Origin of the sequence: Streptomyces sp. CA-278952, from assembly GCF_028747205.1 — a bacterium.
Lineage (GTDB): Bacteria > Actinomycetota > Actinomycetes > Streptomycetales > Streptomycetaceae > Streptomyces.
In genome coordinates this window covers 4173457-4288799 of the sequence record NZ_CP112880.1, presented here as the reverse complement: position 1 = coordinate 4288799, position 115343 = coordinate 4173457, and the positions used below count along the sequence as shown (strand labels likewise).

Annotated in this window: 85 protein-coding genes, 10 tRNA genes, 3 rRNA genes, 1 other RNA gene, 1 pseudogene and 1 riboswitch (2 of these 101 only partly in view); of the genes and pseudogenes, 55 read left to right on the top strand and 45 right to left on the bottom strand. The window is 71.6% G+C overall.

From position 1 onward, the window contains the following. Positions 1-999, bottom strand: partial view of an alpha/beta hydrolase gene (locus N7925_RS19145; protein WP_274344574.1) — the 5' portion only. The gene continues 822 nt to the left of window position 1, outside the view; 999 of the gene's 1821 nt are visible here — the first part of the coding sequence; the start codon lies at positions 997-999; its stop codon lies beyond the left edge, outside the window. After that, positions 996-1415 (bottom strand): hypothetical protein, encoded by a 420-nt coding sequence (locus tag N7925_RS19140; RefSeq protein WP_274344573.1) that lies wholly within the window; start codon positions 1413-1415, stop codon positions 996-998. The genes N7925_RS19145 and N7925_RS19140 overlap by 4 nt, the downstream gene beginning before the upstream one ends. A 516-nt stretch (positions 1416-1931) precedes the next feature. Between N7925_RS19140 and N7925_RS19135 the strand changes: the two genes are divergently transcribed. From N7925_RS19135 to N7925_RS19110, 6 genes are all read left to right on the top strand, one after another. Then, positions 1932-2240: a hypothetical protein gene (locus N7925_RS19135; protein WP_003968086.1), complete on the top strand. Its 309-nt coding sequence runs from the start codon at positions 1932-1934 to the stop codon at positions 2238-2240. Positions 2241-2433: 193 nt separating this feature from the next. Beyond that, a complete protein-coding gene (locus tag N7925_RS19130; RefSeq protein ID WP_274344572.1) occupies positions 2434-3303 on the top strand; it encodes a hypothetical protein in 870 nt (289 codons plus the stop codon). Further along, positions 3293-4681, top strand: coding sequence for a hypothetical protein (locus N7925_RS19125; protein WP_443032197.1), 1389 nt, complete (start codon positions 3293-3295; stop codon positions 4679-4681). The genes N7925_RS19130 and N7925_RS19125 overlap by 11 nt, the downstream gene beginning before the upstream one ends. Then, positions 4678-6228: an SCO6880 family protein gene (locus N7925_RS19120; protein ID WP_265600757.1), complete on the top strand. Its 1551-nt coding sequence runs from the start codon at positions 4678-4680 to the stop codon at positions 6226-6228. The genes N7925_RS19125 and N7925_RS19120 overlap by 4 nt, the downstream gene beginning before the upstream one ends. A gap of 129 nt (positions 6229-6357) precedes the next feature. Continuing rightward, on the top strand, positions 6358-7776 hold the full coding sequence (locus tag N7925_RS19115; protein ID WP_274344570.1) for an ATP-binding protein: 1419 nt from the start codon (positions 6358-6360) through the stop codon (positions 7774-7776). Between the two features lies 1 nt (position 7777). Then, positions 7778-9394, top strand: coding sequence for a type IV secretory system conjugative DNA transfer family protein (locus tag N7925_RS19110; protein WP_274344569.1), 1617 nt, complete (start codon positions 7778-7780; stop codon positions 9392-9394). Positions 9395-9490: 96 nt separating this feature from the next. Here N7925_RS19110 and N7925_RS19105 read toward each other — a convergent pair whose 3' ends face one another. Next, entirely contained in the window at positions 9491-10051 is a 561-nt protein-coding gene (locus N7925_RS19105; protein ID WP_265600754.1) for a GNAT family N-acetyltransferase, read from the bottom strand. Between the two features lie 194 nt (positions 10052-10245). Between N7925_RS19105 and N7925_RS19100 the strand changes: the two genes are divergently transcribed. The 4 genes from N7925_RS19100 to N7925_RS19085 are packed head-to-tail and all read left to right on the top strand — an operon-like array spanning position 10246 to position 14086. Continuing rightward, positions 10246-11220 (top strand): ABC transporter ATP-binding protein, encoded by a 975-nt coding sequence (locus N7925_RS19100; RefSeq protein ID WP_274344568.1) that lies wholly within the window; start codon positions 10246-10248, stop codon positions 11218-11220. Then, entirely contained in the window at positions 11217-12065 is an 849-nt protein-coding gene (locus N7925_RS19095) for an ABC transporter permease (RefSeq protein ID WP_274344567.1), read from the top strand. Before N7925_RS19100 ends, N7925_RS19095 begins: the two co-directional genes overlap by 4 nt. Positions 12066-12083: 18 nt before the next feature. Beyond that, positions 12084-13424 (top strand): sensor histidine kinase, encoded by a 1341-nt coding sequence (locus tag N7925_RS19090; RefSeq protein WP_265600751.1) that lies wholly within the window; start codon positions 12084-12086, stop codon positions 13422-13424. Further along, positions 13421-14086: a response regulator gene (locus tag N7925_RS19085; protein ID WP_265600750.1), complete on the top strand. Its 666-nt coding sequence runs from the start codon at positions 13421-13423 to the stop codon at positions 14084-14086. The genes N7925_RS19090 and N7925_RS19085 overlap by 4 nt, the downstream gene beginning before the upstream one ends. 94 nt (positions 14087-14180) lie before the next feature. On the opposite strand, the gene rrf is transcribed toward N7925_RS19085, so the two are convergent. The 4 genes from rrf to N7925_RS19065 form a co-directional block, all read right to left on the bottom strand. Then, a 5S ribosomal RNA gene (rrf, locus tag N7925_RS19080) occupies positions 14181-14297 on the bottom strand. Positions 14298-14376: 79 nt separating this feature from the next. Beyond that, positions 14377-17501: ribosomal RNA gene (locus N7925_RS19075) — 23S ribosomal RNA — on the bottom strand. A 305-nt stretch (positions 17502-17806) separates the two neighbouring features. Next, positions 17807-19332: ribosomal RNA gene (locus tag N7925_RS19070) — 16S ribosomal RNA — on the bottom strand. Together the 16S, 23S and 5S rRNA genes form the textbook arrangement of a ribosomal RNA operon. A 710-nt stretch (positions 19333-20042) precedes the next feature. Continuing rightward, positions 20043-20600 carry a MarR family winged helix-turn-helix transcriptional regulator gene (locus N7925_RS19065; protein WP_265600749.1) on the bottom strand — a complete coding sequence of 186 codons (558 nt, stop codon included), beginning with the start codon at positions 20598-20600 and terminating at the stop codon, positions 20043-20045. A gap of 165 nt (positions 20601-20765) precedes the next feature. Between N7925_RS19065 and N7925_RS19060 the strand changes: the two genes are divergently transcribed. Next, complete coding sequence (locus N7925_RS19060; RefSeq protein WP_274346501.1) at positions 20766-22220, top strand: MFS transporter; 1455 nt, start codon at positions 20766-20768, stop codon at positions 22218-22220. Positions 22221-22233: 13 nt separating this feature from the next. Here N7925_RS19060 and N7925_RS19055 read toward each other — a convergent pair whose 3' ends face one another. Together N7925_RS19055 and N7925_RS19050 are read right to left on the bottom strand one after the other, a co-directional pair. Beyond that, complete coding sequence (locus N7925_RS19055; protein WP_274344566.1) at positions 22234-24021, bottom strand: ATP-binding SpoIIE family protein phosphatase; 1788 nt, start codon at positions 24019-24021, stop codon at positions 22234-22236. A 346-nt stretch (positions 24022-24367) separates the two neighbouring features. After that, on the bottom strand, positions 24368-25750 hold the full coding sequence (locus N7925_RS19050; protein ID WP_274346500.1) for an NAD(P)/FAD-dependent oxidoreductase: 1383 nt from the start codon (positions 25748-25750) through the stop codon (positions 24368-24370). A 514-nt stretch (positions 25751-26264) separates the two neighbouring features. Between N7925_RS19050 and N7925_RS19045 the strand changes: the two genes are divergently transcribed. Both N7925_RS19045 and N7925_RS19040 read left to right on the top strand, forming a co-directional pair. After that, positions 26265-27119: a TetR/AcrR family transcriptional regulator gene (locus tag N7925_RS19045; protein ID WP_416222913.1), complete on the top strand. Its 855-nt coding sequence runs from the start codon at positions 26265-26267 to the stop codon at positions 27117-27119. A gap of 384 nt (positions 27120-27503) precedes the next feature. Continuing rightward, entirely contained in the window at positions 27504-29498 is a 1995-nt protein-coding gene (locus N7925_RS19040) for a sigma-70 family RNA polymerase sigma factor (RefSeq protein WP_274344565.1), read from the top strand. Between the two features lie 93 nt (positions 29499-29591). Here the strand turns inward: N7925_RS19040 and N7925_RS19035 are convergent, their stop codons facing one another. Further along, positions 29592-31703, bottom strand: coding sequence for an asparagine synthase-related protein (locus N7925_RS19035; protein WP_274344564.1), 2112 nt, complete (start codon positions 31701-31703; stop codon positions 29592-29594). An 853-nt stretch (positions 31704-32556) separates the two neighbouring features. On the opposite strand from N7925_RS19035, the gene N7925_RS19030 reads away from it, so the two are divergent. The 4 genes from N7925_RS19030 to N7925_RS19015 all read left to right on the top strand — a co-directional run bounded on the left by N7925_RS19030 (position 32557) and on the right by N7925_RS19015 (position 38101). After that, positions 32557-34146: a sporulation protein gene (locus tag N7925_RS19030; RefSeq protein WP_265600745.1), complete on the top strand. Its 1590-nt coding sequence runs from the start codon at positions 32557-32559 to the stop codon at positions 34144-34146. 152 nt (positions 34147-34298) lie between these two features. Continuing rightward, positions 34299-35555, top strand: coding sequence for an L-2-hydroxyglutarate oxidase (lhgO, locus tag N7925_RS19025; RefSeq protein WP_265600744.1), 1257 nt, complete (start codon positions 34299-34301; stop codon positions 35553-35555). After that, positions 35548-36483, top strand: coding sequence for a tRNA (guanosine(46)-N7)-methyltransferase TrmB (gene trmB / locus N7925_RS19020; protein ID WP_274344563.1), 936 nt, complete (start codon positions 35548-35550; stop codon positions 36481-36483). Before lhgO ends, trmB begins: the two co-directional genes overlap by 8 nt. 73 nt (positions 36484-36556) lie before the next feature. Then, the gene (locus N7925_RS19015; RefSeq protein WP_274344562.1) at positions 36557-38101 is read left to right on the top strand and encodes a PrsW family intramembrane metalloprotease; all 1545 of its coding nucleotides are present in this window, start codon (positions 36557-36559) and stop codon (positions 38099-38101) included. A 54-nt stretch (positions 38102-38155) separates the two neighbouring features. Here N7925_RS19015 and N7925_RS19010 read toward each other — a convergent pair whose 3' ends face one another. The 5 genes from N7925_RS19010 to N7925_RS18990 all read right to left on the bottom strand — a co-directional run bounded on the left by N7925_RS19010 (position 38156) and on the right by N7925_RS18990 (position 43076). Next, entirely contained in the window at positions 38156-39100 is a 945-nt protein-coding gene (locus N7925_RS19010; protein ID WP_265600741.1) for an aldo/keto reductase, read from the bottom strand. A gap of 179 nt (positions 39101-39279) precedes the next feature. After that, the gene (locus N7925_RS19005) at positions 39280-40311 is read right to left on the bottom strand and encodes a M23 family metallopeptidase (RefSeq protein ID WP_265600740.1); all 1032 of its coding nucleotides are present in this window, start codon (positions 40309-40311) and stop codon (positions 39280-39282) included. A gap of 11 nt (positions 40312-40322) precedes the next feature. Next, positions 40323-40475: riboswitch (cyclic di-AMP (ydaO/yuaA leader) on the bottom strand. Between the two features lie 322 nt (positions 40476-40797). Beyond that, positions 40798-42006 carry a PP2C family protein-serine/threonine phosphatase gene (locus N7925_RS19000; protein ID WP_265603929.1) on the bottom strand — a complete coding sequence of 403 codons (1209 nt, stop codon included), beginning with the start codon at positions 42004-42006 and terminating at the stop codon, positions 40798-40800. A gap of 141 nt (positions 42007-42147) precedes the next feature. Further along, the gene (locus tag N7925_RS18995; RefSeq protein ID WP_274344561.1) at positions 42148-42894 is read right to left on the bottom strand and encodes a MerR family transcriptional regulator; all 747 of its coding nucleotides are present in this window, start codon (positions 42892-42894) and stop codon (positions 42148-42150) included. 108 nt (positions 42895-43002) lie between these two features. After that, positions 43003-43076 (bottom strand) — tRNA-Met (locus tag N7925_RS18990). A 429-nt stretch (positions 43077-43505) separates the two neighbouring features. On the opposite strand from N7925_RS18990, the gene N7925_RS18985 reads away from it, so the two are divergent. Then, entirely contained in the window at positions 43506-44330 is an 825-nt protein-coding gene (locus N7925_RS18985) for a hypothetical protein (RefSeq protein ID WP_274344560.1), read from the top strand. A 100-nt stretch (positions 44331-44430) separates the two neighbouring features. Continuing rightward, on the top strand, positions 44431-45162 hold the full coding sequence (locus tag N7925_RS18980; RefSeq protein ID WP_274344559.1) for a class F sortase: 732 nt from the start codon (positions 44431-44433) through the stop codon (positions 45160-45162). Between the two features lie 385 nt (positions 45163-45547). Here the strand turns inward: N7925_RS18980 and N7925_RS18975 are convergent, their stop codons facing one another. Further along, complete coding sequence (locus tag N7925_RS18975) at positions 45548-46033, bottom strand: hypothetical protein (RefSeq protein WP_274344558.1); 486 nt, start codon at positions 46031-46033, stop codon at positions 45548-45550. Positions 46034-46184: 151 nt separating this feature from the next. After that, positions 46185-47456, bottom strand: a complete 1272-nt coding sequence (locus N7925_RS18970) for a helix-turn-helix domain-containing protein (RefSeq protein WP_274344557.1) — start codon at positions 47454-47456, stop codon at positions 46185-46187. Positions 47457-47614: 158 nt separating this feature from the next. Between N7925_RS18970 and N7925_RS18965 the strand changes: the two genes are divergently transcribed. The 3 genes from N7925_RS18965 to N7925_RS18955 all read left to right on the top strand — a co-directional run bounded on the left by N7925_RS18965 (position 47615) and on the right by N7925_RS18955 (position 48594). Beyond that, positions 47615-47767: a hypothetical protein gene (locus tag N7925_RS18965; protein WP_274344556.1), complete on the top strand. Its 153-nt coding sequence runs from the start codon at positions 47615-47617 to the stop codon at positions 47765-47767. Positions 47768-47954: 187 nt separating this feature from the next. Beyond that, positions 47955-48434 (top strand): glycine-rich domain-containing protein, encoded by a 480-nt coding sequence (locus N7925_RS18960; protein WP_274344555.1) that lies wholly within the window; start codon positions 47955-47957, stop codon positions 48432-48434. A gap of 22 nt (positions 48435-48456) precedes the next feature. After that, positions 48457-48594 (top strand): hypothetical protein, encoded by a 138-nt coding sequence (locus N7925_RS18955; RefSeq protein ID WP_274344554.1) that lies wholly within the window; start codon positions 48457-48459, stop codon positions 48592-48594. A 162-nt stretch (positions 48595-48756) separates the two neighbouring features. On the opposite strand, the gene N7925_RS18950 is transcribed toward N7925_RS18955, so the two are convergent. From N7925_RS18950 to N7925_RS18925, 6 genes are all read right to left on the bottom strand, one after another. Next, positions 48757-48830, bottom strand: a tRNA-Lys gene (locus N7925_RS18950). Between the two features lie 208 nt (positions 48831-49038). Then, positions 49039-51417 (bottom strand): DEAD/DEAH box helicase, encoded by a 2379-nt coding sequence (locus N7925_RS18945; RefSeq protein ID WP_274344553.1) that lies wholly within the window; start codon positions 51415-51417, stop codon positions 49039-49041. 239 nt (positions 51418-51656) lie between these two features. After that, a complete protein-coding gene (locus N7925_RS18940) occupies positions 51657-52241 on the bottom strand; it encodes a hypothetical protein (RefSeq protein WP_274344552.1) in 585 nt (194 codons plus the stop codon). 262 nt (positions 52242-52503) lie between these two features. After that, a complete protein-coding gene (gene crcB / locus N7925_RS18935) occupies positions 52504-52878 on the bottom strand; it encodes a fluoride efflux transporter CrcB (protein ID WP_274344551.1) in 375 nt (124 codons plus the stop codon). Continuing rightward, positions 52875-53402, bottom strand: a complete 528-nt coding sequence (locus N7925_RS18930) for a FluC/FEX family fluoride channel (RefSeq protein WP_274344550.1) — start codon at positions 53400-53402, stop codon at positions 52875-52877. Before N7925_RS18930 ends, crcB begins: the two co-directional genes overlap by 4 nt. Then, a complete protein-coding gene (locus N7925_RS18925; RefSeq protein ID WP_012380216.1) occupies positions 53399-53749 on the bottom strand; it encodes a metallopeptidase family protein in 351 nt (116 codons plus the stop codon). Before N7925_RS18925 ends, N7925_RS18930 begins: the two co-directional genes overlap by 4 nt. A gap of 112 nt (positions 53750-53861) precedes the next feature. Here N7925_RS18925 and N7925_RS18920 point away from each other — a divergent pair, with 112 nt between their 5' ends. The 4 genes from N7925_RS18920 (at position 53862) to N7925_RS18905 (ending at position 55869) form a co-directional block, all read left to right on the top strand. Beyond that, the gene (locus N7925_RS18920) at positions 53862-55505 is read left to right on the top strand and encodes a metallophosphoesterase family protein (protein ID WP_274346499.1); all 1644 of its coding nucleotides are present in this window, start codon (positions 53862-53864) and stop codon (positions 55503-55505) included. 80 nt (positions 55506-55585) lie between these two features. Continuing rightward, positions 55586-55658: transfer RNA gene (locus N7925_RS18915), tRNA-Glu, on the top strand. Between the two features lie 38 nt (positions 55659-55696). Then, a tRNA-Asp gene (locus tag N7925_RS18910) sits at positions 55697-55771 on the top strand. A 21-nt stretch (positions 55772-55792) separates the two neighbouring features. After that, positions 55793-55869: transfer RNA gene (locus N7925_RS18905), tRNA-Phe, on the top strand. A gap of 136 nt (positions 55870-56005) precedes the next feature. Here N7925_RS18905 and N7925_RS18900 read toward each other — a convergent pair. Both N7925_RS18900 and N7925_RS18895 read right to left on the bottom strand, forming a co-directional pair. Beyond that, positions 56006-56878 carry an NmrA family NAD(P)-binding protein gene (locus N7925_RS18900; RefSeq protein ID WP_274344549.1) on the bottom strand — a complete coding sequence of 291 codons (873 nt, stop codon included), beginning with the start codon at positions 56876-56878 and terminating at the stop codon, positions 56006-56008. Further along, positions 56875-57057, bottom strand: a pseudogene (locus N7925_RS18895) (nuclear transport factor 2 family protein); the annotation flags it as partial. The gene N7925_RS18900 and the pseudogene N7925_RS18895, both read right to left, overlap by 4 nt. Positions 57058-57185: 128 nt before the next feature. Between N7925_RS18895 and N7925_RS18890 the strand changes: the two are divergent. Continuing rightward, complete coding sequence (locus tag N7925_RS18890; RefSeq protein WP_274344548.1) at positions 57186-57776, top strand: TetR/AcrR family transcriptional regulator; 591 nt, start codon at positions 57186-57188, stop codon at positions 57774-57776. Positions 57777-57817: 41 nt separating this feature from the next. On the opposite strand, the gene N7925_RS18885 is transcribed toward N7925_RS18890, so the two are convergent. From N7925_RS18885 to N7925_RS18875, 3 genes are all read right to left on the bottom strand, one after another. Further along, the gene (locus N7925_RS18885) at positions 57818-58708 is read right to left on the bottom strand and encodes a cytochrome c biogenesis CcdA family protein (protein ID WP_274344547.1); all 891 of its coding nucleotides are present in this window, start codon (positions 58706-58708) and stop codon (positions 57818-57820) included. Continuing rightward, positions 58705-59523 carry a DsbA family protein gene (locus N7925_RS18880; RefSeq protein WP_265600728.1) on the bottom strand — a complete coding sequence of 273 codons (819 nt, stop codon included), beginning with the start codon at positions 59521-59523 and terminating at the stop codon, positions 58705-58707. Before N7925_RS18880 ends, N7925_RS18885 begins: the two co-directional genes overlap by 4 nt. A gap of 65 nt (positions 59524-59588) precedes the next feature. Continuing rightward, a complete protein-coding gene (locus tag N7925_RS18875; protein WP_274344546.1) occupies positions 59589-60065 on the bottom strand; it encodes a hypothetical protein in 477 nt (158 codons plus the stop codon). 129 nt (positions 60066-60194) lie between these two features. On the opposite strand from N7925_RS18875, the gene hrpA reads away from it, so the two are divergent. From hrpA to N7925_RS18860, 3 genes are all read left to right on the top strand, one after another. Further along, a complete protein-coding gene (hrpA, locus tag N7925_RS18870; protein ID WP_274344545.1) occupies positions 60195-64151 on the top strand; it encodes an ATP-dependent RNA helicase HrpA in 3957 nt (1318 codons plus the stop codon). Between the two features lie 139 nt (positions 64152-64290). Beyond that, positions 64291-64365 (top strand) — tRNA-Asp (locus N7925_RS18865). A gap of 173 nt (positions 64366-64538) precedes the next feature. Beyond that, positions 64539-64811: a DUF6274 family protein gene (locus N7925_RS18860; RefSeq protein WP_274344544.1), complete on the top strand. Its 273-nt coding sequence runs from the start codon at positions 64539-64541 to the stop codon at positions 64809-64811. A 547-nt stretch (positions 64812-65358) separates the two neighbouring features. On the opposite strand, the gene bldC is transcribed toward N7925_RS18860, so the two are convergent. Further along, positions 65359-65565 (bottom strand): developmental transcriptional regulator BldC, encoded by a 207-nt coding sequence (gene bldC, locus N7925_RS18855; protein WP_003949541.1) that lies wholly within the window; start codon positions 65563-65565, stop codon positions 65359-65361. A 678-nt stretch (positions 65566-66243) separates the two neighbouring features. Further along, positions 66244-67089 carry a hypothetical protein gene (locus N7925_RS18850; protein WP_265600724.1) on the bottom strand — a complete coding sequence of 282 codons (846 nt, stop codon included), beginning with the start codon at positions 67087-67089 and terminating at the stop codon, positions 66244-66246. A 174-nt stretch (positions 67090-67263) separates the two neighbouring features. Here N7925_RS18850 and N7925_RS18845 point away from each other — a divergent pair, with 174 nt between their 5' ends. Then, complete coding sequence (locus N7925_RS18845; RefSeq protein WP_274344543.1) at positions 67264-68346, top strand: Leu/Phe/Val dehydrogenase; 1083 nt, start codon at positions 67264-67266, stop codon at positions 68344-68346. 291 nt (positions 68347-68637) lie between these two features. Next, positions 68638-68895 carry a DUF3073 domain-containing protein gene (locus N7925_RS18840; protein ID WP_007447468.1) on the top strand — a complete coding sequence of 86 codons (258 nt, stop codon included), beginning with the start codon at positions 68638-68640 and terminating at the stop codon, positions 68893-68895. 155 nt (positions 68896-69050) lie between these two features. Here the strand turns inward: N7925_RS18840 and purM are convergent, their stop codons facing one another. From purM to purS, 9 genes are all read right to left on the bottom strand, one after another. Next, positions 69051-70124: a phosphoribosylformylglycinamidine cyclo-ligase gene (gene purM / locus N7925_RS18835; protein WP_274344542.1), complete on the bottom strand. Its 1074-nt coding sequence runs from the start codon at positions 70122-70124 to the stop codon at positions 69051-69053. A gap of 60 nt (positions 70125-70184) precedes the next feature. Then, a complete protein-coding gene (gene purF, locus N7925_RS18830) occupies positions 70185-71711 on the bottom strand; it encodes an amidophosphoribosyltransferase (protein ID WP_097868696.1) in 1527 nt (508 codons plus the stop codon). 331 nt (positions 71712-72042) lie between these two features. Beyond that, entirely contained in the window at positions 72043-72882 is an 840-nt protein-coding gene (locus N7925_RS18825) for an META domain-containing protein (RefSeq protein ID WP_443032193.1), read from the bottom strand. Positions 72883-72958: 76 nt separating this feature from the next. Further along, positions 72959-73762, bottom strand: a complete 804-nt coding sequence (locus N7925_RS18820; RefSeq protein ID WP_265600720.1) for a maleylpyruvate isomerase family mycothiol-dependent enzyme — start codon at positions 73760-73762, stop codon at positions 72959-72961. A 10-nt stretch (positions 73763-73772) separates the two neighbouring features. Continuing rightward, complete coding sequence (locus N7925_RS18815) at positions 73773-74663, bottom strand: M23 family metallopeptidase (RefSeq protein WP_274344540.1); 891 nt, start codon at positions 74661-74663, stop codon at positions 73773-73775. A 36-nt stretch (positions 74664-74699) separates the two neighbouring features. Continuing rightward, positions 74700-75206 carry an ArsR/SmtB family transcription factor gene (locus N7925_RS18810; RefSeq protein WP_274344539.1) on the bottom strand — a complete coding sequence of 169 codons (507 nt, stop codon included), beginning with the start codon at positions 75204-75206 and terminating at the stop codon, positions 74700-74702. Between the two features lie 126 nt (positions 75207-75332). Further along, complete coding sequence (gene purL / locus N7925_RS18805; RefSeq protein WP_265600717.1) at positions 75333-77582, bottom strand: phosphoribosylformylglycinamidine synthase subunit PurL; 2250 nt, start codon at positions 77580-77582, stop codon at positions 75333-75335. Continuing rightward, complete coding sequence (purQ, locus tag N7925_RS18800; RefSeq protein ID WP_030594169.1) at positions 77579-78259, bottom strand: phosphoribosylformylglycinamidine synthase subunit PurQ; 681 nt, start codon at positions 78257-78259, stop codon at positions 77579-77581. Before purQ ends, purL begins: the two co-directional genes overlap by 4 nt. Continuing rightward, the gene (purS, locus tag N7925_RS18795; protein ID WP_003968034.1) at positions 78256-78507 is read right to left on the bottom strand and encodes a phosphoribosylformylglycinamidine synthase subunit PurS; all 252 of its coding nucleotides are present in this window, start codon (positions 78505-78507) and stop codon (positions 78256-78258) included. Before purS ends, purQ begins: the two co-directional genes overlap by 4 nt. Positions 78508-78927: 420 nt before the next feature. Here purS and N7925_RS18790 point away from each other — a divergent pair, with 420 nt between their 5' ends. From N7925_RS18790 to N7925_RS18755, 8 genes are all read left to right on the top strand, one after another. After that, the gene (locus N7925_RS18790; protein WP_265600715.1) at positions 78928-79263 is read left to right on the top strand and encodes a histone-like nucleoid-structuring protein Lsr2; all 336 of its coding nucleotides are present in this window, start codon (positions 78928-78930) and stop codon (positions 79261-79263) included. Between the two features lie 291 nt (positions 79264-79554). Then, positions 79555-79626 (top strand) — tRNA-Gly (locus tag N7925_RS18785). A gap of 79 nt (positions 79627-79705) precedes the next feature. Beyond that, positions 79706-79778: transfer RNA gene (locus N7925_RS18780), tRNA-Gly, on the top strand. 145 nt (positions 79779-79923) lie between these two features. Further along, on the top strand, positions 79924-80949 hold the full coding sequence (locus N7925_RS18775) for an ABC transporter ATP-binding protein (protein ID WP_274344538.1): 1026 nt from the start codon (positions 79924-79926) through the stop codon (positions 80947-80949). After that, positions 80946-81767 (top strand): ABC transporter permease, encoded by an 822-nt coding sequence (locus N7925_RS18770; RefSeq protein ID WP_265600713.1) that lies wholly within the window; start codon positions 80946-80948, stop codon positions 81765-81767. The genes N7925_RS18775 and N7925_RS18770 overlap by 4 nt, the downstream gene beginning before the upstream one ends. A gap of 1 nt (position 81768) precedes the next feature. Beyond that, positions 81769-83124 (top strand): sensor histidine kinase, encoded by a 1356-nt coding sequence (locus N7925_RS18765; RefSeq protein WP_274344537.1) that lies wholly within the window; start codon positions 81769-81771, stop codon positions 83122-83124. Beyond that, complete coding sequence (locus tag N7925_RS18760) at positions 83121-83741, top strand: response regulator transcription factor (RefSeq protein WP_003968028.1); 621 nt, start codon at positions 83121-83123, stop codon at positions 83739-83741. Before N7925_RS18765 ends, N7925_RS18760 begins: the two co-directional genes overlap by 4 nt. 23 nt (positions 83742-83764) lie before the next feature. After that, positions 83765-83840 (top strand) — tRNA-Gly (locus N7925_RS18755). A gap of 55 nt (positions 83841-83895) precedes the next feature. On the opposite strand, the gene N7925_RS18750 is transcribed toward N7925_RS18755, so the two are convergent. The 6 genes from N7925_RS18750 to ffs form a co-directional block, all read right to left on the bottom strand. Beyond that, entirely contained in the window at positions 83896-84810 is a 915-nt protein-coding gene (locus N7925_RS18750) for a phosphoribosylaminoimidazolesuccinocarboxamide synthase (RefSeq protein ID WP_265600711.1), read from the bottom strand. 172 nt (positions 84811-84982) lie between these two features. Next, a complete protein-coding gene (locus N7925_RS18745) occupies positions 84983-86437 on the bottom strand; it encodes a N,N-dimethylformamidase beta subunit family domain-containing protein (protein WP_265600710.1) in 1455 nt (484 codons plus the stop codon). 529 nt (positions 86438-86966) lie between these two features. After that, positions 86967-88658 (bottom strand): hypothetical protein, encoded by a 1692-nt coding sequence (locus tag N7925_RS18740; RefSeq protein WP_265600709.1) that lies wholly within the window; start codon positions 88656-88658, stop codon positions 86967-86969. 373 nt (positions 88659-89031) lie between these two features. Then, complete coding sequence (purD, locus tag N7925_RS18735) at positions 89032-90282, bottom strand: phosphoribosylamine--glycine ligase (protein WP_274344536.1); 1251 nt, start codon at positions 90280-90282, stop codon at positions 89032-89034. A gap of 118 nt (positions 90283-90400) precedes the next feature. Then, on the bottom strand, positions 90401-92662 hold the full coding sequence (locus N7925_RS18730) for a DNA polymerase III subunit gamma and tau (protein ID WP_274344535.1): 2262 nt from the start codon (positions 92660-92662) through the stop codon (positions 90401-90403). A gap of 75 nt (positions 92663-92737) precedes the next feature. Next, positions 92738-92832, bottom strand: an RNA gene (ffs, locus tag N7925_RS18725) — signal recognition particle sRNA small type. Positions 92833-92976: 144 nt separating this feature from the next. On the opposite strand from ffs, the gene N7925_RS18720 reads away from it, so the two are divergent. The 15 genes from N7925_RS18720 to N7925_RS18650 all read left to right on the top strand — a co-directional run. Beyond that, positions 92977-93064: transfer RNA gene (locus N7925_RS18720), tRNA-Ser, on the top strand. A gap of 221 nt (positions 93065-93285) precedes the next feature. After that, positions 93286-94191 carry a phosphorothioated DNA-binding restriction endonuclease gene (locus N7925_RS18715; protein ID WP_265600706.1) on the top strand — a complete coding sequence of 302 codons (906 nt, stop codon included), beginning with the start codon at positions 93286-93288 and terminating at the stop codon, positions 94189-94191. Between the two features lie 66 nt (positions 94192-94257). Beyond that, positions 94258-94536 carry a CopG family transcriptional regulator gene (locus tag N7925_RS18710; RefSeq protein ID WP_265600705.1) on the top strand — a complete coding sequence of 93 codons (279 nt, stop codon included), beginning with the start codon at positions 94258-94260 and terminating at the stop codon, positions 94534-94536. Beyond that, complete coding sequence (locus tag N7925_RS18705) at positions 94533-94958, top strand: PIN domain-containing protein (RefSeq protein ID WP_274344534.1); 426 nt, start codon at positions 94533-94535, stop codon at positions 94956-94958. The genes N7925_RS18710 and N7925_RS18705 overlap by 4 nt, the downstream gene beginning before the upstream one ends. A gap of 648 nt (positions 94959-95606) precedes the next feature. Further along, the gene (locus N7925_RS18700) at positions 95607-97400 is read left to right on the top strand and encodes a lysyl oxidase family protein (protein ID WP_274344533.1); all 1794 of its coding nucleotides are present in this window, start codon (positions 95607-95609) and stop codon (positions 97398-97400) included. 419 nt (positions 97401-97819) lie between these two features. Next, positions 97820-98530 (top strand): Crp/Fnr family transcriptional regulator, encoded by a 711-nt coding sequence (locus N7925_RS18695; RefSeq protein WP_274344532.1) that lies wholly within the window; start codon positions 97820-97822, stop codon positions 98528-98530. Between the two features lie 109 nt (positions 98531-98639). Further along, entirely contained in the window at positions 98640-99485 is an 846-nt protein-coding gene (locus tag N7925_RS18690; protein ID WP_274344531.1) for a hypothetical protein, read from the top strand. Between the two features lie 2 nt (positions 99486-99487). Further along, positions 99488-102241, top strand: a complete 2754-nt coding sequence (locus N7925_RS18685) for a hypothetical protein (protein WP_274344530.1) — start codon at positions 99488-99490, stop codon at positions 102239-102241. Further along, positions 102234-103289, top strand: coding sequence for a hypothetical protein (locus tag N7925_RS18680; protein WP_274344529.1), 1056 nt, complete (start codon positions 102234-102236; stop codon positions 103287-103289). Before N7925_RS18685 ends, N7925_RS18680 begins: the two co-directional genes overlap by 8 nt. Next, positions 103286-103837: a Pycsar system effector family protein gene (locus tag N7925_RS18675; RefSeq protein ID WP_265600697.1), complete on the top strand. Its 552-nt coding sequence runs from the start codon at positions 103286-103288 to the stop codon at positions 103835-103837. The genes N7925_RS18680 and N7925_RS18675 overlap by 4 nt, the downstream gene beginning before the upstream one ends. A gap of 159 nt (positions 103838-103996) precedes the next feature. Next, positions 103997-106273 (top strand): VWA domain-containing protein, encoded by a 2277-nt coding sequence (locus tag N7925_RS18670; RefSeq protein ID WP_274344528.1) that lies wholly within the window; start codon positions 103997-103999, stop codon positions 106271-106273. A 131-nt stretch (positions 106274-106404) separates the two neighbouring features. Further along, on the top strand, positions 106405-110262 hold the full coding sequence (locus tag N7925_RS18665; RefSeq protein ID WP_274344527.1) for a tubulin-like doman-containing protein: 3858 nt from the start codon (positions 106405-106407) through the stop codon (positions 110260-110262). Further along, positions 110259-112958 carry a hypothetical protein gene (locus tag N7925_RS18660; RefSeq protein WP_274344526.1) on the top strand — a complete coding sequence of 900 codons (2700 nt, stop codon included), beginning with the start codon at positions 110259-110261 and terminating at the stop codon, positions 112956-112958. Before N7925_RS18665 ends, N7925_RS18660 begins: the two co-directional genes overlap by 4 nt. Further along, positions 112952-115012: a hypothetical protein gene (locus N7925_RS18655; protein WP_274344525.1), complete on the top strand. Its 2061-nt coding sequence runs from the start codon at positions 112952-112954 to the stop codon at positions 115010-115012. Before N7925_RS18660 ends, N7925_RS18655 begins: the two co-directional genes overlap by 7 nt. Continuing rightward, positions 115009-115343, top strand: the 5' portion of a protein-coding gene (locus N7925_RS18650; RefSeq protein ID WP_274344524.1) for a hypothetical protein. 1837 nt of this gene lie beyond the right edge of the window; the window shows 335 of its 2172 coding nt (coding positions 1-335); its start codon is at positions 115009-115011; its stop codon lies beyond the right edge, outside the window. The genes N7925_RS18655 and N7925_RS18650 overlap by 4 nt, the downstream gene beginning before the upstream one ends.

The window sequence follows — 115343 nt, the reverse complement described above, 5'->3', positions numbered from 1 at the left end:
GTTTCCCTGATCCCCGATGCCGAGCAGGTACATCGGCGGCTCCCCCGCCCGCGGCACCGCCCTCAACTGCCGGTCGATCTCCCGCAGTGCCGCGAGCTTGGTCGCCGAATCCTCGTCGTCCCGCCCCTCCAGCTTCCCCATCAGCAGCTGAAGGTTGTCCCGGTTCGCCGCGTCCCGTACGAGGGCCGGGATCCCGTCCAGGTTGCCGATCTGATCCGGGTACACCGCGAGGTACTCCTCCCGCTGTTCGTCCGTCAGCCCGGCCCACCACGCCTTGCGCTCCGCCGGGCTCGCATCGTGCGGGATCGCGTTCCTCAGGTAGCTGCCCGCCGCCTCCCGCACCGCCGCCGCATCGGCCGCGGCGTCCTTCCAAGTCGCGGCCGGGACGCCCAGTCCCTCCTGCGCCTTCAGCGACCGCAGAATCCTGGTGTACCGCCAGTCCGCGTCGGCCGCCGTCCGTACGGCCTGCGCCACCCGGTCCGCGATGTCCTGGGCCTTGCCGGCGTTCGGGTTGGGCGCTACGAGACCCGAAGGGGTGACCATGCCCGGGTTCGGAACCCCGGACGCCGTCCCGCCCGCCAACGGCTTCCCGTCGACCAGACCCTCGCCCGCCGCCGGATACGCCACCGAACCGTCCGCGTGCACGGTGAACCGCAGCGCCGCCGCATCGTCCAGCGCCCCCTGCAACACACGCTGCTGGGCCCTGATCTCATGGGCGAGGCTGTTCAGCGTGGTCCGCAGCAGCCCGCACTCGGTGTAGATGTACTGGAAGTTCGTCCCCAGCCTCCGCAGCCGCCCCACGGCCGCGCCCACCGCCTCTCCCTTCTGGGTGTTGCGCAGAACGGGCAGGAGTTGGCCCTCGACACGGTCCCGGGCCGCGTCGGCACGGTTGCTGACCCGCCCCCAGCCGTCCGCCGCCTGCTCCAGTTCGGCGCACTTCACCTCACGTAACGCGGTCCAGGTCAGGGCTGAACCGGCACCACCGCCCCGTCCGCTCACCACTCGCCGCCACCGCCCGGCGTCTTCACCCCGTCGAAGCCGCTCTTCACCGCCTCGTTGGCCTGCGCCTGGCCCCGGACGACCGCCCGCAGTTTCTCGGCGAGGCTCCCGCACTCGCCTCGCGCGCCCTCGATCCGGCGCTCCCACGAGGCACGCACGGAGTTCAGTTCTGCCAGCGCGTCCAGAGCCCCGGCTCCGGCGATCAAGCCCCGGTGCGCCGCCTCCAGCTCGCCCCTCACCGGGCGGAGGTGCGCGACCAGTTGATCGGCTCCGCCGGCGGCACGCAGCCACGGACCGCCGCTGTGCCGAAGATCCCCGCCCCCGGCCGCCGCTCCCGCCGATCCGGCCGGCGCCCCGAACCGCTCCCCGCCATCGTTCGGTTGCCCGACCACGGTCACTCCGCCCACACCGCTCACCCCGCTCCTCTGATCGTGGAGCGGCACTGTGCCAAATACGCGGTGAGCGACATGCCGTACGCACACCCGTCGGGTCCCGGCGCCGTACGCCACCGGTCCCGTGGTTCCCGGCCGGGCCGAGCGGGGCACCGGTCCCCGCCGAGCCGCCCGGTTCACCCGAACGAAGGGGGAGCCGAGCACCACCACCCTCACCAGCAGGAGGCCGACCGGCGCACCGACGGCTCTCGAACGGCGCATACGAACACGCCGTGCTCCGCGAACGCTGCAACCGCGGCGGGAACCCATGGCCACCGTCGTTGCTCCTGGTCACACCCCGTGATACATAGAGTAACCAGGCGTGTGCGTGAAGAGCCGGACGAGCCGCAGGTCAGGACGGGCGCCCCGGTCAAACGTGCGAGATCCGGGTAAAGAGACCCGGTAAGGCGTCGTGCGAGCGCGGTTTCATCAGCGAAGATAGAAGGCGACCCGTGCCGGACGGCACGGGCAGCGAACTACCCAACAGGGGCGGTGACTTACATGATCCTGGCAGCAGAGAAGGGCGACATCACCACCATCATCGGCGGAATCGCTCCGGACTGGGGGCCGTTCGGGACGCTGGGCAACGAGGCGCGCATCATGATCGAGGTGGTGATGGCCATTGCCATTCTGCTCTGCCTCGGCATCGCGATCTGGGGCGCGGCGAAGCAGCGCATCGGAGCGACGGCACTGCGCGACACGTTCAGCGCGGAGCAGGGCAAGGGCCTGATCGTGGCAGGGCTGACAGGGGTCTTCATCATCGGCTCCCTGGGCACCCTGTTCACCATCGTCTACGGAATGGCCGTCTGACCCACCGTCGGCCATCCCCGTCGGCCGTCCCGTCCGGGCCGTCCCAGCCCGCTCCCCACCATCCGCCCGTCGCGCCCACCGGCTGAGGTTGCGTTTCCCTGATGTCGAGTCACCACACCGCGCTCAAGCGGCAACCAGCACAGCTACCGTCGTCCTGCGCGGATCTGCACACGACCGAGGGAGCGAACGCGGCATGAGTCCCGGTGGCGAGCACGACTACCGCGGCAAGGACCAGGGGGGCCGCCCGGACGACCCGTACAGCACCCTCGGCGGCACCCGTCAGACCCGCACCCGTCTCCCCGACGGCGATGCGGGTCTCCCGCACGCGCGCCGCCCGGTCCGCACCTCCCGCTCCCTCCTGACGATCACCGGTGTCGTGGTCCTCCTCGTCGCCGCCATCGCCTTCGCCAACCGCGGCGGTGGCAGCGACGAGGACGCCGCGCCGGGCGCGAAAAAGCCCGGAACCACCGGAAGCGCCCCCACCGCGGCCACCGGCACCCAACCCGTCCAGGGCAAGAACGGCACGATCGCCTCCGGCTTCGCCCACGACGAACAGGGGGCGCAGAGCGCTGCGGCGAACTATGCGGTGGCGCTGGGGTCTGCGGAGATGTTCACGAAGGAGAGCCGCCACCAGATCCTCGACACGGTCTACTCGCCCGCGGCGGCGGATCAACTCCGAGCACGTCAGGACCTGGCCTACTCGGCCGAGTTCCTCGCGCACCTCGGTCTCGACCCCGACGGCAATGCCCCACAGGGCAGCACCTTCATCTCGAGGACCGTTCCCGTGGGCACGAAGGTGCTGGCGTTCGACGGCGACACCGCAAAGGTAGCTGTCTGGTACACGGGGCTCATCGGCATGTCCGGGCAGGACTCCACCAAACCCGTGAGCACGACCTGGAAGACGTGGACGGCTCAGTTGGCGTGGCTGGACGGTGACTGGAAAGTGACGGGAGCATCCGAGAGCGACGGCCCGGCGCCGGTTCCCGGTGATGTCGCGGCTTCCCAGTCCGACGCGATCAGCAAGGCCGTCGAGGAGTACGGAGGCTTCACTTATGCCAGGTAGCCCCAAGCGCCCAAGTCCCCAGCGCCGTAGTCGCCAGCACCGCTTCCGTACGGTGACCACCACGCTGACCGGACTGCAAGCAGCCGCGCTGACGTTCGCCGGACGCGCGGCCGCGGAACCGACCCCCACCCCGACGCCTTCACCGAGCGCCAGCAATGACTGCAGTCTGCTGTTCGGCGAGGTGAAGAAGTTCTGCGAGGAAGGCGACGGCGACAGCGCTCCCAGCAGCGTGCCGGGATCTCCCGACCCGACAGAGTCCCTCGACCCCCTCTCCGCACTGGCCCGAGGCTGCGCCGACGCCGCCTCCTGGATCGTCGGCAAGCTCAGCGAGGCCGTCGAGTCCACGGCCAACGTCGACTTCACCAACCCCAAGTTCCTCCAGCAGTACGCCGTCATCTTCGCGGCCTCCACCATCCTCACCCTCGTCCTCTGGCTCCTCGCCGTAGCCAAGCGGGCCATCCGCGGCGTCCCCCTCACCACCGCGATCTCCGAGGCCGTGGGCTTCCTCTGGCTCACCGTCCTCGCCTCGGCCTTCACCCCGCTGATCCTCTACACGATCGTCTCCGCCACCGACGGCGTCACCGAGGTCATCTCCTCCGCCACCGGCGGCCAGACCGACGTCTTCTTCGGCTCGTTCGCCGAAGCCCTCAAAAAGGGCGAGGACATCGGCGGCGGACCGATCATGCTGATCGTCGTCTCGCTCGTCTCGATCCTCGCCGCCGGCATCCTGTGGCTGGAGCTCGTCATCCGCGCCGCCCTGCTCTACGTCGGCGCGCTCCTCGGGATCGTCGTCTACGCCGGCCTCGTCGACAAGAACATGTGGGGCCACGTCCGCCGCTGGGCCGGCATCATGATCGCGGTGATCATGGTGAAGCCGGTCATCGTCATCGTCCTCGGCCTCGCCGGAGCACTCTCCACGGGCGACGGCCCCGACGCCTTCTCCGCCGTCGTCTCCGGCCTCTCCATCATCCTGCTGGCCATCTTCGCCTCTGCCATGATCTACCGCTTCGTCCCCGGCTTCGGCGACGAGATCCAGGGCGCCCGCACCAACCGCAAGCAGGCCACCGACGGCGCCCAGGCCGCCGCCATGATCAGCTCCCCGGCCGCCCTCGTCTCCCAGGGCATCAAGACCCACAGCGGGCGCAACGACCAGAACAGCGGCGGAGGCGGAGGCGCCCGCCCCGCCAACCCGGCCAGCGGCGGCGTCGCCGCCCACAGCTCCCGCACCACCGGCGGAGGCGGAGGGGGCGGCGCAGCCCCCTCACCCCGCAGCGGGTCCACACCCACCTCCGGGACCCCCCACAGCAGCCGCTCCTCCCGAGGCGGAGGCGGCTTCGGCACCACAGGTAACTCGAACACAGGAGGTGGAGGGCGTTGACGACCCAGTCCCACACGATGACGCCCCGCCGCACGTATCTCATCGGCCGCGCCCGGCCGAACGCGATCGTCGGCAAGAACCGCGAGACCGGCGAGATCGCCCTCATCATCGCCGGCGCGTTCCTCGGCATGATGAGCGGACTCCTCGTCCCTGTCCTCTCCCTCCGCATCGTCTGCCTCGTGGGCTTCCCCATGCTGGCTCTCGCCGTCGTGTACGTCCCGTACAAGGGCCGCACCTTCTACAAGTGGTTCGAGATCAACCGCAGCTTCAAACGCTCCCTGCGCCGCGGCACCGCCTACCGCTCCACCGCCATGGAAGCGGGCGTCAGCTCCGACGGCCGTGAGGTCGAGATCGGCCCGCCCCCCGGCATCGGCCGGATCAGCTGGCTCGCCGCCCCCTTCGGCCCCGACGAGATCGCCGTGCTCCTCCACGCCGACCGCCGCACCGTCACCGCGGCCATCGAGATCGAGGGCCCCGGCGTCGGCCTCCGCGACAGCGAGGACCAGGAAGCCCTCGTCGACCGCTTCGGCACCCTCCTCAAGCACGTGGCCAACGGCGACGGCTTCGTCACCCGCCTCCAGATGCTCGCCCGCACCCTCCCGGCCGACCCCGACGCCCACGCCAAGGACGTCGCCCAGCGCGGCGACAAGGCGTCCCCGGGCTGGCTCCAGGAGTCCTACGACCAGCTCCAGTCCATGGTCTCCACCTCCAGCGAGCAGCACCGCGCCTACCTCGTCGCCTGCATGCACTACAGCCGCGAACTGGCCGCCGAGGCCAACGCCATGGCCCGCGCCGCCCGCCCCCACGGCGGCCGCAAGCTCGACCGCGACGCCGGCCTCGCCGTCGTCATGGCCCGCGAGCTCACCGACATCTGCGCCCGCCTCGCCGAGGCCGACATCCGGGTACGCCAGCCGCTCGGCCAGAGCCGCCTGGCCTCCCTCGTACACTCCATGTACGACCCCGACCACCCCATCGACCACATCCAGGCCATGACCAAGCGCAACGCCTGGCCTGCCGAACTGGACGCGGTCGAGCCGACGTTCCTCCAGGCCAAGACCCGCGAGTCCTCCACCCGCGCCCCCTGGTGCCACGCCACGGCCTGGGTGAAGGAATGGCCCATGACCCCCGTCGGCGTCAACTTCCTCGCCCCGCTCCTCGTCCACACCCCCGACGTCATCCGTACGGTCGCCGTCTGCATGGACCTCGAACCCACCGAGGTAGCCATCGAACGCATGCTGACCGAGAAGACCAACGACGACGCCGAGGCCAGCCGCCAGGCCAAGATGAACCGCACCGTCGACCCCCGGGACATCGCCGCCCACGGCCGGCTCGACCAGCGGGGTGAAGATCTCGCCAGCGGAGCGGCCGGAGTGAACCTGGTGGGGTACATCACGGTGTCGTCGCGCTCACCGGAGGCCCTCGCCCGCGACAAGCGCACCATCCGCGCCTCGGCGGGCAAGTCGTATCTCAAGCTGGAATGGTGCGACCGCGAGCACCACCGGGCCTTCGTGAACACGCTCCCGTTCGCCACCGGCATCCGCCGGTGACGACCTGACACCGTACCGATCCCCGCCGCACCACCCGATCGATCACCGTTCCCCATCCGATCGATCACCCCTGCACCACCCGCAGGAAGAACCGCAGGAAGAACCGCAACAAGAGAGGGCACCCCCACCATGCGAGACCCCCTGTCCGCATTGTCGGATGCCTTCACCTCCTTCCTCTTCGGCAAGGTGGAGACGACCCGCCTCCCCGTCCGTACGTCGACGGGCCAGGCCCAGGCCGTCTACCTCCCCACCGCCGCCCCCGGCCTCGGCGACTCCGGCGTGATCATCGGCCGCGAGGTCTACAGCGGCAAGGGCTACATCTACGACCCCTTCCAGCTGTACGGGCAACAGCTCCCCGCCCCCCACTGGCTCGTCCTCGGCGAGTCCGGCAACGGCAAGTCGGCGCTGGAGAAGACCTATGTCCTGCGCCAGCTCCGCTTCCGTGACCGCCAGGTCGTCGTCCTCGACGCCCAGGGCGAGGACGGCGTCGGCGAATGGAACCTCATCGCCCAGGAGCTGGGCATAACCCCCATCCGCCTGGACCCGACCGCAGCCCTCAACGGCGGTATCCGGCTCAACCCCCTCGACCCCTCCATCACCACCACCGGCCAGCTCGCCCTGCTCCGTACGATCATCGAAGTGGCGATGGGCCACGGGCTCGACGAACGTTCCGGCTTCGCCCTGAAGGTCGCCCACGCCTACGTCACCGCGACCAACACCGACCGCCAGCCGGTCCTGATGGACATCGTGGAGCAGCTGCGCCACCCGAAGCCCGAGTCCGCCGAGGCGATGAACGTCGACATAGACGATGTACGGGCCTGGGGCCTGGACGTCGCCCTCGTCCTGGACCGCCTGGTCGACGGTGACCTGCGTGGCATGTTCGACGGCCCCACGAGCGTCGGCATCGACCTCGACGCGCCCCTCATCGTCTTCGACCTCTCGCACATCGACCGCAACTCGATCGCGATGCCGATCCTGATGGCGATCGTCGGCGTCTGGCTGGAGCACACCTGGATCAGGCCCGACCGCAAGAAGCGCATCTTCCTGGTCGAGGAGGCGTGGCACATCATCAACTCCCCCTTCGTCGCGCAGCTCTTCCAGCGCCTCCTGAAGTTCGGACGCCGCCTCGGCCTCTCCTTCGTCGCCGTCGTCCACCACCTCAGCGACGTGGTGGACGGGGCCGCGGCGAAGGAAGCGGCGGCCATCCTCAAGATGGCGTCCACCCGCACGATCTACGCCCAGAAATCGGACGAGGCCCGAGCGACCGGCCGGGTCATCGGCCTGCCCCGCTGGGCCGTCGAGATCATTCCGACGCTCACGCCCGGCATCGCCGTCTGGGACGTCAACGGCAACGTCCAGGTCGTCAAGCACCTGATCACCGAAGCCGAACGCCCTCTGGTCTTCACCGACCGCGCCATGACCGAGGGATCGACGGACGACCTCCTGCCCGAGGACATCCGCGCCGCCGAGCTGGAGGCGGAACAACGGGCGGCCCGGATCGAGAACCAGCAACGGATCAACGAGTCGTCAGAGTCAACGGTGGCATGACATGGCACGCCAGGCAGCACGCGGCCGGGGCCCGGCCCATCACGACGGACGCGACCGGCCCCAGGGCGGCGGCGTCCCGGATGGCCTGCTGATCGGCCTCCTGGGCCTCCTCTTCGCCGCCACCCTGGTCGGCTGGACGGCCACCGGCCTCGCCGGGCTCTTCGCCCACGGGGCCTGGCCGGACGGCGTGACGTTCACCGGGTCCCCTCTCGCCCTGCGTGAACTGGCCACCGCCCCCCAGGACCTCGCCGCGGCCTGGCCGGGGACACCTCCGGCCCAGCTCTCCGGGTACGGCCTGTTCTGGGGCCTGTTCATCGGCGAACTGATGGTGCTGGTGGTCCTCGTGGTGTTCACGCTCGGAGTCGTGGCCCGTGGTCGTGCCGTACGGGAGGGCCGCCGCGAGGAACGAGCCTTCGCAACGCCGGAGAAGCAGCCCCCCGCACAGAGCCCGCCCCCGGCCCCGGTCCAGCCCCACGCACCGGCACCAGCACTGACGAAAATTCACCCCACCACAGCCGCAGGCACACCCGCGGCCACAGAGACACCCACGCCCCCCGAGGCCCGCGAAACCCCCAACGCCCCCGGGGCCCTCGAAGCCCCCGGGATCTCCGAGGAGCCCTCCGGAATCACCCCCGCCGGCGCCCCTCTCCCTCTCCCCCTCTCCCTGCCCTCCCCCCGCACCCCCCTCCTCGTCTACGCTCCCGCCCCCGCTAGGCGCCCCACCGTCGTCCGGGCCGTACACGACGCCGAGGGCCCCACCCTCGTCGTCACCTCGGACCCCACCGTCTGGGCCGAGACGAAAGACGCCCGCGCCAAGCTCGGCCCGGTCCTCGTCTACGACCCGGGCCACCTCTGCGACACCCCGGCCCGCCTCCACTGGTCGCCCACCACAGGCTGCGAGCTCCCCGACGTCGCCGCCGCACGCGCCGCCGCCCTGCTCGCCCCGGTACGCCCGCAGGCCCGGATCGACGCGGCGGTGGCCGACACCGCGCAGACGCTCCTCCAGTGCTGGCTGCACGCCGCAGCGGTGGACGGCCGCCCCTTCCGCCAGGTCCTCCGCTGGGCCTCCGGGTCCGGCGCCCACGAACCGGTACGCCTCCTCCGTACGCACCCCAAGGCCGCATCCGGACTCGCCGGGCTCCTGGAGTCCGCCCTCACCGCCTACCCCGAACGGCGCGAGGTGGCCCAGGAACTGACGGTACGGGCGTTCGCCGCCCTGTCCACGGTGCACATCCGCGAGGCCTGCACGGCGAACCGAGCGGATTCCCTCGCGCTGGAATCTTTTGCGGCCGAAGGGGGAACGCTCTATCTGGTGGGCGAATCCATCGAGGATCCCCGCTCCCGCCCCGGCGCGATGCCCCTCCTCACCGCGCTCGCCGCAGACGTGGTCGAGCACGGCCGCCGCATGGCCGCACGGTCATCCGACGGTCGGCTCGACCCACCAATGACGCTCGTCCTCGACGACATCGCGGCCGTGGCGCCCCTTCCCCAGCTCCCGGAACTGCTCGCGACCGGCCAGCACCGGGGCATGCCCGCCCTCGTGCTGCTCCGTTCCCGGGAACAGGGACGGGCCCGCTGGCAGGACCGCCTGCACGCCTCCGCCCCGGGCGCCGGCTAGACGAAAGCCCTCGGAGCAGCGACTGGACGAAAGCCCCCGGAGCGCCGACCGGACGAAGGGCCCGGAGGCCGGCCGGACTAAGGGCCCGGAGCGCCGTTACCCCTCGCGCCCGAGGACATACTCCAGCTCCAGCTCGCCCCGGTCGCCCGGGGCCGGGATCCGCTGCCCGGAGGGGACGAATCCGAACCGCCGGTAGAACGCGGCGGCTCGCGGATTCCTCTCGTGGACATAGAGGCGCACCCGCTCCAGCCGGGGCGAGGACAGCGACCACGCCCACGCGACGGCCTCCCGGAACAGCGCGTCCGTCACCCCGGTCCCCCGGACCTCGGGACGGACGAACACACCGACCAAGTGCGCCTGTTCCACCGCGGGCGCCTCCCCGAAGCGCACATCGTCCTCCGGGCTCTCCACGAGCACGGTGACCGAACCCACCCACGCCCCCTCGGGCGACTCCGCGACGAACTGCCGGACACGATCGCCCCCGCCCTCGGCGGCAGCCGCGGCGCGCTCCTGCCAGAAGGCGTCCGGTTTCGCCACGGCCTCCTCGTACGACTCCAGGAACGCCACCGGGGCCGCCGGGTCCGTCAGAGCGTCCAGCCGCAACTGCCTGACCTGCGGCCATTCATCGGCCCGCACCGCACGCATCACATAATCCATCCCCCGATACTCACCCCCTCCCGCCCGACGTTCAACCGAGTAACCCCACCGCCACCACCCACAGAGCGACCGCACCGCACCACCCTCGCCCCACCCCACACCGGCACCCCGTCGTACCCCGGTACTACGCCCCGGGCCCACGTCCAGCCCCCGGTCGGACGACCGTGCCGCGCCGTCTCCGTAGCGTCGACCGCATGATCAAGGCACACGGACTCACCAAGCGGTACGGCGACAGAACCGTCGTCCAGGACCTCGACTTCACCGTCCGCCCCGGCACCGTCACCGGCTTCCTCGGCCCCAACGGCGCCGGGAAATCCACGACGATGCGCATGCTCCTCGGCCTCGACGCCCCGACGCACGGCCGCTCCACCGTCAACGGGTGCTCCTACGCGACCCACCCCGCGCCCCTCACCCAGGTCGGCGCCCTGCTGGAGGCCCGGTCCGTCCACCCGGGCCGGTCCGCCCTCGACCACCTGATGGCACTCGCCCACACCCACGGCATCCCGCGCCGCCGCGTCGAGGAGGTCATCGACCTCGCCGGGCTGACCGACGCCGCCCGCCGGAGGGTCAAGGGCTTCTCCCTCGGCATGGGCCAGCGGCTCGGCATCGCCGCCGCACTCCTCGGCGACCCCGCCACCGTCATCCTGGACGAACCGGTCAACGGGCTGGACCCCGAAGGCGTCCTGTGGATCCGCACCCTCCTCACCTCCCTCGCCGCCGAAGGCCGTACGGTCCTCGTCTCCTCCCACCTGATGAGCGAGATGGCCCTCACCGCCGACCACCTGATCGTCATCGGCCGCGGCAGACTCCTCGCCGACACCACGGTGGCCGAGCTGATCCGCTCGGCGGGCGGGGCATCCGTCAAGGTCGTCACCCCGCAGCCGGACGACCTGGGCGCCCACCTGACGGGCCCGGGCGTGACCATCACCGCCACCCGTAGCCCCACCGCCGGTGCCCGGACCCACGAACTCCGGATCCGAGGAGTGGACGCCGCTCACATCGGAGGCGTGGCCGCCGCACACGCGATCACGCTGTGCGAACTGACCCCCCAGACCGTGTCGCTGGAGCAGGCGTTCATGGAACTCACCCAGGAATCGGTGGACCACCGGCCGCAGCAGCGAACAGCGGCGGGTCCCGCCTCTTCCTCTCTCCCAGGAGCAGCAGCATGACCACGACCCACCCCACCCTTCCGTCCCCAGGCTCGAGCACACCGCCATCCCCACCCCCATCTCCGTCCCCACCTCCACCGCAGTACCGCATCACCGCCCCCCGGATCCTGCGCTCGGAGTGGCACAAGCTCCACTCGCTGCGCTCCACCTGGATCACCGTCACCTCGGCGGTCGTGATGGTCCTGGGCGTCGGCCTGATCATGGGCGGGACCTACACCTCCGGCGGCGGGGACTCCGACGTCGACACGATCGTCCTGACGCTGTACGGCAGCCTGCTCGGCCAGTTGTGCCTGGTCGTCCTGGGCATCCTGATGACCGCCGGCGAGTACGCGACCGGGATGATCCGCTCCTCGCTCACCGCCGTACCGGCCCGGCTCCCCGTCCTGTGGGCCAAGGCCGCGGTGTTCGCCGCCACCGTCTTCACGGTCATGTTCGCGACGGCCCTGGTCACGTTCGCGGCGGCCCAGGCCTTCCTCCACGACACCGACCAGGCCGCCTCGCTCACCGCCCCGGGCATCGTGCGCGCCCTGGCGGGGAACGCGGCGGCTCTCACCCTGATGGGCCTGCTGGCTCTCGGCCTCGGCGCACTGCTGCGCTCGGTACCGGGCGCGATCGGCGCGTTCATCGGCGGTGTCATGATCCTGCCGGAGATCCTCGGGATGCTCCCGTACGACGCCGTGGAGCGCGCCATCATGTACTTTCCCACCCAGGCCGCCGGCGCCCTGGGCTCCGCCACCCCCATCCCGGGCACCATCTCCCCCGGCCCCGCCCTGCTCGCCCTGTCCCTGTGGGCGGGCACGACACTGGCAGCGGCAGCGCTGGCGCTCAACCGCCGCGACGTCTGACGCGAGGAGAGCGACGAGGTGACGGACCACCCCCAGGCCGCCGGCACGCCCCCGGCACCCGAAGCCACCACAGCACCGCCCCCGTCCTCCCCCGCCGACACCGGTGGCACCGCCGACACCGACGGAACGGCCCCCCTCACCCGGATCATCAGGAGCGCCCTGGACCACCTCCGCGCCTTCGACCGGCGTCGGCCACGGGTCTGGGACGCGGCGGTGACCGCGTTCTGGGCGGTGGCGGCGGTGCTCGACTACACCTCCGGCGGTTGGCGGAACGTCGCCCGCGACGACGTGACGGCGTCCGAACCGCTGGTGCTCCTGATGAGCCTCTGCTTCTCGCTGCCACTGCTGTGGCGCCGGACGCACCCCATGGCCGTACTGCTGCTGATGGCCCCGGCGTCCCTGGTGAACATCTGGACGGGGGCCGTGGTCCAGGCCGCACTCCTCCAGCTGATCCCGGTGTTCCAGATTGTTCTGCGCTCCTCCTTCCGTACGGTCGGGACCGCGGCCGCGCTGTTCGTCGCCCCGGTCCTGGCCATCGGCGTCCGCATCCCCTCCGCCTGGGGGCAGGAAGTGGTCTCGTACGTCTGGGGCCTGGTCTTCGTCGTCCTGCTGGGGATCGCGGTGCGCACCCGTCGCGAGTACACCGAGGCCCTGGTCGAGCGGGCCCACCGGCTGGAACACGAACGCGACCAGCAGGCCCGGCTCGCCGCCGCCGCCGAACGCACCCGCATCGCACGGGAGATGCACGACATCATCGGCCACAACCTGTCCGTCATCACGGGCCTGGCGGACGGCGGCGCGTACGCGGCCCGGAAGAACCCGGAACGCGCGGGCCAGGCGCTGGAAGCCATCGGCACCACCAGCAGGCAGGCCCTGTCCGAGCTGCGCCGTCTCCTGGGCGTCCTGCGCGACGACCATCCCGGGGCCGAGCGCACCCCGCAGCCGACGCTCGACGAACTGGCCCCCCTCATCGAACGCGTACGCCGGGCGGGACTCCCCGTCCACCTGGAGCTCCACGGCGAACCCCGCGAGCGGTCGCTCACCCCGGGCCGCCAACTCACCGTGTACCGGGTGGTCCAGGAAGCCCTGACCAACACCCTCAAGCACGCCACCCGGCCCACGTCCGCGACGGTCACGCTCACCTACTCGCGCACCCACCTCGACGCCCGCATCACCGATACGGGCGCCGGAGCCGGCCCGACCGCGGACGCGGAGGAAGCCGCACTGCCGGCCCAGGGCATCATGGGCATGCGCGAACGCGCCGCGCTGTACGACGGCTCCGTCGAGGCCGGCCCGCTGCCGAACCACGGCGGATGGCAGATACGGCTCCGCCTTCCCCTGGAGGACACGCACCCGTGACGACCGTACTCATCGCGGACGACCAGCCGATGCAGCGCTTCGGCTTCCGCATGCTGCTGGAGAGCCAGGACGACATGACGGTCGTCGGCGAGGCGGGCAACGGCACCGAAGCCGTCGGGTTGGTCGCCCGCCACCACCCGGACGTCGTGCTGATGGACATCCGTATGCCGGGGCTGGACGGCATCGAGGCGACCCGGCGCATCATCGCGTCGGGAGCCAGGAGCCGCATCCTGATCGTCACGACCTTCGACCTGGACGAGTACGCCTACGACGGTCTGCGCGCCGGAGCCAGTGGCTTCCTGGTCAAGGACGCCCTGCCCGAGGAACTCCTCGCCGGCATCCGCGCCGTGGCCGCGGGCGACGCGGTGGTCGCCCCTACCCTGACGCGCCGCCTCCTCGACGCCTACGTCCACCACCTCCCGGCCACCCCCGGTACACCGTCCGCAGCGGACCCGCGCATCACCGCGCTGACGGAACGGGAACGGGAGATCCTCACCGTGATCGGCCAGGGCTGGTCCAACACGGAGATCGCCGCCCGCCTCCACCTCGCCGAGTCCACGGTGAAGACGCACGTGACCCGCATCCTCGCCAAAACCGGTGCGAGGGACCGTGTCCAGGCGGTCATCCTGGCCTACGACACCCGCCTCGTCGCCCCTATGTAGGCGGTGCGTGGACGGGTACGGAAACATCCGCTCAAAGGTCCTGGAACGCAGAAAAGCCCCGCACCAGAAGGTGCGGGGCTTTCCCGGAAAAATTGTTCGGCGGCGTCCTACTCTCCCACAGGGTCCCCCCTGCAGTACCATCGGCGCTGAAAGGCTTAGCTTCCGGGTTCGGAATGTAACCGGGCGTTTCCCTAACGCAATGACCACCGAAACACTATGAAATTAACCAACACCGGATGAAAACACGGCCGTTCGTTATTTCAGAACTAACACAGTGGACGCGAGCAACTGAGGACAAGCCCTCGGCCTATTAGTACCAGTCAGCTCCACCCGTTGCCGGGCTTCCACATCTGGCCTATCAACCCAGTCGTCTACTGGGAGCCTTAACCCTTCAAGAGGGTGGGAATACTCATCTCGAAGCAGGCTTCCCGCTTAGATGCTTTCAGCGGTTATCCTTTCCGAACGTAGCCAACCAGCCATGCCCTTGGCAGGACAACTGGCACACCAGAGGTTCGTCCGTCCCGGTCCTCTCGTACTAGGGACAGCCCTTCTCAATATTCCTGCGCGCGCAGCGGATAGGGACCGAACTGTCTCACGACGTTCTAAACCCAGCTCGCGTACCGCTTTAATGGGCGAACAGCCCAACCCTTGGGACCGACTCCAGCCCCAGGATGCGACGAGCCGACATCGAGGTGCCAAACCATCCCGTCGATATGGACTCTTGGGGAAGATCAGCCTGTTATCCCCGGGGTACCTTTTATCCGTTGAGCGACAGCGCTTCCACAAGCCACTGCCGGATCACTAGTCCCGACTTTCGTCCCTGCTCGACCCGTCGGTCTCACAGTCAAGCTCCCTTGTGCACTTACACTCAACACCTGATTGCCAACCAGGCTGAGGGAACCTTTGGGCGCCTCCGTTACTCTTTAGGAGGCAACCGCCCCAGTTAAACTACCCATCAGACACTGTCCCTGATCCGGATCACGGACCCAGGTTAGACATCCAGCACGACCAGAGTGGTATTTCAACGACGACTCCACAACCACTGGCGTGGCCGCTTCAAAGTCTCCCACCTATCCTACACAAGCCGAACCGAACACCAATATCAAACTATAGTAAAGGTCCCGGGGTCTTTCCGTCCTGCTGCGCGAAACGAGCATCTTTACTCGTAGTGCAATTTCACCGGGCCTATGGTTGAGACAGTCGAGAAGTCGTTACGCCATTCGTGCAGGTCGGAACTTACCCGACAAGGAATTTCGCTACCTTAGGATGGTTATAGTTACCACCGCCGTTTACTGGCGCTTAAGTTCTCAGCTTCGCCACCCCGAAAGGCAGCTAACCGGTCCCCTTAACGTTCCAGCACCGGGCAGGCGTCAGTCCGTATACATCGCCTTACGGCTTCGCACGGACCTGTGTTTTTAGTAAACAGTCGCTTCTCGCTGGTCTCTGCGGCCACCCCCAGCTCAAGCAGCAAGTGCTATCACCAGTGATGGCCCCCCTTCTCCCGAAGTTACGGGGGCATTTTGCCGAGTTCCTTAACCATAGTTCACCCGAACGCCTCGGTATTCTCTACCTGACCACCTGAGTCGGTTTAGGGTACGGGCCGCCATGAAACTCGCTAGAGGCTTTTCTCGACAGCATAGGATCATCCACTTCACCACAATCGGCTCGGCATCAGGTCTCACCCTTGATGTGTGACGGATTTACCTACCACACGGGCTACACCCTTACCCCGGGACAACCACCGCCCGGGCTGGACTACCTTCCTGCGTCACCCCATCGCTTACCTACTACAAGTCTGGTTCATCGGCTCCACCACTACCCTCAACTCCGAAGAGATCGGGCCGGCTTCACGGACTTAGCATCGCCTGATTCAGTACTGGGCGTTTCAAAGCGGGTACCGGAATATCAACCGGTTGTCCATCGACTACGCCTGTCGGCCTCGCCTTAGGTCCCGACTTACCCTGGGCAGATCAGCTTGACCCAGGAACCCTTAGTCAATCGGCGCACACGTTTCTCACGTGTGTATCGCTACTCATGCCTGCATTCTCACTCGTGAACCGTCCACAACTCGCTTCCGCGGCTGCTTCACCCGGCACACGACGCTCCCCTACCCATCCATACGGGCGTTGGCCCTATGTGTATGAATGACACGACTTCGGCGGTACGCTTGAGCCCCGCTACATTGTCGGCGCGGAATCACTTGACCAGTGAGCTATTACGCACTCTTTCAAGGGTGGCTGCTTCTAAGCCAACCTCCTGGTTGTCTCTGCGACTCCACATCCTTTCCCACTTAGCGTACGCTTAGGGGCCTTAGTCGATGCTCTGGGCTGTTTCCCTCTCGACCATGGAGCTTATCCCCCACAGTCTCACTGCCGTGCTCTCACTTACCGGCATTCGGAGTTTGGCTAAGGTCAGTAACCCGGTAGGGCCCATCGCCTATCCAGTGCTCTACCTCCGGCAAGAAACACACGACGCTGCACCTAAATGCATTTCGGGGAGAACCAGCTATCACGGAGTTTGATTGGCCTTTCACCCCTAACCACAGGTCATCCCCCAGGTTTTCAACCCTGGTGGGTTCGGTCCTCCACGAAGTCTTACCTCCGCTTCAACCTGCCCATGGCTAGATCACTCCGCTTCGGGTCTAGAGCGTGCAACTCAATCGCCCTATTCGGACTCGCTTTCGCTACGGCTTCCCCACACGGGTTAACCTCGCTACACACCGCTAACTCGCAGGCTCATTCTTCAAAAGGCACGCAGTCACGACTGCATGTGCAAGCACATACAGCGACGCTCCCACGGCTTGTAGGCACACGGTTTCAGGTACTATTTCACTCCGCTCCCGCGGTACTTTTCACCATTCCCTCACGGTACTATCCGCTATCGGTCACCAGGGAATATTTAGGCTTAGCGGGTGGTCCCGCCAGATTCACACGGGATTTCTCGGGCCCCGTGCTACTTGGGTGTCTCTTAAACGAGCCGTTGATGTTTCAGCTACGGGGGTCTTACCCTCTACGCCGGACCTTTCGCATGTCCTTCGCCTACATCAACGGTTTCTGACTCGTCTCACAGCCGGCAGACCGTGAAAAAGAGATCCCACAACCCCGCATGCGCAACCCCTGCCGGGTATCACACGCATACGGTTTGGCCTCATCCAGTTTCGCTCGCCACTACTCCCGGAATCACGGTTGTTTTCTCTTCCTGAGGGTACTGAGATGTTTCACTTCCCCTCGTTCCCTCCACACTGCCTATGTGTTCAGCAGCGGGTGACAGCCCATGACGACTGCCGGGTTTCCCCATTCGGAAACCCCCGGATCAAAGCTTGGTTGACAGCTCCCCGGGGACTATCGTGGCCTCCCACGTCCTTCATCGGTTCCTGGTGCCAAGGCATCCACCGTGCGCCCTTAAAAACTTGGCCACAGATGCTCGCGTCCACTGTGCAGTTCTCAAACAACGACCAGCCACCCATCACCCCACCCATACAGGCGAGTTCACTGGGGCCGGCAACCGAAGGACAGACTCAAACGAGCCCGTACCCTCAGATACCCAACAACGTGCCCGACACAATCAACCCGTTCCCGTTTTCCACGCCGAAGCAGTACTCACGAAACCGTGCTCATCGTGCCGAATAGTCAACGTTCCACCCATGAGCAACCAGCACCGAACATTCGCCGGTGTACTGGCCTCTGACCAGACCGAAGCCTGGTAAGAAGTGCTCCTTAGAAAGGAGGTGATCCAGCCGCACCTTCCGGTACGGCTACCTTGTTACGACTTCGTCCCAATCGCCAGTCCCACCTTCGACAGCTCCCTCCCACAAGGGGTTGGGCCACCGGCTTCGGGTGTTACCGACTTTCGTGACGTGACGGGCGGTGTGTACAAGGCCCGGGAACGTATTCACCGCAGCAATGCTGATCTGCGATTACTAGCAACTCCGACTTCATGGGGTCGAGTTGCAGACCCCAATCCGAACTGAGACCGGCTTTTTGAGATTCGCTCCGCCTCGCGGCATCGCAGCTCATTGTACCGGCCATTGTAGCACGTGTGCAGCCCAAGACATAAGGGGCATGATGACTTGACGTCGTCCCCACCTTCCTCCGAGTTGACCCCGGCAGTCTCCTGTGAGTCCCCATCACCCCGAAGGGCATGCTGGCAACACAGAACAAGGGTTGCGCTCGTTGCGGGACTTAACCCAACATCTCACGACACGAGCTGACGACAGCCATGCACCACCTGTATACCGACCACAAGGGGGGCACCATCTCTGATGCTTTCCGGTATATGTCAAGCCTTGGTAAGGTTCTTCGCGTTGCGTCGAATTAAGCCACATGCTCCGCTGCTTGTGCGGGCCCCCGTCAATTCCTTTGAGTTTTAGCCTTGCGGCCGTACTCCCCAGGCGGGGAACTTAATGCGTTAGCTGCGGCACCGACGACGTGGAATGTCGCCAACACCTAGTTCCCAACGTTTACGGCGTGGACTACCAGGGTATCTAATCCTGTTCGCTCCCCACGCTTTCGCTCCTCAGCGTCAGTAATGGCCCAGAGATCCGCCTTCGCCACCGGTGTTCCTCCTGATATCTGCGCATTTCACCGCTACACCAGGAATTCCGATCTCCCCTACCACACTCTAGCTAGCCCGTATCGAATGCAGACCCGGGGTTAAGCCCCGGGCTTTCACATCCGACGTGACAAGCCGCCTACGAGCTCTTTACGCCCAATAATTCCGGACAACGCTTGCGCCCTACGTATTACCGCGGCTGCTGGCACGTAGTTAGCCGGCGCTTCTTCTGCAGGTACCGTCACTTTCGCTTCTTCCCTGCTGAAAGAGGTTTACAACCCGAAGGCCGTCATCCCTCACGCGGCGTCGCTGCATCAGGCTTTCGCCCATTGTGCAATATTCCCCACTGCTGCCTCCCGTAGGAGTCTGGGCCGTGTCTCAGTCCCAGTGTGGCCGGTCGCCCTCTCAGGCCGGCTACCCGTCGTCGCCTTGGTAGGCCATTACCCCACCAACAAGCTGATAGGCCGCGGGCTCATCCTTCACCGCCGGAGCTTTTAACCCCGTCCCATGCGGGACAGAGTGTTATCCGGTATTAGACCCCGTTTCCAGGGCTTGTCCCAGAGTGAAGGGCAGATTGCCCACGTGTTACTCACCCGTTCGCCACTAATCCACCCCGAAAGGCTTCATCGTTCGACTTGCATGTGTTAAGCACGCCGCCAGCGTTCGTCCTGAGCCAGGATCAAACTCTCCGTGAATGTTTACCCGTAATCGGGTGCACACATCACGAGAGCGGAACAACCGGTCGGAATAAGACCCGTTGTTCTCAGCGTCCTCGCTGTGTAATTGCCTGCCGCCACCCACAAGGAGCGGAACGACAGGACTTTCAAAGGAACCACCAACCTGCCGAAGCAGGCCGGGGTATCAACATATCTGGCGTTGACTTTTGGCACGCTGTTGAGTTCTCAAGGAACGGACGCTTCCTTCGGTCCCGTTTCACCGGGGCCCTCCGGGCGCTTCCCTTCGTTTACTTCTTTGTCTTGCTGTCTTGCGTTTCCGACTCTATCAGACTCTTTCGTGTCCGATTCCCGGTCGAAGCGGGTCTCGCATCTCGCTTTCCAGGTCCTTCGCTTTCGCGTTCTCCCTTTCCGGCGAGTCCGACTCTATCAGATCCTTTCGGGCCTGATTCCCGGTCAGCGGGGTTTGTCTTCCCGGCTGTTGGGCCGTTCCGACGCTCAAACTCTAGCGGATTCTCCCGGCGGCTCATAATCGGGCCTTCGTAATGAATTCCGGCATGCCGAAATCATCCCGAGTGGGAGATCGTGCTGAAGTTTGGTTGCCGCGTCCGCGGCGGGATCGGCTGCCGCGGAACCTTCTGGCTACGTGACAACTCGGAGAACGTTACGGATCCACCAGGGGTGTGTCAACCCTCCCCCGGCGGCCTCCGCAGGGGCCCCTTCCTGGCCGTTCAGTCCAGGTCGGTGAGCCGACCGCCGGCGTCCGGCTGGGCGTGCTCCACGCGGCGCAGGAGGCGGACCAGCAGCTCGCCGAGGACACCGCGCTCATTGCCGGAGAGGTCCTGGAGGAGGTCCTCCTCGAAGTCGCTCGCCATGCGCATTGCCTCGAGCCACTTCGTTCGGCCCTCGTCGGTCAGCTCGACGATGACGCGGACCCGGTTGTTCTCGTCGCGGTCGCGGGTGACCAGGCCCTCGCCGGCCATCCGGTCGATGCGGTGCGTCATGGCGGCCGGGGTGAGGCCGAGGCGCTTCGCCAGTTCGCCCGGTCCCAGACGGTAGGGAGCGCCGGCCAGGACCAGAGTCTTGAGGACCTCCCACTCGGCGTTGCTGATGCCGAGCGCGGCGACTTGTCTCCCGTACGCGACGTTCATCCGGCGGTTCAGTCGGCCCAGCGCGGAGACGACCTGTTCGACCTGAGGGTCGAGGTCGCGGAACTCGCGCTGGTAAGCGGCGATCTGTTCGTCGAGGCTCGGCTCGCTGGGGCCGGGCTCCTCGGTGCTCTCGGACATGGCGGGCAGTATGGCACGCCCCCACCCCCTGAAGTCCTTCACTCTGTAGTTTTCACCTTCTAACTTTAGTGCTAAAGTCTTCGAGTCTGATTTCTTCGTGCCAGGTCTCGACGCTCCGCGATCGAGGCCTTCGAGTTCTTGAGGTAGGTGAGTGTGACCAGGGAGATGGGCGCAGCGCTGCGGCGGATCCAGCTGGGCAGCGCGCTGAGCGCGTTCGGGCTCGGGTTCACCGTCCCGTATCTGTACGTCTACGTGGCGCAGGTACGGGATCTGGGCGCCGGGACGGCGGGAGTCGTCCTGGCAGCCTTCGCGATGGCAGCGCTGGCCGTTCTGCCGTTCACCGGGCGGGCCATCGACCGGCGGGGCCCGTTGCCCGTGCTGGTGGTGGCCTCCGTTCTGGCCTCCGTGGGCGCGGCGGCCCTGGGGTTCGCGAGCAGTGTTCCGGCGGCGGTGCTGTCCGCCGCTGTCCTGGGCGCGGGCACCGCGGTCATGCAGCCGGCCCTCGCCACGATGCTCGTGTGGTGCTCCAGCGCCGCGACCCGTACGCGGGCCTTCGCCACGCAGTTCTTCCTGCAGAACCTGGGGCTCGGCCTCGGCGGGCTCGTCGGCGGGCAGCTGGTGGACGTGGACCGTCCGTCGAGCTTCACGATGCTGTTCCTGATCGAGGCCGTGATGTTCGTGGTGCTCGGCGTCGTGGTGACGACCGTGCGGATGCCCCGTCCGGCCTCGCTCGGCGGGGCCCGCCCTGCGGACGGTTCCGCCGCGAAGGGTGGTGGCCTGCGGGCGCTGCTCTCACACCGGGCCATGGTGCAGCTGTGTGTGCTGGGGTTCGTGCTGTTCTTCGCCTGCTACGGGCAGTTCGAGTCCGGCCTGGCCGCGTACGGCACGGAGGCCGCCGGGATCGAGCCCTCCACCCTCGGCTTCGCGCTGGCCGCCAACACCGCGGTCATCGTCGTGGCGCAGTTCGTCGTGCTGCGGCTGGTGGAGCGGCGGCGGCGCAGCCGGGTCATCGCCGCGGTCGGCCTGATCTGGGCGTTCGCCTGGATCGTGGCGGGGTACGCGGGGCTGGGCCACGGCAGCCAGACCATGGCGACGGCCGCGTTCATCACGACGTACGCGCTCTTCGGGCTGGGTGAGGCGATGCTCTCGCCGACCGTCGCCCCGCTGGTCGCCGATCTGGCGCCGGAGTCGATGGTCGGGCAGTACAACTCGGCGTTCGCCCTGTGCAAGCAGCTCGCGCTCGCGGTCGGTCCGGCCGTCGGCGGGCCGATGGGTGCGTCGCTGCACGGCCCGTACATCGTGACGTTCGTGCTGTTCTCGCTGGGCATCACCTGGCTCGCCCTGCGGCTGGGGCGCCGGCTCACCCCCGTACAGGACCAGCCGTCGCTGGCCGGCGTCCCGTCGCGGGTGGTGGCGGTGTCACTGCCCGAGGGCGGAGACGGCGCGGAGACCACGACCACCGGATCCGCGACCACCGGATCCGCGACCACCGGGTCCGCATCCACCGGATCCGCATCCACCGGATCCGCATCCACCGGGTCCGCCATCAGCGGGTCCGGAACCACCGGATCGGGGGCGCCCTCGGTTTCCGCCCCGGTGTCCGCGCCCGCCGCTCACTGAGGGAGCGATCTGCTCACCGCGGCAGGGCGAACTCGCACCAGACCGCCTTGCCGCCGCCCGGCGTGCGCCGGCTGCCCCACGAGGTGGCGATCGAGGCGATGATCGAGATGCCGCGCCCCGCCTCGTCCGCCGGTTCGGCCTGGCGGCGGCGCGGCAGGTGGTCGTCGCCGTCGGTGACCTCGATGATCAGCCGGCGGTCCGTACGGCGCAGTCCCAGGCGCATCGGCGGGCTGCCGTGCTGGAGGGAGTTCGCGACCAGTTCGCTGGTGGCGAGGACGCCCAGGTCGCGGAGTTCGACGGGGAAGCGCCAGGAGGTCAGGACGCCGGTGGCGAAGGCGCGGGCCCGCGGGGCTGCCTCGATGCCGCCGAGGAGATCGAGTGCGGCGTTGTGGAACAGCTCCGCGTTCGGTCCCGTACGGGCGGGGTGCTGGACCACCAGGACCGCCACGTCGTCGTCGTGCTCGGCGGTCACGCCGAGGGAGCGGATCAGCCGGTCGCAGACCACTTGCGGTGAACCCTTGGCGCCGGAGAGGGCGCGGGCCAGCGAGGCGACGCCCTCGTCGATGTCCTCGCTGCGCCGTTCGACCAGGCCGTCCGTATAAAGGACGGCGGTGGAGCCGGGCGGCAGCGCGATGGTGCCCGAGGTGTGGACCCAGCCGCCGGTGCCGAGCGGGGGGCCGGTGGGGTCGGCGGCGCGGTGGACGGTGCCGTCCTCGTCGCAGACGAGGATCGGGAGGTGCCCGGCGGAGGCGTAGACGAGCTGCCCCTCGTTCGGATCGTGGACGGCGTAGACGCAGGTCGCGATCTGGCTGGCGTCGATCTCGGCGGCGAGGCCGTCCATCAGCTGGATCACCTCGTGCGGCGGGAGGTCGAGCCGGGCGTAGGCGCGGACGGCGGTGCGGAGCTGGCCCATCACGGCGGCGGCCCGGACACCGCGGCCCATCACGTCGCCGATGACCAGGGCCGTGCGGCCCGCGCCGAGGGTGATGACGTCGTACCAGTCGCCGCCCACCGCGGCGTCGGTTCCGCCGGGCTGGTAGGTGGCGGCGATCCGGAGGTCGTCGGGCTGTTCCAGCTCCTGCGGAAGGAGGGAGCGCTGGAGGGTGACGGCCGTTTCGCGGTGGCGGCGCTCGCTGGTCCGCAGGCGTTCGGCGGCTTCGGCGTGGTCGGTGACGTCGGCGGCGTACACGAGGACGCCGCCTTCGCTCTTGCGGTCGGTCCTGCCCTCGCTCTTGTCGCCTCCCTTTTCCGCCTTGTCTCCCTTGTCTCCCTTTTCTGCCTTGTCTGCCTTGCTTCCCCTGTCCCCCTCGTCCTCCGCGCTGCCCCAGGCGGCGACGGGGGTGCAGGTCACGGTGTACGAACCGCCCTCGGCGGTCCTGCGGGACTTGACCGTACGGGCGGTGCCGCTGCGCAGGACCTGGTCGAGCAGCGGGACCACGCTGAGCTGGGCGAGCTCGGGCATGGCCTCGGCCGCGGGAACGCCGCACGGGCGGGGGCCGAACGCCGTCTCGTACGCGTCGTTGACGTAGGCGATGCGGTGGTCCGGGCCGTGCAGCAGGGCGACGGGGGCGGGGAGCCGGCCGAGGATCTCGCGGGCGGAGAGGTCATCGAGGGCGGGCCCGGGGAGGGCCTCCGTCGAGGCGGGACCGGAAGGCGCCGGGGAGGCGTCGTCGGGCAGGGCGGGCGAGCCGTCCGTCCGGGCGTACTCGGCTCGGGCCGCCGGCACGGAACTACGGTCGTCCCGTGCGGCGGCTCGGCGCTGCGTTCCGGGAAGGCGGGCGCTCCAACGCGTGAAGTTCACGGTATTTCTGGCCTCGTGTGTCGGTCTGGTCCGCTCGGGCGGGCTGCTTCTTCTGCCGTGTTCGGGGGCACCGGGGGCCGTACCCCCGGGAAGGCGCAGCCGGGCCTCGTCGTTCTGTTGGTGCGTCGCTGCTGGTCACTGTTGGTCACTGCCGACCGGGTCACTCTGTGCAGGTGTGGCCCCACCTATGGTCACACGTCCAGTGTGACCGACCGTACTGACAGTCGCCGCGCCGGCGACGTTCCGACCCTCGATCGGTCCGGTGCCGACGTCGGCCGGATGCGCGGCCGGGGCTTCGTCGGCCGATCCGGCGGGGCCGCGCGAGGGCCGTCCTTCCGGCTGTCCGTCAGCTGTCCGTCCGGGGGGCGTCCGCCCGGCGGTCGTCCGGCGGTTCTCCGGGCCCCTTCGGGCGGCCGAGGGGCGGGAAGCCCGGGGTGCCGGAGCCGCCGCCCGCCGCGAGTTCGAACTCGGCGCGGGGGTGCTCCAGCGAACCGAGGGAGACGATCTCGCGTTTGAAGAGTCCGGACAGGGTCCATTCGGCAAGGACGCGTGCCTTCCGGTTGAACGTCGGGACCCGGCTGAGGTGGTACGCACGGTGCATCAGCCAGGCGGGGTAGCCCTTGAGCTTGCGGCCGTAGACGTGGGCGACGCCCTTGTGCAGGCCGAGGGAGGCGACCGATCCCACGTACGCGTGCCGGTACTCCTCGAGCGGCCGGCCGTCGATCGAGGCGAGGACGTTGTCGGCGAGGACCTTCGCCTGGCGCACCGCGTGCTGGGCGTTGGGGGCGGTCTCGCGGCCCGGTTCGGATGCGGTCAGGTCGGGTACGGCCGCGGCGTCGCCGGCTGCCCAGGCGTGTGGCATGTCCTCGACGCCGAGGGTGGCGGTGCAGCGGAGCCGGCCGCGTTCGGTGAGGGGCAGGTCGGTGGCGGCCAGCAGCGGGGCCGGTTTGACTCCCGCGGTCCACACGAGGGTGCGCGTGGGGAAGCGGGAGCCGTCGCTGAGGACGGCGACGCGGTCCTCGCAGGTGTCGAGGCGGGTTTCGAGGCGTACGTCGATGTTCCGGCCGCGCAGCTCCCCGATGGCGTACGTGCCCATGGCCTCGCCGACCTCGGGAAGGATGCGCCCGGAGGCCTCGACCAGGATCCATCTCAGGTCGGCCGGCTTGATGTTGTGGTAGTACCGCGCCGTGTAGCGGGCCATGTCCTCCAGTTCGGCCAGCGCCTCCACGCCCGCGTAGCCGCCGCCGACGAAGACGAAGGTGAGAGCGGCGTCGCGGATCGCGGGGTCGCGGGTCGCGGAGGCGATGTCCATCTGTTCGATGACGTGGTTGCGCAGCCCGATGGCCTCCTCGACCGTCTTGAAACCGATGCCGAATTCGGCGAGGCCGGGGACGGGCAGGGTGCGCGAGACGGACCCGGGGGCGATGACGATCTCGTCGTACGCGATCTCCAGCGCTCCGGTGCCGTCCTCACCGGTGGCGAGGGTGGTGACGGTCGCGGTCCGTTTGGCGTGGTCGACGCGCTGGGCCTCGCCGATGACGATCGTGCAGTCGTTCAGGACGCGGCGCAGCGGCACGACCACATGGCGCGGCGAGATCGAGCCGGCCGCCGCTTCGGGGAGGAAGGGCTGGTAGGTCATGTACGGCTCGGGCGTGACGACCACGATCTCGGCGTCGCCGCTCCTCAGTCTCTGCTTCAACTTCCGTTGGAGACGCAGCGCTGTGTACATCCCGACGTAGCCGCCGCCGACGACGAGAATGCGTACACCTGGCCGGGTGCCGGGGGTCGTCCCCCGGGAATCTGGAGCCATCACCACCCCATGACGCAACGGAGTCAGTGGTTTGTCCACAGGCCCGGCAAATTGTGTGACCGGAGGTTCTCCGACGGCACCTGGGGCGCGGGAACGGTGAGGGGCGACAGCCGTGCAGGTCAGGCAGTGCGCACGGGGCGAGTGGAGGGGCGATGTTCCGGTGTGGATCGGATCTTGGTCCGATCGGGGGGCGCTCCATGCGGAACTACCCCCTTCTGAATTGACGCAGGCTCAACTATGTTCGTAACCCGTCGGGGTGTCGGGTGCGGATTTCGTTGTGCTCCGCTCCCCGACCGAAACGGCGGGAAGTCTCCGGGGGGAGACGTCATAACCGGGGGAAGTTATGCATATTCAGGATAAGCATGGCCAGGCTGCGCTCTCTCGCGCGTCCGAGGACCAAGGGCGCCTCGGCTCCGTGGGTGCGCTCGGCGTCATGAGCTCGGCGGACGCCGTTCGTTCCGCGGCGGCGGTGAGTGCCGCGGCGATGGGTTCGGCCGCTGCGGGACACGCCCCGAGCGGGGCGACGACGTCGGGAATGGCGACGATGGGAGCGGCGGGGACCGCGAGCGCGCCGCGCTCGGCTCCGCTGCGCGTCGACGCGCAGCGGAATCTGGAGCATGTGCTGCGGGCGGCTCGCGAGGTGTTCGGGGAGCTGGGTTACGGCGCCCCGATGGAGGACGTGGCGCGTCGCGCGCGCGTCGGCGTGGGCACCGTCTACCGGCGGTTCCCGAGCAAGGACGTGCTGGTGCGCCGGATAGCCGAGGAGGAGACCTCCCGGCTGACCGAGCAGGCGCGTACGGCGCTGGGGCAGGAGGAGAAGCCCTGGTCGGCGCTCTCCCGCTTTCTGCGTACGTCCGTGGCGTCGGGCGCGGGCAGGCTGCTGCCGCCGCACGTGCTGCGGGTCGGCGTCGACGGGGAGGAGCCGGGTGTGCCGGCGGCTTCCGGGGCGGCGTCGGCTCCGGGCGCGGTGGACGAGACCCGCGTTCCGCAGCAGCGGCAGGGAGTGGGCCAGGACGGCTTCCGCGTCGCCGGCCGGCGCTCCGGGGGCGCCGACGGGTTCGACGGCCTCGGTGAGGACACCGGCGCGGTCGAGCTGCTGGAGGTCGTGGGGCGGCTGGTCGACCGGGCGCGGGAATCGGGTGAGCTGCGCCGGGACGTGACGGTGGCCGATGTGCTGCTGGTCATCGCCACGGCGGCTCCTTCGCTGCCGGACGCCGCTCAGCAGGCCGCGGCTTCGACCCGGTTGCTGGACATCCTGCTGGAGGGGCTGAGGTCACGCCCGGCGTGACGTCCGGCCGCCCGCCCGCGGCCCCACGCGTTCCGCATCAGTCGTCCCGGGCGGCGGTCGTTATCAGTCGTCCCGGGCGGCGGTCGTTCGGGCAACGGTCGTCCCGGGCTGCGGTCGTCCCGCATCCGCTGTTCCGTCCGCTCCGCCCGTATGCCGGGCGAGGCGGACGGGCACGGGCGGCGTGCCGCCCGTGAGGTGGCCGCTGAGCGGGTTCCGGGGGACGGATCCGCGGAGAGTCATTCCCCGAAAGCAGGGCCTCTAGTACTCGCATTCGAGAAAACGCCCCGGATGAGTGGTTGGCGGGACTGAGGGGCCAGCGCGATTGAGCCATGTGGCAGTCTTGGCCGGTATTCGAGTCCGAGGGTGCATACGGGGGCTTCCGCGATGAGCGGTAACGAGCAGCAGGAAGAGCCGCTCGGCGAGATCGCAGCGGCCGACAAGCACACGAAAGCGGACGGGCCGTCCGGCGGTCAGGTGCCGGCCCAGGCCGTACGCGGCTCGTCGGACGAGACGGCCGGGGGTGGCACCGTACTGCCCGGCCCGTGGCCCGCCGTCGCCGAGGAGGACGCCTCCGGCGCGGCCGGCGCCCACGCGGTTCCGCAGCAGCGCGCGGGCCGCGGCGGAGCACCCGAACTCGGAGTGTCCGACGCCCGGTTGATCGAGGACATGCGCGCCGGCGACGACCAGGCCTACGAGGAGCTGTTCCGGCGGCATGCGGCCGCCGTCGCGCGCTACGCCCGCAGTTGCTGCCGGGACGCGCACACCGCCGACGACCTGACGGCCGAGGTGTTCGCCCGCACGCTCCAGGCCGTACGGGGCGGAAAAGGGCCGACGGAAGCGGTCCGGGCCTATCTGATGACCGCCGTCCGCCATGTCGCCGCCGCCTGGACGAAGAGCGCGAAGCGTGAGCATCTGGTCGACGACTTCGCGGTGTTCGCCGCCCAGGCCTCCCGTTCCTCCGAGCTCTCCGACGACGACACCCTCGACCTCGGCGCCGACGTCCTCGCGATGCACGAAGCCGAGCAGACGATGGCCATGCAGGCCTTCCGGAGCCTCCCGGAGCGCTGGCAGGCGGTTTTGTGGCACACCACGGTGGAGGAGGAGTCGCCGAGCGAGATCGCCCCGCTGTTCGGCCTCACCGCCAACGCCACCGCCGTCCTGGCGAGCCGCGCCCGCGAAGGGCTCAAGCAGGCCTACCTCCAGGCCCACGTCAGCCAGGCGCTCACCACAGGCGGGGAGTGCGCGCAGTACGCCGACCGGCTCGGCGCCCACGCCCGGGGCGGGCTCCGGACCCGGGCCGAGCGCGGGCTGCGCAAGCACCTCGACGCCTGCGCCAAGTGCCGGATGGCGGCGGGCGAGCTGGACCACGTGAACGCCGGGATTCCGGCGCTGCTGCCCGTCGCGGTCATCGGTTGGTTCGCCGCCGGGTACGCACTCAAGGCCGCGGGCGTCGTGGCCGGCGGCGCGGCCGGGGCCGCCGGGGCGGGAGCCGCCGCGGCGGCCACCGGGTCCGGCTCCGTCGGTGGGGCCGCCGGGGGCGCCGCGGTCTCCGAGGGGCTTGGCGCCCCGGCCAAAGCGGGGATCGCCGCCGCCGTGGCGGTGGCCGCCGCGGCCGGTCTGGTGTGGGCGCTCGTCGGTGACGACCAGCCGAAGCCGGAGCCCAAGCCGGTCGCGAAGCCGCCGGTCGCGGCGCCCGCCGTGCCCACACCGCCTCCCCCGCCGCCCTCGAAGCCGGCTCCGAAGCCTCCGGCCGCCCCCGCGCCACCCGCGCCCCCGGCGCCGGCCCCGCCCGAGCCGGCCCCGGAGCCGACGCCGAGCCCCACGCCCTCCCCCGAGCCGCCGCCGAGGCCCGCGCCCCCGGCGCCGAGCCCACCGCCGTCCCCGAAACCACCCCCGAAGCCGACGCCGAAGCCGCCGAAACCCACGCCGCCCCCGCCCGCCCCGGAGGTGTACCAGGTCAGCGAGCTGGCGCACTCCCTGTTCGGCGACCGGAGCGAGCCGGAGGTCGTAATGGGGCAGAGCAGTTGGATCTGGCAGCGTTCGAACGTGTCCATCGCCTCCACCCGTTACGCGCACGGGGTGACCGTGCACGCCCGCTCCTCGGTGACCATCCAGCTGAACCGAGCGTGCACGCGTTACGAGGCCATGGTCGGCGTGGACGACCTGACCATGGGGCTCGGCGCGGTGCGCTTCTCCGTGTTCGACGGAGACGGGGCCCGGCTGTGGCGCTCCCCGGTGATGGAGGGCGGCGATCCGGCCGCCCCGGTGAGCGTGAGCATCGCCGGCCAGTCCTCGATCCGCCTCGTGGTGGAGCCGGAGACGCCGTTCGGCGGGGTGGCCCTTGCCGACTGGGCGGAGTCCCGGATCAGCTGCGCCTGAGCCGTACGGCATGTCCCGCCCGGGCTTCCATGCCGGGCTTCCCGACCGGGCTCCCCGGCGTCGCTTTCCGGCCAGGCCCGGAGCCCGTTCCGGTCAGGGTTGGAGGGTGCGCCGGGCCGGGGTCACACCGCCGGCGACCGCGCGCTGGCGCGGAGCGGCGGTCCCCGTCCAGCAGGTGCCGCGGCGGGTCACCAGACGGCGCAGCCACAGTTCGGTGGAGGCCAGGTCCGCCAGGCCGTCCAGGGGCAGCGGCTCGCCCTCGGAGGCGGCGCGCAGGGCCTTGCGGACCACCCTGGCCTCGACCAGGCCCGCGTCGGCCAGCAGCGGAGCGTCGAAGAGGGCCATCAGCTCCGGCAGCGCGATGCGCAGACCGGTGCGGGTGACGGCGGTGGAGGTCGCCTGGGACGGCGTGCCCCAGCCGGGCGGCAGATCGTGGATGCCCGCCCCGCCGAGCACCCGGCGCAGGATCGCGGCCCGTGCGCCGGGCTGGACGCGCAGCGACTCGGGCAGGGCGCGGGCCGCCCGCACGACCTGGTTGTCGAGGAACGGGGCGTGCAGCCGCTGGCTGCGGATCTCCGCGGCCTGTTCCAGGATCCGGTGGTCTGCGGCCCCCCGGGCGAGGGCGGCGCGGGCCCGGGCCTCCCCGGGGCGCTGGACGGAGGCGGGCCGGATCGCCGCCTCCTGGAGACGAACCGATACTTCGGCCAGCGCCTCCCCCGTCAGCCAGCGCGCCGCCGGCCCCGGGCGCGACCAGGCGAGGGCGGCGAGCGAGGCGTCGGCGGGGGTGGCGAGGTCGGGGGCGTAACGGTTGGCGTCGGGGAGGAGTCCGGCGGCGGACTCCAGGCCGGTGCGGTACGACGTACGGGCCAGGCGGCGGGCGGCCCGGTAGACGGTCAGCGGGACGAACAGGGAGTGCGCCGTGGGACCTTCGGCCTTGGTGAGGGCGGCGACGGGGCGCAGCAGATGGCGTCTGCGCCGGTCCATCAGGAGGTCGGCGAGACGGGCCGGGTGGGCGTCCAGGACCTGTCGGGCCCCGTGCCCGACGAGGTGGTCGGCGCTGCCCGCGGAGAGCCGGCGGCGGTGACGTTCGGCGAGGACGAGCGAGGGGGCCGGTTCGTCGGTGAGCGCGCCGACCTCCAACGAGGCGTACGGCAGGGCCTCTTCTCCCGCCGCGACGACGACGTGGTGCAGGCGCGGGTTGGCGGCGATGGCGCGGGCGCGCTCCAGCTCGTCCTCGTCGCCACGGGTGGTGAGGTCGTTGAAGGTGACGGCGAGCAACCGCTCCCCCGCGCCGGTGCCGTGGCCGAGGAGGGTGCCGGGGAGCCCGGGCAGTCCGGAGGCGAGCAGGGCGAGGGTGGCGGAGGCGCTGCCTCCGGAGAGGTCGGCGCCGATGCCCGCCACGGGTCCGCCCCGGGCCGCGCGCCGGTCGGCGGGGCCCATGCCGGGGACGGGCCCCGGGTCCGGCGGCTGGGATTCCGGCGCGTGGCGCGGGGCCGTGAGCCGGGCGCGTACGGCTTCGACGAGCGCGTCCCGTACGCCCTCCACGGCGTGCACCGGGTCGGCCTGGTGTGCGGCGACGGCGAGCGAGGCGACGGCCTCGTAGCCGGTGATCTCCCGCGAGCCCTCCCGCAGGATGAGCGCGTGGCCCGGCGGGACCCGCTTCACGCCCACGTAGGGCGTGCCGTCGCCGAGGGCCTCGGGGGTCTCCGGGCAGGCGAGCAGGGCGGCGAGGTGCCCGATGTCGAGCTGGGCCTCGATGAGGTCGGCGAGCGGCAGGGCGGCGGTGGCGAAGGCGGTGCCGTTGGCCCAGGGGGTGTGGAAGACGGGACGGGCTCCGGCCAGGTCGCCCGCGACGGTGATGCGGCGGCCGATCTGCACGACGGCGGTGTAACTACCGGGCCAGGCGGTGAGATGGCGCATCGCGCCGCCGCGTGCGGCGAGCAGCCCGACGCGCAGCTGCTCGTCGGTGGCGCCGCAGCAGCCGAGGACCGCGAGGCGGGCGGTGGGCGCCCCCTCGGGGGTCGCGACGCCGATGACGCGGATCTCGTCGGGCCGCCAGTCGCCGACCGCCCACAGCGGATCCGGGTCTCCCCAAAGGAGTTGGGAGCCCACGGGGTGAACCGTGCGCCCCTCTCCGCCGTTTCCGACAGCGCCGACGGTGCCGAAGCTCGCGGCGATACTGCTCCATCCCACCAACCAACGCATCGCCGCCTCCACAGGCTGTGGACAAACGGCGCACTTGACGAGCGAAGCGCCGCTGCGGGACATGCTGCCACGACAATGCCGCAGGGGAGGGTGTACGGGCGGCGCACACCGGAAGAGCATGCGCCCCTGGCAAAGGCCCGGCGCGGTCTTCACCGGGACGACAGTAACGGAAGCGTCGGTTCCGGGAGTTGCGGAGGCGGGCCCGTCCGGCCTCCGAGCCGCCCCGGCCCGCCCCCCGCGGAAGGGGAGGGGCCGGCGCCGCCCGGAAACAGCGCCGGTATCCGGCCATAGTCGGACCGTTGGCCAGACCCTCACCGGACCGTCGCTATTCGGCCATTCTCTCGAAGCGCCACCCTGCGCGCATGTCGTGCCGCGCCCCCCGGCGGACCCTTCCACGCACAGTCCGGGAGGTGGGCCTCACCTCCCGGACCGGTCCACCGCCCGCGGGGAATGGAGCGGCGGTTTCCCCCAGCCCACTGAGTCCAGTGCAGCGGGCCGACCCACGCAGGTCCCAGACAAGCCTTCCGGCCATCGGCGGGCCAGAGCGCACAGCCGGGCGCACGGCCACACGCCGGGAGCACGCCGCACCCCGGCCCGCGCGCCGCCGCCCGGGCGGCCCGGACCACCCGCACGGACAACAATCCCGCCATCCGGACGTCTGCCCCTTAACGGTAGGGATAGGGAGAACTACGCTGTGTTTACTGGTGTTCTCAGCAGGGGGCATATTCCTCGGGGCTCGGCCACATGCGTGTGCAGGCGGAGTACGGAGGTTCGAACCTGGGGAGGCATCGGTACGAATGCCGCGCGCCGTCCTCGGTGACGCGGCGGCTGTCTGTGTGTCGAGGGGTGGCGCATGTCCAGGGAGCAACGCGGGCCGAACGAGAAGCTCGGCACGGTTCTCGCCCTCGCGGGAATCAGTAACGCCGGGCTCGCCCGGCGGGTCAACGACCTCGGAGCACAGCGCGGTCTGACACTTCGCTACGACAAGACCTCGGTGGCCCGGTGGGTCGCCAAGGGAATGGTGCCGCAGGGCGCGGCGCCGCATCTCATCGCGGCGGCGATCGGGGCCAAGCTCGGCCGGCCGGTCCCCCTGCACGAGATCGGCCTCGCCGACGCGGACCCGGCCCCGGAGGTCGGCCTCGCCTTCCCCCGGGACGTGGGCGAGGCGGTCCGGTCGGCGACCGAGCTGTACCGGCTGGATCTGGCCGGGCGGCGGGGCGGCGGCGGGATCTGGCAGTCCCTGGCGGGATCGTTCTCCGTGAGCGCCTACGCGACGCCCGCCTCGCGCTGGCTGATAACCCCCGCCGATCCGTCGGTGGCCCGGGACCCGACGGCGGCGCAGGCCGCCATCCTGGGAGCACGCGGCGGCGGATCCGGGAGCCCCGGCGGGGCCGGCGCACGTGGACCGGGAGCCGCGCCGGACGCCCGGGGCGCACACATCCTCCACACCGGCGGCTCCACCCCCGGCGCGGCGGGCTCCGTCCCGCTCCAGCCCGGCCCGGAGGCCGTGGCGGACGCCTCACCGCTGCGGGTCGGGCACAGCGACGTGTCGAAGCTGCGCGAGGCGGCGCAGGACGCCCGGCGCTGGGACTCCAAGTACGGCGGCGGCGACTGGCGCTCCTCCATGGTTCCCGAGTGCTTACGCGTCGACGCCGCACCGCTGCTCCTCGGCTCGTACACCGACGAGGTCGGACGGGCCCTGTTCGGCGCGTCGGCCGAGCTGACCCGGCTGGCCGGCTGGATGGCCTTCGACACCGGCCAGCAGGAGGCGGCCCAGCGCTACTACATCCAGGCCCTGCGCCTGGCCCGGGCCGCCGCCGACGTCCCGCTCGGCGGCTATGTCCTCGCCTCGATGTCCCTCCAGGCGACCTACCGGGGCTTCGCCGACGAGGGGGTCGACCTCGCCCAGGCCGCCGTCGAGCGCAACCGCGGTCTCGCCACCGCCCGCACCATGAGCTTCTTCCGGCTGGTGGAGGCCCGGGCCCACGCGAAGGCCGGCGACGCACCGGCCGCGGGGGCCGCGCTCAAGGGCGCGGAGAGCTGGCTGGAGCGGTCCCGGGCGGGCGACTCCGACCCGCCCTGGCTCGGCTTCTACGGCTACGACCGGTTCGCCGCCGACGCCGCCGAGTGCTACCGGGACCTGAAGGCCCCACGCCAGGCGCGGCGCTTCACCGAGCAGGCGCTGTCCCGGCCGACCGAGGAGTTCGTCCGCAGCCACGGACTGCGGCTCGTCGTCTCCGCCGTCGCCGAGCTGGAGTCGGGCAATCTGGACGCGGCCTGCGCGGCGGGCACCCGGGCGGTGGAGGTCGCCGGCCGGATCTCCTCGGCCCGCACCACGGAGTACGTGCGCGATCTGCTGCACCGCCTGGAGCCGTACGGGGACGAGCCCCGCGTCGCGGAGCTGCGGGAGCGGGCCCGCCCGCTGCTGGTCACCCCGGGCTGAGCAGGGCCGAAACGGGCCGAGCCGGGATGAGCCGGGCGACGGAAGTCGCCCGGCGGGGCTCCGCCGGGCGGAGTGTGCGCCACGCCCTGCCCGGCTGGGGTTTGAGCCGGTTGTCAGTGGGTCAGTGCACTATCGGGGTGGGAGGTGGCGTGATGATGACGCACGCGGCGTACGACTGCGATGTGCTGGTGATCGGCGGCGGGATCGTCGGTCTGTCGACCGCGTATGCGCTTCTACGGTCCGCGCCGGGCACCAGAGTGACGGTCCTGGAGAAGGAGCACGGCCCCGCCCGCCATCAGACCGGCCGCAACAGCGGCGTGATCCACAGCGGCATCTACTACCGCCCCGGCTCCCTCAAGGCCCGGTACGCGCTGCGCGGCTCCGCCGAGCTGGCGGACTTCTGCGCCGAGCACTCCATCGCCCACGCCACCACCGGCAAGCTGATCGTCGCCACCGAGCGCTCCGAGCTGCCCCGGCTGCACGGCCTGGTGCAGCGCGGCCGCGAGCACGGACTGCCCGTGCGGGAGCTGGGCCCCGCCCAGATCGCGGAGTACGAGCCGGAGGTCCGGGGCCTCGCGGCGATCCGGGTCGGCACGACGGGCGTCTGCGACTTCACGGCCGTCGCCCGGCGCTTCGCCGCCGAGGTCACCGCCGCCGGTTCCATCGTGCGGTACGGCGCGGAGGTCACCGCGATAGACCGGCGCCCCTGGGGCGTCGCGGTGCGCACGGCGGACGGCACGGTCGTCCGGTCCAGGGTGCTGGTCAACTGCGCGGGCCTCCACAGCGACCGGGTGGCTCGCCTCGCCGGGGACGATCCGGGGGTGCGGATCGTGCCGTTCCGCGGCGAGTACTACGCGCTGGCCCGCCCCGAGCTGGTGCGCGGCCTGGTCTACCCGGTGCCGGACCCGGCGTTCCCCTTCCTCGGCGTCCACCTCACCCGGGGCTTCGACGGCTCCGTCCACGTCGGGCCGAACGCGGTCCCCGCCCTGGCCCGCGAGGGATACACCTGGCCGCAGGTCCGCCCCGCCGAACTGCTGTCCACGCTGAGCTGGCCGGGCACCTGGCACATCGCCCGCAGACACTGGCGGTACGGGGCGGGCGAGGTGCACCGCTCGCTGTCCCGGTCCGCCTTCACCCGGGCCGTCCAGCGGCTGCTGCCCGCCGTCACCGAGGACGACCTGCGCCCGTCGCCCGCCGGGGTCCGGGCCCAGGCGGTGCTGAAGGACGGCACGCTGGTCGACGACTTCCTGATCCGCGAGGCCCCGCACACCGTGCACGTGCTCAACGCCCCGTCGCCCGCCGCGACGGCGTGCCTGCCCATCGGCCGGGAGGTGGCACGGCTCGCGCTGCGCCGGGCTCAGGGGGCGGGGTGGAAGCCGCCCGCCGTAGAATCCGGTCATTGTGTCTGAGCAGCCCTTGAACCCCACCCCCACCCCCGCCGAAGCCCCCGACGACGACGCGCCCGGCACGGCGCCCGCCGGCACCGTGCCGACCGGCTCCACGGCGACCGGCTCCACGGCGGCCGACGCGCTCGCCGACGCCGCGACCGACGTCACGGCCGACGAAGCCGCCGCGCTGCGGGCCGCCTCCTTCGAGCGCGCGCGCCGACTGCGCCAGGAGCCCCGCTTCCCCGGCGGCCCCGCCGCCGACCCCGCCGGTTCGCACCACGAGCGCCGGATCCGCAGCTTCCAGCCGCGCCGCAGCCGCGTCACGACCGGCCAGCAGGACGCCCTGGAGCGCCTGTGGCCGAAGTGGGGCCTGGACATCGACGGGCAGCGGGTCCTGGACCTGGCCGACCTCTTCGACGGTCTGCCCGTCGTCCTGGAGATCGGCTTCGGCATGGGCGAGGCCACCGCGCAGATGGCGGCCGACGACCCGGGCACCGGCATCCTCGCGGTCGACGTCCACACCCCGGGCCAGGGCAATCTGCTGGGCCTCGCGGACAAGGCCGACTCGACCAACGTACGGGTGGCCAACGGCGACGCGGTCATCCTGCTGCGCGAGATGCTGGCCCCCGAGTCGCTCGACGGCCTGCGGGTCTACTTCCCCGACCCCTGGCCCAAGGCCCGGCACCACAAGCGGCGCCTGATCCAGCCCGAGTTCCTGGACCTGGTGGCCCCGGTGCTGAAGCCCGGCGCCGTCGTCCACTGCGCCACCGACTGGGAGCCGTACGCCGAGCAGATGCTGGAGGTGCTCACCGCGCACCCCCGCTTCGCGAACACCGCGGCCGACGGCGGATACGCCCCGCGCCCCGCGTTCCGGCCGCTCACCCGCTTCGAGGGACAGGGCCTGGACAAGGGGCACCTCGTCCACGACCTGCTGTTCGCCCGCGTCTGACACACCGTGTGCGGCCGCGTCCCGGCCGGACGCGCCGTCGCCGGGTGTCGGTGCTCCTCGTTAGGGTCGAGAGGTGTCCGACCCCTCCGTGCAGCATCAGCAGGCGCGACCCGCCGTCCCGGTCCTCCATGAGCAGCGGCTCGACGAGGTCCTGGGGGCCGCGCCGGAGCGCGGCCGAGCGCGTTATCGGCCGCGCCGCGTCGGCATGGTGTGGCGCAGCAAGGTGTTCCGCGCCGGGGCCGTCATCGTGGCGCTCGTGCTGTGCGGGCTGGTGATCCTCGCCCTCGTCCGCGAACAGACCGGCCCGGAGGGGTTCCTGGTCGGCCTCGGTCTGGCGGTGCTGCCGGTCCCTCTGCTGATGGCGGCGTTCCGCTGGCTGGACCGGGTCGAGCCGGGCCCCTGGCGGAATCTGATCTTCTCCTTCGCCTGGGGCGCGTGCGCCGCCGCGCTCGTCGCGATCATCGCCAACTCGTTCGCGACGCGCTGGATAGCCACCGCGACGGCCGATCCGGCGAGCGCCGACACCCTGGGGGCGACGGTGATCGCCCCCGTGGTCGAGGAGAGCGCGAAGGCGGCGGCCGTGCTGCTGATCTTCCTCTTCCGCAGACGGGAGTTCAGCGGGGTGGTGGACGGTGTCGTCGTCGCCGGATTCACCGCGACGGGCTTCGCGTTCACCGAGAACATCCTCTATCTGGGCAACGCCTTCGGCGAGGACCAGCAGCTGGGCAGCTCCGGGTTCGCCTCGGTGACGGCCGGGACGTTCTTCGTGCGGATCGTGATGTCGCCGTTCGCGCACCCCCTGTTCACGGTCCTGACCGGCCTCGGCTTCGGCTTCGCGGCCGTCAGCGCCCGCCGTCACCGGGTCCGCCGGATCGCCCTGCCGGTGCTGGGGCTGCTCCTGGCGATGGGCCTGCACGCCCTGTGGAACGGTTCGTCGTCCTTCGGCCCGTACGGCTTCTACGCGGTGTACGGGATCGTCATGGTCCCGGCATTCGGCCTGGTGACCTGGCTGGCGATCTGGTCGCGCCAGCGGGAGCTGCGCACCCTCGCGGCCGAGCTGCCCGCCTATGCGGCGGCCGGCTGGCTCACCCCCGCCGAGCCGTCGGCGCTCTCCTCCATGCGGGCCCGGGGCATGGCCCGCGACCTGGCCCGCCACTGGCAGCCGGACCGGACGCGGGGCCGGGCGGCGGCCCGCGCGGTCGCGGAGTACGAGTCGTTCGCGACCTCCCTGGCGGGGCTGCGCCGCCGGGCCCGCCACGGCGCGGTGGGCCCGGACTTCGGCGCCCGGGAGCGGGAGTTGCTGCACCACCTCTGGCAGCGCCGGGAGTTCGCGGCCCCGGCCCTCACCCATGCGGCCCGCCTGACGGCCCGCCCACGCCACGGCCACCACGGCCACCCCATGCCGCCGCCGTACGGAAACGGAAACGGAAACGGAAACGGGTACGGGTACGGGTACGGGTACGGGTACGGGTACGGGTACGGGTACGGGTACAGCCCCGGCCACACGCCCGGATACGGGCAGGCGCCCGGGCCCACACCGGGATACGGCCCCGGCTCCTACCCGCCGCCCCAGCCGTATGGCGGCACACCCCCCAGCCACCGCCGCCCGCCGACGTAGCCACAGCAACAGCAACAGCTCGGCGTCCGCGAACGGCGGCGGCGTCCGGCTCCGTCAGGCCGATGCCTCGGTGAGCAGGGCGAGTTCGCCGTCGGTCAGCCGCAGGTCGGCGACCGCGACGAGGGCGGGGAGCTGTTCGACCGTACGGGCGGAGGCGATCGGAGCGGCGACGGTCGGCTGTGCGGCGAGCCAGGCGAGGGCGACCGTGGCGATCTCGGCGCCCCGTTCCCCGGCGACCCGGTCGAGGGCGGCGAGCACCTTGAGGCCCTGCTCCGACTCCAGGTGGCCGCCCGCCTTCGCGGAGCGGGCGCTCTCCACGGTCGTACCGGGGCGGTACTTGCCGGTGAGGAAGCCGGAAGCCAGCGCGTAGTACGGGACGGCGGCGAGGCCGGCGCGGGCCGCGGTGTCCTGGAGGTCGCCCTCGTAGGTGTCGCGGGAGACCAGGTTGTAGTGCGGCTGGAGCGCGACGTACCGGGCGAGGCCCTCGCGCTCGGAGAAGTCGAGGGAGGCCCGCAGGCGCTCGGGGCTGATGTTGGAGGCGGCAATGTGCCGCACCTTGCCCTCCTTCACCAGCTGGTCGAGCGCGGTGATGATCTCCTCGACCGGGACGGTCTCGTCGTCGAAGTGCGTGTAGTAGAGGTCGATGTGGTCGGTGCCGAGGCGGCGCAGCGATGCCTCGGCCGCGCCCTTGAGGGTGCCGGCGGCCAGGCCCCGGTGCTCGGGGTGGGCGCCGGCCTTGGTGGCGACGACGACGTCGGACCGGTTGGAGCGGGAGGCGAGCCACTTGCCGATGACGGTCTCCGACTCACCGCCCTCGTTGCCCTCGACCCAGGCTGAGTACGCGTCGGCGGTGTCGATGAAGTTGCCGCCGGCCGCGACGTACGCGTCCAGGACGGCGAAGGACTGGTCCTCGTCCGCCGTCCAGCCGAAGACGTTGCCGCCGAGGGCGAGGGGGAAGACCTGGAGGTCGGAGCTGCCGAGAGTGCGCGGAGAAGTCATGTGGATGTTCAACGGGCCGGGGCGGGGACGGTATTCCGTCGCCCGCCGGCCGTACCGTCCCCGGACAGACCGGCAGCCCTGACGTCGGGGGGTGTGCGTCAGGGCTGCCGGGGTTGCGGGGCGGCGACGAAGGACGCCGGTCGCGGGGTCGGAAGGTCAGAAGCCTCGGGCCGGGAAGGTCAGACGTTCAGGCCCTTGCTGTTGAGCCAGGCCATCGGGTCCATCGCGGAACCGCCCGCGGTGCGGACCTCCAGGTGGAGGTGGACGCCGGTGACGTTGCCGCTGTCGCCCATGCGGCCGATGGTCTGGCCGGTGGTGACCTTCTGGCCGACGGAGACCTCGATCGAGGACTGGTGGGCGTACCAGATCTCCGTGCCGTCCTCGAGTTCGAGGACCGTGCGGTAGCCGTACGAACCGGAGTAGCCGGCGGACGTGATCGTGCCGCTGTGCACGGCCTTGAGCGGCGCACCGGCCGACCCGGCGAAGTCGAGACCGGTGTGCTGGCCCGAGGACCAGAGCGCGCCGGACTGACCGTAGGTCGAGGTGATCGTGTACGAGAAGGCGGGGAGGGAGAAGCTGGCGGCGAGCTTGGCGAGCCGCTCGGCCTCCTTCTTCTTCTCCGCCGCTTCCTTGGCCGCCTTCTTCTTCGCGGCGGCCGCGGCCTCGGCGTCGTCCTGCTGCTTCTTGGCCTCGGCGGCGGCGCTCTCGGCCGCTGCCTTCTCGGCGGCGGCCTTGGCCTCGGCGTCGGCGCTGGCCTGCTGCTGCTCGGCCTGCTGGAGGATCCGGGCGCGCAGCGCCTCGCCGGCGCCGGTGCCCTGCTCGGCCTCGGCGGTGGTGAGGCCGGCGGTGGTGAGCGGCGCGGTCGCGGCGACCGGGGCGGGCTCCGCCTCGTCGGACATCAAAGACCCGACGCCGGGAAGGGACTTGGCGTCGGGGAGGTTGTCCACGATGGAATCGGGAAGAGAGATGGAGACCGGCGCCTTGTCCTGCGCGGTGGCCATGCCGCCGGCACCGACAGCCGCTATGACACCGACCCCGAGGACGGTGGAGCTACGGGCGAGACCACGCTGCTTGGCCACGCGGTGCTTGCCGCGCACGGGACGGATGGACTCCGCGGTGGGGTTCCACTCCTCCCAGGTGCGCTCCTCGCCACCGAAGGTGTCGGCACTGAAGGGTGACGGGGCCTCAGGGGCAGGCTTGTTGGACGCCACGTGGGCGCACTCCTTTCCTTCCTTCTCGCCTACCGGGTTAGCTGACGGGTTCGGAGCAGGAAGGTCTCCTACGGGCCCCTCCGTCTCTGACGAGACGCAGGCGTCCGATTCACCCCATGTAGGTGGTTCCCCGGTTCCCTTGCGGAATTCGGCGCTCGCGCGCGGCGCCGTCTCTGACGACGGCTGTGACGACCGCGCTGCGTTATCGAACGTTAATAGACGGACGGGCCGTATTCCAAGCTGTTCCTGTTGATCATTAACGAACAGGGCAGGGATGTACGGGTGACAACCGGGCGCAATCGGGCGACTTGACCGCAACTCAGCTACACCACTTTTTCTGACGGTGTGTCAAACGTTATGCGGAGCGGTGCCCTTTGATTACGCACCGTGTCATCACGCTGTCGTCGTCCCGCCGACGCCTCTCCGATGCCCCGTCATCACCCGGCCCGATCACCCGGCGTCATCGCCGGGCGTCATCGCCCGGCGTCATCGCCCCCGGCCCACGATCTTCACCGTCGTCCGGGGCACGGGCTGCCCCTCCGCCGGCCGGCCGACCGCGATGAGCGCCATGTCGTCCGTGGTCCGCCCGCCGGTGTGCAGCCGTACGTCGTCCGTCAGCGCCGACAACAGCTCCTCCGGGCCGGGGAAGATCCGGCCGCGCAGCCGGGCCGCGGGATCGTAGAAGACCCCGTTCGGGTCCCGGGCCTCGGACAGGCCGTCCGTGAAGGCGAGGAGCGTCGCCCCGGCGGGCATCGCCCACTCGTCGGACCGGTCCGGCCACACCCCCAGGTCCATCCCGAGCGGCATGGCGGGCACCGAGGGCGCCAGCACCTCCAGGGCGCCGTCGGCGTGCAGCAGGAGCGGCTCGGGGTGACCGCGGTTGACGAGGCGCAACGAGGCCGAACCGGGCGGGATCTCGGCCAGCACGGCGGTGATGAACCCCTCCATCGCGTCAAGGCCGTACCGCCGCGTCCCCTCCCGGGCCAGCGCCCGCTCCAGCCGCTGCGCGACACCCTCCAGCGAACGCTCCTGCTCGGCCGCCTCCCGGAACGCCCCGATGATCACCGCCACCGCCTCGACGGCGTCCAGCCCCTTGCCGCGCACGTCGCCGACGACCACCCGTACGCCGTACGGGGTGTCCGCGACGGCGAACAGGTCGCCGCCCACGAACTCGTCGGCCTGGGCCGCCTCGTACCGCGCGGCCACCTGGAGTCCGCCGATCCGCTCGGCCGGGGTCGGCAGCACGGCCCGCATGGCGGTCTCCGCGATGACCCGGGCCGAGGCGAGCTGCTCGTTGCCGCGCCGCACGACGCCGTTGATGACGAGGGCCAGCACCGAGGCCGTGAGCACGGTGAGCATCTCGATGACCGGGACCACCTGGGTGGTCGTCCCGTCGGAGAGCCGCATCGCGATGACCGAGAGGACCGCCGCGATCCCCGTACGGACGGTCCGGGACTTCGAGAAGAACGGCGCGGCGATCAGCGGGGCCGCGACGAACAGGGGGACCGCGGTGAAGTTGGGCGGAGCCAGCGAGTCGAACACCAGCCCACCGAGGATCAGCAGGGCCGGCAACAGCCGGACGAACCGCCCCGTGCGCCGCCCGTCGGACGTCAGCTGACCCTCCCGGGACCCGAACACCACCCGGCCCACGGCGTCGAAACTCCCCGTCGTACCGCTGCGCCGCTCGTCGGCCATCCCCACCTGTGCACTCCTGCCCGGTCCACCCACGGCTGCGGACGGTACCGCGCCCCGCCCACGCTTCCCGGAGCCGCGCCGAGCGGCTACTCCGCATCGGCCGAATAGGGGGAAGGCGGACGGCGGGCCGGCCTTCCGTGGTCAGTCGGAGAGCCGGTGTTCCGCGTATACCGTCAGTGCGTCCCGTACGAAGGCGGCGGTGCCGTCCCCGTACCGATCGTAGTTCTTTCCGAAGCGGGGATCGGCGACATACATCTCACCGAGCCCGATCACGTACGAACGGCTGGGCGCCTTGGCCGAGGACAGCCAGGCGCAGTGCCGCCGCGCGAGGTCCTGCGCCTCGGCCCCGTCGGCGGCGAACCCCGCCTCCCTGGCCCGGCCCCAGGCGCGCGCGATGGCCTCGTGCTCGTCCTGGAACGCCTTCTTCTGCTCGTCCCCGAGCGAACGCCACCAGCGGTCGCCCTCCTCGTACGCGTCCCGGCCCCAGCGCTCGGTGACCTCCTGCTCGTGGGCGCTGTGGTCGAAGCCGTCGAACACTTCATCAGCCATGAGCTCCATCCCCTCCTGCGTCTTGTGGAGAGTGGTCCGCACCGAGGCGATCTGCCGCCCGATGCGCGCCTGCTCCTGTTCGAGCAGTCGCAGATGCGCCCGCAGCGCCACCGCCGTGTCCCGCTGCCCCACGAGCACGTCCTTGATGGCGGGCAGCGAAAGACCGAGCTCCCGCAGCAGCAGAATGCGCTGCAGCCGGACGAGGGCGTCCTGGTCGTAGTAGCGGTAGCCGTTGCTCCCGATCCGGCTCGGCGTGAGAAGACCGAGGTCTCCGTAGTGCCGGAGCGTGCGGCTCGTGGTGCCGGCCTGTCTGGCGATTTCCTGAATGGACCACTCCATGCCGGAAACGCTAGATCTTTACGCTGCGTCAAGGTCAAGCCGCACCATCACGGCGCCAGGAAACGACTCGGGCCCGGCACGCTGTGCGTGCCGGGCCCGGGCCTTCAGTAGCGGGGACAGGATTTGAACCTGCGACCTCTGGGTTATGAGCCCAGCGAGCTACCGAGCTGCTCCACCCCGCGTCGGTAAACACAACTCTACGGCATTCCCGGCGCGCCTTTGACCAATTACGGCGGAGCGCCTCCGGGCCGGGGGCCGGGGCGCCACCCTCGGGGAATCCTCCATGGCTTTCGCGCTGTTCGGCATGAGATCTCCGCGAAAGTCCGCACGGGACCGCGTGCTGGGGCAGGCGCAGCGGCGGCAGTGGCTCGTCGCCGTGTACGCGGGCATCGTCCAGGGCCTCGGATTCCTGATCGGCGTGGACACCAGCTACTCCGACAGCGCGTCCCCCACCACGGGATCGCTCGCCCCCGCGGCGGGCGGGCGGGGGGACCGCACAACTTTGTCGTGCCCGGGCCAATCCGCCCGAGCCGCGGCTCCGAATAGACGACATCAGCGACCGAACGTCGTTCCGGCCCCGCGCCGGAACTTCCGGAAGGGGATGCGTCTTCGTGATAGCCCGCCGTACAACTCGCCTCGCCGCACTGCTCGTCCTGCCCGCAGCGCTCACCCTCGGGGTGGCCGGGCCCGCCCTGGCTCACGAGGGGCACCCCGCCGGCACCACGAAGGCGGCCGAGGGCGACACGTACCAGATCGACCTGGAGCAGCTGAACGACTCCGGCGCCAGTGGTGCCGCCCTGGTCAGCCTGGAGGGCGACCAGCTGACCGTGAAGATCGACGCACAGGGGCTGGTCCCCGGTCAGCCGCACGCCCAGCACATCCACGGCTCCACCGACGGCCACGACTTCCGCTGCCCGGACAGGAGCGCGGACAAGGACGGCGACGGCATCGTCACCACCGCCGAGGGCCTGCCGATGTACGGGGACATCAACATCTCCCTGACGACGAAGGGCGATACGTCCAAGAAGAGCGGCCTCGCGGTGGACCGGATGCCCGTCGCCGACAAGGACGGCAAGCTGACCTACTCCCGCACGATCACCGTCTCGCAGGACGTGGCGGACCACCTCAAGGACCTGCACGTCGTGCAGCACGGCATCGACCGCAACGACGACGGGACGTACGACTTCGGCGCGGGCAAGAGCGAGCTCGACCCGAAGCTTCCCCAGGAGGCCACCGCTCCGGCCAACTGCGGCATGGTCAAGGGCGCGGCCGTCGGCTCCATGCCGGCCGGCGGCGTCGAGACCGGCGGCGGCAGCACGGAGGGCGTCGAGTCGCCGGGGCTCCTGGCTGCGGGCGGCGCCGCAGTGCTCGCGGCCGGCGGACTGTTCGCCGTACGCCGCCAGACCCGTACGGCCCACGCCCGGCACGACGCCTGACCGGCCCGGTCCGGCCCGGCGGCGGCAGGCGCGGCGTCCGACCGCCGCCCCGCACCGACCGGGCTCCGCAGCGGCAGCGACCAGGAAGAGGTGACCCCCGATGAACGCGACGGACCCGGGCGACGGGCCAACGCCACCCCCCGGACGGCGGCGGGCCTTCGCGCTCACCGCCGCCGTCGCGGCCCTGCTCCTGACCGGCGGGCTGCTGCTGGCCCTGGGAACCGACCGCCAGCAGCCCGCCCCTCCCCCGGCGGCAGACAAGGGAAGCTCCGGGGCCCCGGCCGGCCGGACGCCCCCGCCCCACGCGGGGACGTCCGCGCCACCGGAGAAGGGGAGCGGGGGCGGAGCCCGGAACAGGCGGCCCGTAGCCGCCCTGCCCTCCTCCCGGCCCGTCGGAATCACGATCCCCTCCCTGAAGGTCGACTCCACGCTGGAGGACCTGGGACTCGGTGAGAACCGGGCGATGGACACCCCGCGCGACCCGGACAAGGCCGGCTGGTACACGCCCGGCCCGACGCCCGGGGCCATGGGGCCGGCGGTGATCGCGGGCCATGTGACCTGGGACGGCGCGCCGGCGGTCTTCTTCGAGCTCGCCGCGCTCGACCCCGGCGACCGCATCGCCGTCCGCCGCGCGGACGGCCGCACGGCCGAGTTCACCGTCGACCGGACCGCCGTGTATCCCAAGGACGCGTTCCCGACGGTCGAGGTCTACCGCAACCTCGACCACGCCGGGCTCCGTCTGATCACCTGCGGCGGCGACTACTCCGAGGCGGACAGCCGCTACGCCGACAACGTCGTCGTCTACGCCACCCTCACCGGCAGCCGCGCCTGAGGCGCTCGGGCCGGGAGGTACGCGAGGCCGTGCACAGCGAAACGCCCCGGCCTGCCGCAGCAGGCCGGGGCGTTCGCGTCGGGCGAAGGGTTTCCTCGCCCGGCCCCGGCATGCGCCGGAACCACCAGCCCGAAGGGATTCGGGCCAAGGAGCCGCCCAGCGATTGGGGTACGGGTGGTGCCGTTTCGTACCGGGGCGCGGTGGTCACGTGGTCACAGAAGTGATCACGGGCGCGCTGAAGTTGCCGATACGGGATGGCACAAGGTGGTGGGGCTCTAGCCTGTTGACCTGCACGGGAGCCGAGAATCGTCATCGGGCTTCATCACTGAACCGCCCCCGCCTCGGCCATCGCGGCCAGGCAGAGGGCGGTTTTGTGCGTCCGGATTCACACGCGTCGAGTGGCTCCCGCCGGCCAGACCACGTCCACGGGCAGACCAGCTTCCCGGGCCTGCTCCACGGTATCGGCGGTGCCGCCTCCCTTGCCCGAAGGAGGCCTGCCGTCCCACACGGCTACGAGGCGGTCCGCCCGGCGCAGCAGCTCGGCGTTGGCCGACTCGTAGGCCGCCCGGCCCGCAGTCGCATGCGGCAGAGTCACGACGTGCTCGGCTGTCTCGACCAGGTGGTCGAAGACAGCAGCGTGGGCTGGCTTCACCTTGGCAGCTCGGTAGTCCTCGGAAGGGATCACCGCAATCAGGCGCCCGCCGATGGCAGAGACCTCTTCCGCGAAGAGGCTGTCCGCACCCGCAGCAATGCACGACACGCCGGTCAGGTCCTCGCTGTACTTGGCGAGCAGCTCACGCAGCGCAGCGCGCAGCAGCGGCACGCTCTCCTCGGTCAGGTCCATGTGCCCGGTTACGGCGAGTGTCGTCATGTGCCCGTTCCTCAGCTCGACAGCAGGTCGCGGATACTATCGCGCGCCTCGCGCACCGGCCGCGACGCGCTGTGGCCCACGGTGTAGGGGTACAGCTGCCCCAGCTGTGTGCGGACACGCCCTGACTGTGTGCCGCGCGCGGCCTGCACCGCTAGGGCCGTCTCAGCGGCCGCGCCTTGGATGTCCCCGGCGAGGAACTGGCATTCCGCCAGGCCGATGCGGTCGAGCGCGTGGGAACGTCCTGCTTCTGCGCCGCGGGACGGGGTTCGGCGCGGGCGAGGTCGAGAAGCCGCCCCCCGGTGACGCCCGCGAGCTCGGCTTCGTCGAAGTAGGCGATCCAGTACGGCTCGTCGGTGTGCCCGGCGGCGCTGGCGAGTTCCTCGGCCGCCTTGGCGGTGGCCCGTTGGAATCCGGCCATGCGCCCCTGCGCGGCATACGCCCAGGCTTCGCGGGTGTGGAGCATGGCGCGGGCTCGGGGGCCGATCACGTCGCGGGCACCCTCCTGGGCGAGGTGGATCAGTTGGAGTGCGTCGTCGGCACGCTCGCGATAGAGCATCTGCCGGGCCATCCCAGCCAGAACGTTGGCCCCGAAGACGACGTCGCCGCCAGCGTGGGCGGCTCGCAGGGCGAGGCGGTAGTAGTCCTGCGCGCGCCGGTGCAGTCCGGAGTCCCACGCCATGGTTGCTGCGGTGCCGGCCAGCTGCGCCATGACGCGGTACAGCCGGTCCGCCACTGCCGGGGCCTGGTGGTCATCGAGGGCGCCGGAGACTTCCGCGAGCTGGCCAAGCACAGCTTTCCTTCGGAGACCGCCGCCGTACTGATGGTCCCACTGGCGAAAGGCGCGCGCGGTGGTTTCCAGTTCCTCGACTTCCCGTATGCCGAGGCGGCCCGGGCGGCGCTGCGCTGGTACGTGGGCGGCCGGGACGAGCCATCCTTCGAGGCTGTCGAGGAGCGCGGCGCCGGTGACTGCGGCACCGGCGAGGGCGTGGGTGAGGGCCCTTCGGTCCATCACGAGATCACTCCTGGTGAGGTGGGCGGCCAGGCTCACGGTGGCGTCGGGCCGCCACGGAATCTCGTCTGTGTCTGGCCGGTCACCTGGAGCGTCTGGCTGGTCCTGCGGTGCAGGGGAGTGGTCCCCCTCCCAGGGGCGCGGTGCGAGGCCGAGCAGGCCACCGGGGATGCGGAGGCCGTCGGCGATTCGGCAGATGACGTCGAAGCTGGTGACGCGCTGGGACCCGCTGATGATCGTGGAGACCTTGCCGGGGGTGAGCTGGCAGGCGGACGCGATGCGGTTCTGGGAAAGCCCACTCCACTTCTTGATCAGTGCGGAGACAGCGGCGAAGTCGTGCTCGATGAGTGCTGTCCGGACGTCTGCTCTGTCGAGCACATCGAGGCTGAGCAGGCCGGGGGTGGCGGCATCCATGGGCTGACTTCCGTTGCGATCCTATGCACGCGCAGGCGCCTTACTGGAGCGCCAACGAGTGTATTACCGCCTAGGTAACCCCCGCTGGTCATCCCGAAAGGGGACCGCTGGGCCGACGCTCATATGGCGACGGAACTGCCGGCGATGCGGAGAGGCCCATGGCGATGACGATAAAGGTGTACAAGGTGAACCGCGACGGGCTCACCCGGATCGTGCGCGAGGAGGCGGAGGTCGTGCCCCTCGAACAGCCGGAGGCCTCGCACCAGTTTCCCGCCTGCGAGTGTCCCGAGTGCAGGACGACCGCACGGTGACGACGTGCTTCGCCGACGGCGGCGCGCACGAGTTCCCCATTGAGGACGACACCGGCGTCTACTGCCCCGAGCACGGCATCGCCCTGCTCTGGCACGTCGAACCGCCCCCAGACTCCCGCCCGGCCGCGCATTCCCTGGAAGGACCGCAGCCGGGCGGGCGATCCCCAACCGACAGAAGGAAATCACCATGAGCGTAGGCCAGTTACCCGTCATCGCCCGGGGGCTCATCCCCGACGAGCGGTTCACCAGCTGCCGCAGCACCGTCATGGACGCCAACCCCGACATGTCCCAGGAGATGGCCGGCCGGATCGTCGAGGAGGGGCTGAAGTTCGTGGCCGCCTGCTCGCGCAACTCGGGCGTCGGCCTGGCCCCGTCGCGCATCGTGGACGAGGGGTGGCACGCCCTGATCCTGCACACCGCGATGTACGCCGAGCTGTGCGAGGGGCTGGGCGGGAACTTCGTCCATCACTTCCCCGGGTACGACCCGACGAACTGCGACCCGAAAATCCTGGACCGCACCCGCCAGGCGATCGCGGGGCTGGGGTACGTCGCGGACGCGGAGCTGTGGGGTGAGCCGTCCGACGAGACGCTTGCCTCCGTAGCGGCGAAGTGCCAGCACGCCCCGGACTGCACGATCGTCATCATCCCCAAGCCGAAGCCGAAGTAGCCTGCTGGGCAGGAGGTGCCTCATGGCGCAGGAGTGGATCGACCCGCGGTACGCGGACATGGTGGCCGCGTGGAAGGCTGGGCAGGAGCCGGACTCGCGCGACCCGCGGGAGCCTCGGCCGGTGCGGGGGTTCACGATCCCCGCCGAGCCCGAGGCGTAGCCCGCCCGGACTGGCCGAGCAGCCCCTGCCTCTCGCGCGGCAGGGGCTGCTTCGTGTGATCGTTTGCACTTCGATGGAACTGGGGTGGAGCATCTGCCCGAAATGAACCCGAACAAGCAGCGGCCCCGGACCAGAGAAGCGCTCTGGCCTGGGGCCGAGGGGTAGGCCGTGTGGGACTCGAACCCACAACCAACGGATTAAAAGTCCGCTGCTCTGACCAATTGAGCTAACGGCCCTCGACGGATCACCCCCCGAGCATAGCCCGCCCGGTCCCGGCAGCCGATCCGGTATCGGTGTCGGGCCCGTCGCGGGTCCCGGGAGGCGGGTTCTCCGGGGGGCGGGAACAGCAACAGGGCCCGTACGTCACCGAGTCGGTTCGGTGGCGTACGGGCCCTGCCGGTCTGTCAGGCGGACCTGCTCGGTCGGTTGCCGACCGGGCGGGGATCAGCCGTTGCGCTTCCAGCGCGGCTTGTCGTCGCGGCGGCCGAAGGAGCCGGTGTTGGTGCCGGTGTTGGCGCCGCGGTGGTCGTCACGACGGCCGGTGGGGCGGTCGCTGGTGCCGCCGCCGGGGCGGAAGCCGCCCGAGGGGCGCTCGTCGCGACGGTCACGGTTGAACGGGCGGTCGCTGCCGCCGGGGCGGAAGCCACCGGAGGGGCGCTCGTCACGGCGGTCGCGGTTGAACGCCGGACGGTCGTTGTCCCGACGCTCGAACGAACGGCCACCACGGTCATCGCGACGGTCGCTGCTGCCACCGGAACGGAAACCACCCGACGGACGCTCGTCACGACGGTCGCGGTTGAACGCCGGACGGTCGTTGTCCCGACGCTCGAACGAACGGCCACCACGGTCATCGCGACGGTCGCTGCTGCCACCGGAACGGAAACCACCCGACGGACGCTCGTCACGACGGTCGCGGTTGAACGCCGGACGGTCGTTGTCCCGACGCTCGAACGAACGGCCACCACGGTCATCGCGACGGTCGCTGCTGCCACCGGAACGGAAACCACCCGACGGACGCTCGTCACGACGGTCGTTGCCGCCGCGGTAGCCGCCACGGTCGCCACCGCGGTTGTCGCGGCGCTCGTAGTTGCCCCGCTCGTCGCGGCGCTGATCGTCGCGGGCTGCCGGCTGCTCCGGCACGGAAACGGCTGCCACGAGGGCGGCCTCGGCCTCGGCGGCGACCTCGGCCACCGCGGCCTCGGGGTCGTCGCCCCGCTCGCGCGCGGCGCGGGCGACCAGGCGGTCGGCCTCCTCGCGCAGCTCGACGGCGCGGCGCTGGACGCGCTCCAGCTGCTTCGTCAGGTCGGCGGCCTCGCGCTCGGCCTGCTTGGCGGCGTTATTCGCGGAGTCGGCCTGGACCTCGGTGAGCGAACGGGCACCGGTGATCTCGGCGACCTCGGGCTCGAAGACGCCCGCGCCCTGGACGATGTGGCGCGAGGCGTCGACGCCAGCGTCCTCCATCAGGCGGAAGATCTGGCGGCGCTGGTGCGGAAGCGCCAGCGAGACGACGACACCGGACTTGCCGGCGCGGGCGGTACGGCCCGAGCGGTGCAGGTAGTCCTTGTGGTCACCGGCCGGGTCCACGTTCAGGACCAGGTCGATGCCGTCGACGTGAATACCGCGGGCGGCGACGTCGGTCGCGACGAGCGCGTTGACGTAACCCTTCTTGAAGTCCTCCAGGACCCGCGTACGGGCGCCCTGGGTCATGCCGCCGTGCAGCGCGTCGGCCTTCACGCCGGACTCGATGAGCTGCTCGGCGATGCGGTCCGCGCCCAGCTGGGTGCGGACGAAGATGATCGTGCGGCCCTTGCGGGCGGCGATGGCGGCCGTGACCGGCGCCTTGTCCTTCGGCTTCACGACGAGGACGTGGTGCGACATGGTCGTGACGTTGCCCTGGGCGCTGTCGACCTCGTGCGTCACCGGGTTGGAGAGGTAGCGCTTGACCAGCGTGCCGATCTCGTTCTCCATGGTGGCGGAGAAGAGCATCCGCTGACCGCCACCGGGGATCTGGTCGAGCAGCTCGGTGACCTCGGGCAGGAAGCCCAGGTCGGACATCTGGTCGGCCTCGTCGAGGACGGCGACCTGGACGTTCGCCAGGGAGCAGGCGCCGCGGTTGATGATGTCGCGCAGCCGGCCCGGGGTGGCGACGAGGACGTCGACACCGCGCTCCAGCGCGTAGATCTGGTTGCCCATCGACGTACCGCCGCAGACGACCTTCATCTTGAGGCCGAGCACGTCGCCGTACGGCTGCAGCGCGTCCGCGACCTGCATCGCGAGCTCACGGGTCGGGGTGAGGATGATGCCGCGCGGCTTCTTCTTCTCGGTGGTGCCACCGGAGAGCGAGGCCAGCAGCGGCAGACCGAAGGAGAGCGTCTTGCCGGAGCCCGTACGGCCGCGGCCGAGGATGTCCTTGCCGGCCAGGGCGTCCGGGATGGTCGCCGCCTGGATCGGGAAGGGGGCGGTCACACCGTTCTGCGCCAGCTTGCGGACGATGCCCTCGGGCAGTCCCAGAGCACCGAAGGTGATGGTCGGCTCGGCGTCGGCCTCGTCGGCGATCTGCTCGGCGGAGTCCGCGATCTCGTCGGCGGGAGCGACGGTCCCCTCGACGGGAGCGGCGGTCTCCTCGGCGGGGGCTTCGGCCTGCGTGTCGGCCTGTACGTCGGCCTGTACGTCGGTGATGAAGTCCGCGACGGACTTCTCGGCGACGACGGTCTCGACGGCCGGGGCCTTCTCGGCGACCGGGGCGGTCGCGCCGGCGGGGGCCTCGGTCACAGCGGCCTCGACGAGCTCGGCGAGCTCGGCGTTGTCGATGTTCTCGGGCATGACGGTGTGGTCAGAACTGGAAATTGACATGCGAAATGCGAAACCTTCCGGAGTCTCGGCACGCGCCCATAACTCCGTGATTCGCAATTTCGACCGCCTCAATGCGGTCCAGCCACGGCAAGGGAGAGTACGCGCCACACGGCGCTCTTCTGTGTCGGCGCCGGGCAATGGGATCAAACGATCTACTACCATACGCACTCTCACCCAGATTGCGCAAACCAGACCCTGAAGACCTCCGGCTACACCGGCCCCACCTGCGGTGATGCCTCCGGAGTCCGCTGCGGCCCGGCGGCGTCCGGGCCGCTCATCGCATGGGCCCGCAGCTGCGCGGCGGGCGAGGCCGAGGGGGCCGGCTCCGGCGGATCGGTGGGCTCCGGCTCGGGCTCCGGATCCGGGTCCGGCGTCGGCGGCGCCGGGGGCTCCGGGGTGGCCGGCGGCGGCTCCCCCGGCCCCGGCGTCGAGGGCGTCGGCGAGGGCGGGGGGCCACCCCGGGTGGGCTCGGGCGCGGCCGGTTCGGGGCGCGGGTCCTCGGGAGTGGCCGACGGCACAGCACCGGAGGCGTCCGGGCTCGGGCCGCTCCCGGGCGCGGCCCGGTCCGACTGGGGGTGGACACCTCCGACGCGCCCCCCGGCCCGCCCTCCGGTCCGTCCGGAGCCGGGAACCGTGTCCCCGGCAGGATCGGCGGCGGAACCCTTCGGGCCGGCGGACCGTGAGGGCCCCGGCGCCCCGGCATCGTCCTCGCCGACGCTCATACAGCCGGTGGAAGCGGCGATCGTCAGCGCGGTGACGGCTGCCCAGCGGGCAGGGGCGGACAACTGGCGCACGAGTGGCACCTCCGGGGCGAGGGAGCGGAGAGCGAGAAACGGGAAGCGGGAAGCGGGAGACAGGGCTTATGGGCGAAAGCGCAGAGCCCGGCGCCGGGGCGGAGCGGGAACAGCAGCGAGCGGTGCGACATCGCACCGTGCCCAACTCCCCCGACCCCGCCGGAGACACGCCCGAAACGTCACCCGCCCGCGCGGCGGCCGGCGAACGGCCCCGGGACACCACGCCCGCCACCGCGCCCGGCGCCCGTGCGGACCGACCGCGCTACCCCCCGAACCCGCCCGTCAGTTCCGCCCCCAGGAACACCGCGCCCAGGCCCGCCAGCAGCGATGCCAGGACATTGGCCACGGCCAGGAAGCCCCGGCCCGTCTCGGCCAGGCGGAGGGTCTCGTACGAGAACGTCGAGTACGTCGTCAGCGCCCCGCACAGGCCCGTCGCCAGCAGGGCGTGCGCCGGGGAGGACACTGCGGCGCCGGTCAGCAGCCCGAGCAGCAGGCTGCCCGCCGTGTTCGCGGTGAAGGTGCCCCACGGGAAGACGTACGGGACGCCCGGCCCCTGGTGCGCCTGCGCCGCGCGGTCCGTCAGATAGCGCAGCGGCGCGCCCACCGCCCCGCCGAGCGCCACCAGCAGCCAGTTCACGCGGCCCGCCCCCCGCCCCGGAAGCCACTGGAACCACTGGAACCGCTGGAACCCCGCAGACCCCGGGGGCCACTGGAGCCCCGGGGGCCCCGGTCCAGCCACCTCCTCGTCCCCGCGGCCGCCGCCCACACCGCCCCGAGCGCGGCCACCGCCGTCGCCGCCGCGTACGCCAGGGCGGTCAGGGCCTCCTGACGCACGAGAAGGTCCGAGACGCCGGCCGCGTACGTCGAGAAGGTCGTGAAGCCGCCGAGCACGCCCACGCCGAGAAAGGGCCGCACCAGGGGGTGGGTCACCCGGCCCCGTTCGACGGTCAGCACCATCAGGGCGCCGATGAGGGCGCAGCCGCTCACGTTGACGGCGAACACCGTCCACGGGAAGCCGCCCGCGCCGGGCCAGAGCACCAGGGCCCCGTAGCGGGCGAGCGCGCCGAGCGCGCCGCCCGCCGCGACCGCCGCCAGCACGCGTCCCTGCGGGGCGGCGGGCGGGCCGGGCTCCGGCAGCTCCGCCGGGGCCTGCTCGCTCACCCGTAGCCCAGGGCGTGCAGCCGCTCGTCGTCGATGCCGAAGTGGTGGGCGATCTCGTGGACCACGGTGATCTCGGTCTCCGCGACGACGTCCTCCTGCGTCTCGCACATCCGCAGCGTCGGCCCCCGGTAGATGGTGATCCGGTCCGGCAGCACCCCGGCGTACCACTCGCCCCGGTCGGTGAGGGGGGTGCCCTCGTAGAGCCCGAGCAGGTCGGGGTCGCCCGGCTCCGGTTCGTCCTCGACGAACACCGCCACGTTGTCCATCAGCCGTGTCAGCTCCGGCGGGATCCGGTCCAGAGCCTGGCTCACCAGCTCCTCGAACTGTTCGCGCGTCATCTCCAGCACCCGGCCATTGTCCCGTACGGGGGCGGGGTGCGGGCAGACGGCGGCCGAACCGGACTCATGACCGGGGAGGCCGCCCGGCATGGCGGAGGCCGTACCGGGGCATACGGGCCCAATGGTCCGCGTCCCGTTCCGTGCCGCAGCCGACCGCGTCCGGCACCGCCTCACCCAGCTCGTCCGCCCCAAGCCCCGGGGCCACGCCTCCGCGCGCACCCGCCGCCGTGCCCCCGCCCGCACCGACGCGGCGGCCCCCGGCGACCTGACGGGCCCCGTCCGCCGCCCGTACCTCCGCGGCCTCGGCATGCTCGCCGTCGTCGTGCTGGGGGCCTGGCTGGGGCTGCTCGCCGTGGGCTCCATCCGTACTCCGGTCGGCCCCATGGACACCAACATGACGCTGCGCCCCTCCCTGACCGGCGGCAGCAAGATCAACGTGTCGCCGCTCGGCGCCCTGGAGCTGGACTCGCACAGCGCGCCGCTCCGGCTCGACGTGGACGTGGACCGCCTCGACCCCGAACGCTCCCAGGCCCTGGTCGACCAGCCGGAACGGTTCTCCAACCTCCAGGACGAGGTCACCCGGGACGTCGCCGCCGGCACCCGGGAGCTAGCCGTACGCTCCTGTGTCGCCGTCGTCTCCGGCGCGACCGCGCTCGGCCTCGTCGTCTACCGCCGCCCCCGCCGCGCCCTGGCCGCCGGCGGGCTCGCCCTCACTCTGCTGGCGGCGTCCGGCGTCAGCGCGTACGCCACCTGGAACCCGAAGTCCGTCCTGGAGCCGAAGTTCTCCGGGCTGCTCTCCAGCGCCCCGTCCCTGGTCGGCGACGCCCGCTCCATCGTCACCGAGTTCGACATCTACCAGCAGGAGCTGGCCCGCCTGGTCACCAACGTCACCAAGCTGTACGACGCGACCTCCACGCTCCCCGTCTACCAGCCCGACCCGGGGACCATCCGGGTCCTGCACGTCTCCGACATCCACCTCAACCCGGCCGCCTGGCACATCATCGCCTCGCTCGTGGAGCAGTACGAGATCGACGTCATCGTCGACTCGGGCGACACGATGGACCATGGCTCCGCCCCCGAGAACGGCTTCCTCGACCCGATCCGCGACCTCGGCGCGCCCTACGTCTGGGTGCGCGGCAACCACGACTCACCCATCACCCAGGCCTATCTGAAGAAGTTCAAGAACGTGAGCGTCCTCGACGACGGCAGCGCGGTGAACGTCGGCGGGCTGCGGATCGCCGGCACCGGCGACGCCTCCTTCACCCCGGACCGGACCGCCCCGGTCGGCGGCAAGGAGGCCGCACAGCTCGAAGGCGCGCGGCTGGCCTCCGCGCTGCGCGACCAGGAACGCGCGGGCACCCCGGTCGACATCGCCGTCGCCCACGACCCGAACACCGCCCGGGAGACCGACGGCACGGTCCCGCTGGTGCTCTCGGGCCACCTGCACCGCCGGATCAACGAGCAGCTGAAGCTCGGCACGCGGCTGAAGGTCGAGGGCTCCACGGGCGGCGGCGGGCTGCGCGCCGTGCAGAACGAGAAGCCGGAGAAGGTGCACGCCTCGGTGCTCTACATGGACCGCTCGACCCGTCGGCTCCAGGCCTGGGACGAGATCACGCTGGGCGGTCTCGGACTGACGACCGCCGAGGTCAGCCGCCATCTTCCGGAGGAGAACCTGAAGCAGGACGCCCCCGTCTCCCCCACCCCGTCGCCACCCTCCTCACCCTCCGCCACCCGCTCCCCGGCGCGCCCCGCCCCCTCGGCGTAAACCGTTTTGGCGATAGCTCCACCCATCCCATATGCTTCTCACGTCCCCGACGCGCTGCGAAGCGAACAGGCGGGCCAATAGCCCTCATCGTCTAGTGGCCCAGGACGCCGCCCTTTCAAGGCGGTAGCACGGGTTCGAATCCCGTTGGGGGCACGTTTCACCGTGTGCGAGACTTGTTTCGCACACCGCTTGGTCCTGTGGAGCAGTTTGGAGTGCTCGCCACCCTGTCAAGGTGGAGGCCGCGGGTTCAAATCCCGTCAGGACCGCTGCAGCCCCAGCGGCTGCGTGGCTGGGTAGCTCAGTTGGTACGAGCGATCGCCTGAAAAGCGATAGGTCGCCGGTTCGATCCCGGCCCCAGCCACCACACAGAAGCGCCTCGGACGGAATTCTCGTCCGAGGCGCTTCTCATGTGCCGGGCAGGCAGACTCGGGGCGTCGCGGCGACGAGACCGCGACCAAGCGGCAAGCAGGCAGCGGAGCTGATGCCCGTGCCCGGCCGCTTCATTCCGTCTCTCCTTCGAGGAGAGCGTGGAAATTGCGCGGGGGTCGACCCGTGAGGCGCTGGACGGTGTCGGTGATGCGGTCCTCCGCCCCCTCGGCGATGGCACGGTCCATGCCGGCCAGCATCGAGGCGAACTCCAGCGGCACGTGCGCCGCGAGGCGGTCGCGCATCTGTTCGTAGGACAGGCGGCGGTGGTCCACGGGCCGGCCGGTGACCTGGGTGATGGTGGTGGCGATGTCGTCGTAGCCGAGCGCCTCCGGCCCGGTGAGGACGAGATCGGTGTTGGGGGCGTGTTCGTCGGTCAGAGCATGGACAGCGACGGCCGCGATGTCCTGGACGTCGACGAAGCCGACCCGGCCGCTCCCGGCCGCGGTCCAGATGGTGCCTTCTTCGCGGATGCTCACGGCGTGCGCGTGCGTGCCGGTGAAGTTCTGCATGAACCACGAGGGCCGCAGCACCGCCCACTGCTCGAACAGACCGGGCAGGGCCCGGTGCACGGTTCCCGCCGCCGGGCCGCCCTCGGGGATGGCCGAGGAACTGAGGAGCACCGCGCGCCGCACGCCGGCGGTGCGGGCCTGCCGGAGAAAGGGCACCATGACCGCCGCCGGGTCGGCGTCGCCCACGGGCGGTATCAGGTAGACGCGGTCGGCTCCGTCGAGGGCGGCGGCGTAGGTGGCGGGTTCGTACCAGTCGAAGGCGACCGACTCCGCGCCGGGGACGTCGGCGGCGCGACGGCTGGCGGCTCTGACGCGGTGGCCGGAGGCCGACAGACGCGCCGCGGTGCGGCTGCCGGTGGTGCCGGTGGCACCGATGACCAAGGTGGTACCGGTGCCCGAGGTGGTGCTGGTGTCCGAGGTGTTGGTGGGCGTCATCCGCTGCTCCTGGTGAGATCGGTGCCGGGTTCGAGGACGGCGAGGGGGTTCCCGTAGTCGCGGTAGGAGGTGAGGTGCCCGTCCCGGACTGTTACGACGGCGATGCAGGTCATGTCGGAGGGGCGGCCGGATTCCGCCAGGCGGCCGACGCCCCGCATCTCGACCGCGATGGCCTCAGGACCGCCGCCGGAGAAGTCGATACGGGCAGGGGTGCGGGCATCGGTATCCTCCGCCTCATGAGAATATGGACCGCAGGTCCGCTTTGACGATACGGACCCTCGGTCCGCTTTGCAACCGGAGGTGCGGCATGCCCGAGCGCAAACCCCGCAAGGACGCCGCCCGCAACCGGCAGGCCGTCCTGGCGGCCGCCGACGCCCTCTTCGCCCGCTGCGAGAGCCCGGAAGGCGTCACCCTGGCCGCCGTCGCAGCGGCGGCCGGCGTCGGCAAGGGCACGCTCTTCCGGGCCTTCGGCGACCGCCCCGGCCTGCTGCGCGCGCTGTACGAAGCACGGCTGGAGCCAGTCAGGGAGGCCGTCGAAGCCGGACCTCCGCCCTTGGGCCCCGCGACTCCGCCGCAGCAGCGCGTACCCGCCCTGCTCGACACCCTCCTGTGCTTCAAACTCGACAACCGCCGCCTCATGCTGGCCCTGGAGGAAGGCGGAAGCAGCGGCAGCCCGTACCAGGCCGATCATTACGAACGGTGGCACGGCCTGCTGGCCGCCATGCTGGGGCAGATCCCCGGCCTGACCGACAGCGATTTCACCGCTCACGCCCTGCTCGCAGCCGTCCGGGCCGATCTGGTCGAGCATCTGGCCGGGCATGAGCGCGGGTCACCCGAAAGGATGCGGGCGCAGTTGGCGAACTTCACCGCCAGAGTCCTGGGCTCCGCCCCTTCCTGAAGTTCCCCCGACGGGGCCCGGTGCGCGGGGCCCTCGCCGTGTCACACCTTCTCGGTCTTCTCGGTCTTCTCGGTCTCCTCGGTCTCCTCGGTCGTCTCCGCCGGTGCCTCCGTGCCGCGCCGACGCAGTGCCCGGGCGCCCAGGACCAGCAGCACCACCAGCACCACGGAGCCCAGCAGCACCCCGTCCGGCACCTGTTCGCCCAGGTTCCGCGCCCACTGCTCGACCTCGAACGACGCGTCGACCCCCAGCAGACCGGGCAGCGCGGTCGTCCCGTCGTACACGAGGAACAGCACACCGAGCCCGATGAAGAACAGCCCCGACAGCAGCGACGTGGTGTGCAGCTCGAACCGGCCGAGCCGGACGGCACGGCCGCGCAGCCAGGCCCGGCGGCCGAGGTCGAAGCGCTCCCAGAGCAGGGCGAGCAGGAAGAGCGGTACGGCCATCCCGAGCGCGTAGACCGCCAGCAGCAGCCCGCCGTAGACCGGGCTGCCGCTGACCGCCGCGACGGTCAGGACGCTGCCGAGGATCGGGCCCGCGCAGAATCCGGCCAGACCGTAGACCGCGCCCAGCGCGTAGACGGAGAACGCCGTGGTGGGGCGGATCCGGCCGCTGAGGGCCGCGATCCGCCGGGACGCGAAGCCGAGGCCGACGATCTGCGCGACGCCGAGCACGATGATCAGCCAGCCCGCGCCCGTGACGAGGGCGTCGCGGTGTCCGTAGAACAGCCGTCCCGCGTAGCTGCCCGCCGCGCCGAGCGGGACGAGGGTCGTGGCGAGCCCGGCGTAGAAGATGCCGGTGCGGGCCAGCAGCCGGGAGGTGGAGTCGATGGAGTACGCGAAGAAGGCCGGCAGCAGCAGCGCGCTGCACGGGCTGACCAGGGCGAGCAGCCCGCCGAGGAAGGCCGCGAAGTAGCCGATGTCCGCCGTCACTTGGCGGAGCCCTCGGCGTCGCTGCCCGCGTTGCCGGTGTCCTTGCCCGCGTTGCCCGTGGCCTTCGCCTGCTCGGCGGCGGCCTCGATGGCCTGCGTGAACGTCTGGTCCGGCTGTGCTCCCGCGATTGGGCGGCCGTTGATCAGGAACGACGGGGTGGACGTCGCGCCGATGCTGTACGCCTGCTCCTGGTCCTTCTTGACCGCCGCACGGGCCGCGTCCCCGTCGAGGTCCTTCATGAACCGGTTCAGGTCCTTCACCCCGGCCTCTTCGGCGAGCGCCTTGACCCGGTCCTTGCCGAAGCCCTTCTCCTTCGCCCCTTCGGCATAGGCGGCCCCGTGGAACTCCCAGAAGCGGTTCTGCTGCCCGGCGGCCCAGGCGCCGCGCGCGGCATTCTCGGACTCCTCGCCGAAAATCGGGAAGTTGCGCCACTCGATGCGCAGCGTCCCGTCCTTCACGTACTTCTCGATCAGCTTCGGCTCGGTGTCCCGGGCGAACTTGCCGCAGTAGCCGCACTTGAAGTCGGCGTACTCGATCAGGACGACCGGGGCGTCGGCGCGGCCGACGGCCAGCTTGTCGTCGGCGTCCCGGCGGGCGAGCTTCGCCAGCTCCGGGTAGACGCCCTCGTTCGGGTCGGCGGAGACCTCGGCGGCCGGGGCGGACGAGGTGTCCGGGGCGGTGTCGTCGGGGGCGGTGGCCCGGTACGACGCGAAGCCGAGGAGACCGGCGGCCACGACGGTCACGGCGCCGTAGACCAGGGGCTTGCGGGAGGAGGACTTCTGACCCGTGGAGACGGGCTTCTTGGGCGTGGGCATGCGGCACTCCGGGCTGGTGGTGCGGGAGGGAGAGGGCAAGGGCGCGAGTCGGGCTGGCGCCCGGCCTACACCCGCAGCACGGAGAGTTCCACGGGGGTCGGGGTGTACGGCGCCGGGGCGCGGGCCCGGGTGCCCGGCGGCGGCTCGGCCGGCAGCGCGCCCGTCGCGGCGGGCAGCCCCCACGGGGCGAGGCCGGGTGCCTGGTCGTGCGCGGAGCGGGCGCGGGAGGGGACGGCGGGCTCGCCGTCGTGGTCGCGGAGCTTCCCGCAGCCGGGGACCGGGGTGCCCGCGTCGGCGGCCTCGGTCACCGGGGCGGACGGTGTGCCGCGCACTCCGGTGGCCCCCGGCACAGAAGCGGAGGGCACGGAAGCGGAGGGCACAGGAGCGGAGGGAGCCGGAACGAAGGCAGCCGGAACAGCGGGAGCCGAAGCGGAGGGAGCCGGAGCCCCGAGCGCGGCTGCCGGGAGCACCGCCGGTCCGCACAGCAGCCCCACGACGACCGCGATCAGCGCCGTCAGGCTCCACCACTGCGTTCGGGACACGGGACCCGGCCTTTCCCCCTGGAAGCGGGGCTGAGCGTTCGACTGCCCGAAATGGTACGTGCCGCGTGACGCAGCCCGCGCGAAATGAGGTCGCCACTCCGTGCGCTCGGGTGAGATCCTGGGAGCCGTATGTCTACTTCCTTCGCCGATCTCCAGTCCCAGCTCGGACAGCTCTCGCTCCGTGACGCGAACCGGCTCGGCCGGCGCCTCGAAGGAGCGCGCCGCATCCGCAAGCCCGAGGCCCGCCAGTCCGTGCTGGACGAGATCGCGGCCGATGCGGGCAGGGCGGCCGAACGGCTCGCGGCGCGCGCGGCCCGGCTGCCGGCCCTGTCGTATCCGGAAGAGCTGCCCGTCAGCCAGAAGAAGGACGAGATCCTGGAGGCGATACGCGACCACCAGGTCGTGATCGTCGCCGGGGAGACCGGGTCCGGCAAGACCACGCAGATCCCCAAGATCTGTATGGAGCTGGGGCGCGGCGTCCGGGGCATGATCGGGCACACCCAGCCCCGGCGGATCGCCGCCCGTACGGTCGCCGAGCGGGTCGCGGACGAGCTGAAGACGCCGCTGGGCGAGACGGTCGGCTGGAAGGTCCGCTTCACCGACCAGGTGAACCCGGAGTCGACGTATCTGAAGCTGATGACGGACGGCATCCTGCTCGCCGAGATCCAGACGGACCGCGAGCTGCTGGCGTACGACACGATCATCATCGACGAGGCCCACGAGCGGTCGCTGAACATCGACTTCCTGCTCGGCTATCTGGCCCGGCTGCTCCCGAAGCGCCCTGACCTGAAGGTCGTCATCACCTCGGCGACCATCGACCCGGAACGGTTCGCGCGCCACTTCGGCGAGGCGCCGATCGTGGAGGTCAGCGGGCGGACGTATCCGGTGGAGGTGCGGTATCGCCCCCTGCTCGAAGATGACAGCGAGGACTCCGACCGCGACCAGATCACCGCGATCTGCGACGCCGTGGACGAGCTGGGCCACGAGGCCCCGGGCGATGTCCTGGTCTTCCTCTCCGGCGAGCGCGAGATCCGGGACACGGCGGACGCGCTGAACAAGCGGAACCTCAGACACACCGAGGTGCTCCCCCTCTACGCACGCCTCTCCCACGCCGAGCAGCACCGGGTATTCCAGCGGACCCCCAACGGCATCGTCCGCCGCATCGTGCTGGCGACCAATGTGGCCGAAACCTCACTGACGGTCCCCGGCATCAAGTACGTGATCGACCCGGGCAACGCCCGTATCTCCCGCTACAGCCACCGCACCAAGGTCCAGCGGCTGCCGATCGAGCGGATCTCCCAGGCCAGCGCCAACCAGCGCAAGGGCCGCTGCGGCCGTACGTCGGACGGCATCTGCATCCGGCTGTACGCGGAGGACGACTTCGTCACCCGGCCGGAGTTCACCGACCCGGAGATCCTGCGGACCAACCTGGCCTCCGTCATTCTCCAGATGACCGCCGCCGGGCTCGGCGACATCGAGAAGTTCCCCTTCATCGACCCGCCGGACCACCGCAACATCCGCGACGGCGTGCAGCTCCTCCAGGAGCTGGGCGCCCTCGAGCAGGGCGAGAAGTCCCCCCAGGAGGGGAAGAAGGGGCAGCGGCTCACCCCGCTCGGCCGCAAGCTCTCCCAGCTGCCCGTCGACCCGCGCCTGGCCCGGATGGTCATCGAGGCCGACAAGAACGGCTGCGCCCGCGAGGTCATGGTCATCGCCGCCGCGCTCTCCATCCAGGACCCGCGCGAGCGCCCTGCGGAGAAGCAGACCCAGGCCGACCAGAACCACGCCCGGTTCAAGGACGAGACCTCCGACTTCCTGGCGTATCTGAATCTCTGGGCCTACGTCCGCGAGCAGCAGAGGGAACGTGGCTCGTCCTCGTTCCGCCGGATGTGCAAGCAGGAGTATCTGAACTTCCTGCGCATCCGCGAATGGCAGGACATCTACGCGCAACTGCGCACCGTCGCCAAGCAGATGGACATCACCGTCGAGGAGCCCAAGGCGGAGGCGTCCATCCCCGAGCAGGCGGTGCACACCTCGCTGCTGGCCGGGCTGCTGTCGCACATCGGGCTGAAGGACACCGAGAAGAACGAGTACCTGGGCGCGCGCAGCGCCAAGTTCGCGATCTTCCCCGGGTCGGCGCTGTTCAAGAAGCAGCCCCGGTTCGTGATGTCGGCGGAGCTGGTGGAGACCTCCCGGCTCTGGGCACGGGTCAACGCCAGGGTCGAGCCCGAGTGGATCGAGCCGCTGGCCGCGCATCTGCTGAAGCGCACCTACAGCGAGCCGCACTGGGAGAAGGACCAGGCCGCGGTGGTGGCGTTCGAACGGGTCACCCTCTACGGGGTGCCGATCGTCGCCCAGCGCAAGGTCAATTTCGGTCGTATCGACCAGGAGGCCTCGCGGGACCTGTTCATCCGCAACGCCCTGGTCGAGGGCGACTGGCGCACCCACCACCAGTTCTTCCATGACAATCGCAAACTCCTCGGCGAGGTCGAGGAGTTGGAGCACCGCGCCCGCCGCCGCGACATCCTCGTGGACGACGAGACGCTGTTCGACTTCTACGACCAGCGGATTCCCGAGCACATCGTGTCCGGGGCGCACTTCGACTCCTGGTGGAAGAGCAAGAAGCGTGAGGAGCCGGACGCGCTCGACTTCGAGCGCTCCATGCTCATCAACGAGAAGGCCGGGGCCGTCACCAAGGACGACTACCCGGACTCCTGGCGGCAGGGGAAGCTCAAGTTCAAGGTGACGTACCAGTTCGAGCCCGGGGCGGACGCGGACGGCGTGACCGTCCACGTACCGCTCCAGGTGCTCAACCAGGTCACGTCCGAGGGCTTCGACTGGCAGATTCCGGGGCTGCGCGAGGAGGTCGTCACGGAGCTGATCCGCTCGCTGCCCAAGCCGATCCGCCGGCACTACGTCCCCGCGCCGAACTATGCGGACAAGTTCCTGGACCGGGCGGTCCCGCTCCAGGAGCCGCTGCCGTTCACCATGGCGCGGGAGCTCCAGCGGATGGTCGGCGTGCCGGTCACGGCGGACGATTTCGACCTCTCCCGGGTCCCGGACCACTTGAAGATCACGTTCCGGATCGTCGACGAGCGGCGGCGCAAGGTCGCCGAGGACAAGGACCTGGAGGCGCTCAAGCTCCAGCTGCGGCCGAAGGCCCGGCAGGCGCTCTCCCAGGCGGCCGCGGCGACCGCGGGCCCGTCCGGGGAGTCCATCGAGCGGTCCGGGCTCACCGACTGGACGATCGGCGCGCTGAACAAGGTCTTCGAGACGCGTCGTGCCGGGCAGCCGGTCAAGGCCTATCCGGCGCTGGTCGACCAGGGCGACACCGTGGCCGTACGCCTCTTCGACACCGAGGCCGAGCAGCAGCAGGCGATGTGGCGCGGCACCCGGCGGCTGATCATGCTCAACATCCCGGTGCACCCGGCGAAGTTCGCCTCGGACCGGCTCTCCAACCAGCAGAAGCTGGCCCTGTCCCGCAATCCGCACGGCTCGGTCCAGGCCCTCTTCGAGGACTGCGCGACCGCCGCGGCCGACCGGCTGATCGCCGCGCACGGCGGGCCGGCGTGGGACGAGAAGGCGTTCCGGACGCTGTACGACAAGGTGCGCGCCGATCTGGTGGACCTGACCGTCCGCACGATCGACCAGGTGCAGCAGATCCTGGCCGCGTGGCAGGCCTGCGAGCGCCGGCTGAAGTCGACGAACAGCCTGACGCTGGTGGCCAACGTCACGGACGTACGGGATCAGCTGGCCCGTCTCGTACCGCCCGGTTTCGTTACGGCCACCGGTCTGCGCCGGCTACCGGACCTGATGCGCTATCTCGTGGCGGCCGACCGGCGGCTCCAGCAGATGCCGACGGCGGTGCAGCGGGACACCACGCGGATGGCGAAGGTCCACGAGATGCAGGACGAGTACGCCTGGCTGCTCGAACAGTTCCCGCAGGGCCGGCCGGTGCCGGAGGAGGCTTGGGACGTCCGCTGGATGATCGAGGAGCTGCGGGTCAGCTACTTCGCCCACGCGCTGGGCACCGCGTTCCCCGTCTCGGACAAGCGGATCGTCAAGGCGATCGACGCCCTCGCACCCTGACGCGGGGCCCCACCGGGGCTCCTCGCGGGGGCTCGTGGAGCGGTGACGGTGTCACCACCAGGAGTGAAGTCGACCTGGGCCTCCCACCTCCTGTACAGTCTGGTTTCGCAGCAAGCCGCAAGGCAAGCGGCGAAAACCTGGTCCTGTGGAGCAGTTTGGAGTGCTCGCCACCCTGTCAAGGTGGAGGCCGCGGGTTCAAATCCCGTCAGGACCGCAGTAGAAGAAAGCCCGGATCGTTTCGATCCGGGCTTTCTCGCGTTCTGCCCCGCGTCTTGACGGCTCCACCTGCCGCGGGTACCCCGGAGAAGCAGAGGCCGGCCCTGCTTCCCGGCGTTCCTCGGCGCTTCACACGGCGGGGGACGGCCGGGCTCACCGGAGGTGGCTCGTATGTCCGCGTCCACAGCACGACATGAGACCCGCGCGCTGCTGCGCGCCCACCTGGCGGCCGCTTCCGCCTATCGCCACCTCACCCGGCACTGTGCGGTCTGCCATCGCCTCCTGCGGCTCGCCATGGAGCCCGGGGGCGACGGGCGGCCGCAAGCCTCCGGGAGCCCTGCGGGCGCCCCGCAGGAAGCCGCCGGAGGCCGGGCCCCCGCCGGACGGCCCGATGGGGACGAGGCCGAGGCAGAGGAGGGGACCGAAAGACCCTCCGCTCCATGACCATCGGCCGGGTGCTTCCGCGTTCGGTCAGTGGCAGCCTGGAAGTTGGCAAGCGCCGGGCGGTGTGACGGTAGTCACCGAAAGACTTTTCCGACCGGGGGAATTTACACCTCCCCTACAACTGGTGAATTTAATATGTGCAATTGCACGGGGGCGATGGGCTCGCGGAGACCGTTCCGTCCGGGGCTGTCCCAACGCGTCCGGGACGCTCACCCACACTCCCGCACAGACCCGCTCACAGACCCACGAAGACCCCCGTCGTCCCCCTGAAGCCGACCGACCGCCCGGTTCTGATCCCGGGCGCCCCGAGGACCGGAAGGGGCCCGGGAGCGGCCGGGGCGGCCGCTCCCGGGCACAAAAAAGATCGCGCTGGACCCGGCGGAGTCCAGCGCGATCGATACGACGGCACCCGTAGGACACAGGTATGACGCCCGTTGGGGCAGGCGTCCGTCGAGTGGAGCTATGGGTGGGCGGCTGGGGTTGGGGGACCTTGCAGCTGCCCGGATGGTGATGCTGTGCTGCTGTATTGCTGCGGGGCAGGGGTGTGTCAGGCCTCGCTGCGCTGCTGCGGAATACCCGCAAGCAGTGCGCGGACCTCGGCCTCGCGGTACCGGCGATGTCCACCGAGCGTGCGGATGGACGTGAGCTTGCCAGCCTTGGCCCAACGGGTGACCGTCTTCGGGTCCACGCGGAACATCGTGGCAACCTCAGCCGGGGTCAGCAGCGGCTCGGCATCAGGGGTGCGAGCGGTCATGAGCGGCCTCCTCGGGAGAACCGAACCTTCTCGGTTCTTTCCTCTAAATTCTGCACCTTGACCCGCGTTGCCCGAAATGGCGGACGCGGGCCGAGTCGGTTATAGGACGAACGGCTTGTCCTCGGCACTACAACTACACCATCCGTCCAGCCACGTCGGCCAAACCGATGGAATTGCCCTCCCAGGTGTTCATCAGCGACGGAAGCCGATGGACCATGCCATAACGGACAGTCACGCCCCAGTGACGATCAGTCACAGGGGCGAACAGGAGTCGTCAGACCCCCCATAGGGTGCGATGTCGAGCATTCTGCCCTTACTTGGACAGAAGGAGCCCTGGGCGGACTCCTTGTCCTATTTTGGCATGAGGGGTAGGGATAGACGCAAGGGCCCCGTAAGTGCTGTCCATCACGCTTGAGGCAAAGGCCCGGTTCAGGACGTAGGTCCTGGGCCCAGCGGAGTACGCTTCCGCCCCACACATCACACGCGCCACACAGGACGCAGGTTCACGGCCCGTCAACTCTCTGCCGAGCCCCTCTTCGTCGCCCTCCGTCGAGGCGACCCGGCCTCCTCCTCCTTCCGTACGCTCCGGACTCGCGGCCCGTCCGCCGGCCCCTCGGCCGTCCTGGATGAAGGATGCCCCGGTTCCATCACCTTGATGCCGCTGTGGGCCTTTTCACGTCAATTGGTGAACTGGAGGTCCCGGACCGCCCGCCAGCGCTCCGCGAGCCGCGCGTACGCCTCCCCCGCGCCCTCGCCGTCGCCGTCCCGCAGCGCGGCGAGCCCCTCCGCCACATCCGCCGCCGACCGGTCCCCGGCGAGCCGCTCCGCCGGCAACGCGTGCACCAGGCCCCCGTAGTCCAGCTCGACCAGGGAGCGCGGATGGAACTCCTCCAGCCAGCGACCCACGTCCACCAGGCCCTCGGTCAGCGGGCCCTCGGGAACGTGTCCGCGCAGCGTCCGCAGCGCCCGCGCCAGCCGGCGCCGGGCCTCGACCATCGGGGTGCGGTAACGCAGCACCGGCCCCGGCCCCTCGCCGTCCGCCGCCGCGTACTCCCGCTCCTCATCGCGGAAGAGGACGAACCAGCGCACCGGCACCTGCCACACCGTCGTGCGGATCCAGGGCCTCGCGTCCGGATGGAGCCGCTGCCAGCGCTCGTGATCCGCCGCCGCCTGGCCTCGCACCACCGCGGGCAGCACGACGTCGAGCACGTTGGCCGGAAACATGCCCCCCAGTTCCTCCAGGGCCAGCCAGCCCCGCAACCTGGTCCGCCACGGGCAGACGCAGACCACCCCGCCCAGCTCCGCCACGAACGCGTCGCCGCTCTCGTGCACGGGCACCCCGACCGGCGGCGTCGACGCCAAGTCGGCCAGCGAGCGACGCAGTTCGTCCTGGGCCGTCGGAAGGTCCTCGCGCCGCGCGTAGCGCGCCCAGTGGCTCCGCTCGGGCTCGGCGAACGCGGCGAGCGGCTCGTAGATCCGGAGGTAGGACGTGTAAGGGACGAGCACCGAAGACACCACCGACATACAGCGCATCGTGTCACGGCGGTACACCCCCAGGGGGTGATCCTCCGCACGGGGACGGATCCGCGCCGCCGGAGGACTTACGCTCTTGCCCATCGGACCGGCCGTGCCGGTCGGTCCGGGGCCCTCCCCACCCCCAGGAGGGTCTCCGCCGCTTCGTACTTGGGAGTCACCACAGTGACCGATGTGACCGACGGCGTCCTGCACACCCTGTTCCACTCGGATCAGGGAGGTCACGAGCAGGTCGTGATCTGCCAGGACCGTGCCACCGGCCTCAAGGCCGTCATCGCCCTCCACTCCACCGCCCTGGGCCCGGCCCTCGGCGGCACCCGCTTCTACCCGTACGCCTCCGAGGCGGACGCCGTCGCCGACGCGCTGAACCTGTCGCGCGGGATGTCGTACAAGAACGCCCTGGCCGGCCTCGACCACGGTGGCGGCAAGGCCGTCATCATCGGCGACCCGGAGAAGACCAAGAGCGAGGAACTCCTCCTCGCCTACGGCCGGTTCGTCGCCTCGCTCGGCGGCCGCTACGTGACCGCCTGCGACGTCGGCACCTACGTCGCCGACATGGACGTCGTCGCCCGGGAGTGCCGCTGGACCACCGGCCGCTCCCCCGAGAACGGCGGCGCGGGCGACTCCTCCGTGCTCACCGCGTTCGGCGTCTTCCAGGGCATGCGGGCCTCGGCCCAGCACCTGTGGGGCGACCCGACGCTGCGCGGCCGCAAGGTCGGCGTCGCCGGGGTCGGCAAGGTGGGCCACCACCTCGTCGAGCACCTCCTCTCCGACGGGGCCGAGGTCGTGATCACCGACGTCCGCGAGGAGTCGCTGCGCCGGGTCACCGATCTGCACCCCGAGGTCACCGTGGTGGCGGACACCGACGCGCTGATCCGCACCGAGGGCCTGGACGTCTACGCGCCGTGCGCGCTCGGCGGCGCGCTGAACGAGGACACCGTGCCCGTGCTCACCGCGAAGGTGGTGTGCGGCGCGGCCAACAACCAGCTGGCGCACCCGGGCGTCGAGAAGGACCTGGCCGACCGGTCGGTTCTCTACGCGCCTGACTACGTGGTCAACGCCGGGGGCGTCATCCAGGTGGCCGACGAGCTGCACGGGTTCGACTTCGACCGGTGCAAGGCGAAGGCGACGAAGATCTTCGACACCACGCTGGAAATATTCGCACGTGCGAAGGCGGATGGGATTCCGCCGGCGGCGGCGGCCGACCGGCTCGCCGAACAGCGGATGGCGGAGGCGCGCGCCCACTGACCGGGCGGGCCCTCGGCCACCCCCACGGCCCGCCGACCGGCGAGACAAGAGTCACGCCGGTCGGCGGGTCGTACCTCCACAAGAGGTTAAAATCGCAGTTGACCAGGGAGGACGGGGCTCCTCGCTGGCCCTGTGCCGGGACCGGGATGCGGGCGGCGTACCGTATGGCCACGGAAGCAGGTACCGTTAAAGCTCTACAGGCACGGTCTCTCTCCCGAGAGTCCGTCCTGAAACATGAACGCGTGTCAAGACTCTGGGGCCGTCGAGCCCCGTCACCGAGGGGGTCGAGCCATGGGGCGCGGCCGGGCAAAGGCCAAGCAGACCAAGGTCGCCCGCCAGCTGAAGTACAGCAGCGGCGGGACTGACCTGTCGCGTCTGGCCAATGAGCTGGGCGCATCGCCTTCGAGTCAGCCACCGAACGCAGAGCCGTTCGAGGACGACGACGAGGAAGATGACCCGTACGCACAGTACGCGGATCGCTACAACCAGGACGATGACGAGGATCAGGACGATCAGTCCGGTCCGTCGTCACAGCGCCGCGGCGCCTGACCTCGCGCTGACACATCAACCCGGTCCGGGCCTGCCCCGGGCCGGGTTCTGTGTGTCCCGATCCGGCTTTCCCCCGGTGCCGTGCTGCCCTGGTGCCGTGCTGCCGTGGTGCGCCGGGCGGGGCTGCCGCCCGGCGCACCACTGCGTGACGGTGTCTAGCGGGCGTAGTCGCCGGTCAGCTCGGCGCCCGAGGTGTGCTCCCCGCGGTCGGTGATCTCGCCGGCGACCCAGGAGTCGACCCCGCGGTCGGCCAGCGTCGTCAGCGCGGCGTCCACCGAGTCGGCCGGGACGATCGCGATCATGCCGACGCCCATGTTGAGCGTCTTCTCCAGCTCCAGCCGCTCGACCTGACCGGCCTTGCCGACCAGGTCGAAGACCGCGCCGGGCGTCCACGTGGAGCGGTCCACGGTGGCGTGCAGGCCGTCCGGGATCACCCGGGCCAGGTTGTTCGCCAGGCCGCCGCCGGTGACGTGGCTGAAGCCGTGCACCTCGGTCGTCCGGGTGAGGGCCAGGCAGTCCAGGGAGTAGATCCGGGTGGGCTCCAGGAGCTCCTCGCCGAGCGTGCGGCCGAACTCCTCGACCTCGCGGTCCAGGGACCAGCCGGCCCGGTCGAAGACCACGTGGCGGACGAGCGAGTACCCGTTGGAGTGAAGACCGGAGGACGCCATGGCGATCACCGCGTCACCCTTGCGGATACGGTCCGGGCCGAGCAGGCGGTCGGCCTCGACCACGCCCGTACCGGCTCCGGCGACGTCGAAGTCGTCCGGGCCGAGGAGACCCGGGTGCTCGGCCGTCTCGCCGCCGACCAGGGAGCAGCCCGCCAGGACACAGCCTTCGGCGATGCCCTTCACGATGGCCGCGACACGCTCGGGGTGCACCTTGCCGACGCAGATGTAGTCGGTCATGAACAGCGGCTCGGCGCCGCAGACGACGAGGTCGTCCACGACCATGCCGACGAGGTCGTGGCCGATGGTGTCGTACACGCCCATCTGCCGCGCCAGGTCCACCTTGGTGCCGACGCCGTCGGTGGCGGAGGCGAGCAGCGGGCGCTCGTAGCGCTTCAGCGCGGAGGCGTCGAAGAGGCCGGCGAAACCGCCGAGGCCGCCGAGGCCCGCGACCTCCGGGCGCTGCGTCTTCTTCACCCACTCCTTCATCAGCTCGACGGCACGGTCACCGGCTTCGATGTCGACGCCGGCCGCCGCGTAGGAAGCACCTGTTGTCTCAGACATGGCCTGGGATCTTTCGTGTGGAGATACGGGGCTGGTGGGGGACGCGGCGGCGCGTCCGGGTCACGGACGGCGCAGCGCGTCGGCCGCGGCGGTCGCCGCCGGGCCCGCCGCCAGCTCGGTCTCCAGCAGCTGCTTGCCGAGCAGCTCCGGGTCCGGGAGCTCCATCGGGTACTCGCCGTCGAAGCAGGCACGGCAGAGGTTCGGCTTGTCGATCGTCGTCGCCTCGATCATCGCGTCGATCGAGATGTACGAGAGGGAGTCGGCGCCCATGGAGGTGCGGATCTCGTCGACGGTCATGCCGTTGGCGATCAGTTCGGCGCGGGTCGCGAAGTCGATCCCGAAGAAGCAGGGCCACTTCACCGGCGGCGAGGAGATCCGGATGTGGATCTCGGCGGCACCCGCCTCGCGGAGCATCCGGACCAGGGCGCGCTGGGTGTTGCCGCGGACGATCGAGTCGTCGACGACCACCAGGCGCTTGCCCTTGATGACTTCCTTGAGCGGGTTGAGCTTGAGCCGGATGCCGAGCTGGCGGATGGTCTGCGAGGGCTGGATGAAGGTCCGGCCGACGTAGGCGTTCTTGACCAGTCCGACGCCGAACGGGATTCCGCTGGCTTCGGCGTAACCGACGGCCGCGGGGGTGCCGGATTCCGGGGTCGCTATGACGAGATCCGCGTCGGCGGGGGCCTCGGCGGCCAGTCGGCGGCCCATCTCCACCCGGGAGAGGTAGACGTTGCGCCCGGCGATGTCGGTGTCGGGGCGCGCCAGGTAGACGTACTCGAAAACACAGCCCTTGGGCTTCGCTTCTGCGAATCGAGTGGTGCGCAGGCCGTTCTCGTCGATGGCGACGAGCTCGCCCGGCTCGATCTCGCGTACGTAGCTGGCACCGCAGATGTCGAGCGCGGCGGACTCGGAGGCGACGACCCAGCCGCGCTCGAGACGGCCGAGCACCAGCGGGCGGATGCCCTGCGGGTCGCGGGCGGCGTAGAGCGTGTGCTCGTCCATGAAGACGAGGGAGAACGCGCCCTTGACGTCGGGGAGCACCTTGGCGGCGGCTTCCTCGATGGTGAGCGGCTTGTCGTTCTCGTCGCGCTGCCCGGCGAGCAGCGCGGTCACCAGGTCGGTGTCGTTGGTCGCGGCGACCTGGGTGGCGCGGCCGTCCTTGCGCGGGAGGTCGGCGACCATCTCCGCGAGCTGGGCGGTGTTGACCAGGTTCCCGTTGTGACCGAGGGCGATCGAGCCGTGCGCGGTGGCACGGAACGTCGGCTGCGCGTTCTCCCACACCGAGGCGCCGGTGGTGGAGTAGCGGGCATGACCGACCGCGATATGGCCCTGGAGAGAACCCAGAGACGTTTCGTCGAAGACCTGCGAGACCAGTCCCATGTCCTTGAAGACCAGGATCTGGGACCCGTTGCTCACTGCGATGCCCGCGGATTCCTGTCCGCGGTGCTGCAGGGCATACAGTCCGAAATAGGTGAGCTTGGCGACCTCTTCACCCGGAGCCCAGACACCGAAGACGCCACAAGCGTCCTGGGGGCCTTTCTCTCCGGGGAGCAGGTCGTGGTTGAGTCGTCCATCACCACGGGGCACGGCACCGAGTGTAGGCGAGATCGACCACTGGTCCGAATTGGGGGCCGGTGGGCAAACCGTCGCCGGTCCCTGGGGAACGGGCCCGCCCGCCACCCAGGGCGGGCGATTCGCGGGACTTCGACCGGTGACGCTGTGTGACCATCGTGCGGGCGGGGCGGGCCCCGCGAGGCGAGTGCGGGGCTCCCTTCCGGGCCGGGAGACCGGTTACCGACAGGTAGAGGCTGACGGGGGCGGACGGGGGGACGTGGCGCTCGGTGAACCTGCCCGATCGCCGCCCCGCCCGCTGGCCGAACGCTCGTTTCGTGGTGAGCCTCACACCGAGGAGCCGGGATCAGCCGTGCCGGGAGCTGTTCTCGGCGCCGGCAGGTGTGGCGGTGGCGCCGATGCCCTTGCCGTCGGCGGCGGTGAGCGTGAGGGCCTTGCCCTTGATCGTGTACGTGGCCTTGCCGTTCAGGGCGGCGAGCACGGCGCGCTCCGTCTCCATCTCGGCCTCCGGGCACATCTTGCGGGTGCCGGCCATCGGTCCGAACGTGATCGTGGAGCCCTTGACCGTCGCCTGGCCGCGGAAGGAGTTGCAGCCGGAGTCGCCCTGCACGGTGCCGTCCTCGGAGAGGGTCAGATGGGGCGCCTTCTCCTTGGGCAGGTCCGCCGGTACGGTCGTGGCGGTCTCGCCGCTGAGCAGCGTGGTCACGGCCCACCGGGTGCCGACCAGCTCGGCGGGCTTCTCCTCGCTGAGCGCCATCGAGTCGCCGCTCTCGGCGGTGAGGGTCAGTCGGTCGCCGGAGAGCTTCGCGGTGTGCTCGCCGCCCATCGCGTCGATGGCTGCCTTCTCGAACTTCTCGACGTTCTCCTCGCAGGCCATCTGCGTGGTCACCGGCTTGCCCAGGGTGATCCGGTCGCCCTTCACCCGGGCGTCCACGCTGATGTGGTTGCAGCCGAAGTCGGCCTCGGCCCGGCCCTTCGGGTCGATCTCCAGCCGGGCCCCCTCCGGGGCCTCGGTCTTCTTCCCGCCGACGGTCACGGAGTCGACGCGCCACGCGACCCCGGTGACGGGGACGTCGGTCCGCACGCTGTCGCCGCCCTCGCCGGATCCCTTGCCGGAGCCGGAACCCGACTCCGTACCGCAGGCGGCGAGGGTGAGGAGGGCCAGGGCACTGACGCTGAGGGTCATCCGTTGTGTGTGCATGGCGATGTGACGGAGCGGGGGGCCGATCCGGTTCCGCCGACTCCGCTTCCCGGCGGGCGCCTCAGCCCATCAGCGGGAGCAGCTCGGCCAGGTCGGCGCGCTCCCCACTGGCGCTGACCTCGGCGTCCGCCAGGGCCCGCGCCCACTCCGTACGCCCGGTGGCGAGCCGGATCCAGGTCAGCGGGCCGGTCTCCACCACATTCGGCGGGGTGCCCCGGGTGTGCTTGGGCCCGCCGATGCACTGGACCACCGCGAACGGCGGGACCCGCACCTCGACCGAACCGCCCGGCGCCCGGTCCGCGAGGGTGTCGGCCAGCAGCCGGGTGCAGGCGGCCAGCGCCTGGCGGTCGTACGGGATCTCCGAGCCGAGCGCCTCGTTGAGGTCGTCCGTGTGGACGATCAGCTCGACGGTCCGGGAGACCAGGTAGTCGGTCAGCCGCATGGAGCCGACCCGGACGGACAGCAGCCGCTCCCCCGTGCCGGTGGCCGGGACGGCCCCGGTGAACCCCGCTTCCGCCTCCTCGAACAGCGTGGCGAGGTCGGGGCGGGCGGCCGCCACCTCCTCGACGCCCTCGGCGATCCCGGCGGCGTGCGCGGCGGTGGCCGACGGCCACTCCAGCAGGGCGAGTTGGGGCTTGGGCCCGGGGGGTTCCGGCAGGGCCAGGGCCCGGGTGACGCTGCTCAGCCCGATCGCGACGTGCACGGCGAGCTCGCGCACCGTCCACGCGCCGAGCCGGGTCGGCCGGGCGAGCTGGTCGGGCGTCAACCCAGCGACGGCGTCACGCACGTGCGCGAACTGGGCGAGGACCGCCGTCCGGGTCCTGAGGTGGTCGTAGGCGCGCGGGCGCTTCTTGGCCGGGGGCATGGGGCCGAGATTAGCGGGCCCCACTGACATCGCCCGGTCGGGCCGGTGCGTTCTGCCCCTCCACATGCTCCTCCACCGTGAACGCCTCGCCGTTGGCGGGGACTCCCACGCCCCGCCAGGTGAACGGGACGCCCCGGGCGTTGTCCAGGTCCGGGCCGTCCATCAGCTGGAAGTGGAGGTGCGGTTCGGTGGTGTTGCCGGAGTTGCCCACGCGGCCGAGCTGCTGCCCGGCGCGGACCGTGTCCCCGGCCTTCACCCGGAGCGAGCCGCGCTGGGCGTGCGCGTAGGCGGCGTACGTACCGTCACCGAGGTCGAGGATCACGTGGTTGCCGATGATCCGCCGCACGCCGGCGAACGACCGGACGTTGCCCTCGATGAGCATCAGATAGGCGAGAGCGGGAAGTGAGTTGCGGCTCAAGTGGTCGCGCTGGCCGTCGCTCGCCTTCACGACGGTGGCATCGGCCACCGCGAGCAGCGGGGCGCCGAAGGCAGGGAAGGCGCGGTTGCGGCGGAAGAACGGCCAGAGCCAACGGAACGCCGGCCGGGCCGGGGGCTCGCCCTCCCCCGTCTCCGGGTCGGCCACGATGTCGATCGCGTACGTCTGCCCGTAGACGTGTGTCCCGTGGCTCGGCGTCTTGTCCGCCGGGCTGTTCAGGGCCGTCCAGCGACCGGTGACCGGCGGGTCGACCTCCACCGGGGGCCGCGGTGCGCCCTGCGGTGCGGCGGCCCCGACCTGGAGGACCGTCGTCGCCACCATGAGGGCGAAGACGACCACCGCGGGCAGGAAGGTCGTCGCCCAGCCCGGTCCGGGCAGATCCGTGACGAACTCGCCAATCATCAGCGCGAACAGGACCAGCCAGGACAGCCTCACGGCGATCGCAACGGCGGTGCGGACAGACATGTTTCCCCCATGGCTTCGTGTCTTCTCGTGGTCAGGTCAGGGCCGCGCCGCCGTCAGCACCACCAGGAGCGGTACGACCCGGGTGGGCGGCACCTCGTACCTGCCTCGCCCCGCCGCGTGCAGCCAGCCCGCGCCGGTCAGCTGGCGCAGGTGGTGGTAGATCTGGCCGGTGGTGCCCAGCTCGTCGAGCGCGGCCAGTTCGGCGGTCGTCCTCAGGCCGCCGAGGATCTCGCGGAGCAGCCGCAGCCGGACCGGGTGGCCCAGTGCGGCGAACGAATCGGCGGCGTCCGCCCAGTCCCCGTCGAACAGGGCCTCGGTGAGGGCGCCGTACTGCCACTCGTAACTCTCGCCGGTGGGCAGCCGTACCGAGCCCGTGTAGAGCACTCCCCCGTCGGCCGCGGCCTCCCCGACCTCGGAGAGCTGCTGTTTCAGCCCGTCCAGCGCCCAGAAGTCGCCGTCGCCCAGGCGGGGGGACTCGGAGTCCCGCCGCTCCAGTGCCGTGAGCCGCCTCTCCAGCTCGGCGACCCGCCGTTCCAACTCCATGACACCAACCTTACGTAATTACGTAATCTCTCACAAGAGTCTCTTGCAAGAGTGTGAGGGAAAAGGCCGAAGCCCCCGCCCGGAGGACCCGGGCGGGGGCTTCGAAGACGCCGGTCGGCGCGCGGCTCAGGCGAGCAGCGCGGGGATCGTCGCCTCGTGCGCCGTACGGAGCTCGCTCAGCGGGATGCTGAACTCGCCCTGGATCTCGATCTCCTCGCCGTCCACGACACCGATGCGGGTGACGGGCAGACCGCGCGCGCCGCACATGTCGTTGAAGCGGAGCTCCTCGCTGCGCGGGATCGCGACGACCGCGCGTCCCGCCGACTCGGAGAAGAGGAACGTGAACGCGTCCAGGCCGTCCGGCACGACCAGCCGGGCGCCCTTCCCGCCGCGCAGGCAGGACTCGGTGACGGCCTGGATCAAGCCGCCGTCGCTCAGGTCGTGCGCGGCGTCGATCATGCCGTCGCGGGAGGCCGAGATGAGGATCTCGGCGAGCAGCTTCTCGCGGCCGAGGTCCACCTTGGGCGGCAGGCCGCCCAGGTGCTGGTGGACGACCTCGGACCAGGCCGAGCCGCCGAACTCCTCGGTCGTGTCGCCCAGCAGGTAGAGGAGCTGGCCCTCTTCCGCGAAGGCGATCGGCGTACGCCGGTTGACGTCGTCGATCACGCCGAGCACGGCCACGACCGGCGTCGGGTGGATCGCCGTCTCACCGGTCTGGTTGTACAGCGAGACGTTGCCGCCGGTGACCGGGGTGCCCAGCTCCAGGCAGCCGTCCGCGAGACCGCGGGTGGCCTCGGCGAACTGCCACATGACGTCCGGGTCCTCCGGGGAGCCGAAGTTCAGGCAGTCCGAGATGGCCAGCGGCTTCGCGCCGGAGGCGGCGACGTTGCGGTACGACTCCGCCAGCGCGAGCTGCGCGCCGGTGTACGGGTCGAGCTTGGCGTACCGGCCGTTGCCGTCGGTCGCCATGGCCACGCCCAGGTTCGACTCGGCGTCGATGCGGACCATGCCCGCGTCCTCGGGCATCGCCAGGACGGTGTTGCCCTGCACGAAGCGGTCGTACTGGTCGGTGATCCACGCCTTGGAGGCCTGGTTCGGGGAGGCGACCAGCTTCAGGACCTGCTCGCGCAGCTCGGCCGCGTTCGCCGGGCGGGCGAGCTTGCCGGCGTCGTCCGCCTGGAGCGCGTCCTGCCAGGACGGGCGGGCGAACGGGCGGTGGTAGACGGGTCCGTCGTGGGCGACCGAGCGCGGCGGCACGTCCACGATCTGCTCGCCGTGCCAGAAGATCTCCAGCTGGGAGCCCTCGGTCACCTCACCGATGACGGTGGCGATGACGTCCCACTTCTCGCAGATCTCCAGGAAGCGGTCCACGTGCTGCGGCTCGACGATCGCGCACATGCGCTCCTGCGACTCGCTCATGAGGATTTCCTCGGGCGAGAGGGAGGAGTCGCGCAGCGGCACGGTGTCCAGCTCGACGCGCATGCCGCCGGAACCGGCGGAGGCCAGCTCACTGGTGGCGCAGGAGAGCCCGGCGCCGCCGAGGTCCTGGATGCCCGCGACGAGCCTCTCCTTGAAGATCTCCAGGGTGCACTCGATGAGGAGCTTCTCCTGGAACGGGTCGCCGACCTGGACGGCGGGGCGCTTGGCGGGGCCGGTGGACTCGAAGGTCTCGCTCGCCAGCACGGAGACGCCGCCGATGCCGTCGCCGCCGGTGCGGGCGCCGTACAGGATGACCTTGTTGCCGGGGCCGGACGCCTGCGCGAGGTGGATGTCCTCGTGCCTCATCACGCCGATGCAACCGGCGTTGACCAGCGGGTTGCCCTGGTAGCAGGCGTCGAAGACGACCTCGCCGCCGATGTTGGGCAGGCCCAGGCAGTTGCCGTAGCCGCCGATGCCCGCGACGACGCCCGGCAGGACGCGCTTGGTGTCGGGGTGGTCGGCCGCGCCGAAGCGCAGCGGGTCCACGACCGCGATCGGGCGGGCGCCCATGGCGAGGATGTCGCGGACGATGCCGCCGATGCCGGTGGCCGCGCCCTGGTAGGGCTCGATGTACGACGGGTGGTTGTGCGACTCGACCTTGAAGGTGACCGCGTACCCCTGGCCGACGTCCACGACGCCGGCGTTCTCGCCGATGCCGACGAGCATGGCGTCGTTGGCGGGGACCTTCTCGCCGAACTGCTTGAGGTGGACCTTGCTGCTCTTGTACGAGCAGTGCTCCGACCACATCACGGAGTACATGGCGAGCTCGGCGCCGGTGGGACGGCGGCCCAGGATCTCGCGGATCCGGGCGTACTCGTCCTCCTTGAGGCCGAGTTCCTTCCAGGGCTGTTCGGCGTCCGGGGTCCCGGCCGCGTGCTTGACCGTATCCAGGCTCATGCGTTGACCAGCTTCTTGATGATCGAGGTGAAGAAACCGAGGCCGTCGGTGCGGCCGGTGCCGATGAGCGGCTCCACGGCGTGCTCCGGGTGCGGCATCAGGCCGACGATGTTGCCAGCGGCGTTGGTGATGCCCGCGATGTCGCGGAGCGAGCCGTTGGGGTTGCCGTCCAGGTAGCGGAAGGCGACGCGGCCCTCGGCCTCCAGCTCGTCGAGCGTGCGCTCGTCGGCGGTGTACCGGCCGTCCACGTTCTTGAGCGGGACGCTGATCTCCTGGCCGGCGCTGTAGTCCGAGGTCCAGGCGGTCTCCGCGTTCTCCACCCGCAACTTCTGGTCGCGGCAGATGAAGTGGAGGTGGTTGTTGCGCAGCATCGCGCCGGGCAGCAGGTGCGCCTCGGTCAGGATCTGGAAGCCGTTGCAGATGCCGAGGACCGGCATACCGGCCTTCGCCTGCTCGATGAGGGTCTCCATGACCGGCGAGAAGCGGGAGATCGCACCGGCGCGGAGGTAGTCCCCATAGGAGAAACCGCCCGCCAGGACGACCGCGTCGACCTGGTGCAGGTCCTTGTCGCGGTGCCACAGGGATACGGGCTCGGCGCCCGCGATCCGGACGGCGCGCAGGGCGTCCTGATCGTCGAGGGTGCCGGGAAAAGTGACGACGCCGATACGGGTGGTCACTTCTCCTCCTCCACCTTCACGACGAAGTCCTCGATGACGGTGTTGGCGAGGAACGTCTCGGCCAGCTCGTTAATACGGGCGAGGGCGGCGTCGTCGACCGGCCCCTCGACCTCCAGCTCGAAACGCTTTCCCTGACGAACGTCCGCGATTCCCTCGAAGCCGAGACGGGGCAGTGCGCGCTGCACCGCCTGTCCCTGCGGGTCGAGGATCTCGGGCTTGAGCATGACGTCGACTACGACGCGTGCCACTGGCACTCCCGGTGTGGTGGTGTGGTGCGGCTGTCTCTCCGGGGGGTTCCCCAGACCCCCGCGGGTCCACTCAGCGTACCTGGCCAAAATTTCTACGCGGGTAGATATCGGGCGGGACGGACATCGCGGGGCCCTGCGCAGATCACGTCGAGATATCAGGCGCGACACCGCACGGGAAAAGGTCTGGAAAAATCACGTCCGGATTGCACACGGATTGCACACGGACACGCGGATGCAATTGGCTGGGCTTCACAATGCGGCACCCACCGCTGTACAAATGATTACCGGGGAAAGCAACATTGCCCCCGGGACAACGGAACAGTCGACATCTCGTCGATCCACATCCGCCCGCCTGGCAGCCGGAAGGCAGGCATCCGCGCACGATGGACGCGCGGGCGCCGTAGGAAAGGACCGATATCCGTGGCTCAGCGCGTAGTGGTGACGCTCTCCGACGACATCGACGGGGGAGCAGCGGCGGAAACGGTGACCTTCGCCCTGGACGGGAAGACGTACGAGATCGATCTCAATCCCGCCAATGCGAAGAAACTGCGGAAGACCCTGGCTCCTTACGTGGCCGCCGGTCGAAAGCAGACAAATGCCAGCAAGCATGGCAGGACGCCCACGGCCTACCACCACACCTCCCTCGCACCGGACCCGGCGGCCGTCCGCGCCTGGGCCCGCTCGCACCGGATGGAGGTGCCGGCCCGGGGCCGCATCCCGAAGAAGGTCTACGAGGCGTTCGACGCGGCGAGTTGAGCCGCCACGGTGGCGGTCGGCCGGACCGCGGTGGTGGCCGGCAGGACGAGCCACGGTGATTCCGGGCCGGCCGACGGGCCGCGCGGGCCGACCGCCCGGGCCGGTCCGTCGGGCGCGGCGGGTCCGGGAGCCGGACGCTCCGTCAGGCGTCCCCGGGCGCCCCGCCGGCCGGGTCCGGTGACCCGTTCCGCAGGGCCCTCGGGGAGCCGACTTGCGCGACACCCCCGCAGGTCGGCTAGAGTCTGGAGCACGCCGAGGGGCGAGGCCGCAAAGCCGAATCCCACGCAGCGTGCGGGTGTAGTTCAGTAGTAGAACATCCCCCTTCCAGGGGGAAGGCGCAGTGTGCAATTCCTGTCACCCGCTCTGCACAACTCTTCGAACCACTTCGTTGGATCAGGTAGAGTAGTGCTCGCTCCACCGGTGAAAGCCGAGTGGCTGCACTGCGGACGTAGCTCAGTTGGTAGAGCGCAACCTTGCCAAGGTTGAGGTCGCCAGTTCGAACCTGGTCGTCCGCTCAGCATCAAAGGCCCTGACCCTCACGGTCAGGGCCTTTGTCGTGCTCCCGCCCCGCTCCTCCCCCGCCGCCCTCATGACGTTTGTCATGAGCAGTGATGACAGCGCGCACTGCTCGGGGGCCGGTTCCGGCGGAAACCTTGAAGCATGACCAGCGACGACATTCTCAGCGACCGCGTGGACGGTCCCGTGATCGAGGCGAACGGAGTCCGCCGACGTTACGCCGGCGGCTTCGAGGCCGTGTCCGGGATCTCCTTCTCCGTGGCCCGCGGCGAACTGTTCGCCCTGCTCGGGACGAACGGCGCGGGCAAGACCTCCACCGTGGAACTCCTCGAAGGCCTGGCGCCACCGACCGACGGGACGGTACGGGTCCTCGGCCACGACCCGTACCGCGAACGCGCCGCCGTCCGCCCCCGTACCGGGGTGATGCTCCAGGAGGGCGGCTTCCCCTCCGACCTCACGGTCATGGAGACCGTACGCATGTGGTCGGCCTGCACCACCGGCGCACGCCCGGCCGGCGAGGTCCTGGAGATGGTCGGTCTGACCGGCCGGGGAAACGTGCGGGTCAAGCAGTTGTCCGGCGGCGAGAAGCGCCGACTCGACCTGGCGCTCGCCCTGACCTCCCGGCCCGAGGTGCTCTTCCTCGACGAGCCGACGACCGGGCTGGACGCCGAGGGCCGGCAGGAGACCTGGGAGCTCGTCCGGGCGCTGCGGGACAACGGCACGACCGTTCTGCTGACCACGCACTACCTGGAAGAGGCCGAGGCCCTCGCGGACCGGCTGGCGATCATGCATCAGGGGAGGATCGTGACGACCGGGACCATCGCCGAGGTGACCGCGCAGCAGCCCGCCAGGATCCGGTTCGTGCTGCCCGAGGCCGTGCCGGCGGCGCGCCTCCCGCTCTCCCTGCGGGCGGCGGCGGAAGGGTCCCGGGTCGAGATCCGCACCCCCGAGCTCCAGGAGTCGCTGCACGAACTCCTGGAGTGGGCCCGGGAGTCCGGCGTACGGCTGCACGGCCTCGACGCCCGCTCCGCCTCCCTGGAGGAGGCGTTCCTCGACATCGCGAAGGCCCAGCACGCACCCCGGGACCAGGACCCGCGCCAGCTCCACGACCGCTCCGCCCGCTCCGACCGGTCCGGCGGCACGAAGAACACGAAGAGGGTGACGGCATGACGACCACCACGACCCCCGTCCGCGACCGGACGTCCGCCCCCTCCCCCACGGGCGCGGCGGCCGTGGCCCGGCGGCTGACCGCCCTCGGCCGCGCCGAGCTGATTCTCCTGCTGCGCAACCGGACCGCGATCGTCGTCGCGCTGCTGCTGCCCATCACGATGATCTTCGCGATGCGGTCCTCGCTCGAACAGATCGACCTCGGCGGCACCGGGCTCACCGTCGCGGGCGCCACCCTGACCGGCGGCATCGGCATGGTGCTCGTCCAGGTCGTCTACATGAACCTGGTCTCCGCGTACGTCGCCCGGCGCGAGGAACTCGTCCTGAAGCGGCTGCGCACCGGGGAGATCTCCGACCGGGAGATCCTCATCGGCACCGCGCTGCCGTCCGTCGCGCTGGCACTCGCCCAGTGCGTGCTGCTGGTGGTGGCCGGGGCGATCGCCTTCGACCTGAACGCCCCGCACCGCCCCGCCCTCCTGCTGGCCGGACTGCTGCTGGCCTTCTTCCTGATGTCCGCCCTGGCGGCGGCGACCACCGTGCTCACCCGGACGGTGCAGACCTCGCAGCTCACCACCCTGCCGCTCTTCTTCGTCTCGATGTTCGGCTCCGGGCTGTTCATCCCGCTGGCGATCTTCCCGGACAAGCTGGCCTCCGCCCTGGAGCTGCTGCCGATGACGGGCGTGATGACCCTGATCCGGCACGGCTGGCTCGGCGGCGTGGAGAGCGGCGACCTGCTCACGGCCGGGGTGACCGCGCTGGCCTGGACCGCTTTCGGCGTGTTTGCTGTGCGACGGTGGTTCCGCTGGGACCCGCGCGGCTGACATGAAGGGGCTGAGGGGTGTGATCGGTCGGGTACGGGGCTGGCGGCGCGGCTGGCACGAGCGCAGCAAGCTCCAGCGCATCGACCTCTACACGCGGGTGACGCTCTGCTCGATCACCTGGTTCTTCGCGGTGTCCTGGGGGCTGCTGCCCCTCGGCGACACCCTCGACGAGGGGCCGGTGGCGGTGGCTCTGGCCGGAGCGTTCCTCGCCGCCAACCTCGCCCAGTCCGTACTGAGCAACCGCAATCTGACCCCCGCCTTCGACGACTACCGGGGGACGGCGCCGTTCCCGCCGGGGCGGCTGCGCCTGCCCGCCGCGCTCCAGGTGGCGATGACCGGCTTCCTGGTGGCACTCGCGGCGGTGGGGGGCGTGAAGGACGAGGGGCTCGTGCTGCTGGTGCTGGACCTGCCCGTGGCGTTCGCCATCCCGTACGTCCTGGTCGTCCCCGTCCGGAGGTTCCTGCTCCACTCCGCCGCCTTCTCGGTGACCGTCCTGGCGCTCCTGGCGGCCGTGGGCGTGCCGGGCGGACTGCTGTTCGGGGCGGTCGTCTCGCTGGTCGTCGTCACCCTGCTGGTGCTCACCTCGGCCCGGCCGAGCGTCTGGAGCCTGTCCGTGATGTGGCAGGCGGAGGAGGCGCGGGACATGCAGGCCCGGCTGGCGGTGGCGGAGGAGCGGTTGCGGTTCGGCCGCGACATGCACGACGTGCTCGGCCGGAACCTGTCGGTGATCGCCCTCAAGAGCGAGCTGGCCGTGGAGCTGGCCCAGCGCGGGAACCCCGCGGCGATGGATCAGATGGTCGAGGTGCAGCGGATCGCCCGTGCATCGCAGCAGGAGGTCCGCGATGTCGTACGCGGCTACCGGGAGGCCGACCTCCCCACCGAACTCATGGGCGCACGGGGCGTGTTGCAGGCCGCGGAAATCACCTGCACCGTCGAGGGCGCGGACGGCCCGGCCGGCATCGGGGCTCCCGCCGCCGTCCAGGCCGCGCTCGGCTGGGTGGTGCGCGAGACCGCGACGAACGTCCTGCGCCACGGCGACCCGCGCCACTGCTGGATCCGCCTCGCGCGGACGCGGGACGCGGTGGTCCTGGAGGTCGAGAACGACGGGGCCGGCGCCACCCGCCCGCTCGGCGGCGCGGACGACGGCGGCGGCGGCGGTTCGGGCCTGGCCGGGCTGCGGGTACGGCTCGGCGCGCTCGGCGGATCGCTCAGCGCCGGAGCCGTCGGGGACGACCTCTTCCGGGTGACGGCCACGGTGCCGCTCACGGCGCCCCGCCCGGATGCGAACGGCCCCCTCGCTCCGTCCTCCGAGCCCGGACCTTCCCCCGCCCCTTCCGCCCACCCGGAGGAACGATGACCACCGCGCAGCCCCTGCGGGTCCTGCTGGCCGACGACGAGCACCTGATCCGGGGCGCGCTGGCCGCACTGCTCGCCCTGGAGGAGGACCTCGTGGTGGTCGCGGAGGCGGCGAGCGGCCCCGAGGCCCTGGCGATGGCCCTGGCGCACCGGCCCGACGTCGCCGTCCTGGACCTCCAGATGCCGGGCGCGGACGGTGTGAAGGTCGCCACATCGCTGCGGACCGAGCTGCCCCACTGCCGCACCATGATCGTGACCAGCCACGGCCGCCCCGGCCACCTCAAGCGGGCCCTGGCCGCCGGCGTACGGGGGTTCGTGCCGAAGACGGTCAGCGCCCGGCGGCTGGCGGAGATCATCCGTACCGTCCACGCCGGAAACCGTTACGTCGATCCCGAGTTGGCGGCCGACGCCATCTCCGCCGGGGACTCCCCGCTGACCGCCAGGGAGGCCGAGGTGCTCGAACTGGCGGCGGACGGGGCTCCGGTCGCGGAGATCGCGGAGCGGGCCTCGCTCTCACAGGGGACGGTCCGCAACTACCTCTCCTCGGCCGCCACCAAGATCGGTGCGGAGAACCGGCACACGGCAGTGCGTCTCGCCCGCGAGCGGGGTTGGGTATAGTAGGCATCGCGCTTCGGCGCACTGCGGACGTAGCTCAGTTGGTAGAGCGCAACCTTGCCAAGGTTGAGGTCGCCAGTTCGAACCTGGTCGTCCGCTCCAGATGGAGGAAGCCCCGGTCCTTTCGGACCGGGGCTTCCCGCGTATCCGGCTGCCGTTACGACCAGTTGGTGCCGGTCAGCACCTCGTACGCCTCGATGTACTTGGCGCGGGTCGCCGCCACGATCTCCTGCGGCAGCGCCGGGGGCGGCTGCTCGCTCGCGCGGTCCCAGCCGGAGGCCGGCGAGGTGAGCCAGTCGCGCACGAACTGCTTGTCGTAGCTGGGCTGCGCCCGGCCGGGCTCCCAGGTGGCTGCGGGCCAGAAGCGCGAGGAGTCCGGGGTCAGCACCTCGTCGGCGATGATCAGCCGCTCGGTCCCGTCCTCGGTGGTCTCGAAGCCGAACTCGAACTTGGTGTCGGCCAGGATGATCCCGCGCCCGTGCGCGATGTCCCGGGCCCGGCGGTAGACGTCGAGCGTCGTGCGCCGCAGCTCGGCGGCGGTCTCCGCACCGACCGCGCGGGCGACGTTCTCGTAGCTGACGTTCTCGTCGTGGTCGCCGACGGCCGCCTTGGTGGCCGGGGTGAAGATCGGGCCGGGCAGCTCGGACCCGTTGACCAGGCCCTCGGGGAGACCGATGCCGCAGACCGTACGGGTGGCGTCGTACTCGACGAGTCCGGAGCCGGTCAGATAGCCGCGGGCCACGCACTCGACCTCGACCATCCGCAGCGACTTGCAGATGAGGGTGCGGCCGGCCCAGTCGGCCGGGGCGCCCGGGGGCAGCTCGGTGGAGATGACGTGGTTGGGCACCAGGTCGGCGAGCTGGTCGAACCACCAGAGCGAGAGCCGGGTGAGGACACGGCCCTTGTCGGGGATCTCGGTGGGCAGGACCCAGTCGTACGCGGAGATGCGGTCGCTGGCGACCATGACGAGGTCGCCCGCCTCGTTCCGGTACAGGTCACGCACCTTGCCGGTGTGCAGGTGGGTGAGGCCCGGAACCTGTACGGGCTCGGGCTTTTCTACAAAACCGGACACGGTGCCTCCGCGTAGATTGATCCAGGAGCGGTTCCGATTGTCCCGTACGGAGGGCACGCGGCGCGCGCCGGGCCCGGCGGCGCGCCGGTCGCGTCCCTCGGACCCGGTCAGTCACGCTCCTCGGACCCGGTCGCGTTCCTCGGACCCGGTCAGTCACGCTCCTCGGACCCGGTCAGTCACGCTTGCAGATCCGGTCGAGGAGGTTGGCCGTGGCCCGCTGGATCCGGGGGTCCGTGTGCCCGGGTCGGTCCAGGGCCGGGGACCAGGCGAAGGTGCCGGAGGCGAAGACGAGCGCGCCGGAGGGGGACTGGTAGAGCGAGGTCTCCTGGTGCCGGGTGGCGCCCTCGGAATCCTCGTACGGGGAGTGGGCCAGCAGGATCCGGTTGTCGTGCTCGGGCAGGCTGGTGCGCGGGAAGTAGCGGTCGGCCTCACCGGCGACCAGGCCAGGGATCTCGTCGCCCTCGACCGCGCCCGTGGAGTCCCAGAGCCAGTGCTCGGCGTTGCGCACGACCAGCGGGCGGGGATCGGGCACCCGGCCCGCGTACTGGATGCCCAGGAGCTGCTGCTCGGGCCGGTCCACCTCGCGCCACAGGGCGGACTTGCCGGGCCCCCGGCGCTTGCGGCAGGTCAGCAGCCGGTCCGCCTCGCCGGAGGCCGACGGGGCGAGGCCCACCTGCCAGTACATGGTGTTGGCGGAGAGGAAGACGAGCGAGGTGCCGGAGTCCCGGGCGCGCTCGGCGGCCCGGCGCATCGGCAGCGTCCAGTACTCGTCGTGGCCGGGGAAGACCAGGCCCCGGTAGCGGCTGGGGTCGACGCGGCCCGCGTGCAGGTCGCGGGCGTCGGCGTAGGCGAGGTCGTAGCCGTACCGCTCGGCCCACCGGATGAAGTCGTACGCGTGCCCCACGTGCAGCGGCAGGCCGGCCCCGGCGTACGGGCGGTCGAAGGAGATCGTGACGGCGGCGTCCTCCTCGCCGAGCAGCCGCCCCCGCTCGTCCCACGCGTGGTAGAGGCTGGCACCGGTGCGGCCGTCCTCCGGGTAGAGGTTGTACGCCTGCCAGGTGATGTCGGGCAGCAGGAGCAGCAGGTCGGCGGGGTGGTCGTGGCGGACGGTGAAGGGGATGTGAGAGCGGTAGCCGTCGGCGGTGGTCAGGACGGCCACGTACGCGCCGACGGACCAGTAGCCCGGGATCTGGAGCCGCCAGGACATCCACCAGTGGTGGCAGGAGACGGTCCGGTCGGCGGCGAGCGGCGGGGGCTGGACGATTCCGGAGAGCCGCGGGCTCGTGGTGATCTTGGACGCGCCGTCGCCGCCGTAGTGACCGATCCGGTAGACGTCGACGGAGAACTGCTGGGGCGGGTCCACGGTGATGTGGAAGTCGATGGCCTCGCCGGGGGCCGCCGCGCCGGGCGAGGCGAAGCCCTTGATCTGGCGGTGCACGTCGTCGGCGGGACGGGTGCCGCCGCCGGTGGAGCGGGCGAGGTCGGCGTACCAGGGGACCACCTGGCCGGTGTCGTCGAAGTAGTTCTCGCTGCCGCGCAGCCAGGGCAGCGGGCCCTGCCCGAAGGGATCGCTCACCGCGTGCGCGAGGGCGCCCGACTCCCACCGGCGAATCTGCTCCGCCCCCATGCCGCGCCCCTCCCTCGGATCCCCCGGACAGCTCTGGGAGTCCCCCGGACAACTCTGGTGCGCCGAATGTCAGCGCCGATCCCCAGCACATCACATAACGCACGCGGTTCGTCACCCTTCGTCGCTAATTGGCGGGACCGGGGAGGCTCCGGATCCTGTCCGTGGGCTTGCTGCACCTGGCCGTCGTGGGCTCCGTACCAGGCCGGAGCTGGTCGTCGGACCGGTCGACGCTGCCGTGGGACCGCCGGACGGGTTGTGCTCGAACCCGTCGACCCTCTGGTCGGACCAGCCGGACGGGCTAGCGGCGGGGCCAGCAGGATGGGCTGTGCTCGGACCAGCCGGATGCTGCTTGTGCTCGGACCAGCCGGACCAGCAGGACGGGGGCCGGCTTGGCCGGCTTGAGCTCGGACCAGCCGGACCGGTTTGAGCTCGGACCAGCCGGACCGGCTTGGGCTCAGACCCGCCGGACCGGCTTGGACTCAGACCAGCCGGACCGGCTTGGACTCAGACCAGCCGGACCGGCTTGGACTCAGACCAGCCGGACCGGCTTGTCGGAGCGCACTCCCACCTCGGCGAGCCAGGACAGCAGCGGGTCCGGATCGCCGTCCTCGACGAGGCTGAGGACCGGGGCCGCGAGGTCCGCCCGGCGCTGGCCGCCGACGAGCAGGGCGGGGCCGTCCAGCCAGTCGAGGCCGGGGGCCGCGCCCGCCGTGTCCACGGCGGCGCAGCAGACCATGGCCGCGACGTGGTCGGCGAGCAGCTCGGCGCCCGTACGGGGCGGCTGGAGCGGGAAGAGGGGCAGCGGTCCCGGCCCCCAGAGGTCGAGCGGGTCGTCGGCCGCGCCGGACCCCCTACCGCCGTGACCGGGGCCGCCGTGCTCCGGGCCGTCGCGCTCCGGGGCCTCGGCCTCCTCACGGGCGACCGCCGCGCCGATGCCCGCCGCGAGCTCCTCGCCCGGGCCCCCGGGCCGTCCGGAACCGGACAGATGCTCCATGACCCGGGCCAGCGTGGGGACGGCCGGGTCGGCGGCGGAGGCCCGGGGGACACCCAAGGTGTCCAGGACCCGGTGCAGCCGGGCCGCTTCCGTACGCCACTTCCGGTCGACGACCTCGTCGGGATACTGCTGCCAGTCCACCGGCGCCCAGCCCGGACCGCTCTCGGCGGGGCCTCCGTGGAAGAGCCGGGCGGCGAGCAGGGACGCCGCTTCGTCGGCCACCCCCGGCTCTTCCAGCAGGTCACAGGCGGGCCGCTCGCCGAGGCGCAGGGCGAAGCCGTCGGCCAGCCGGTCCCGGCGGGACAGCTCGGTGAGCGCGGAGACGACTCCGGCGTCCAGCCGGGAGGGCCAGCGGCCCATCCGCCACGCGGGCAGCGCCACCCGGGTCAGCAGCCGGTCCCAGCCGGCATAGGCGAGGCCGACCTGTTCCTGGGCGGAGATCCGCAGCCCGTGATCGACCGTCTGGGCCCGCATGGACGCGGCGGCCGCCACACAGCGCTCCATCTCGGCCGCATGGCCCCGGCAGGCCCGCAGCAGCAGCCGGGAGACCCAGCCGGCGAAGGCGAGCGACGCCCCGCGCACCGCGCCCCGGCCGGGGGCGGCGGCATCGGCGATCGACGCGTCCAGGCCGCGCACGAAGCGGCGGGCGGCGGCTATGTCGGGGTGCGCGGACGGGCCGGTGCCCGCCACCACGGGGGCGAGGACCGCGCGGAGCTCGGCGACCCGCATCCACCACAGGAACGGCGAGCCGATGACCAGGACGGGCGCGGCGCCCCCGGCCTCCGCCGCGCCCACCGGGCCCCTCCGGAGCGCGCGGTGCGTCCGGTCCTCCAGCCAGCTGTCGCAGTCCGGGGTCAGCGCTATGGCCGAGGGCGCGGGCACGTCGAGCCGGTCGGCCAGGTCCCGGACCAGGCGGTAGAGGTCGGGGGCCCCTTCCTCCGGCACGGGCACGGTCGGACTCATGGCGGGCCGCGCGCGGGCCACCGAGACGGCGACCAGGACGGTCACCAGCAGCACGAGGACCGCGACGCCGAGGACCGTCCAGCGCACGGTGTCCCAGGCCGGACCGGCCAGGTGCCCCTGCGCGCCCGCCGCGAACAGCACGACGGCGACGGCCGCGGGCAGGATCGCCACGGCCAGTGCTCTGCTGCGGATCCGCAGCAGGGAGAGCGCTCGGGCCTGTGCGGCCCGCGCCCCCAGCTCCTCACCCACATCGATACCGGACACGGCCGGACGTCACCCCCTCTGCCACGCGACGGTGTTGCTCACTCCCCCACTGTGGCACCCGTCACCGACATCGCAATGCCGGTGGGCCAAGTGCCCGAACGCTTGCGCCGCACCCTAGTTGGGGCTCCGGCACCCGTCATCCGGATGGCGCAGTCGTCACCCGATGGAATGGCTTTGGGCAAAGCTGCTGACGTGTTCGCGTCCATGAGCAAGCGCCCCGGGACGTGGTCGCGTCCATGGGCAAGCGCCCCGGCCGACCGCTCGCCGCCGCGCCCGGACAAGGGGCAGCCCCTCGCGCCTTCCCCGTACGCCGGTGGCGTACGGGGGCGGGCGGAGGGGCTGCGGTGCGCGGGGGGCCGGTGACCGGGGCGGGTCAGCCCCGGGAGGCCTTCAGGGCGATGTCCGTACGGTGCTGGGAACCGTCCAGGCGGATCCGGCCGAGCGCGGTGTAGGCACGCTCCCGGGCCGCCGTGAGGTCCTTGCCGGTCGCGGTCACCGAGAGGACCCGGCCGCCCGCGCTGAGCACCGCGTCGCCCTCGGCGCGGGTTCCGGCGTGCAGGACGTACGCGTCGGGGGCATCCTGCGCCGCGACGTCCGCGAGCCCGTCGATCGGGTCGCCGGTGCGCGGGATGTCCGGGTAGTTGTACGAGGCGATGACCACGGTGACCGCGGCGTCGTCGCGCCAGTTCAGCGACGGCAGGACGTCGAGCGTGCCGTTGGCGGAGGCGAGCAGGACACCGGCGAGCGGGGTCTTCAGCCGGGCCAGCACGACCTGGGTCTCCGGGTCGCCGAACCGGGCGTTGAACTCGATGACCCGCACACCGCGCGAGGTGATCGCGAGGCCCGCGTAGAGCAGCCCGGAGAAGGGCGTGCCGCGTCGGCGCAGCTCGTCGACGGTCGGCTGGAGCACGGACTGGAGGACCTCGTCCACCAGCTTGGGGTCCGCCCACGGGAGCGGGGAGTAGGCACCCATGCCGCCGGTGTTCGGGCCCTCGTCGCCGTCGAGGGCGCGCTTGAAGTCCTGGGCGGGCTGGAGCGGCAGCACGGTGGTGCCGTCGGTGATCGCGAAGAGGCTGACCTCGGGGCCGTCGAGGAACTCCTCGATGACCACGCGGTCGCAGGAGAGCGCGTGGTCGCGGGCGGCGGCGAGGTCGTCGGTGACGACGACGCCCTTGCCGGCCGCGAGGCCGTCGTCCTTGACGACGTACGGGGCGCCGAAGGCGTCGAGGGCCTCGTCGATCTCCGCGGGGGTGGTGCAGACGTAGCTGCGGGCGGTGGGAACGCCGGCGCCGGCCATGACGTCCTTGGCGAACGCCTTGGAGCCTTCCAGCTGCGCGGCTTCGCCCGACGGGCCGAAGCAGGGGATACCGGCCGCGCGCACGGCGTCGGCGACCCCGGCGACGAGCGGCGCCTCCGGGCCGACGACCACCAGCCCGGCGCCCAGCTCGGTCGCGAGGCGCGCGACGGCGTCACCGTCGAGCGCGTCGACCGGGTGCAGTTCGGCCACCTCTGCGATGCCGGCGTTGCCGGGGGCGCAGTACAGAGCGGTGACATCGGGGTCGAGGGACAGAGAGCGGCACAGGGCGTGTTCGCGGGCGCCGCCGCCGATGACGAGGACCTTCACGGGTGCAGCCTAGCCGCCGGGCGCGAGGAGGCCGGACGGCCGCCGGTCCGTGGACGGAGGGCCTCGCGTTCTCGCGTTCTCGCGCTCACCGCGTCGACGCGTCCCGCGCGTCACCGCGTCACTGCTCGTTGGTGAACTCCTCGACGACCGTGGCCCCCAGCTCGCGGACGATCAGCTCGTGACCGGAGAGGGCGGAGTCGACGAGATCCGGATCGTCTGCCTCCGGGGTGTCGTCCTCGGGGGCGACGTTGCGCGGCGGCTCCGCCCCGTACGAGCTGTGGGAGGCCTCGGGTGCGGGTGCGGCCTCCCGGCGCTGCGGCGGCGCGGAGGCAGGCGGCTGCTGCTGCTGGGGAGGCGGCGCGTGCTGCCCCTGCGGCGAGGGCGGGGACTGCTGCGGGGCGGAGTGCTGGGGCCGGGGCTCGTACGCGACCGGGGCGGCGGGGGCTGCCGGGGCGGGCTGGTACTGCGGGGTGGGACGTCCGGCGCCCGCACCGGGGCCCGGGGGCGTCCCGCCGTCACCGGAGGTGTCGATGACCGCCTCGATGCGCCACTGGGCGTTGAACCGTTCGACGAGGGCCTGCTTGAGGATCTCCTCGCTGCCGCTGCTCGCGAAGTTGTCCCGGGCTCCCGCGTTGAGGAAACCGATCCGGAGCGTCGTCCCGTCGAACCCTGCGACCTGGGCATTCTGACTGAGCAGGATCCAGGTGAAGCGCCGGCGGCTCTTGACCGCCTCCAGGATGTCCGGCCACATGTTCCGCACCTGGGCGGCGCCCTGGGCCATGCTCTGACCGCCCTCGGGTGCGACCGGAACGGCGGGGGCCGCCGGGGCGGCCGGAGCCGCGGCGGGCGGCGGGGTGGCGGCGGGGGCCGGGCCGCTGCCGGGGGCGGACGCGGTGGGCCAGCCGCCGGGACGACGGGCCTGGTCCGCACCGGCCGCGGCGGGCCAGGACCCGGGCCGCTGGGCGGGTTCGGAGGCCTGCGGAGCGGGCGGGTGGACCTCGGCGGGAGCCTGCGGGGCGGCGGGCGGTGCGTAGGCGGGCGGCGTCGCGGGTGCGGGAGCCGCGCCCCGTACGGCTGCATGGGCCGCGTCCGGACCCGCGGCCTGCGGGGCGTGTGCCTGGGGGGCGTAGGCCTGCGGGGCGTGGGCGTCGGGGCCCGGTGCGTACCCCATCGGCGCCGCGGCGGCGGGCGGCGCGGCGAATCCGGCGGCAGCGGCGGCCGAGGCCCCGCGCTCCAGCCGGTCGAGGCGGGCCTGCAGCGACCGCTCGTCGTCGTAGGCGGCGGGCAGCAGGACCCGGGCGCAGATCAGCTCCACCTGGAGCCGCGGCGAGGTGGCCCCGCGCATCTCCGTGAGTCCGTCGTTGACCAGATCGGCGGCGCGGCTCAGCTCGGCGGCGCCGAAGACGGAGGCCTGGGCCTGCATGCGCTCGACGACATCGGCGGGGGCGTCGATGAGCCCCTTCTCGCCGGCGTCGGGCACGGCGGCGAGGATCACCAGATCGCGCAGCCGCTCCAGAAGGTCCGCCACGAACCGACGAGGATCGTTGCCGCCCTCGATGACCCGGTCCACGACCTCGAAGGCGGCGGCACCGTCGCCGGCGGCGAAGGCGTCGACGATCGAGTCGAGGAGGGAGCCGTCGGTGTACCCGAGGAGCGAGGTGGCCATGGCATACGTCACACCGTCGTCGCCCGCACCGGCCAGCAGCTGGTCCATGACGGACATCGAGTCACGCACGGACCCGGCCCCGGCGCGCACGACGAGCGGGAGGACGCCGTCCTCGACGTGGCTGTTCTCCCGCCCGCAGACGTCGGCGAGATAGCTGCGGAGGGTCCCCGGGGGCACCAGCCGGAACGGATAGTGGTGCGTACGCGACCGGATCGTCCCGATGACTTTCTCGGGCTCGGTCGTCGCGAAGATGAACTTGAGGTGCTCCGGCGGCTCCTCGACCACCTTCAGCAGGGCGTTGAAGCCCGCCGGGGTGACCATGTGCGCCTCGTCGATGATGTAGATCTTGTAACGACTGGAGGCCGGCCCGAAGAAGGCCTTCTCGCGCAGGTCACGGGCGTCGTCCACACCACCGTGCGAGGCGGCGTCGATCTCGATCACATCGATGGAACCCGGCCCGTTGCGCGCGAGGTCCTGACAGGACTGGCACTCCCCGCACGGGGTCGGCGTGGGCCCCTGCTCGCAGTTCAGACAGCGGGCGAGGATGCGCGCGCTGGTCGTCTTTCCACAGCCGCGCGGCCCGCTGAACAGGTACGCGTGATTGACCCGGTTGTTCCGCAGGGCCTGCTGGAGCGGGTCAGTGACATGCTCCTGACCGATGACCTCGGCGAAAGACTCGGGGCGGTAGCGGCGGTACAGCGCAAGGGACGACACACCTACGAGGTTATCGGGGCCGACTGACAACCGGCCCCACGCCGCCCGATCACCCACGCCAAGGCCCCCGGGAACGCAAGGGCCCCCCACGCACCCGCCAGAGCCGACCTACCCTTGCTGCCTTCCGGCCCTGGGGGAGTTCAGTCAGATAGCGCCACGTGAGGGGCTGACGCCCACCTTAGCGGATCCCCACCCCCTCCGGTCCACCCACCCGCCCCGCCGAACGACAGCCGAACCACCCCTCAGCCCCTCTCCGGACGATCTCCGGCGAACGTGTTCGCGAGCACCCTCCAACGTCTTGTATTGTTTGCGGCGGAGGATTCGCCTAGTGGCCTAGGGCGCACGCTTGGAAAGCGTGTTGGGGGCAACCCCTCACGAGTTCGAATCTCGTATCCTCCGCCATTGCTCTCACCGGGCAATACGTCGAAGGCCCCCGCAGCTCGCTGCGGGGGCCTTCGACGTTGGCCGACTGCGCGACGACGCTCGGGGCTTCACCCTCTCCCGCATTCACAGCGTCATGCCCGGGTAGCCGGGCCCCGCACCGTGGCCCGGTGTTCGGCCGGCCACTGCAGCGATACCCCACGATCAAGCGCTGCGACGTGCCGCCACTACGATCGCCGACCATGGACTGGGTCGAGCGCACCGCGCAGTTGAGGCAGTGGACCAGGAGCGGGGTGCGGGCTCCGCACAAGCCGTTGCTGTTCCTGTACGCGCTCAGCCGGTTCCAGCAGGACGCCGACGACGAGCTGCGGTACAGCACGGTGGAGCAGGACCTGCGGCGGCTGCTCGCCGAGTACGGTCCTGGGAACCGGACGACGCCCGCCTATCCCTTCCATCATCTGGTGAGTGACGGCGTGTGGGAGGTGCGCACCGAGCGCGGTGCGGGCAGCCCCGGGACAGGGGTCAGGGAGCTGCGCGCAACCGGTGCCGCTGGGCGGCTGACGCCGGAGCTACGGACGGCGCTGCGGCGGGATCCGCCCCTGCTCGGCCGAATGACACGCGTACTCCTCGATCTGAACTTCCCGCCCTCCCTCCACGGCGAGCTGTGCGAAGCCGTCGGCCTGGAACTGGAGGAGGCCGAGACCGGACTGGTCTCGGCCAAGCGCAGGCAGCGGGACCGGCGCATGCGGGAGATGGTCCTGACGGCGTACGAATACCAGTGCGCCTTCTGCGGGTACGACGGCAGGATCGGCACGGTGCCGGTCGGGCTTGAGGCCGCCCATGTCCGCTGGTGGGCGTTCGACGGACCGGACGACCTCGAAAACGGGCTGTGTCTGTGCTCGCTGCACCACAAGCTGTTCGATAAAGGCGTACTCGGTCTCGGCGAGGGCCGTGGCGAGGCCCACCGCATCCTGGTCTCACAGAGCTTCGTCGGCCGCAGCACCGCTGCCCGCGAGCACGTCATCACGCTCGCCGGCCGTCCGGTCATCGGCCCCCAGTCGGGCATCCGCCCCATCGCCGCCGCCCATCGTTCTTGGCACGCCAGCCAGGTCTTCCAAGGCAGCCCGCGTCCCGCCACGACCGCCTGAACGCCGACCTGGCGGTCACGCGCACGCACTGGTACCGGGTGTGATACCAAGAGTATGGTCTCTTGTATGGCCACGAAGAAGGTAACTGTGACGATTCCCGAGGATCTCCTGGACGAGATCCGCGCGGAGGCGGCAGAACGGGGAATGTCGGCGTACGTCGCCGAGGCGCTGCGCTTCAAGCGCGACCGGGACCGGCTGCGGGAACTGTCCGACTGGCTGCAGGAGGAATACGGCCCCCTCACTGAGGAGGAGCGCACAGATGCGTTCGAGGAACTGGAGGACCTCGACGCCGAACACGAGCGCCGCCGCGCCGCTGGAAAGCACAACGCCGGAGAGGCCGCGTGAAGAAGCGTGCCACTGAGCACAAGCAGCGGCCATTGCGCGTCTTCGTGCTCGACTGCGAAGCCCTGTCCCTGGCGGTGAGAGGCGACCGGAAAATGATCGCCTGGCTCGACCTCGCGGCCCGGGGTGAAGCCGAGGTGGTGACGTCTCCGCTGACGCTGGTAGAGGCGTACGACGGCAGAACCACCGAGCAGCGCTGGGACTGGGTGCTCTCCCGGCTCAAGGTCGCCGACATCGGAAAGGACGAGGCCCGCCAGGCCCGCCGACTCCTGGCCGACGCCAAGCTGCACGGCCACAAGTACGCGATCGACGCGGTGCTCGCCGTCATCGCGCGACAGCAGAAGGGTCAGGTCACCGTCTTCACCTCGGACGTGGACGACCTGGAGAAGCTGGTCCCGGAGTCGATCATCGTCAAAAAGGTCTGACCCGGCTCTCCGATCTCGGTGTTGGTCTCATTCACCCTCGTCCAGCCCGCAGGTCAGAACGCTCCTGATCACTTCCGGACCCCCAAACGAACATGTGGAAAGCGTGTTGGGGGCAACCCCTCACGAGTTCGATTCTCGTATCCTCCGCCACTGCTCTCACCGGGCCCTACGTCGAAGGCCCCCGCAGCTCGCCGCGGGGGCCTTCGACGTTGAGCAACTGCTGACCGGTGCTCAGATCCGCACCACGTGCACGTCCTGCTCCTGCACCTCCTGCCGCTCCTGCTCCGTGAGCTCGTCGTCAGCGACCGGGCAGCGGCGCCAGTGCGGCGGCCTCCGCCTCAGCCGCCGCGATCACCGCGTCGAGCCGGGCGAACTGGGCCTCCGCCAGCGACCCTGGCCGAAAAGCGAGTGAGGGCGCCGTCCGGCAGAGCCGCTGCGCAGTAGCAGCGCCGAGGCTTCCCGCCGGACTCCGGTGCGGAGAGCCGGGCGGTACTTTTCGGACAACTGTGGGCCGTCCGGGTGAGTGCAGACAACCCGCAGGCCCCCGTGCCGCCTCTCACAGTCCGGACACAGCGTCGCCACAGGCGAGTTGGGGCCGTGCTGCTCGTCCACGTTCCGTCACGCACCCGGAAGCCGGAAGTACGAGGAATGATGACCAGATCCCCGCAGGGCCGCACGAACCGTCTGACCCGCCCCTCGATCGCCGTCGCCGCGGCCGTCGCCGTGACCGCGGGTGTCGTGGCCGCCGCGCCCGACGCCAAGACGGCGGAGCCGACGCCGAAGCTCAGCCTGATCGCCGCATCCACCTCGGTGACGCTCGACTCCTGGAAGGAGGATCCGGGCGTCTACCTGGATCTCGGGACGTATCTCACCTCCGAGAACGGCGCCTTCGAGCTCAAGGTGACCCGGAAGTCCTACAAGGACCCGGTCGTCGCCTCGCAGGTCTTCCGGAACGGGAAGAAGACCACGACCAAGGCGCTCCCCGCCGGGCTCGTGAAGGACTTCTCCGGGCTGCCGGGCTTCGCGCAGATCAAGCTCACCGACGCGGCGGGCAAGACGGTGCTCAGCCAGACCGAGGCGTTCTGCCCCAACAACGCGTCCGGGCGGGTCCGGCCGGACGCCCCCGCACAATCGAAGTATCCGCAGAGCTGTCCGGTGAACCCCTTCACCCTCGGCTCGGTGTGGGGCGTGGAGAACGGCTGGGCGTCCAACACCTACGCCGGTTACTACTCCAAGCCGGTCCAGCTGGCCGCCGGTACGTACACCGCCAAGATCAACGTGACCAAGAAGTACCGCGACCTCTTCGGCATCGCCAACCAGACGCGCACCGTCAAGGTCACCGTGCGCGAGCGCAGTTGGGAGGAGCCGCCCCCGGTTCCCGCCGGCAGTCGCAGCGCCGCGTCCGCACCTGGTGGACACGAAGGTCACGCAGGGCACGCAGGGCACGCAGGGCACGAAGGGCACGAGAAGGCCGCCGCGCCCTCCGCCCACGCGCACGGCGCCCCGGCCCGCACCGAGGCCCCCGCCGCCCGGACGACCGGCGCCGGCTCCACGTTCAACGTCGGCCACGGGCCCTACCCGCCGGCTCCGGCCGCCCTGCCCTGGGCGCTGAAGAAGGAGTCGCTCCAGCGGGAGGCCTTCTCCTCGGCCAAGGCCGGCGACCGTGCCGGGCAGACCGACGGGTCGCGCCAGGCGCCGGGAGTCAAGCCCAACGCGAAGCGGCCCACCGGCAAGGCGGTCGTGCCCGACGTGCCCAAGCCCGACCTGCGCTCGCTGCCCGCGTACGGCATCACCGTCAGCGACGGCTACGAGGAGGTGCCCGGCAAGGACTACCTCGCCTTCAGCGCCAACGTGTGGAACGCGGGCCCGGCCAAGCTCGTCGTGGACGGCTTCCGCTCCCCGGGCAAGGAGCTGATGGACGCCTACCAGTACTTCTACGACGCCGCCGGCAAGCAGGTCGGCTACACCCCGACCGGCACCATGGAGTGGGACCCGCGCCCCGGCCACGAGCACTGGCACTTCACGGACTTCGCCAGCTACCGGCTGCTGAAGGCCGACCAGAAGGAGTCGGTGCGCAGCGGCAAGGAGGCGTTCTGCCTGGCCAACACCGACGCTGTCGACTACACGGTGAAGAACGCCAACTGGCACCCGGACAACACGGACCTGTCCACCGCGTGCGGCCAGGAGAACTCGATCTCCGTCCGCGAGGTGCTCGACGTCGGCTCCGGTGACACCTACACCCAGGACCTGCCCGGCCAGTCCTTCGACATCACGGATCTGCCGAACGGCACGTACTACATCCAGGTCCTCGCCAACCCGGAGAACCGGCTCAAGGAGACCAACCACAAGAACAACAGCGCGCTGCGCAAGGTCGTCCTCGGAGGGAAGAAGGGCGCCCGCACCGTGAAGGTCCCCGCCCACCACCTGGTGAACGCCAACTAGCTCCCGCCTAAGGTGCGTTGAAGCGCTACGTACCGTTCGTTCCGCCGGCCCCGGGGAGGTGTTCCCGGGGCCGGCGGCATGCCGGGACAAACCTGAGTTCTCGCCAACTCGCCCGTGCACCCGTAACCCCGGACCCACCCCACTGCGGCTCCGCGGGCGCGCCCCCCGCCCCGCGACGACTCCGCCGGTCAGGGACACGGCCAGGCGCACCCACAGTGCCCGGGGAACCACGGACGGCTCCCTTCCACCGCGCGGATGCGAGGAAGGCGCTTTGGGTGGACACCGCCGCCGACCAGGCAACGCATCAGTTACTCATGCGTAGTGCATGTGTGGCGCAATTCACTCCCCTCAAGGGGTGGTTCTGGAAACATCTACGCCAACGAGATCGGGCCATACATACCGCCGCGGGGGGAGTGGCCATGGGGCTGCTCGGCGATGAGCTGGCGTTCGGGCGGGCTCTGACCGCCTCGGAGTACGAGAGCGTCATGGCCCTGGGACACCGCAAGGAGTACGCGGCCGACGCCCCGCTCCTGACCGAGGGCGACCGGACCGGCCACGTGGTCATCGTGCTGCGCGGCTGGGTGACCGTCTCCCACGTCACCGACCGCGGCGCCACCCGGCTCATACTCGGGTTAAGGGGCCCCGGGGAACTCCTGGGAGAAATGGCCGCGTTGGACCAGCACCCCCGCAGCGCCACCGTACGGGCCCTCGGGACCGTCGAGGCGAGCGTCATCGGCGGCGACGCGTTCCGCCGGTTCCTCGCCACCCACCCCCGGGTCAGCGGACTGGTGATCCGGCAGCTGACCTTCCGGCTGCGCAGCGCCGACCAGGAGCGCTCCGCCCTCGCCTCCCTGACCGTCCTCCAGCGCCTGGCGAGCCGGCTCACCGAGCTCGCCCGGACCGCTCCCACCGGCCCCTACGCGCCGCCCGCGCCCGGCCCCGGGGCCACCGACGCCGTCGTCCACCTCGCTCAGGACGAACTGGCCGCCACCGTCGGGGCGACCCGTGAGGCGGTCGCCAAGGCGCTGCGGCTGCTGCGCACCCAGGAGATCGTGCGCACCGGTACGCGCAGGGTCGAGATCCTCGACCCCGCGCTGCTCGCCCTCCTCGCGGAGGGACATCGGGAGTAGGACGCCCGCCGTGTGTAAACGGCTGCCGTGTGTAAACGGCTACAGACGGCCTCCGTCCCGGGCCGGAAGCTGTACGGGACGGCAAGCGCAGAGAGAACGGGGACCCGCGGTGGAGCACGACGCGTCGGATGCCGGAGAGGCACGCTACGAGCTGGTCATCAGCGTGGACGCCAGACGTTCCGGGCAGTACAGCGACGCGGACAAGCCGCGGATGAGGGAGCGGATCTACCGGGTCCTGGAGACCGCGTTCGCCCAGGCCGGGGTGGGCCGGGACGCCGTCCACATGGAGGACCGGGGGGACGGCGTGCTGGTGTCGGTCCCCGGCCGGATCGCGGTGACACGGCTGCTCGGCCTGTGGATGGTGGAGGTCCACGAGAACCTGCGCGAGGAGAACCGCTCCCTCCTCGTGCCGCTCGGGCTGCGGGTGGCCATGCACGTCGGTCCCGTACGCCATGACAGCCGGGGCATCAGCGGACGTGCGGTCGATCTGACCTGCCGGCTCGCCGACTCGTCCGTCGCCCGGCAGCTGCTGGACCGCGAACAGGCCAATCTGGTGCTCGCCGTCTCCGACTCCCTCTACGTCGACGTGGTCTCCGCCGGGGGCAAGTTCATCGAGCCCGCGCGCTTCTCCCGGGCGCGGCTCGCCCTGAAGGAGGGGGAGGTCTCCGCCTGGTTCCACCTGCCGGGACGGCCCGCGCCGGGCATCGGGCCGAGCGCCCCGGAGGAGCCGGGCCCGACGGCGTCCGGACCGGCCGGCGGGGCGGGCACCTCTCCGGCCGCCGCTGCTCCGGAACGCGTACGGAGCGACCGGGACGACGAGGGGGACGAAGACGGGGGCGGGGACGCGTCCGCCCGGTACACCGCGCAGGGCGACCTGTCCGTGCACCAGCACAACGTCTACCAGCAGCCCGTGCACATCGGCCGCACCACCGGCGCCGGCCCCCGGAAGGACTGAGCATGGCCGACGAAGCAGTGGCCGAGCGCCCCGCCGAGCCCGCCGCCCCGAAGGCGAAGGACGCCCGCTCCCCCGAGCCCCCGCCGCGCGGTGGGGCGCGGGGGGACGACCGGGCCGGGGACGCCCCGGGCGGCGCGGACGCGCCCGGTTCCTCCGACGCCGCCGGCTCGTCCGACTCCGCCGACGACGAGGCCGCCGAGCGGGAGAAGGAGCGCGAACGCGCCGCGGACCGCTTCAAGGACCGGACCCGCGACCCGCTCGCCGAGGAGCAGGGGGAGGAGGAGCCGACCGACGCCGCCGCCGCCACGCGCGCCCGGCGGTCCGGACAGAAGCTCCTCGCCAGCGGCCGGGACCTCATCGGCTTCGACCGCTCCGACGTCGGCCAGCTCCACATCGGCGACATCAACATCGGTCTCGACGCCCGGCGTTCGGGCCTCATGACGCGCGACGGCCCGGTCCCCGAGGAGGAGTTGCTGCGGATTCGCCGGACCCACATCGAGCCGGAGGGGTACGTACGGCTGCGCCGGGCGCTGGAAGCCCGTCGGCTGCTGGTGCTCGGCGGGGCTCCCGGCACCGGGCGGGCCAGCACCGCGCTGGCGCTCCTGGAGGAGGTCACCCGCGACGGCGGGGGCGGGCAGAACAGCGAGCGGGTGCGCCGCGCCGACCCGGAGCGAGGGATTCGCGGGCTGGCCACGCGGGTGGTGGGCGGGGAGGGCGGCCAGCTGCGCGGCACCGGGTACCTGCTGGAGGCGTTCCTGGACCGGCCGGGCACCCTGCCGCCCGACGGGATGGACCTGGACCAGCTGGCCTCGGCGCTGGCCGAGCAGGGCTCGTACGCGGTGGTCGTGGTGAGCGTCGGCTCGGCGGCCAACCCGCTGCTGGCCGGGCGGTACGGGGCGATCTGCCCGCCCGCCCCCACCCGTGAACTGGTCGCCGTCCGGCTGCGTCAGCGGCTGGAGGAGGAACACGGCGACCCGGCACGGGACGGGGGCCTGAACGGGGGCGGGCAGGCCGACCGGGACCGGGACGGGGGCGAGGACAGCGGTACGAACGGGCGCGCCCACCCGGACCGGGAACGCAGCCCGGACCGGGACCGGGACCCGAACGGGCACGCCGACCCGGACCGTGACCGGGACAGCGGTCCGAACGGGCAAGCCGACCGTGACCGGGACGGCAGCCCGGACCGGGACCGGGGCGGCAGCCGGGACCAGGACCGCCGCCCCGACCGGGACGGGGCGCTCTCCCGGCTGCTGGAGCGGGCGGCGGAGCTCCGCGAGGACCCCGAGGTCACCGAGGCGGTGGGCCTCGACGACCTGCGGCCCGCCGAGGCCGAGCTGTTCGCCTCGCTGCTGGCCGGGCATCTCCTGGGCTCCGTCGGACGTGAGGAGCTGCTGTCCGGCTGTCGCGGCCTGGCGGCCGTCCAGGCGTACGAGTGGTTCGCCGGGGTGGACCGGGCCCTGGCCGCCCCGCCACCCGGTGACGGCCGGACGCCCGCGCGCTCCGGAACCGCCGCCCTGTTCCACCCGGTGGCGTTCCGGATCGCGCTCGCGGTCCTCGGCGGCGCGTCGCACAGCGCGGTGTCCGCCGCCGCCCACCTGCTGACCTGGGAACTGTCCGTACAGAGCGATCCGGACAGCACCCCGGCCCGCCCCCTGTTCTGCGACGATCCGGAATCCGACCTGGCGCTCTCGCGCGCCCGGCCGGCCGACGGGGCCGTCGACGTGGCAGGCGCCGAGGTGACGGGACGGCTGATCTTCTACCGGGGGTCCGCGCTGCCCGCCGCCGTGCTGGCCGAGGTCTGGGACCGGCACTTCCCCGTCCGCGCCCCGGTCGTCCGCTGGCTGCGGCTGCTCGCCGACGACCCCCGGCCCCAGGTGTCGATGCGCGCCGCGGTGGCCGCCGGGGAGCTGTCCGTACGCGACTTCGAGCACGGGTACGGCGAGCTGATCCGGCCGCTCGCCGAAGCCCCCACGCCCCGCCGCAGGGTCTTCGCCGCCACCGCGCTGGACCAGGCCGCCGGCCACGCCTCGCACCGCCGGGCGGTGCGCAAGGTGGTCGACAACTGGTCGCGGCACGGCACGCCGGCCCTGCGCTGGACGGCGGCCATGGCGCTGGGCTACGGCCGGTCGGCCGACTCGATGGACGACACCCTGGACGCGCTGGCCGGGATCGGGGTCCGCGACGGCGGGGAGCAGCTGGCCGTGGCCTCGCTGAACGTGGTCCGGCTGCTGACGCTCCCGGAGTGCGCCACCGTGCTGCGGCGGCTGGCCGACTGGACCGGGCACCGCCGCGAGGAGTACCAGGACCTCGCGCTGGTGAGCATCGTCCGGCTGGCGCTGACCGATGTGGACGAGGTCCTCGACGACGAGCCCGGCACCCCGCTGGGCGACCGGGGCGACTGGCCGCTGCTGCTCGCGCTGGCCGCGACCCGGCCCGAACTGACCGGGAAGCTGGCCGACCTGTTCTGGACGGCGCTCAACACGGCGCGATCCCGGGACGTCGCGCTCGACGCCCTGGAGACCCTGTTGCGCTCCGCCTCGCGCAAGGACGGCCGCGCGTGGACGCGGGAGGGGCTGGCCGCACTGCTGCCCGCCCTGACCGCCGAGGAGCAGGACCGGCGGCGGCTGGACTGGCTGCTGCGCCGAATGATGAGGGATCAGGACCGTCCGCTCGCCGAGGAACGGGCGCGCGCCCTGTGGAGGCTCGCCGTGCCCGCGCGGCAGCGGCGGTCCGAAGAGGAGGAGAGTCATGTCTGAGAAGAACGGCGCGGCGGAGGGCGGGGCGGTGGACCCCTCGCGGCCCCTGGGCCCGTTCCTGCGGGAGTACACGCCGACGGGTGCGTTCCGGCAGGGCGGCGCCCGCACCACGTCGGTGCTGTTCTACCGGCGGGGCTACAGCGTGGCCGGTGTCTCCGGCATCGAGCACTACGACAAGCCGCCGCTGGCGAGGCCGCACACCATCTGCGAGATCGCCACCGGCACGTTCGTCACCACGCTGCGGATGGAGCTGCCCGCGTCCGGGGGCGCGACGTTCTTCAAGGCGGAGGTGGACATCCACTGGACCGTCGAGGACCCGCATCTGGTGGCGGTGCGGGTGGTCACCGACATTGCCGAGCGGCTCACCGCGCCGACCCTGGAGCGGCTGTGGGAGATCTCCGCCCAGCACCCGGTGCACCAGGCGGAGCAGGCACGCACCGCCATCACCGCGGCCTGCGTCTCCGGCCAATGGAACGACCTCGGCACCGACCTCGGCCTGCGGGTGCGACTCTTCGTACGGCTGCGGGTGGACGACCGGACGATCAGCCACGAGGACGCGGTCCGCAGCGAGCGGAGCGACGAGCAGCTGGCGGGGATGCGGCAGCTGAAATACCTCAGGATGCTGCGCGGCGGTGAGCTGGAGCAGCTCAGCCACATGCTGGCCGCGAACCCCAAGGAGGCCAACAACTTCCTGGAGAAGATCCGCCAGGAGGGCCGGCAGGACGAGAAGGAACGGGTCGACCGGGTCCTTTCCATGATCGCCGACGGCCGGATCCACTCCGACGCGATCGAGACCCGGGTACTCGACGACCTCAGCCGGCAGCACCTCGGCATCCAGGGTGCCATCGGCACCCAGCCCGTCCGCCGCGCCCATGGGGAGCTGACGCCCGCCCCCGAGGAGCCGTTCACCCCCGGCTGGGTGGAGGACGAGCCTCCCGTGCGGCAGCCCCGCCCGCCCGTCCGGGACGCCGAACCGGAACCGCCCGCGCCGCGCGACCGCAACCGCAACCGCGACGACGGCTGGGGCTGGGTGGAGGGCGACGGATGAGCGCCGACGGAACCACACGGACTTCCCCCGCCCCGACCGCGCCGGTGCCGGACGGGGGTCAGCACGGGCCGGACAGGGCGGGGGAACGCATCGCGGAGAGGCTTCTGGTCACCGTCCGGGAGGACCTCGGCAGGGCCGACTCCAAGGCTGCCGTGCTGCTCTCGGGGGCGCTCGCCCTGCCCGCCTTCCTCATCGGGCGGCACGGCTCGCCCGACTGGCGGGGCCCCGGCGACCTGGCGCTGGTGGCCGCGGGCGTGCTGTGGGTGGTCGCGGTGGCCGCCCTGGTCCGCGCGCTCCTGCCGCGTACGGGCACGGTCCGCGACCGGGAAGGGGTGACCTACTTCGGCGACCTGCTGGCCCCGTTCGACTACGACGTGCTCGCCGCCCGGATCAACGAGGCCGGCCGGGACCCGGTCGGCTGGCTGCTCGTCCAGGCCGTGGACGTCAGCGCCATCCTGTCCGCCAAGTACCGGGCGATCCGCTGGGCGGTCGCCACGCTCGCCCCGGCGGCCGCGCTGGCTCTCGCCTGGAGCCTGGCCGGGCGCTGACCGCCCCGCACGGGTGTGCCGCGTCCAGGGGCACACCACCGACGGCTGCGCGGAGCAGCCGGCCGAGCGCTTCGCGACACCGAAGCCGACACCGAAGCTGACACCGAAGCCGACACCGACACCACGCACACACGGCAACGACAGTAAAAGGGGACGGTCGTGCGAAATGACCGAAGAAGAGGCCCTGCCTCCACCGGCGGGGCCGGGCGGGCGGCGCTGGCCGTCCTGGCCGGTGCGGCCCTGCTCACCTCCCTGACGGCACCGGCCGCCGCCGATCCGGAGCCCGCCGCGACCGCCGCACCCACCTCCGCCTCCGTCAACTACGCGGTGGCCGTCGACCAGTCCGCGAGCCTCGCGCCCGCGGACATCAAGGCGGAGAAGGCCGCCGCCTCCCGGATCGCGCTCGGTGACGTCTCGGCGACCTCCCACATCAGCGTGTTCGGCTTCGCCGCCGCCGAATCCGCCGACCAGCGGGCAGTGGACCCCGTGTGCCCCCGAACCCGACTGGACGCGGCGGGACGGGAGTCGGTCGGGGGCTGCGTGGAGAAGCTGCGCAGCCGCAAGAAGAGCGAGGGCACCGGGACGGATTTCCCGAGCGCGATCCGCCAGGGCGTGCACGAACTGAGCTCGGGCACCGACCCGTCGGCCCCCCGGGTGCTGTTCCTGCTCACCGACGGGCAGATGGACGTCAGCGGCAGCCCCCAGTACGGCGACCCGGCGCACCGCGAGGCCGAGGGGAAGCGGCAGTTGGAGCTGGAGCTGAAGAACGCCGCCGCCAAGAACGTACAGATCTGGCCGCTCGGCTTCGGTCCCGACCCGGACAAGGAGCAGCTCGACAAGATCGCCGCCGGCGGCTTCCAGACGGGCTGCGTCGAGCTGCCGTCCGCCCGCCCCACCGCCCGCAAGGTCTCCGGGGCCAAGGACGTCGGGCGGGCGCTGGAGAAGATCTTCGCCGCCGCGCACTGTCTGCGCTACGAGGCGGGTCCGAGCAAGCGCCCGCCCGCCACCCTGCCCATCACCATCTCGCCGTTGGCGACCGTGGGCAGCATCGTCGTCGACAAGGGCTCCCCCGAGGTGACCGTCACCTACACCGACCCGCTCGGCAACAAGGTGCCCACCGCCGGGAAGTTCAAGGACTCCACCTTCGAACTCGCGGGCGGGGGCGGCACCGTGGAGGCACTGAAGATCGTCGACCCGGTGCCCGGCCGGTGGAAGGTGGACGTGAAGGCCCCCGAGGGCCACCGCTCGCTGCCCGTCGGCGTCAGCGTCCTGTGGCAGGGGGAGCTGCGCGGCTCCATCACGATGGACCCGCCCTCTCCGCAGGCCGGGGAGAAGGCGACCGTCACCATGCGGCTCCAGACCCGCGAGGGCTACGAGATCAAGGACCCGGCCGACTACGCCGGTCTGAAGGTCAGCAGCCAACTCACCGGCGACGGCTTCGCCCCGCTGCCGCTGCGGCTCACCGACGACGGCAAGGGGCCCGACCCCACCAGGAGCGACGGCTCCTTCAGCGGCACGGTCACCGTCCCGAAGAGCGCCGACGGCGCCCTGAAGGTCAGCGGCACCCTCACCGCCTCCGGGCTCAGCGCCGACACCCGCAGCGAGGGCGGCCGGGTCGCCCCCGGGGCCCTGCCCGTCACCACGGCGCTCTCCCCGGTCCGCGGCGACGGCCACCCCGGGGACACGGTCACCGCGAACCTCTCCGTCACCAACACCACCGACGCCCCGCACACCCTGAAGCTGTCCCTCGCGGACGTCCGGGCCGGGCTGCTCACGGTGAGCCCCGCCGAGATCGTGGTGAAGCCCGGCGCGTCCTCCACCCATGAGGTCAGGCTCGGGATCGGCCCGGAGAAGTCCTTCGACGGGCGGCTCGACGACGGCCCCCTCGGCATCGGCGGCACCGTCACCGTCCAGGACGCCACCGACGGCGACCGCACCCTGGTGCGCACCCCGCTGTCCGTCCAGGTCACCCCCGAACCCAGCCTGCTGGACCGGTACTGGTGGGTGCTGGTCGGCGCCGTCGCGCTGATCGTCGTCGGCGTTCTGGTGGCGCTGGCCTGGCTCCGGCAGCGGCGGGGCCGCCGCGACCCGCACGGGCTGACGCTCCACCTGCTCTCCGAGGACGGCGACGTGCTCGGCGTCCACACCGCCGGACACGGCCAGAAGCAGTGGTACGCGTTCGACATCGCCGAGGCGCACAGCAACCCGCGCATCGAACGGCGCACCAACGGCCGGTACGCCGTGCAGCGCAGCCCCGAGGGCGGCGCGGTGCTCCGCCGACGCGGCGGCCGCACCCGGGAGCGGCTCACGGCGACCGGGCGGGTCGACCTCACCGACCGGCTGAGCCTGGCCCTCGGCGAGGACTCCGTACGCACCACCACCCCCGGGCGGCCCGACCCGGTGCCCACGACCGGTGGGAGCGACGACTACCTGTGAAGCGCGCGCCGCCCGCCACCCGGCGGGCGGCGCCGCAGGACCCGGCGGGCCGCACGGCCGCGAGCCTCGCGGCCGTGCGGCGACGCCCATGGACGAACCGGCCCCACCCCGGCCGGAAGCGGGAGGAACACATGAAGATCTTCCAGCCGATGCTCTTCGTCGGCCTGGGCGGCACCGGCGGCCTCGTCGGCGCCGAACTGGAACGCAAGCTGCGCGTGGACCTGTGCGGCCCCGACGGCACCGCCCTCCAGCACATCGGCGGCCTCGCCCCCTACCAACTGCCCGACTGCCTGCAGTTCGTGTACGCGGACTTCAGCGAGTCCGACCTCCAGCGGCTGCCCCAGTTCAATGTGGACTCCTCGCTGCGCGCGGCGTACGCCCGCACCTCGCGGGCCACCCACAACCTCCTGCCGAACTTCGACAGTTCGCCGGAGGTGACGCAGATGCTGCGGGCGAGCCTGCGCGACGAGGTCGCGGGCTGGCTGCCCCCGCGCGACGGCGAACCGCGCGTCACCCCGCTGCACAACGGCGCGGGCCAGCTCCCCACGGTGGGCCGCGCCGCGCTCTTCGCCACGCTGCGGCACTCCCTCCAGCCGGTCCTGGAACCCCTCCTCCAGGCGATCGACGCCATCGCCAAGTCGGCGGGCGAGCTGAGCGAACTGGGCGGCGGCCGGGTCGCCGGCTGCGACGTGTTCGTCGCGTTCTCCGTCGCCGGCGGCACCGGTGCCGGGATCTTCCTGGACTATCTGCACCTGATCAACCAGGCGTTCAAGATGCGCCGCTTCAACGGGGTGAAGATCTACCCGCTGGTCGTCATGCCGTCCTCGTTCCCCGCCTCCACCGGCGGCGGACGCGAGGCGGAGCTGAACGCCGCCCGCTCCCTCGTCGACCTGTTCCGGCTGGTCGACGGCCAGAACGCGCCGACCGCCGGGGCGGAGATCGGCGACCTCGACCAGGAGACCGGCCTCGGCATCCGCTACCCGGGCATCACCCCGGTCCGGCTGCGCACCGGGATCCTGCCGACCGCGTTCCTCTTCAGCCCGACCGCGGGCATCCGCCAGGACGACCTGCGCCGCTCCATCGTCTCGCTGGTCATGTCGCTGATCGGCACCGAACTGGGCGACAGCCGGGCCCAGGGCCGGTCGATGGCCGGCGACGACGACTTCCAGACCTTCGCCGCGAGCTTCATCAACCGCGGTGTGCAGCGCAGCGCCCCGTCCCCCACCGGCATCGGCCGCCAGGGCGTCTCCACCAGCCTGGTCGCCTCGATGACCGCCCCCATGGACCAGCTGGCCGACCTGGTGGCCGGGCGGCTGCTGCGGGTCGCGGTCACCGAACTGGTGGAGCGGCCGCGCAACCCGGTGAAGGACGACACCGTGCCGCTGGTCCGGCAGCTGTTCGCCGACTCCCAGCTCGAAGAGCTCTGGGAGCGCAAACAGTTGCCCGTCGAGGACCCGCAGCCGCTGCCGCGCGGCGGCAAGGCGATCGAGGAGGCGCTCAACCAGCGGATCGGGGACATGCAGCGCCTGCTGTCCGAGCTCCAGTCCATCGCCGACCGGCAGGCCGCCGCGATGGCCGCCCGGTTCAGCCCGCGCCCGGCGATCGAGAAGCTCCTCCAGAGCGTCGACCCGTTCCTCGCCGAACGCCTCGTCCGGGGCGTCCCGGACAGCGAGGACGAGATCACCCGGCTCGGCTTCCTCGGCATGCTCACCGCCCGCTCCCGCTCCCCGAAGCGGCCCCCGGGCGTCACCGACCAGCCGCCGAAGACCCCCCGGATCAAGGGCCGCATCGCCGGGATGTCCCCGGCCCGGTGGGGCGACGACGACGTACGGGTTGTCCTCCAGGCCCAGGACGGCTGGTACCGCTGGCGCAGCCGGGCCGTGTGGCACGAGGCCTGGCGGGAGCAGCAGCAGCGCTGGCAGTCGCAGGCGGACACGGCCGGCGCCGACCTGGCGCGGCTGGTGAACGCCTTCCGCAAACACGCCGACCGGGAGCCCAAGTCCGCCCGCGACAAGGGCCTGGAGCTGTACGCGGAGCGCACCGGCATCTCCTACCTCCTGCCGCCGCAGCGCAGCCTCAACCACTTCTACGAGGACGTCGTGGCCCGGCTCGTCCGCGGCGAGGGCCTCCGCGAGAGCGACGACGAGGCGTCGCTGCTGCTGCGGCTCATCGACGGGGACACCTGGCGGGAGGTGCACGCCCGGAGCCACCGCGACGCCGACGGGGCGGTCGGAGCCGTCAAGGCGCGGCTGGAGGGGCGGATCACCCGGCTCTTCGCCGAGAGCGGCGCGCAGGTGGAGGAGCGGCCCCTGCTGCCCTCGATGAGCACCCTGCTGGCGGCCGCCGCCGGTGACGCGGACGCCACCGACCAGGTCAGCAAGGAGGCGCTCGACCTGTTCAGCCGCAAGCTCACCGGTCTGCTGCCGGTCGGTTTCACCCCGGAGGGCACCGGGCCGCTGCGGGTCCTGGTCACCCACCCGCGGGTCCAGGCGGCGGAGGAGGTGCAGGAGTACCTCTCCAAGGCGCTGCGGCTGCCGTCCGACGCGAAGAACTCCGTCGAGTACCGGGGCGTGGAGAGCGACTCGATCACCGTGGTCCTCTTCCGCAGCGAGATGAGCCTCACCCAGGTGCCCGAGGCCCGCAAGGTGCTGCGCCAGTGGGCCAGGGCCAAGGACGACGAGCAGGCCCACGACGTGCTGCGCTGGCGGCAGCGCCTCGGGTTCGAGGACGACTGGATGGTCAGCAGCGAGGAGGACCGGCGCACGATCCTGCACCGCCTGCTGTGCTGCATGTGGAACGGCCAGGTCGACGTCCTGGACGGCGACACGGCCTCGCCCTCCCGGGTGCGGCTGCGGCTGTTCCCGGAGAAGGGGGCGAGCGTCCCCGGCGTACGGCTGCGGCTCGGGGACTTTCCCGGCTCCATCTCCAGCTGGTCGGAGCTGCTGCGCTCCTACGAACGCTGGACGGTGCTGGACGACGAGCGGACCGTGGAGGACTACTGCAGCAAGCTGATGAGCGCCCAGCCCCTCGGCGTCGGGCGGGCGGGCACCGAACCGCACCCGATGTTCGTCGAGCTGGTCGAACGCATCGCCCCGCGCCAGCTGGAACTCCTGGAGGAGCGCCGGGAACTCGGCGGGCGGCGCGTGGACGGCTGGATCCGGCCGCTGTGGGAGTTCTGGGCGGAGACCCTGCCCGCGGCCCTGGACATGGAGTTCGGCGACAAGAAAGCGATCCAGCCCACGTTGCGCACGCTGCTGGAGTACGCACGCGGCGGCGTCCCGAAGCCGCCCCCCGCCCGGCCCGCGCCGGAGCGCCGGCGGGTCGTGGTCGACGACGAGGACTGGGGCACCGCGGCCCCGAGCACCGACGAGCGGCTGGGCGACGACACCCTGCCCGGTCCGCGCTCGGCTCCCCACTCGGCCCCGTACGACGCGGAGGAGCGGTACGCCGGAGCGCACCGGCACACGGACACCCGGCACACGGACACTCGGCACCTGGACGCCCGGCACCTGGACGCCCGGTACGGGGAGGAGCGGTACGGGGAGGAGCGGTACGGGGAGGAGCGGTACGGGCCGGACGCCTCGCGCGAGGACCGGCCGGTCCGGGGCGAAGGACGCCGGGACGAGCGGTTCGCCGACGAGCGGCCCCGCGACGACCGGTTCACCGACCCGTACCCGGAGTCGCGGGCGGGCGACGCCCGGTTCGGCGGCTCCCCCGGCGACGACCGGTTCGGCGGCGGCGAGCCCGTCGGTGCCCGGGACGTCGGTGACAGGGACATCGGTGGCAGGGACGACGGTGACAGGGGCATGGGTGCCAGGGACATCGGTGACAGGGACATCAGCGGCAGGGACGACGGCGCCGCCGACGGGTTCGGCGAACAGGACAGGCCGCCGGCCCGCCGTCCGGCCGCGGGCGGCTGGGACGGCGACGGCTGGGGCACGGACGACGAGGGCGGCGCGGGGCGCTCCCGGAACGGGGGCCCGCAGTGACCTCTCCCGAGGACACCACCGCCGTGGTCCGTCTCGACCTGCGCGCCGGGGCCGCGGCCCTGGCGACCCCGCAGGCCGTGCGCGACCGGGTGGCCGAGCAGCTGGGCCGGGCCGGACTGCCGGAACCGGACTACCCCTTGTTCCTGGTCACGGACGTCCCGGCCGGGCTGACCGACCACCAGCTCCAGTACGAACTGCTCTCCGGCTACCGGGCGGTGGGCGAGACGCGGATCCTGGTGCTGCTGGTGGGCAGCTCCCCCGGTTCGTACGCCGGCGGGGCGGAGGCGTACCTCCCCGACCGGCGGCTGGTGCGGCCCACGACCCTGCGGGCCGCGACGACCGGCCTGGTGTGGGCCGGTGATCTGCGTTCCGCCCGTACCGCCCTGGACCGGCCGGAGCCGGACGACCCCGCGGCGCTGGCCGTCCTGGTGGACCTCCTGTCGGTCCCGGACGTCTTCGTCCGGGTCCTGGAGGGCCTGCGGAAGCTGCCCGACTCCATCGCCGCACCCGGGGTACGGCTGCTGGAGCAGGACCTGCCGACGGAGGTCAGGGACCGGGCCTGGCGGGACGCGCTGACCCGGTTCGCGGGTGAGGACAGCGGGGCGGGCGACCCGGTCGACATCGTCCCGGACGCCCAGCTGCCCGAACCGCTGCGCGCACTCGTGACGGGGCGGGACGGCCGGGGCCACGGGCACCGGCGGCCGGACGGCCGGGCGAACCTCGCGCACCGCACGTGCGCGGAGTCCCTGGACCGCGCGGACGAGGACCTCGTCGCGCTGCGGTCCTTCCCCGGCCTGCTGCACCCGGCCCGGCGCGATGCCCTGGAGGCGGATCTGCACCAGGCCCGCGAGGATCTGGACGGGTTCCGTGCCCTGGTGGAACGGGCCCTCCAGGGCGGCGGCGGAGCGGCGGCGCCCACCGCGGAGGCCGCCGCCCGGCTCGGCGCGCTCGGACTGCGGGTGCCGGCGGCCGACAGTGCGGGGGAACGCGTCGGCGAGGGGCTCCGCGAGCTGGCGGGCAGGCTGCTGGGCGACGGGCTCGCGCTGCGTTCGGTGGCCCAGCACTTCACCGCGCTGGCCGGACGGGTCGAGCCGGTGCCGGGCACCGCCCTGCTGCACCGGCTCGCCGACCACTCCGAGGAGTCGGTGACCCGCGGCTCCGCCACCGAGTACGCCGCGCCGCCCCGCGCCCCGGGTCCGGTACTGCTCATGGCGGGCGCGGCCGGGCTGCTGGGCGGCCTGTGGCAGTGGCCCGCCGTCCTGGCGGCGCTGCTGGTGCCGGTGCTGTTCGTGGTCGTCGCACTGCTGGGCGCGAACCGGCTGCGCACGGGCCGGCGCGCCGCCCGGTGGCCGATGGGCCCCCGGATCGCCGCCGTCGCCGGCGCGGTGGCCGGGGCGGCGGCCGGGTACGCCGCCGACCCGCCGCTCTGGCTCGGCGGGACCGGGCTGCTGGTCGGTCTCGGTCTCACCGCCGAGGCGGTCCGCAGGCTCTGGCGGGACGCCGCCGACTCCTGGGCCGCCGGACGCGGCACGACCGCGCTGCGTACCGCGCTGGACGGGCTCGACACCCTGCTGGCGGAGCTGGTGCGCGAGCACTGGGCGGCGGAGGAGCGGCTGTACTGCGCGGACGCCGCGCGTTCGGTCGCCGGGATGCTGCGGGCGACCGCTGCCGCCGCCGACGCCCAGGCCGCACCGGAACCCCTCGCCCCGGCCGGGGCGGGCGGCGCCGGTCCCTACGAGGACGACGACTGGCTCTCCGCGCCCTCCGCGCTGGAGACCCCGGAGTCCGACGCCGCCGACGGGGGCGCGGACGACGGGGACTGGGCCGCCGCCTACGCCTGGGACAACACCCCGGACCGGCACCGCGACCCCGAGGCCGACCGGAACAGCGACCCCTCCGGCGGCCCGTACGGCGCCCCTTACCGCGACCCGGACGGCGGGGACCCCGGACCGTACGGCACGCCTTCCCCGGCCGCGTATCCCGCCGGTCCTGACGACGCCCCGTGGGGGAGCGGCGAGGGCGACCGCGCACCGCGCTGGCTGGACCGGGAGATCGGTGAGGGCGGACCGGAGCTGGTCGCCACCCTCGCCGGGGACCTCCGCAACACCGCGATGGCCGCCATGGCCCCCTACTGGGGCGCCGTCGAACGCGGACAGGCGGGGGCGCTCGCGCTCGCACGGACCGAGGAACGGGTCCGCGAGCTGCTGTCCGCCGCCCGCCACCACCTGTGGCGCTACGGGGTGCTGGCCCCACCGCCGTACCCGGCCGACCACCGGGCCCGCACCACGGCCGCCGGACTGCTGGGCACCGACTCGCTGCGGGTCGCCGAGCTGGTGGGCCGGGAGACGGACCGGGGGGCCGTCGTCCAGTTGTCCTCACCGGAACAGGGGGCCCTCCTCAGCCGCGACCCGGAGGCCGCCCTGTGGATCCGGTTCGCCCCGGGCACCCTCCAGGGCGAGATCGAGGCCGCCTGGCGCAAGAGCGGTTCGCCGCCGGCCGAGGAGGCGCTGTGGACCTCCTCCGGGCGGTACGCGGGGCTGATCCGGCTCACCCCGCTGCGGATGGGCGTCGTCGACACGGTCCTGCCCCGGCAGAGCACCGGCGGCGGCGACCGGACCGACGCCGACCGCGCCGAGCCTTCCGACCGCTCCGAACCCTCCGTCCACGCCGAGTTCAGGGAGGACGACCGGTGGTGACCACCACCCCGCTCGGCCGGCCCGAGCCACCGGGGGCCCGGCGCCCCCACCTCGTCCTCACCGACCCCGCCGGGCGGCGACGCACCGCCCCGGCCCGCTTCGGCCCGGCCTCGCGGCGGGACCCGGCGCTGCCCCAGCGCATCCGCAACGGGCTGCTCGACGACCGGGGGCAGCAGTGCGTCCAGGTGTTCCTGTCGGCGGCCGACGCCGCCAACCAGGCGGCCCGCACCCTGCTGGACACCGAGGCGGGCACCGCCCTGCGCCTCGACCGGACCCTGGAGAACACCCCGTACGCGTATCTGTTCCCCACCGTCATCGGCTACGAGCTGGACACCGCCGAGCCGTTCCTGCTGTACGCCGCCCCGCGCGGCGCCCCCGTCGGACGCACCCATGTGATGTCCGCGTCCGACCAGCGGGTGTTCGCCCGGGACCTGACGCTGGCCCTGTGCCTGCTGGACAGCCAGGGTCTCGTGGCGCGCGGGATCTCCCCCGCGACCGTGTTCTGGGACGGTACGTCGGTCCAGCTGTGGGGAGTCGAGGGCGTCACCCGCGCCGGACGGCCCCGGGTCCCGTGGGGCCGGGCCCCGTTCGCCTCGCCGGAACAGCACCGGGGCGAGGGGGTCGTCGACCCCCGGGACGCGGTATGGAGCGCCGCCCAGGTGCTCTACCAGCTCGTGACCGGCCGGCCCGGCCCCGCCGACCGGGCCCCCGCCGACCTCGACCGGCACCGGGTACTCGCCGGGACGCTGCCCCGCGCCTTCGCCCCCACGGCGGCCGGACGCCCCACTCCCGGGGCCCTGTTGGAGCTGCTGGCCCCCGAGGAGGCGCGGCGGCTGGGGTCCGCGACCCCGGCGGACGGCTCCCGCCCGCACCAGGAGGCGTTCGACCGGGCGCTGGACGCCAAGCGGCGGACGCCCGCTCCCCCGGAGGGCCCGGCGGACGGAGCACCCGAGGACCGGCCGCCCGGGGAGGTGACCTGTCCGTACTGCCTGGAAGGCATCCACCTCGATCTCGACAAGCTGTTCGTGACGGACGATCAGATGCTGTACCGGCCCCTGGACCTCTCCCGTATCGGCAACCCGGTCCGGCGCGAGGACGTGATGCGGGGCGCGGTCCAGCAGTGCACCGCCGACACGGAGGGCTTCCCGGACCACCACATCCCGGTGCCCTACCTCACCCACGGCCGCCCGCTGACGGTCGCCATGATCGGCCAGTCCAGCACCGGGAAGAGCCATCTGCTGACCCAGATGATCGCCGAGATCACCGACGGAGGCCTGGAGCGGTACGGGGTGGGCTGGCAGTCCGTCAACCCGGAGCAGCACGCCCGCTTCGTCCGTGAGCGGGTGCAGCCGCTGCGCAGCGGCAAGGTGCTCGACCACACGAGCGGGGTCGGCCTGGACGGCTTCGCCCGGTTCGTCGAGTCGCTGCTGCTCACCGACGCGCGCGGGCGGGTGCGCCCGGTCGCCTTCTTCGACCTCGGCGGCGAGGACCTCGTCCGCACCGACGGAGCGCTGCGCTTCCTGCTCGGCATCGACGCCCTGGTCTTCGTCGTCGACCCGGCGCTCGCGCTCCCGCTGCCGCAGCTCGACGGGGTGCGCGAGCGCTGGGGCACCGAGGTGGACCGGGACGGCGACGCGGCATTCGGCACGGTCCTCGACCGGCTGCCACGCCGGGGCCCCTATCTGGAGACCCCGGCGGCGATGGTGCTCGGCAAGTCCGACCTGCTCCGGTTCCAGCCGCCGGTCGACCGCTGGCTGGGCGAGCCGCCGCCCGCCGCGATCGGCCCGGACCAGTTCCGGGAGGAGAGCGGGGACGTCTACGCGCTGCTGCGGCAGCACGCCGGACAGGCCTGGCTGCGGCCCTTCGACGCGTTCCGCCGCTGCACCCTGCACATCGCGTCCGCGACCGGGGGCCAGGAGAGCCAGGGCCGCTACCCGGCGGGCACGGGGCCGCGCCGGGTGCTGGAACCCCTGGTGTCGCTGCTGGCGATGCACGGGATCATCGAGGCGCCCGGGGGCGCCGCATCATTCGGCGTGGGAAGGCAGAACCGGTGAACGACGCCCTAGATCGGCGCGAGCAGAGCGGCCCGGGCGGCCGGCTCGACCAGGTGGTCTTCCGCTGGAACGGGAACCAGGGCCGCTCCAGTACGGGGATGACAGCGGTGGCGCACTCCTGCTCCGCCGAGCGTGCGGAGTCCCTCCGCCGCGAACTGGGCCCGCTGCTCTGGGTGTCGGGCCCCGGTCCGGCGCCCCGCCCGAGCAGCGTCCGGGTCTCATCCCAGGCCTGTGGGACCGTGCTCCTCCAGCGGTGGCCCACCCTGGACCGGGGCGGCCGGCCCAGCACGGCCTGCCACGCGGTGTTCGGCGACGCGGACACCCTGACGCC

Bases quoted from the DNA above. Each gene is read 5' to 3' on its own strand.
- N7925_RS18860 (WP_274344544.1), top strand. From the start codon at position 64,539: ATGTCCGCGTCCACAGCACGACATGAGACCCGCGCGCTGCTGCGCGCC.
- N7925_RS19135 (WP_003968086.1), top strand. From the start codon at position 1,932: ATGATCCTGGCAGCAGAGAAGGGCGACATCACCACCATCATCGGCGGA.
- N7925_RS19130 (WP_274344572.1), top strand. From the start codon at position 2,434: ATGAGTCCCGGTGGCGAGCACGACTACCGCGGCAAGGACCAGGGGGGC.
- N7925_RS18965 (WP_274344556.1), top strand. From the start codon at position 47,615: ATGGCGATGACGATAAAGGTGTACAAGGTGAACCGCGACGGGCTCACC.
- N7925_RS18680 (WP_274344529.1), top strand. From the start codon at position 102,234: ATGTCTGAGAAGAACGGCGCGGCGGAGGGCGGGGCGGTGGACCCCTCG.
- N7925_RS18815 (WP_274344540.1), bottom strand. From the start codon at position 74,663: ATGTCTGTCCGCACCGCCGTTGCGATCGCCGTGAGGCTGTCCTGGCTG.
- N7925_RS18880 (WP_265600728.1), bottom strand. From the start codon at position 59,523: ATGCCCACGCCCAAGAAGCCCGTCTCCACGGGTCAGAAGTCCTCCTCC.
- N7925_RS18975 (WP_274344558.1), bottom strand. From the start codon at position 46,033: ATGACGACACTCGCCGTAACCGGGCACATGGACCTGACCGAGGAGAGC.
- N7925_RS18900 (WP_274344549.1), bottom strand. From the start codon at position 56,878: ATGACGCCCACCAACACCTCGGACACCAGCACCACCTCGGGCACCGGT.
- bldC (WP_003949541.1), bottom strand. From the start codon at position 65,565: ATGACCGCTCGCACCCCTGATGCCGAGCCGCTGCTGACCCCGGCTGAG.
- N7925_RS18955 (WP_274344554.1), top strand. From the start codon at position 48,457: ATGGCGCAGGAGTGGATCGACCCGCGGTACGCGGACATGGTGGCCGCG.
- N7925_RS19040 (WP_274344565.1), top strand. From the start codon at position 27,504: ATGAGCGGTAACGAGCAGCAGGAAGAGCCGCTCGGCGAGATCGCAGCG.
- N7925_RS18945 (WP_274344553.1), bottom strand. From the start codon at position 51,417: ATGCCCGAGAACATCGACAACGCCGAGCTCGCCGAGCTCGTCGAGGCC.
- N7925_RS19065 (WP_265600749.1), bottom strand. From the start codon at position 20,600: ATGTCCGAGAGCACCGAGGAGCCCGGCCCCAGCGAGCCGAGCCTCGAC.
- N7925_RS18695 (WP_274344532.1), top strand. From the start codon at position 97,820: ATGGGGCTGCTCGGCGATGAGCTGGCGTTCGGGCGGGCTCTGACCGCC.
- N7925_RS19045 (WP_416222913.1), top strand. From the start codon at position 26,265: ATGAGCTCGGCGGACGCCGTTCGTTCCGCGGCGGCGGTGAGTGCCGCG.
- hrpA (WP_274344545.1), top strand. From the start codon at position 60,195: ATGTCTACTTCCTTCGCCGATCTCCAGTCCCAGCTCGGACAGCTCTCG.
- N7925_RS18825 (WP_443032193.1), bottom strand. From the start codon at position 72,882: ATGACCCTCAGCGTCAGTGCCCTGGCCCTCCTCACCCTCGCCGCCTGC.
- N7925_RS19095 (WP_274344567.1), top strand. From the start codon at position 11,217: ATGACCACGACCCACCCCACCCTTCCGTCCCCAGGCTCGAGCACACCG.
- N7925_RS18890 (WP_274344548.1), top strand. From the start codon at position 57,186: ATGCCCGAGCGCAAACCCCGCAAGGACGCCGCCCGCAACCGGCAGGCC.
- N7925_RS18665 (WP_274344527.1), top strand. From the start codon at position 106,405: ATGAAGATCTTCCAGCCGATGCTCTTCGTCGGCCTGGGCGGCACCGGC.
- N7925_RS19035 (WP_274344564.1), bottom strand. From the start codon at position 31,703: ATGCGTTGGTTGGTGGGATGGAGCAGTATCGCCGCGAGCTTCGGCACC.
- N7925_RS19000 (WP_265603929.1), bottom strand. From the start codon at position 42,006: ATGGCCGACGAGCGGCGCAGCGGTACGACGGGGAGTTTCGACGCCGTG.
- N7925_RS19100 (WP_274344568.1), top strand. From the start codon at position 10,246: ATGATCAAGGCACACGGACTCACCAAGCGGTACGGCGACAGAACCGTC.
- N7925_RS19050 (WP_274346500.1), bottom strand. From the start codon at position 25,750: ATGTACACAGCGCTGCGTCTCCAACGGAAGTTGAAGCAGAGACTGAGG.
- N7925_RS18810 (WP_274344539.1), bottom strand. From the start codon at position 75,206: ATGGAGTTGGAACGGCGGGTCGCCGAGCTGGAGAGGCGGCTCACGGCA.
- N7925_RS18760 (WP_003968028.1), top strand. From the start codon at position 83,121: ATGACCACCGCGCAGCCCCTGCGGGTCCTGCTGGCCGACGACGAGCAC.
- N7925_RS18715 (WP_265600706.1), top strand. From the start codon at position 93,286: ATGGACTGGGTCGAGCGCACCGCGCAGTTGAGGCAGTGGACCAGGAGC.
- N7925_RS19110 (WP_274344569.1), top strand. From the start codon at position 7,778: ATGGCACGCCAGGCAGCACGCGGCCGGGGCCCGGCCCATCACGACGGA.
- N7925_RS18700 (WP_274344533.1), top strand. From the start codon at position 95,607: ATGATGACCAGATCCCCGCAGGGCCGCACGAACCGTCTGACCCGCCCC.
- N7925_RS18980 (WP_274344559.1), top strand. From the start codon at position 44,431: ATGAACGCGACGGACCCGGGCGACGGGCCAACGCCACCCCCCGGACGG.
- N7925_RS19060 (WP_274346501.1), top strand. From the start codon at position 20,766: ATGGGCGCAGCGCTGCGGCGGATCCAGCTGGGCAGCGCGCTGAGCGCG.
- N7925_RS18920 (WP_274346499.1), top strand. From the start codon at position 53,862: ATGGTCCGCGTCCCGTTCCGTGCCGCAGCCGACCGCGTCCGGCACCGC.
- N7925_RS18820 (WP_265600720.1), bottom strand. From the start codon at position 73,762: ATGCCCCCGGCCAAGAAGCGCCCGCGCGCCTACGACCACCTCAGGACC.
- N7925_RS18685 (WP_274344530.1), top strand. From the start codon at position 99,488: ATGGCCGACGAAGCAGTGGCCGAGCGCCCCGCCGAGCCCGCCGCCCCG.
- N7925_RS18840 (WP_007447468.1), top strand. From the start codon at position 68,638: ATGGGGCGCGGCCGGGCAAAGGCCAAGCAGACCAAGGTCGCCCGCCAG.
- purM (WP_274344542.1), bottom strand. From the start codon at position 70,124: ATGTCTGAGACAACAGGTGCTTCCTACGCGGCGGCCGGCGTCGACATC.
- N7925_RS19030 (WP_265600745.1), top strand. From the start codon at position 32,557: ATGTCCAGGGAGCAACGCGGGCCGAACGAGAAGCTCGGCACGGTTCTC.
- N7925_RS18970 (WP_274344557.1), bottom strand. From the start codon at position 47,456: ATGGATGCCGCCACCCCCGGCCTGCTCAGCCTCGATGTGCTCGACAGA.
- N7925_RS18775 (WP_274344538.1), top strand. From the start codon at position 79,924: ATGACCAGCGACGACATTCTCAGCGACCGCGTGGACGGTCCCGTGATC.
- N7925_RS18770 (WP_265600713.1), top strand. From the start codon at position 80,946: ATGACGACCACCACGACCCCCGTCCGCGACCGGACGTCCGCCCCCTCC.
- N7925_RS18675 (WP_265600697.1), top strand. From the start codon at position 103,286: ATGAGCGCCGACGGAACCACACGGACTTCCCCCGCCCCGACCGCGCCG.
- N7925_RS18745 (WP_265600710.1), bottom strand. From the start codon at position 86,437: ATGGGGGCGGAGCAGATTCGCCGGTGGGAGTCGGGCGCCCTCGCGCAC.
- N7925_RS19115 (WP_274344570.1), top strand. From the start codon at position 6,358: ATGCGAGACCCCCTGTCCGCATTGTCGGATGCCTTCACCTCCTTCCTC.
- N7925_RS19105 (WP_265600754.1), bottom strand. From the start codon at position 10,051: ATGGATTATGTGATGCGTGCGGTGCGGGCCGATGAATGGCCGCAGGTC.
- N7925_RS19125 (WP_443032197.1), top strand. From the start codon at position 3,293: ATGCCAGGTAGCCCCAAGCGCCCAAGTCCCCAGCGCCGTAGTCGCCAG.
- N7925_RS18765 (WP_274344537.1), top strand. From the start codon at position 81,769: ATGAAGGGGCTGAGGGGTGTGATCGGTCGGGTACGGGGCTGGCGGCGC.
- N7925_RS18995 (WP_274344561.1), bottom strand. From the start codon at position 42,894: ATGGAGTGGTCCATTCAGGAAATCGCCAGACAGGCCGGCACCACGAGC.
- N7925_RS18850 (WP_265600724.1), bottom strand. From the start codon at position 67,089: ATGTCGGTGGTGTCTTCGGTGCTCGTCCCTTACACGTCCTACCTCCGG.
- N7925_RS19010 (WP_265600741.1), bottom strand. From the start codon at position 39,100: ATGACTTCTCCGCGCACTCTCGGCAGCTCCGACCTCCAGGTCTTCCCC.
- purL (WP_265600717.1), bottom strand. From the start codon at position 77,582: ATGAGCCTGGATACGGTCAAGCACGCGGCCGGGACCCCGGACGCCGAA.
- N7925_RS18960 (WP_274344555.1), top strand. From the start codon at position 47,955: ATGAGCGTAGGCCAGTTACCCGTCATCGCCCGGGGGCTCATCCCCGAC.
- N7925_RS18710 (WP_265600705.1), top strand. From the start codon at position 94,258: ATGGCCACGAAGAAGGTAACTGTGACGATTCCCGAGGATCTCCTGGAC.
- lhgO (WP_265600744.1), top strand. From the start codon at position 34,299: ATGATGACGCACGCGGCGTACGACTGCGATGTGCTGGTGATCGGCGGC.